Source organism: Pseudocitrobacter cyperus (assembly GCF_039889165.1).
Classification (GTDB): domain Bacteria; phylum Pseudomonadota; class Gammaproteobacteria; order Enterobacterales; family Enterobacteriaceae; genus Pseudocitrobacter; species Pseudocitrobacter cyperus.
Genome location: NZ_JAYMYY010000002.1, coordinates 288,154 through 401,404, shown reverse-complemented (window position 1 = coordinate 401,404; position 113,251 = coordinate 288,154). Strand labels below are relative to the sequence as shown.

The window sequence follows — 113,251 nt, the reverse complement described above, 5'->3', positions numbered from 1 at the left end:
GGGTCGTTAATTTCCAGTTCTTGCGGGTAACTGTAGAGGGCGAGCAGATGATGATGGTTTTCCGCGCTGGTCTGTGCTTTGCGGGCGCTACTGCTTTTGTATTCCAGTTTTTCTGCGATCTCAAGAATGCGCAGTCGGGTCTCTTCTTTTACATTCAGCGTCGCATCGTCATTTAATACCCGTGATACGGTTGCCAGCGATACACCGGCTTCTGTGGCTATGTCTTTTAGCGTCGCCATTATTTTCCCTGTTTGCTGTTGCCTGTTGCGCCTGTCCATTGTAAAGGATGCACCGATTCATGCATCTGTTTTCAGTAAATGACTACGGCTTTACACGATGCGCCCTAAAACAGAAGGTGAAATTTTCGGCAAATCAGGAGATGGGGTTTACTTTTATTTTAGTAAAATTTACCCGGCGAAAACGATCGCCGGGTAAAAGCGGGTGGTTATTGCTCGGTTGCCACCTGCTGAACAACCCGCAGCGACGCCAGCGCCTTTTGGGCCGCCTTCAGCACCAGTTCACACTGTTCAACGGTGAGCGTTAGCGGCGGCTCAATGCGGATGGTTTTGGCATTGTTAAGCGTCCCGGCAACCAGCACGCGTTGGCGGAACATCTCGCTTGCGAAACTGTAGCCGATTTCGTTATCAACAAACTCAATCGCCATCAGCATGCCTTTTCCGCGCGCTTCACGTACCAGATCTGGGTATTCGCGCGCCAGACGACGGAAGCCATCCAGCAGTATGTCGCCTTTCTGCTCCGCCTGCGCCGGGAGGTTCTCCGTCAACAAGACGTTGATAGTCGCCAGCGCGGCTGCACAGGCCAGCGGGTTGCCGCCAAAGGTGGTGGTGTGCAGGAACGGGTTATCGAACAGCACCGAGAAAACCTCTTCGGTGGCGATGGTCGCGCCAATCGGCATGACGCCGCCGCCGAGCGCTTTCGCCAGGCAGAGAATGTCCGGCCGAACGTTTTCGTGCTCGCAGGCAAACATTTTGCCTGTGCGCCCCATCCCGGTTTGTACTTCATCGAAGATCAGCAACGCGCCAAACTCATCGCACAGCTTACGCACCGCAGGCAGATACCCCGGCGGCGGCAGGATCACGCCGCCTTCACCCTGGATAGGCTCCAGGATCACCGCCGCCACGTCGTCGCCGGTTTTCTGGCATTCAGATAGCGCCAGACGCATGGCGTCGATGTTGCCAAACGGCACATGGCGGAAGCCCGGCAGCAGCGGCATAAACGGCTTGCGGAAGGTGGATTTCGCCGTGGCCGAGAGCGCGCCGAGCGATTTACCGTGAAACGCCCCGCTGGTAGCGATAAAGGTGAATTTACCGCGTGGCGATTGATACGCTTTTGCGAGCTTCAGTGCCGCTTCCACCGACTCGGTGCCGCTGTTGCTGAAGAAACTGTACTTCAGTTTACCCGGCGCCAGCGCTGCCAGCGTTTTGGCCAGCATCGCCCGCAGTGGGTCGAGCAGCTCCTGGCTGTGAAGCGGTTGTTTGACAAGCTGATTCTGTACGGCGGAAACAACAACTGGATTACGGTGCCCCACGTTGAAAATGCCAAAGCCACCCAGGCAATCAATAAACTCCTGTCCCTGGGTGTCGACAAGCGTATTCAGGCTCCCCGCTTGCCACTCTACGGCTCCGTAATCCCCGCCGGCGGTAACAGACTTTCGATACTCCAGAAACCCCGGGTTTACATGCTCTTTAAAGTATTCTCTGACCTCCTGGTTGAGTGATTTCATCTCCTCATGGGAAAGCTCTCGCTTTTCAATGAGATTCAGTGCGTGTGCGCTGCAGGCTAACGCCGATGCGCTGGAAGGTAATCTGTTCAAAATAGGCTCCCGGGGGTCACGTATCACACGATACTGAATTAAGTATTGCAGGGATTACGCCACTTCGGTGTGGGCGCTAAAAATCGGGATAAACACCAGGGAGAACCGCAAATGGACAATATTTAATCGTCCGGCAGCCGCGTGGGCGAAGGAGAAGCACATATCTCGTTTCGCCATTATGGGGCAGGAGGGGCGAAAAAGGGGCGGATCGTGCGCCATATGAGGGCAGGGGAGAATATATCCTCTGGAAATGGGAGCTGAATCGAGATTAATGAGTAAAGCTCCCTCAATTAGCGCCGACATACCTTTAACCCTAATAAGCCTTAATACCGGCAAGGATACCTGCATGTCTTCTCAGCCCTATATCAGTCAGCGCGAATTTGCACTGGATGAACACACAACACTCATGTCGACATCCGATCTCAAAAGTTTTGTCACTCATGTGAATGATGCCTTTATTCAGGTAAGTGGCTACAGCCTGGAGGAGATCAGCGGCCAGCCTCATAACCTGGTACGCCATCCGGATATACCTAAAGCGGCCTTTGCTGATATGTGGTTCACCCTCAAACAGGGGGAGCCCTGGAGTGCGATTGTCAAAAATCGGCGTAAAAATGGCGACCACTACTGGGTGCGAGCTAACGCCATTCCGATGGTGCGGCAGGGCGAAATTACGGGCTATATGTCGATTCGCACCCAGGCGACGCCGGAAGAGATCGCCAATACCGAACCGCTCTATCGGGCGCTGAAAGAGGGGAAGAGTAACAAGCGTCTCTATAAAGGGATGGTTGTCAGTAAGCGCTGGTGGGGAAAGTTATCCGCAGTGCCGCTGCGCTGGCGTGTACGTGCCGTGATGATGTCTATTTTGTTGGTACTCTCCGGGGCGCTGTATGCCACACATGCGTCGTGGGCGGCGTTTGCCGCTGCGGCGCTGTTGATGCTGATTGGCACCGCACTTTTTGAAGGACAGATTGTCAGGCCGATAGAGAATGTCGCGCGTCAGGCGCTTAGCGTTGCGACCGGTGGGCGCAACAGTGTGAAACACCTGAATCGCGGTGATGAACTGGGGCTTATTCTACGCTCCGTAGGGCAACTGGGGCTTATCTGCCGCTGGTTGAAAAATGATGTGGCAAGCCAGGTCTCCAGCGTAAGTCAGGGAAGCGATACGTTAGCGAAGGGGAATGAGGATCTTAACGAGCGTACCCGTCAGACGGTCGTGAACGTGCAGCAGACGGTGGCGACGATGAACGAGATGACCGCATCCGTGCAAAGCAATTCACAGACGGCGGCGGCGGCCGATAAGCTCTCAATCGCTGCCAGCAGCGCAGCGGAAGAGGGGGGGCAGGCGATGCAAAGGGTGGTGAACACGATGGATGATATTGCCGACAGCACGCAACGCATTGGTTCCATCACCACATTAATTAATGACATCGCTTTTCAGACAAACATTCTGGCGCTTAACGCCGCAGTAGAAGCGGCGCGGGCGGGCGATCAGGGTAAAGGATTTGCGGTGGTAGCGGGTGAAGTTCGTCAACTGGCGAGTCGTAGCGCCAGTGCGGCGAATGACATTCGTAAGCTTATCGAAGCCAGCGCCAGCAAGGTGCAGTCCGGAGCCGAACAGGTGCATGCGGCGGGTCGCGTGATGAACGATATTCTGACGCAGGTGCAGAATGTGACGCAGCTTATCGCGCAGATTAGTCAGTCGACTTCAGAACAGGCTAACGGGTTGTCTGACATCACCCGCGCGGTGGCGGAACTGGATGCGATCACCCAGAAAAATGCCGGGCTGGTGGCGGAAAGCGCCCATGTGTCGGCGATGGTGAAACATCGCGCTGGTCGACTTCAGGACGCGGTTACGGTACTGCATTAATCGAGCTGTGAAATCTCCAGCGCCGCGCGGTCGATGACGCCGACAATTTTCTTAAGCTGCGCCTCGCTAATTTCGCTCTGGTTCACTTTCAGGTTCAGTACGGCTTTAAAGTTTTCCAGAGCGCGTTTCATCTGCGGATCTTTACGCAGCTCGTGACCAACCATGCGGAGTTTCAGCTTCGCCTGCACCTGATCCAGCACATCTTTGTTTTCTGTCAGTACGTTAGCGCCCTCTGCGGTGATCGCGATTTTTTTGCGGCCGCCATCTTCTTCATGAATAGTGATCAACCCCTGATCCTGTAACAGATCCAGCGTAGGGTAGATAACGCCCGGGCTTGGGCTGTAGTTGCCCTGGGTCAGATTTTCGATCTCTTTGATCAGTTCGTAACCGTGGCTGGCGTTGCGCGAGAGAATATCCAGCACCACCAGGCGCAGTTCGCCGTGGCCGAAGAAACGCTGGCGACGCCCGCCGCCACAGCCACCGCCGTGGCGTCCTTCACCATGGTCATGGCGGCCTTCGCGGCCAAATAAGGGTAAGTGTCTCATCATTAATACCTTGCTGTTTTTTAGATATATCTAATCTATATCTAAACTTCAGTTTTTAGCAAGGTGATAAAGTAATTTTTTATTATTTACATGAAATATAAAGAATAATTTATCTGTTGTGGTTTTTTGTGTGCCAGGGAAATTATATCTTAAAAAAAGCTTGCTTTCTGTCTAATTGGCAATCATTATCATTTGCATAAAATTTAGATATATCTGTTTTTCACGAAGGCGATCACACCATGACGAAAGAGAAAAAGTATCCGCAGCGCGTGCGCAACGAATTGCGTTTTCGCGAATTGACCGTGTTACGCGTGGAGCGCATCGGCGCAGGCTTCCAGCGGATAGTGCTGGGCGGTGAGGCGCTGGAAGGCTTCTCCTCACGCGGTTTTGACGATCACACCAAACTGTTCTTTCCACAGGCGGGCGAGCGTCTTTCGCCTCCCACGATGACCGATGAAGGGATCGTCTGGCCGGATGGTGTGCGCCCGCAGTCGCGTGACTATACGCCGCTCTATCATGCCGGGCGGCACGAGCTGGCCTTTGATTTCTTTATTCATGAAGGCGGCGTGGCGAGCAACTGGGCGATGAATGCCCGCGTTGGCGATACGCTGACAATCGGCGGGCCGCGTGGTTCGCTGGTGGTTCCGGAAGATTACGCCTGGCAGCTTTATGTTTGCGATGAATCCGGAATGCCGGCGCTGCGTCGCCGTCTGGAGAGCCTGCGTCAGTTGCCGATGCGCCCGCAGGTTAAGGCGATTGTGACGATTGCCGATGAGGCATATCAGGACTATCTGGCGGATTTCAGTGATTTTGATATCCAGTGGGTTATCGGGCACCGCGAGCAGGCTGTCGCCGATAAGCTGACGACGCTTGCCGTCCCGGAAGAAGACTATTTTATCTGGGTTACTGGCGAAGGCGCGGTGGCGAAATCGCTGGTTAGCCGTTTTGAAACTGATGCCATTGATCAGCAGTTGGTGCGTAGCCAGGCGTACTGGCATAAGAAGTAAACGCGCTGGTTTTGTCGGGCGGGCGCTGCGCCTGCCCGACCTGCACGGGTTTAATACCCCACCCGGCCTGGTTTCTTTAGCAAAATTCTGACTATGGTTTGCAGAAAATAATTTCACTGCACCGCCCGGTGCGGCGACTCGCTTATAACCTCTCGTAATAACACATTCTTTTTTGTTGTTTGCTATCCGTCACCCGAACCCGATATCGTCTGGACGTCCATACTTCTAAACCGCTATTTGGCAGACGAATGATAGTACTCAGGAATATTTCAAAGATTTTTAGCCCGGGAAAAGGGGCAATCACGGCGGTCGATAACGTCAACCTGAACATTGAACAGGGGCAGATCTACGGCATTATCGGCTACAGTGGCGCGGGAAAAAGCACCCTGATTCGCCTGCTGAACGGGCTGGAAAAGCCGTCTTCGGGCAGCGTGATCGTGAACGGGCAGGATATTTCCGCCGCGAAAGGGGAAGCTCTGCGTCAGGCGCGTCTGAAGATCAGCATGGTATTCCAGCACTTCAATCTGCTTTGGTCACGCACGGTCAGCGAAAACATCGCCTTTTCAATGCAAATTGCCGGTGTACCAAAAGCCAAAATTCGCGCTCGCGTGACGGAACTGGTGGAACTGGTCGGCCTGAAGGGGCGCGAAAATGCGTATCCCTCGCAGTTGAGCGGCGGCCAGAAACAGCGCGTGGGCATCGCCCGTGCGCTGGCCAATAATCCGGATGTATTGCTATGTGATGAAGCGACTTCGGCGCTCGATCCACAAACCACCGATCAAATTCTCGACCTGCTGCTGGATATCAACCGCCGCTTCCGTTTAACCATCGTTCTTATTACCCACGAAATGCATGTGGTACGCAAAATCTGCGACCGTGTGGCGGTGATGGAAGAGGGCAAAGTGGTCGAAGAGGGCGATGTGCTGGAGGTCTTCACCCATCCGCAAAAACCGATTACCCGGCAGTTTGTGCGTCAGGTTAGCCAGTACGTCGAAGAAGAGGCGTTTAACCCTGAGCTGACCGATGGCCTGACGGGCAGCATTATCAAACTGACCTTTACCGGCCAGACCACCCATCGTCCGGTGGTGGGCGAACTGACGCTGCGCTACGGCCTGCCGTTCAACATTCTGCACGGCAAAATGACCCAAACGGCGCACGGCGCGTTTGGTCAGCTTTGGCTGCATGTGGTGGCGAATCCCGAACAACTGAACAATATCCTCGCAGATTTGCAGGAAACCGGCATTGACAGCGAGGTAGTAAAGCATGGCTGAGCAATTCTTACCGCATCTGAAATGGGACGCGCTGTGGGCGGCAACGCAGGAGACGCTTTACATGACCGCGCTTTCCGGCGTGGCGACATTTGTCCTCGGCATCGCGCTCGGGCTGGCGCTTTTTTTGACCGCCAAAGGCGGCCTCTTTTATAACCGCCCGCTCTACAGCGTCATTTCAGTGGTGGTGAACGTTTTCCGTTCCATCCCGTTCATTATTTTGATTGTGTTGCTGATCCCGTTTACCAAAACGATTGTCGGCACCATTCTCGGCGCGAACGCGGCGCTGCCAGCGCTGATTGTTGGTGCGGCGCCGTTCTATGCGCGGTTGGTCGAAATTGCCCTGCGTGAAGTGGATAAAGGGGTGATTGAGGCAACCCGTTCTATGGGCGCACGTCTGTCGACGCTGATTTTTCGCGTCCTGCTGCCCGAATCTTCCCCGGCGCTGGTTTCCGGTATTACCGTCACGTTGATTGCGCTGGTGAGCTACAGCGCAATGGCGGGGGTGATCGGCGCAGGTGGTTTAGGGAATCTGGCTTATCTGGAAGGATTCCAGCGCAACCACAATGACGTCACGCTGGTCGCGACGGTGACTATTTTAATCATCGTTTTCGTCATCCAGTTTTGCGGCGACGTCCTGACTTCTCTGTTAGATAAACGCTAATAACACACAGGAACCATCATCATGAAAAAGACACTCACGCTTATCGCCGCCGCTACCCTGAGCGCCCTGAGCTTCGCCGCCTGGGCGGATACCCTGACCGTTGGCGCGTCTAACACGCCGCATGCGGAAATTCTTGAGCAGGCGAAGCCGATTCTGGCAAAGCAGGGGATCGATCTTGAGATCAAACCGTTCCAGGACTACATCCTGCCGAATACCGCGCTGGCGGGTCGTGATATCGATGCGAACTACTTCCAGCACATTCCGTATCTGAACAGCGTGCTCAAAGATCATGCGGGCGACAAGGATTACGATTTCGTGAGTGCCGGCGCTATCCATATTGAGCCGATTGGCATCTATTCCAAAAAATATAAATCGCTGAAGGATCTGCCGGAGGGCGGCAAAATCATCATGCGCGATGCGGTCTCTGAAGAGGGGCGTATTCTCTCCATTTTTGAGAAAGAGGGGGTGATTAAGCTGAAGCCGGGCGTCGATAAAGTGACTGCGCGCATCAGCGATATCGTGGAGAACCCGAAAAAGCTGAAGTTCCTGCCGAACGTTGAAGCGTCTCTCCTGCCGCAGATGTACAACAACGATGAAGGCGCGGCGGTGGTGATTAACGCCAACTACGCCATTGACGCGGGTCTCGACCCGGTTCACGACCCGATTGCGGTTGAGAGCGGTGAAAATAACCCGTATGCCAATATCATCACCGTGCATCGCGGTGACGAGAAGAAAAAAGATATCGTCGCGCTGGTGAATGTGCTGCACTCTAAAGAGATTCAGGAGTGGATCCGCACCAAATATAAAGGGGCGGTTATCCCCGTGAATAACTGATTCTTCCGCCCGGCTCAGGCCGGGCGTTTTGCCTTCCAGACACTTCTTTACAGCTTTAAGATTGCCAAACCATATTCGTCCGTTAAGATTAACCTCGAATTAATACGAGGTTATGATGATTCATCGGCAGCGAAAGGCGATATTACTGGTAGCCCTTGCATGTCTGGTGGTGCTGGTTTGCACCGCGCAGCGCATGGCGAGCCTGCACGCCCTGACGATGAGTGTTGTCACCGTGAGTCAGACCGAACAACTGGACAGCGATGCGCCGGTCACCCCCTGCGAACTGAGTGCTAAATCGCTGCTGGCCTCGCCGCCGGTGCTGTTCGAAGGCGCACTCTTTGCCGTTGCGTTGCTGCTGGCGATCCTGGCGGCGTTGCCTGTTTTCTATCAGCGCGTCTGGCCTCCCCGCGTTATCTCCTCGCCCCGATTGCGGGTACATCTACGATTATGCGTCTTCCGTGAGTGATTTTTAGCCTGCGTTATCCAGGTTAATTTATTATTTACGGAGAAAACAAATGCTTACTTATTTCAGGCAGCTTCTGCTCTGCCTGGTTTGTCTGTGGCTGCCCGCAAGCTGGGCGGCGGACAGCGGCTGGCTGCGCGCCGCCGATAACGACCACGCCAGCGTGCGGCTGCGCACGCAAACTGTTGCGGGTGGCGACACGCGCCTGCTGCTCGACGTTCAACTGGAGAAGGGCTGGAAAACCTACTGGCGTTCGCCGGGCGAAGGCGGTATTGCGCCGACGATTGCCTGGGCGTCGCCCCAGTCGGTTGTCTGGCGCTGGCCAGTTCCACAACGATTTGATGTGGCAGGGATTTCTACTCAGGGCTATCACGACAGGGTGAGTTTTCCTATCACCCTGCACGAGGTGAAAACCCCGACGCTCGCGGGGGTGCTGACGCTTTCAACCTGTAGCAATGTCTGCATTCTTACGGACTACCCCTTCTCGCTCGACCTGAGCGCCCCGGCGGAAAAAAATGTCGATTATGACTTCATCCGCGCGATGGGCACCCTGCCGCGTGAAAACGGGCTCACCACATCGTTGCAGGCGGATTATGCGCCGGGGAAGGTGGTGGTGACGGCTCTGCGTCAGGAGGGCTGGCAGTCGCCTGCGCTCTATCTCGACAACCTTGATGGGGTGAGTTTTGCCAAACCGACGATTCAGGTGAAGGGCGATACGCTCACCGCCGTCGTGCCAGTAACGGATGAGTGGGGGGATGCTGCGCCGGATCTACAGGGCAAAACGCTCTCACTGGTACTGGCAGACAATGGGCTGGCGCAGGAAAGCGAACGCCTTATTGGGCGGGCAAGCGCACTCCCGTCGGCGGGCTTTTCATTATGGCTGGTGCTGCCGATGGCACTGCTGGGCGGGCTTATCCTCAACATTATGCCCTGCGTATTGCCCGTGCTGGCGATGAAGCTGGGGTCGGTATTGCAGGGGGAACGCGCCGAACGCGGCGCGGTACGACGGCAGTTTCTGGCGTCGGTGGCGGGGATTATCGCGTCGTTTCTGGCGCTGGCATTGATGATGACCGCACTGCGCCTGAGTAACCAGGCGCTGGGGTGGGGTATCCAGTTCCAGAACCCGTGGTTTATCGCGGCGATGGTGATGGTGCTGTTCAGCGCCAGCCTGCTGGGGCTCTTCGAAATTCGCCTCTCCTCAAATACCGCCACCTTCCTCGCGACCCGCGGCGGTAACGGGCTGATGGGGCATTTCTGGCAGGGGGCGTTTGCCACGCTGCTGGCAACCCCCTGCACCGCGCCGTTCCTCGGAACCGCGGTGTCGGTGGCGCTGGTCGCGCCGTTGCCGGAACTGTGGGGGATCTTCCTGGCGATGGGGTTAGGCATGAGTCTGCCATGGCTGCTGGTGGCCGTCTGGCCGGGGCTGGCGCTGCGTCTGCCGAGGCCGGGGCGCTGGATGAACCTCGTGCGGATGGTACTGGGGATCATGATGCTGGGTTCCGCTCTGTGGCTGCTGACGCTACTGAATGTGCATTTGGGGGAGACATTCACCTGGGGGATCGGTGGCGTACTGGCGCTGGCGCTGTGTATTGCGCTGGCCTTGCGTTATCGCTGGCGTGTGGGGCTGGGCGCGGCCGGGCTAATGCTGATGACTGCGGCGGCACTCTTCTGGCTGCCGCAATCGGCGTCTCCCGTGCGTGATAGCATCGCCTGGCAGCCTCTCAGCGAGGAAGCGATTCAGACGGCGTTGGGCGACGGCAAGCGGGTGTTTGTCGACGTCACTGCCGACTGGTGCGTTACCTGTAAAGCCAACAAATACAATGTGCTGCTGCGCGAGGATGTGCAACAGGCGTTAACCGCGCCGGACGTCGTAGCGCTGCGCGGCGACTGGAGCCGCCCTTCCACCACCATTAGCCAGTTTCTGAATCGTCGCCAGAGTGCGGCCATCCCCTTTAATCAAATTTATGGCCCGGGCCAGCCGCAGGGAAACATTTTACCTCCTCTGCTCAGCCGCGAAGCGGTACTCAATGCCTTGTCCGGTGCCAAAGGAAAACAGTGATGCGAATTTTTACTCTGCTTTTATTACTCTGTGTCTCAACATTCAGCCTGGCGCAGGAGGGCGACAATGATGCGCAGGCGCAGCTCACCGAAATGATTTTCAACGACCCGGCCAGCCCGCGTCAGGGAGCCAGCAAACCCGCGCTGATTATCGTGAATTTTACCGATTACAACTGCCCATACTGCAAACAGTTCGACCCGATGCTGGAGAAAATTGTTCATGACTATCCGCAGGTGCAGCTCGTCGTCAAGCTGCTGCCATTTCGCGGTGAAAGTTCAATGACCTCCGCGCGCGTGGCGTTAACCACCTGGCGTCAACAACCTGATCAATTCTGGGCGCTGCATCAGCGGCTGATGGCGAAAAAGGGCACTCACGATGACGCTTCCATTCTGAGTGCGCAGCAGAAAACGCAAACGGCGGAGATCAAAATGGATGAGCAAAGCCGGGAGAGCGTAAACATGAATCTGATCCTCTCGCAGGTGTTAGGGATTCAGGGGACGCCTGCGACGATCGTCGGCGATCAAATGGTAGCGGGGGCGATTGCCTATAACGACCTGGAGGCGCTGGTGAAAGAACAGCTTGCGAAAGTGAATGCGCAGTAGGCTGCGCCGCTGGCTGAAGGATCTGGTCGTCCTGATACTGATTGCGATAGCGCTGATGTGGGGCATGGATCAACTGCGCAAGCCTGACCTTCCGGGCGATCTCTCCGGGATCGCCCTGCAAACGCTGGACGGTGAGAGGCACTCGCTTGCTGAAATGAGTGAAGAACAACCTGTCCTGCTGTACGTTTGGGCGACCTGGTGTGGCGTTTGCCGCTACACCACGCCTGCGGTGGAGCAACTTTCACAGGAAGGAGCGAAGGTATTGAGCGTTGCGCTGCGTTCTGGCGACGATCGCCAACTGGCGCAATGGATGGCAAAAAAGCATCTGACTATGCCGGTAGTGAACGACCCACGCGGTGAGATCTCCACGCGCTGGCAGGTCAGTGTGACGCCCACGCTGGTGGTGATCTCCCGGGGCCGGGTGGTGAATATCACCACCGGCTGGACAAGCGGCTGGGGAATGCGCGCGCGACTGTGGTGGGCTGGTTTTCAGTAGGTGACGTTGATCGTCACCGTATCGGCATAGGTGTCTGGCGTATAGTTGGCGCTCGGGACGGTGGCCCAGACGGTATAGGTGGCAGCCTGACCGTTCCCCGTCCCGGCGACCGTATTCGTGCCCGTTGTATTTCCCCACGGCGCGCCGCTGGTTCCGGCAGCGGTACGGAGCTGATAAGGCACCCGATCGCTGTTGCTGGCATTACCGGTACTGGATTTCATCACGCCGCTGCCGGTACTGCTGTTGTTGGAGGGGGCGAGGCCAATGGTATAGGGCGTATTGCTGGTACAGGCCACACCGATGCTGTTGCTGGCGTTGATATTGGTTTGGGTGGCAGGGACGCTGCCCAGGTTGATATTGCTCGCCGTGGTAACGTTACAGAATTTTGTGACCGCGGCAGTGACGGTAAACGGGAAGGTTGGCCCCTGCATGGTGCCGCAGTTGGTCGGCGGCGCCAGCAGACCGACGTTCATGGTCATGCTGGCGGTTGCAGCGGTGTAAGTATCCTGGTGATTGCCGGGGATGGCACTGGTTTGTCTGGCCGGAACTTTGGCGTAGACCGTCACGCTTCCTGTCACTGGCGTCAGGTTTAATAAATTGAGCTGAATAGCCGGAACGGTGGTGCCGCTCTGGTACTGGCTCCCCCACACCGTGGTATAGGCCGGATTCTGATAAAGCTGGTAATCCAGCGTGCCGGCAGGCGGGCCTGCGAAGGACATTCGACGGGGGATCACCTGGCCGCTGACTGCCGAGGCGCCAATGTTAAAGCAGATAGTTACGCCAGCCAGCACATCGGCGAGCTCTTTGGTGCAACTGTAGTTGAAGGTCATACTGGTGTTGGTATCGGAGGTTGCCAGCGGATTTACGTTGCCGAAACTGATGTTTTGTACGCCGGAAACGGTGCACACCACCGCTTTACCTGCCAGCGGGCAGAGCAGTAATCCGAACAGTAAAGCCAGATGAATCAAGCGCACGTTCCTGCTCCTTTTATTAACGACAAACCAGTGGGCCAATTTGCGGGATGCCTTCGGCCTGGCGCGGATAATCGAACTGCACGGCGCATGTGCCACCGGGGTGCGAGACCTCCAGTGTGTTGTGCGGCGATACCGTCTCGAAATAGGCCATACCATCAAAACCCACCATCACGGTATCGTGACGCTTTTGATTGGGGTTGAGGGTCGCCTGGCTGCCTTCCGGCAGCGCGTGGCCTTGAGGATCCACCAACACGATCAGCGCCGGATGCGTTGCGGTGATATTAAATTCAACTAAGGTGCCTGAGCGATCGGCGGGAACGGCCGCGGCATTAACGCGATCGACGCGTGTATTGGCGGGAAGGTTCAGCGTATCAATACCTATCATATTGTTTTGATAACTATTAAGTTGAGTCACCAGCAGCAATCCGTCATCCCCGCTGGTGCCGACGACATTATTTTCCAGGCTGATTGGCACATTCGGCACGCCATTGGTCGATACCACGGCAAAGCCATTATTGATTTCGCGTGCGGCAAACAGCCCGCCGCCCATCATCACCAGCGAACCAGTCGCCCCGGCGTAGGCGTAGTGGTCATCGGGCACGCGATTAAAACCGGAATAGACTTTCCCGTAGCGTCCCTGATAGCCAATTTCACCCTGGCCGCTGGTCTCAGAGGCCAGGTGACTGGCGGCGATATTCCAGCCCCATCCGCCTTCAGAAGGTAGCATCTGGCTGGCGTTCATCATGTAGCCGGTTTCATTGTTGGTGCGCTGAACGGTGCTGCTAACGGTACGGTTGCTCTCCAGCGACAGGGTCAGCATCAGGTAAACGCTGCTGTCCTGGTGGTCGTCGAGGTTTTGATTCAGCCCGAGGTTAAGCCAGGCTTTTTCCGTCAGCGCTTTCGACCAGTTAGCGTTCACATAGCGCAGGTTACTGTCGTGTGGATAGCGAAACTGCAAGTAGCCGACGCTGAAATTGCCGAATGACTGTGCGTTATAACCGACGACCGTATTGCTGTTCAGTTCCGGCGGCGGCTGACCATAGCCAGTCGCGATGTCGCGATAATCGCCGTGGGTGACGGTTGTTGAGGTATTAAAGCTGAAAATATCGTTCGACCAGCGATAGCCCAGGCTGTAAAGCGCGCCGCTGTTTCCCTCTTCGTTACTGAAGGCGAGGGCGGCGGAAAGCGTCCCACTACGGGAGCCGGGAACCCAGTCATTGCTGAGGCCGCCATTAATCAGGCTATCGCTGGCCTCACCGTGCGCGGCGCTGGTAAACGTGTTACTCACACCGTGACGCCAGGTGGCACTTAGCGCGGGCTTGCTGGCGTAGTCAAAGGAGGTATACCCGTAGTTTTCCCGCACCACACCAAGTTCGACCGACCACTCGGTTAGCCCTTTTCGCAGCAGAGATTGGTCATTATAAAATGAGAAATTTTGCACGGTCGTGCGGCCCAGCGCATCGGTCATCATCACCTGTGCGTTACCTGCGCCGTTGATATTCGGCAGGGTATTAATTTCGAAATTGCCAGCGGGGACGTTGCCGTTGTAGTTTCGCACGCCGTTTACGTACAGTTCGACGCTGGAAGGTAGCGTGGCGGAACCAAAAAAAGCCGGGAGTGGTGTGGTTGGTTGATAGGGTTGCAGGCTGAAATCGGTGCCGATTTGCAGGCCAGCGATGCGCGTGGAGCGCGACCAGGGTAGTGCGCTGGTCAGGGTATCGCCCAGCGATAGGTACAACATTTTATCGGGAAACGAAGATCGCCAGCTTGTATCCAGGCGCGTAAAGCCGTTGCTTTGATAGCCCTCACGGTTATCGGTGCTGTTCTGGCTAAGCTGGGTGGAACTGAGCACGCCTGCGGAATTAAATGCGCGCAGTTCGCTCCAGGTATTCAGCCATGCTTTATCACCCTGCGCGGCATAGATATCGTAATTTAAAAGCAGCCCGCGTGAAACGCTGGCCTGCGGATGCTCTGCATCCTCCCTTCCCAGCTTGGTTGTATCGAGAGCGAGCGCACTGAGCGGTGCCGTAAGCGTCAGCGTTTGCTGCTGAATATCGTAATCTACGTTTAATTGTGGGATATCGTTGAGCGCGCTCTCCTGGTTTCGGGGAATGCCCAACTGATGCAGCGTGGCGGGGCTGGCAAAGAGCTTGCTATCTGTATAACGAAAATGCACCAGCCCTTTAGGGTTTCCGTTCACGGTGACATCAAGGTAGAGATCGATACCTTCATGCAGAGCGTTATCATTCATCGGAGTATCCCGTGATGGGTCAGTGTCATTGTTGTTTGCGACTGCGGCGCCCGATAAACATGTTGCACTAAGCAAAATGACGTTTGCCAGCAGGCGTTGTCGGCTATAGATCGTGCACCGCTTTTTGGCCATTGATCATGACTTCGAGTTTTCCCCCCGCGTCGATGCGGGTGGTCGTCGGCGCTAATATCCAGCGCATGGTGGAGCCCGGAAGAACGTAGCCAAGCAGGCCGGGGGTTATTTCCCGTCTGGCACCTTGTTTATTGATGTAGGTCACACCAGAGAGTTGCGCATGGCTATTCCCCTGATTGCTAACCTCAAGGAAATTATCATTTCCAACACGTTTAACACCCCAGCTTAATTTTGCTTCCGGAGGGACACTATTTTTGGGTTGAATAAAAATGGGAAGCGAATAATGTAAAACAAATTCTAATTTATTGGCCTTTGGGGTCGCTTGCGGTAATTCATTCACGGATAACCGATAAGACTCCTCGACACTGTTTGTCGGGTTGCCTAAACGGATCACGCGAATCAACTGACGCTGCCCGGGGCGTAGGGTTAACATCGGCGGGCTTATCACCAGATCGCGAGAGGCGGTAAGGTTGTCTTTGAAATTGCTTTGGCTCCATTGGAAAACCCGAACCTGAGCGTTTATTTCATTGTCCCCCTCATTGCTCAGCCAGATGCCGTCCGCGTTTTTATCCTTCAGGGTCAAAGATACAGGGGAAACCTGCAATCCACTGGCCAGAGCCATATTTGTTGAAACACAGATCCCCGACAGGCAGAGCCAAACGGCGCGCCTTAAAAATGGCTTTATTCTCATAAAATTCCGTTTAATCAATAGTTAACGTTAACTGTTACCGTGTCGGCATAGCTATCAGGCGTGAAGTTTGCGCTCGCAGCCGTGGCATAGACGGTGTAGTTTTGCGCCACGCCTGTGCCAGTGCCTGCCACGCCATTACCCACCGTTGTGGTCGTGGCGGTGTTACCCCACACCGGGCCAGTAGCGGAAGTTTGGTTGAGCTGGTAGGGGACTTTATCGGTGTTAGTTGCGGCGTTGGCGATAGATGACATCGCCCCTGCACCTCCCGTACCGCCACCGTTGGCCGCAGAGGGAGCCAGGCCGATAAAGTATGGCGTAGTTTTGGAACAGTTAACGGCAATCGTACTGTTACCGGTGGTGTTGACTGCGCTGGCGTCGACTGAACCCAGATTGATATTCGAAGAAGCTCCGGCGGTAACGCTGCAGGATTTTAAAATAGTAATAAGAACCTGAAAGGTGCCTGTCGCCGTGGCGGCATTTGCTGCTGGAATAACGGAAAAAGCAATGCAGGGAAGAATGAAGCGCAGCAGGTTTGATGGTTTCATATTCCTATCCTCTACAGGTTTCTTATTCTTTTCAAAAGTGAAGGGGAATTATCTCGGTTGGACTTAAGTAAACTTTAGGGTAAGGAAAAGTTTTGTGCCAATTTAAAATAATTATTTATACGTGTTGATTAATAAGGTCAGGGATATTTAATTTGTGTGGTTAATTTATAGGAATAATCCTGTGGATGTTTTATTAATCGTGAATAAATAAGTTTAAATATATAATATATTATACGCTGAGGTGGGCTTACGCCGATCAAAATGGCAAAACGGCGATTTCCCGCTACACTCCCGATGAGGACGACTGAGGATAAGGAAGCCCGAAGAAGTGACCTGTACGAGGTTTCGTATGAAAGGTTCAAGAATCCCTTTGATATCGTGAGCCATTTGAGGTCTTATAGTCTTGTTAATCACGTGGTTAATTTAAGGATGAGAACATGCCAACAGTCATCGCTAAAGCCCTGGATTTCATCAACGCTATGGATACCACCGTACCGGTACCGCACTCTATGGATGAAAGCACAGCGAAGGGTATCTTTAAGTATCTGAAAGAAATCGGTGTACAGGTGAGTGCAGAAGAGATTACTGCGCGAGGAACGTCAGAGGGATGGAACCCGGAATTTACCAAAAAAGTGGTCGGCTGGGCGCAAAAGATCGCCTCCGACGAACGTGTTGTGATTAAAAACCCTGAGTTCTTTTCATCCTATATGCAGGAACAACTCAAAGATCTGGCGTAAGACTCGCCGCCACTGACTCCGCTTAAAAGCGAAGGGCCTGCGTTACTACGTGGGCCCTTGTTGTTTGTGGCCGGGTTTAGTCAGCGTCGAGGCGCTGCCCCTGGTACGCACCGCGATCAGTTAACCTCGCTGAATACACCCACTACGCGCCCCAGCGCTTTGATATCATCAATGCCGCACTCGAACGGCACCTTGCCGCCCGCAACATGAAGTTTTCTGCCGGGTAACTTCGTGAGTTCCCGAATGCTGATTGCGCCTTCGATATCGACAAGCCACTCTCCGTCGGCAAGGGAGGCCTCTTTCTCGATGAAATAGAGTTTTCCATCGCCACAGACGGCAATCGGGTTAGTCAGCGGTTTGCTAAAGAACTTACCCGCAATGCTCAAATCACCATCGCGCACCAAAGATTCTTCACTTAATGTGAATTTCTCCACATTTTGGGTATCAGTATTCGTGCCTCCGGCAGCGATCGCCCCTTTTCCTGTCAGTAACCATGCGAGGCTGGCTCCCGTTTCCAGAGCACAATGCACAATAAAATCATAAGAAATGGAATCGCGGCTGTACCTGTTGGCAAGAGAGCTTGAGGCAATCTCGAAGTGCCTGGCCAGTTGAATTTTCTGCGAAAAACCATAGGCTTCGCAAATCCTGTCCAGGACATCTTCGTTGTTTAATCCAAGATCTTCAATTCTCATTTAGCTTTAACCTATTTACAAACTCCATTTTGGGAGTTATTTTAAGCCTATACCTAGGCGATTAATGGCTGACGTTGTCAAACAGACGGCTATTAATTGTTATCTTTAGTCAATGGGGAATCATGCAACATGGCTTCTGAAATCGCAATCATCAAAGTGCCTGCCTCCGGCGTTCCACCACAGCCGTTGGTACAGCCCGAAGGTGTTTTGAACCTACCACATACCGCCGGGCAACGGGCGTTCACCCGTGTGTGCCAACTGAATCCCGCATTCTCCGCAAGGGATGGCAGAGAGCCGATGGCCGGATTCGAATTGTCTGCGCTCATGGGAAAGCAGGGCTGTTGCGTGAAGCGTTGTTGTCCTCCTGTTTTCAACGGGTGATAGACGCGAAGTTCACTTTTTGTGAGTTTTATTGACTGTATTCTGGATTTCAGAACATAACTTCGGGAGGGATCATGGCTATCGAAGCTGCAACAACAACGGTTCCTTTAACGGCGAGTGAACGTTTTGCGGGTCTTAATCATGTCGCTGAACTTCGCGCCAGACACTGGGGGGACGGGTGGCAGGAGGTTGTGCAATTTGTCGCGGAGATGCGCGATAAACGCGACCCCCATTTTGAAGAGAATCGCCGGGCAATGGCCGCTATTTTTTTTCTGGCAAAAATACCGGCAACTCGCCACGAAAGTGAATTAAGTGAACTGACTACTGATGAGAAAAAAGCGCTGATTTCCGCGATGAACCATTTTCGCGCAGTCGTGAGCTTATTTCCCAAACGGCTAACCATGCCTGTTTAACCCACACAGCAAATTAATGGCGTAAACCCGCCGGGCACCCTATTGCCTGAAATCAGGAGTATCAATTATGCGAAATATCCATCCCTTTATTTCTAAAACGGATAGCTATCTGTTCGAACAACTGCTTAGGGCCGCGAAAAATGAAGAACGCCAGGCGCGCGCGCTTGCGGTTTCAATTCGTCTTGAGGCGCTGGCGACCTATATCACTCAGGAGGAGATGAACGGTAAAGACGCCGCATCGCTTCTGCTTCGCGAAGCGGTTCGCTTTCGCAATGAATCGCTGGAGTTGCACTAATGGCTGACGTGATGGATTTAGCGCAACAGCGCGAGCAGGAAGATCGCGAGCGGTATATCAGCAATGCGCGCAGGCGTATTGCTGCACCCTCTTGTTTTATCTGCGAGGAATGCGATGCCCCCATTCCGGAGGCTCGCCGTATCGCCATTCCCGGCGTGGTTTTTTGTGTCGCGTGCCAGCAAATCGCAGAACAAAAATCAAAGCATTTTCGGAGGTTCTGAATTGGCTGATTCGTTCGCTTATCCGTGGAATGCCCCTCACCCGGCTATCGCCAGCCCCTATCTGACTCATGGGCAACAGCAACGCCGCGACCGACTGTTCGCGGCGTTGCTGCGCGCGAGAAAAATGCTTTCTCTTCAGCCCGCATGTGTGCGGCATGAGGTTTATCACACCGTGGATGCGCTGGAGCAACATCAGGGCAGTCTGCGGGCCAATGCCTTTTTGATTCGCTTTTGCCGGAAGGCTTTACCGCGCCTGGAACGGGTTGCCGAAAAATATCAGTGCGCCGGTATCAGTCGCGATGTTTCCGCCGCGGTATTTGGCGGGCATTTCGATACTCAACTGCTGCAATATCTGGCATCACGCATGGTCAATATGGTTGCCCGATATAACCGGCTCCCGGATATGTCGCGCGCCGATATTGACCTGCTGGCCGCGGATATCGCGAATTTCATTCGTGGTGAACTGGCGACTATTGCTGACAGCGAGGCCGAACTTAAAACGCTGTACAGTTTGTACGTGCGCGCCGGTCATATTTCCCTGCAATTCAACGTGACCCCACCACACTGGGAGCGGGTGACGAAGAAGTTTGCCTCCGGGGATGAGATAGCTCCGGCGGTGATGCGTATGTTTAATGAGCTCTGGTGGCGTGGCCGTCTGCGGCGTATTGCTGCGGCCTGGCGCGAACACTTGCAAATTGCCATTGGCAACGTCAGCAAGATAAAACAGGCCTACGCGAGTAAAAAATGCGTTGCCGACTGGCGCGAACAGAAGCGCCGCACGCGCGAGTTTCTCAAAGGCCTGGAGCTTGAAGACGAAGAGGGGAACCGTATCAGCCTGATTGATAAATACGACGGCTCGGTCGCGAATCCTGCGATCCGCCGCTGTGAACTGATGACCCGCATTCGTGGCTTTGAAAATATCTGTAATGAACTTGGTTATATCGGCGAGTTTTACACCTTAACCGCACCGTCGAAATATCACGCAACAACTAACGTGGGCTACCGTAACAGCAAATGGAACGGCTCCAGCCCCTCGGACACGCAACGTTATCTTACCAGCCTGTGGGCTCGCATCCGGGCGAAGCTGCATCGTGAAGGCATTCGTATTTTTGGTATCCGCGTTGCCGAACCGCATCACGACGCAACTCCTCACTGGCATATGCTGATGTTTATGCTGCCTGAAGATGCCCGGCGTGTGCGCCGCATTATTTGCGATTATGCATGGGAGGAAGACCGCGACGAATTGAAAAGCGAGAAAGCCCGAAAAGCCCGTTTTCACGCTGAAGCGATTGACCCGGAGAAGGGGAGCGCCACCGGTTATGTTGCGAAATACATTTCCAAAAATATCGATGGCTATGCGCTTGAGGGGGAAATCGATGATGAAAGCGGTGAACTGCTGAAAAAGAGCGCGATTGCGGTTTCAGCATGGGCGGCGCGCTGGCATATCCGTCAGTTTCAGTTTATCGGCGGCGCGCCGGTGACGGTCTATCGCGAGTTGCGCCGTCTGGTTGATACCACCGCGGCGCGTGGCCTGAGCGTGGAATTTGCCGCCGTCCAGGATGCCGCTGACGCCGGTGACTGGGCGGGTTATGTCAATGCGCAGGGCGGGCCATTCGTGCGCCGTGACGATTTACAGGTGCGCACGCTGTATGAAGCGCGCGATGCGCTTAACCAGTATGGCGAGGAGATAGTCTCCATCCGTGGGGTGTACGATGCCATCGTTGGCGCGGGGACGCCCATCTTAACCCGGCTGAAACAGTGGAAAATTGTGCCGAAACGCGCCGCTGATCTTCAGGATGGTTTTGCCGCCTCTTGGAGTTCTGTCAATAACTGTACGGGGGAGGAAAGCTGCCCACCGGTGACTGATTTATCAAAACCGCTGAACCGGCGAGAGCGAAGAGCATTAACTCGCTGGCTCAGGGAAAACGCACCGGTCATACAGAGAAAATCCTTAATTGAACTACGGCCTTAGCGACATCTCAGGGAGAGGATACGCTTTAATATTCATCCATATCATGTACATACACAGGCGCCTTTCCTGTTTTTTTCTTCCCTCTCTTTGCCAATACGTGCTACTGTATATTTATACAGTATCTCGTAGGGGAGGTTGTGTGGATAGAGAGTTAAACGAGCAAGTCATGATCGAGCGGGTCGAGATGATTGCGCGTCTGACGGCCGAAGGGGCCTGTCAGGAAAGGGATCGTGAAATTGCGTTAAATTTAATTGCCGAGATTGCGAGAGGAAACCTAATGAAAAATAATTCATTTTCTGTCGTTTTCTCTGCAACCCCTGTTGAACAACGAATGAAAAAAAGGGGAGAGGTTAGAGTATGTATAACCTTAGATAGCGAGCAGTTGATCGCACAGCCGGTTGTGGAAGCTTTTCAGTGTGAGCTAACGCGGCGAATACAGTCCGTTTTCCCTTCCACCCGGGTCATCGTTAAAAAGGGATCGATGACGGGGGTAGAACTGATGGGATTTGACAGTGATTCCGACAGGGAAGCGCTTGACTCTATTCTTCAGGAAGTCTGGGAAGATGAGAGCTGGCGCTAACGCCTGATGTCTGTAAAAAGTGACCCCACGCGATGCTGTGTGGGGTTTTTCCTCCGAAGTGCCTCCCGAACACCCTCCAACAAACTGCCACCCCCGCGCAGCACCCGCTAAACACCGACACTCTCTTTCTCTATGCCCTTTCTCATTGCGGACTCTGCGTTGTTTCAACCGCTGCACACCCCTGAGCGATGGCTGGTGGGGCAATGAATCGGGATACTGGTTCAGAACAAAACATGATGCATTGCGGAGCAAATCTGATGAATGTGATTGCACATCAGGGCGACACGCTTGATGCCCTGTGTTATCGCCATTACGGGCGAACGGAAGGCGTTGTTGAGGCCGTATTGCTGGCGAATCCTGGTCTTGCCGAACAGGGGGTGATTTTGCCACACGGCACGACGGTCAACCTGCCTGAGGTGGATACGGCGGCCGTTGCCCAGAGCGTGAACCTGTGGGACTGACGGTGGATAAAATTGCGACATTCCTGACGTACTGGATGTCCGTGGTACTGGCCTTTTTTGGCTCGCAAACCCCGGAGCGGCTGGCGCTGTATGTCGGTATGGGGTGCGCCATTTTTACTGCGCTGGTCAATTTTTGGTATCAGCACAAGCGATACCGCTACCTCATTTCACCGGGAGACGGGGAGGGGAAAAGCCGTGGCCTCGATCGTTAAAAAATGCAGCGTGGCTGCCGTACTGACGCTTGCCGCGTTCGTCCCCGACTTTCATTTACTACGTACTTCGCCCGATGGTCTGGCTCTGATAGCCGATCTGGAAGGTTGTCGGCTGCGCCCGTATCAGTGCAGCGCGGGGGTCTGGACATCGGGAATTGGCCATACCGCTGGGGTGGTCGCGAAACAGGATATTACCGAGCGTAAAGCCGCGGTGAATCTGGTCTCGGACGTTCTCAACGTCGAAAAGACGCTGGCTGCCTGCATACCCGTTGATATGCCGCAGCCGGTCTATGACGCGTTGGTCAGCTTTGCGTTTAACGTCGGTTCCGGCGCCGCTTGCCGCTCCACGCTGGCTTTTTACCTGAACCGCCAGCAGTGGTCTCAGGCGTGCGGGCAACTCACTCGCTGGGTGTTTGTGAACGGGGTCAGGAGCCGCGGGCTTGAGAACCGTCGTGAACGTGAACGAGCCTGGTGCATGGCGGGGGTGAAATGAACATGCGGCTGATGTTGCTCATGCTGGTGGCCATTTCGACTGGAATGCTGATTTATAAAAACGCCTCGCTTGCTCGCGCGCTATCTCAGGCCAATCGCGAGGCCGAAGTACAAGGGCAATTAATCAGGACGCTGCAAAAACAGTTACGCATCGCCGGTGAGATGAGTGCTGAAAAGGAGCAGGCCCAGGTTGCCCTGCGAGAAAGGCTTGATTCCGCCAGCGCTCGGGCGCAGCGAAGAGAGCAAACCGTAACGAGGTTACTGCGTGAGAATGAAACGCTTCGCCGCTGGTACGGCGCTGATTTGCCTGATGCTGTGCGCAGGTTGCACCGGCGTGAGGCCTGCGCCAGCGCCGCTAATTGTTTACAACGCCTGCCCGAAGGTCAGCCTGTGCCCGATGCCGGGCAGTGATCCCCGAACTAACGGCGACCTGAGTGCTGATATTCGCCAGCTTGAAAGCGCGCTGGAACGCTGTGCGCTTCAGGTTGAATCTATCAAATCCTGTCAGGATAACATCGATGTACAAGCCAAAGAGTCTACGTACCGCTTTAACTGAAGCTGTTCCCTTGCTGCAAACCAACCCGGAGAAGCTCACGCTTTCTGTCGAAAGTGGAAATGTTGCCTCCACCCTTGCTGCCTCACTGTCGTTTGAAAATCAGTACACGCTTAAATTGACGATTGCAGATTTTGTTGACGATCTATCGACAATTTTTGTCCCTATCCAGGCCTGGCTGCGCATCCACCAGGCCGACATGATGGCAACGCAACCCGGGCGTAAACATGGCTTTACCTATTCTGCTGCGCTGAATGACAACGGCAGCGCCGAACTTACCATCAGCCTGCAACTGACCGAGCGAACGCTGGTGAGCGAAGTGGAGGGTGAGTTGCGGGCTGAATATGCGCCTGAGCCACAGCCTGCTGAACCCGTAACCAGGCCGATGCAGTTGTATGTGCACGGTGAGCTGGTGAGTGAATGGTATGAGTAGGCGACAACCTGGCAATAGCGGTCGTTCGGCAGCCTTATGCCGATACACTCGCCTGAAAAAGCGCGCGGCGCGTTGTGCCAGCCGCGTTCAAACCCGCAGCCGTTGCTGCGCTGAGCCACGAACGGCATCCTTTTTACTATGAATACTTTCTCAGCTCTTCAGGATATTTCGCGCTTATTGCGCAACATGATTCGTACGGGTGTGGTGGTCGATATCGACCTGGCCGCCGGGCGCTGTCGCGTACAGAGCGGAGGCATTGTTACCGACTGGCTACAGTGGCTGACGCAGCGTGCCGGCCACTCGCGCACATGGTGGGCTCCCTCTGTTGATGAGCAGGTTTTGCTGCTTTCCGTCGGCGGGGAGCTTGATACTGCGTTCGTGCTGCCGGGTATTTTTTCCGATGATAACCCGGCGCCATCGGTTTCTGCGGACGCGCTGCACATCACTTTCCCTGACGGTGCTGTCCTTGAGTATGAACCCGAGAACAGCGCGCTGACGGTTAGCGGCATCAAAACCGCCAACATCACGGCGTCCGATTCACTGACCGCCACGGTACCGACGGTGCTGATTAAAGCCGCGACCAGCATCACGCTGGATACGCCGCATGTGATTTGTACCAGCAAACTGACCACCGCGACGCTTGAAGTGCAGAGTGGAGGGACGATGAGCGGGAACATTGAACATGGCGGTGGATCGCTCACCTCTAATGGAAAAGTCCTGCACAGCCATAAACACCCTGGTGACAGCGGCGGGACAACCGGAGAACCACTATGACAACACGTTACATCGGGATGAGCCGGGAGACCGGGCGAGCCATTACCGACGGCTACCATATTCGTCAGAGCGTCAGCGATATTTTGCGTACCCCGGTGGGCTCGCGGGTTATGCGTCGTGAGTATGGCTCTGAGCTTTTCTCTCTGATCGATATGCCGCAAAGCGCTGCGCTGACCCTGCAAATCATGAGCGTCTGCTATATGGCGCTGCTGAAATGGGAGCCGCGAATCCGCATTAGCGCCCTGAGCATCGAGCGCCAGTTTGATGGTCAGATGATCGTTGAACTGGACGCGGAGACCAAAGAGACCGGCGAGAGCCTTTCGTTAACTATTCCTGTGAGTTGAATCTATGGCATCCATTGATCTTAGCCAGCTTCCCGCCCCCGACGTGGTGGAGACGCTGGATTTCGAAACTATCCTCACTGAGCGCAAGGCAACGCTGATATCGCTGTTCCCGGAAGAGCAGCAGGACGCAGTGGCGCGAACGTTGGCGCTGGAGTCGGAACCGCTGGTGAAATTCCTTGAGGAGAACGCCTATCGCGAAGTGATCTGGCGCCAGCGGGTAAATGAAGCGGCAAAGGCGGTGACGCTGGCCTATGCCGGGGATAACGACCTTGACGTGATGGCGGCAAACAACAACACCAAACGTCTGACGATTACCCCCGCGGACAATTCCACCATCCCGCCGACGCCGGCGGAAATGGAGTCGGATACGGATTTACGCATGAGAGCGCAGCAGGCATTTGAGGGACTCAGCGTCGCGGGGCCGGTCGGCGCGTATGAGTACCATGGGCGAAGCGCCGATGGCCGGGTGGCGGATATTTCTGTTGAAAGCCCCACTCCTGCAAGTGTGACTATCTCGGTGCTTTCGCGCGAGGGAGACGGCACAGCGCCGGATGACCTGCTGGCGATTGTTGAAAAGGCGTTGAGCGCTGAAGAAGTTCGTCCGGTTGGCGACAGAGTCACGGTGCGGAGTGCTGAAATTGTACCGTACCAGATTGACGCCACCCTCTACTTTTACCCCGGGCCGGAAGCCGGGCCGATTCGTCAGGCCGCAGAGGAAAAACTGCGTTCTTACATCAGTTCACAACAGCGCTTAGGTCGGGATATTCGCCAGTCGGCTATTTATGCCGCACTGCATGTCGAAGGCGTGCAGCGTGTCGAACTGGCTGAACCACAGGCTGACATCGTACTTAATCAGTATCAGGCATCCTATTGCTCTGCCTATACCCTCACTTCAGGGGGCACGGATGAGTGATCGTCGGCTATTGCCTGTAGGCTCCTCACCCCTGGAAGTCGCGGCGGCGAAAGCGGCCAGTGAGATCGAGCGAGTACCGGTACCGTTGCGAACCCTGTGGAACTGGCGAACCTGTCCGGTAGCCCTGTTGCCTTATTTGGCATGGGCGTTGTCCGTTGATCGGTGGGATGAGAACTGGCCGGAAGCAACCAAGCGCAACGTAATCTCATCGTCATTTTACGTACACCAGCACAAAGGCACCATTAGCGCATTGCGGCGTGTCGTCGAGCCGCTGGGCTATCTGATTGAGGTGAAAGAATGGTGGGAGCTTGATGAAGAGCCTGGCACCTTTCGCCTCGTGGTGGGGGTTCTCGATACCGGTATTACCGATGAAATGTACCTGGAACTGGAGCGCCTGATTGACGGGGCGAAACCTGCCAGCCGACACCTGACCGGGCTGGCAATCAGCCTGAGCACGAGTGGTGATGCCTTTGTGGGCGCCTGCTGCTATGACGGCGATTTATTAACGATTTATCCCTTCACTACTGATGAAATTGTGGTTGGTGGTGATATTTATCCGGCTTCGGCCATCCATTTAATTGACAACCTGCGAGTGAGCGCATGACAACGAAATATTTTGCCACCCTAACCAATCAGGGCGCGGCGCGACTGGCAAACGCGACCGCGCTTGGCACCAAACTTAATATTACGCAGATGGCCGTCGGCGATGCAAACGGCACACTGCCGACGCCCGATCCGGCACAAACCTCGCTAATCCATCAGACGCGCATTGCCGCTATCAACTCTCTTAGCGTTGACGAAAATGATGCAGGCCAGATTATTGCCGAACAAATCATTCCGGAAAATGAGGGCGGCTTTTTTATCCGTGAAATTGGTCTGTTTGATGACGACGGTATTCTGATTGCCATTGCCAACTGCCCGGAGACCTACAAACCTTTGCTGGCCGAAGGGAGCGGCCGAACGCAGACCATTCGCATGATTCTGGTCGTATCCAGCACGTCGGCGATCACCCTGAAAATCGATCCCTCGGTGGTGCTGGCAACCCGGAAGTATGTCGATGATAAAGCGATCGAGGTGAAGGGCTACGCTGATGGTCTTATGGAAAAGCATCTGGCAGAAGCGAACCCCCATAAACAATACCCGCTGATCGCTAATGCGCTTAAAGAAATGGCTGATGCTGGAGTGGTTGGTGAGGTTCTTAAAAACCTTGGTTTGGGAGAAGGCTCTGCTTTGCCGGTTGGCGTACCCATTCCATGGCCGACAGCTACACCGCCTGCTGGTTGGCTCAAATGCAACGGAGCCGCGTTCACCGCCTCCCAGTATCCTAAGCTGGCACTGGCCTATCCGGATCTGAAACTTCCAGACCTGCGGGGGGAGTTTATTCGTGGATGGGATGACGGACGCGGGGTTGATACTGCACGTTCGCTGCTTTCTGCGCAGGGAGGTACTTATATCGGGGTTGACTGGAATAATGACACGCAGGCAACGGTTGTATTAGCAACAGCAACTGCTTATGACCTTAGCCCATTCCAAGGGGATAAATCACCATCCACAACCGCATTACAGTCTCAGACAATTACAGGTAGTACAGCTATGAATAAATTGAATGTTGACTCTGGCAACTCCGTTGTCAGCCGTCCGCGCAATATCGCATTTAATTATATTGTAAGGGCTGCATAATGACTAAAGCGATACTGAATAATAAAGGTACTGCCACAAAAGCAGGTGATATTACTGTTTACAATTATGATTGTGAGACGCGCGAATATCTTTCTTCTACGGTTGAATACTTACCCGTTGGTGTGGGCATTCCTGCGAATTCATGCACTGACGCGCCTGCCGAAAGCAAAGAAGGTTACGCCATTTGCCGGACTGAAAATTTTACCGCCTGGGAATACGTCGCCGATCACCGTGGCGAAATTGTTTACAGCACTAATACAGGTGAAGCGGTTGCCGTCAATGTACCAGGAGATTACCCGGCGGACGCCACCACGCTGGCACCCGTCACGCCTTACGATACCTGGAATGGTAGCGAGTGGGTGACGGATACGGAAGCGCAGCACGCTGCGGACGTGGAAGCGGCGGAGCAACAGAAAGCGGCGCTACTGCTTGAGGCGAAGGCAACGATCAGTCTCTGGCAGACAGAACTACAGTTAGGGATTATCAGTGATGAAGATAAAGTCAGCCTTATCGAGTGGCTGACTTATATTAAGCGGCTGCAAGCTGTTGACACATCTACAGCTCCGGGGACTAACTGGCCGATGTCTCCGGGCCGTAAATAATCTCAGCCCATGCGGGTAGACCATAACTACCCGCAACCCTCATCATTCCGTCTGGTGGTTCCCCCACGTATTCGTTAAATACCTCATCTGGTATCTCTATTGCATCACCAGGCAATGTGCCAGCTTGTTCATAACGGCGCATAAACTCAGCCAGGAAGAATGTATTCATAGATGGGCTATATTTGTTTTGCATAAAATTAGCTCCCGATTGCGATATAACGGACGTAGCACGGTGAAACATCGGTTCGTAAGGTGACAGTCCCAGTGGAGGTATTAAAATTTAGCTTCTGCACAACAACCTGAAACGTCGAAACGGTTTTCGGTGTGGCAGCACCAAAAGCAATCGCGCCTGTTGTTGAAGCATCGTCGTGGGTTATCACTACTTGAGACAACCTTGCAGGAAACGAAAATGGCAAAGTTACCACGCCAATTTCATTATTTCTGATGGTTGTGGCTCTTCCATACTGCACGATAGTGCCATCCGGTAAGGAAAAGTATCCGTTATCTCCCTTTGCTGATGTGAAAAAGGACATATCGGGGATTTGATTAGCGCCAGCACCGACGCTCCGTTTGGCAGCCTCCCCCAAACCAAGGTTTTTACGACAAACTCTCCATCTGGTTTACTGCCCTGACGTATTTTTAAACCTGAAGGAGATCACGTGCTCATCGGCTATGTAAGAGTGTCAACAAATGAACAAAACACAGATTTACAGCGCAGCGCGCTGTTGTGCGCAGGATGTGAGCAGATTTTTGAGGATAAAATCAGCGGGACAAAAGCGCAGCGCCCCGGTTTAAGAAAGGCCCTGAGGTCGATGAAAGCGGGTGATACGCTTGTGGTCTGGAAGCTGGACAGGCTCGGGCGATCTATGCGCAACCTGGTGTTGCTTATCGAGGAGTTAAAAAGCCAGGGCATACACTTTAAAAGCCTGACCGACTCGATTGATACCAGTACCGCCATGGGACGTTTTTTCTTTCATGTTATGGGGGCGCTTGCTGAGATGGAGCGCGAGTTGATTGTCGAACGCACTCGGGCGGGGCTTGCCGCAGCCCGCGCTCAGGGGCGAATAGGCGGGCGCCGACCAAAACTGACCCCGGAACAATGGCTGCAAATCGGCCGGCTGCTTGAGAAAGGGCATCGTCGCGCGGAACTGGCTCGCATTTATGATATCTCTGAAAAAACGCTCTATAAGCGCTATCCGGCGCATTCGCTTGTTGTCTCATCCGTAACAAAACGGGCATAAATAGCCTCGTTGCGGCGCACGTCCGACAATATCACTCACCCCAACCAACGGAGTTAAACGGATGAGTGATTACCATCATGGCGTGCAGATTGTCGAAATTAATGACGGCACCCGCACCATTTCAACAGTATCAACGGCTGTGGTCGGTATGGTTTGTACCGCCAGCGATGCCGATGTCGACATGTTCCCGCTCAATAAGCCGGTTCTGATTACCAACCCACAAAGCGCGATAGCCAAAGCCGGCACTAAGGGCACCCTGGCGAAATCCCTGGAGGCTATCGCCAACCAGTCTAAGCCGGTTGTTGTCGTTGTCCGCGTCGAAGAGGGCGCCGGTGAAGATGAAGAAGCGGCTCAGGCGCAAACCATCTCGAATATCATCGGCACAACCGATGAAAATGGTCAGTATACCGGTCTGAAAGCGCTGTTAACGGCCCAGGCTGTGGTCGGCGTTAAGCCCCGTATTCTTGGCGTTCCAGGGCTTGATAGCCAGGAGGTCGCGACTGCGCTGGTTTCTGTTGCACAGAAACTGCGTGCTTTCGCCTATGTCAGCGCATGGGGCTGTAAGACCATTTCCGATGCCATCGCGTATCGCGAAAACTTCAGTGCGCGTGAACTGATGATTATCTGGCCTGATTTTCTTGGCTGGGATACGACGGCGAATGCGACAACCCCTTGTTATGCAACAGCCATTGCGCTGGGTCTGCGCGCCAAAATTGACAACGACACCGGCTGGCACAAAACGCTGTCCAATGTGGGTGTTAATGGCGTCACCGGCGTGAGCGCATCCGTCTTCTGGGATCTGCAGGAGTCCGGTACCGATGCAGACCTGCTAAACGAAGCCGGGATCACGACGCTTATCCGTGCCGATGGTTTCCGCTTCTGGGGCAACCGCAACTGCTCTGATGACCTGCTGTTCCAGTTCGAAAACTATACCCGTACTGCGCAAATTATCGCTGACACGATGGCGGAAGGTCATATGTGGGCGGTGGATAAGCCGGTAACCGCCGTTCTGATTCGCGACATTATTGATGGCATCAACGCCAAATTCCGCGAACTGAAAAGCGGTGGTTACATCATCGATGCCAGTTGCTGGTTTGATGAAGAAGCCAATGACGCCGATACGCTAAAAGCGGGCAAGCTGTTCATTGACTACGACTACACGCCAGTGCCACCTCTCGAAAATCTGACCTTACGCCAGCGCATTACTGACAAGTACCTGGCGAACCTGGTCTCATCCGTCAACAGCAAATAAGGATCCTGAATAATGGCATTACCGCGCAAGCTTAAACTGATGAATCTGTTCATCGACGGGGTGAGTTATCTCGGTGTCGTGCAGTCCGTTACGCTGCCGAAATTGACCCGCAAGCTGGAAAATTATCGTGGCGGCGGCATGAATGGCGCTGCGCCAATTGACTTCGGCCTGGATGATGATGCGCTGTCGGCAGAGATCTCCCTCGGCGGGTTCCCGGATGACGCTATCTGGTCTCTGTATGCGGCCACCGGCTCTGCGGCCGTACCGCTACGTTTTGCCGGCTCCTATCAGCGTGATGATACGGGCGAAACCGTACCCGTTGAAGTGGTGCTTCGGGGACGTCAAAAAGAGATTGATCTTGGTGAAGCCAAACAGGGTGAAGAAACCGAGTCGAAAATCTCGCTGGCGTGTACCTATTTCAAACTGACGATGAACGGCAGCGAGCTGATTGAAATCGACACTGTCAATCTCATCGAAAAAGTGAACGGCACTGACATGCTGGAAGCGCATCGCCAGAACATCGGCCTGTAACGACCTTCCCGGTCAGCATGGCTGGCCGGGAGATTTATGATGATTTAAGAGAGAGTTCTATGGAAACGCGTAACGAAAATAGTGTTGTGCTGAACAACCCGATTAAACGTGGTGAACAGATTATCAGTGAAGTCATGCTGTTACAGCCCGTCGCCGGAACCCTGCGTGGCGTTAGCCTGGCATCGGTTGCCAATTCTGACGTTGATGCGCTGATTAAAGTGCTGCCGCGAATGACCACTCCGTCTCTGACCGAGCAGGAAGTTTCCGCCATGGCGCTGCCTGACCTGCTGACATTTGCTGGCAAGGTGGTTGGTTTTTTGTCAGCGAACTCGGCAGCCTGAATTTCTCTAAGAATTTAACGGTTGACGATCTGATGGCGGATATTGCGGTGATTTTTCACTGGCCGCCATCAGAGCTCTTCCCGATGAGTCTGACCGAACTTATCAACTGGCGCGAAAAGGCGCTACAGCGAAGCGGAAACACCAATGAGTAATACCTCCAAACTCGAAGTGCTGCTGAAAGCTGTTGACCTGGCGACCCGACCCTTTAAGTCTGTTCAGGCGGCGAGCCAGTCGCTGTCTGAAAATATTCTCACCACGCAACAGACTTTGCATGATTTGAATGGTCAGGCGTCAAAAATCGATGGTTTTCGTCAATCCAGCGCGGAGCTGGTGGTGACGGGGCTGTCGCTTCAGCAGGCAAAGCAGCAGGCGGCCGCGCTGGCCATACAGTTAAAAAATACGCAGGCCCCCACGGAAGGGCAGACCCGCGCCATGATGGATGCCAGGAAAAATGCGGCGGATTTACAACGTCAGTATGACGCGCTTCGTCTGTCCGTACAGCAGCAGCGCCTGGCGCTTAGCCAGGCAGGAATTAACACCCGCAAGCTGTCCGCGGACGATTTACGCCTGAAGAATAGTATTAGTGAAACCACCGCTCATCTTGGACAGCAGCGTGAGGCGCTGGCGCGGGTGAGTGCGCAGCAGGACAAACTTAACAGCGTTAAGAGACGCTATCAGGCAGGTAAAGATATTGCCGGCAGAGTGACGGCATTCGGTACGGCGGCGGCCAACGCAGGGGCTGCGGGCGCGCGGGCAAGCGTTAAGCTTTTGAGTCCCGGATACGTGTTCGCGCAGAAAAGTGCACAGTTACAGGCCACCCTCGGTGTAGCAAAAGATTCAGAAGACATGGTTGGGCTACGCAAACAGGCGCGTCAGCTCGGCGACGCTTCTCCGGTGTCTGCGGTCGGGGTTATCAGCGCTCAGTTGAGCCTTGCCAGAGCAGGCGGATCAGCCTCTACCATTCAGGAGGTAACACCAACCCTGCTGGCGATGTCGCAGGTAAACAACCGTTCCCTGGATGATAACGCCAGCGCACTCATCGCGTTGCACAAGAACCCGCCGCTTTCCGGCGAGAGTGTTGCGCATATTGCTGAAGCCGATGCGGTAGTCAGGGGGACAAACGCTCCTGTCACGGTACCGGTTATTACCGCACAGGCCGATGCTTCGCAGGATACGCTGAGCGGTGATATCAAACGATTTCAGTCTGCCTATGCGGCAATTGGAATCGATTTGTTTGCCCGGCAGGAAACATCGTTGCGAAGTCTGGTCACGACGGCGACCGACTTGGTTGTTCAGCTTGATAGCTGGTTGCAGAAAAATCAGGGTGTTGCGACAACGCTCTCTTATATCGCTACTGTCGGCCCCGCGGTTCTGGGCGTGGTGGGGAACATTGCTATCGCAGCCGGGCAGACGATTGGCGCAATTAACCTGATTGTCACGGCGGCGAGTACCGCAGGCGCCCTGTTTACGACGGTTTGCTCCGGCATTATCACCGCGATTGGTGCTATCACCTGGCCTGTGCTGGCCATTGCTGCGGCAGTAGTGGCGGGAGCATTACTCATTCGCACCTACTGGGAGCCCATCAGCGCTTTCTTTACCGGCGTGGTTGAGGGAGTGATGCGTGCTTTTGCGCCGATTGGTGAAATGTTTGCACCGCTGGCACCTCTCTTTGCGGCGCTGGGCGAGAAGTTGAATGGCGTCAGGCAGTGGTTTAACGAGCTGATTACGCCAGTCCAGTATACCCAGGAGGCACTGAATAACTGTCGTGACGTTGGCGTGTTGTTTGGTCAATCGCTGGCCGATGCGCTACTGCTTCCGCTTAATGCGTTTAATAAGCTGCGTAGCGGCATTGATTGGGTGTTACAGAAACTTGGCATTATTGACAAAGCCTCCAGTACGCTAGACCAGACGGCGCTAAAAACTAACGCACTTATGCAAAGCGACAGTGACGCGCCTCAAATCAGTCAAAACGGGGCTTATCAGCGCTATCAGCCTGTGCTCACACCGGCAGGGCGTTCCTATGTTGACCAGAGCAGGAGTGAATTTCATATCACTGTGTCTGCAGAGAGTGCGGCAGCAGACAGCCAGTTAAGTAACAAAATCAAAAGCGAGCTGGAGCAGTGGGAGCAATCCCGGCGTACCCGTCAGTTCTCGGGTCTGAATTATGATTTAGGAGGTTATTAATGATGCTTGCGCTGGGGTTATTTGTTTTTATGCGTCAGACGCTCCCCTATCAGACTATGCAGCGCGATTCGGCGTATAACTGGGGGATGAATAACCGGATCGGAACCCGTCCTGCCTACCAGTTTATTGGGCCTGGTAGTGATACGGTTGCGCTCAGCGGCGATCTCTATCCCGAGTTGACGGGCGGCCGCATCTCGATGCAGGCCCTGTATCTGATGGCCGAGCAGGGGCGAGCGTGGCCGCTCATCTCTGGCTCCGGCTTTATCTACGGTATGTTCGTTATCAGTAAGGTTTCCGAAACCGGAACCGAGTTTTACTCTGATGGTTCGCCACGCAAAATCAGCTTTAACCTGACGCTCACCCGCGTTGATGAATCGCTTGCGACGATGTATGGCGATATCGGAGAGCAGGTTAAGGGGCTGGCCGGCAAAGCGTCCGATCTGTTATCGGCGGGGGCATAAAGATGGTTAATATCATTACCGGTGAAGGCGCCACAATAACCCCCGGCTTTATGCTGAAGATGGGGGAGAGGGACATTACCTCTAACATTCACCAGCGTCTGATTAGCCTCACCATGACCGATGAGAAGGAGTTTCAGGCAGATACCCTGGTCATTGAGCTTGATGATACGGATGGATTGCTCGAACTCCCGGAGCGTGGGGTAGTTGTGAGTCTCTATCTTGGCTGGCAGGGCTCGGCATGGTTAGGTAAAGGCACTTTTATTGTGGATCAGGTTTCCCACCAGGGCGCGCCAGATAGAGTCACTATCACGGCGCGTAGCGCTGATTTTCGGCAGAAGTTTAGTATTGCTTATGAAGAGTCCTGGCATGACACCACCCTCGGCGCTATCGTCAATACCATCGCTGCGCGCAATAACCTGGAGGCGAGCGTCGCCGAGTCACTGGCAGGCATCGCTGTTTCTCATATTGATCAGTCGAAGGAGTCCGACGCCGCCTTTCTGACCCGTCTCGCCTCGCTTAACGGTGGGATTGTGTCAGTAAAAAATGGCCGGTTGCTGGTGCTAAAGGCCGGTAGCGCAACGAATGCCAGCGGGCAGACGCTACCGGAACGAACCATTCTGCGCCGTTCCGGCGATAGCCACCGGTTCTCCATTTCGGATCGCACATCTTATACAGGCGTCATAGCCCACTGGCTGGATACGAAAAACCCTAAGCAGAACGCGCAAATCAACGTTGAGCGTAAAGCGAAATCACAGAGCGCTCCGGTGGTTCAGCATCCGAATGCCGCGAGTGCGCAGGCGTCGCCTCAATCTCAGAAAGGACAGGATACGCCGTATGCTGAGTATATGGCGGGCGCCCCCGCGAATCCTTTCACGCTGAAGACCGTATTTTCGAGTCAGGCGCAGGCCAAACAGGCCGCAGAGGCGAGATGGAGACAACTGCAGCGCAGAGTCGTTGAGTTTTCTATTACCCTTGCCGTGGGGGATGAGAGTTTCTGTCCGGAAATGAGCGTGAGAGTGTCGGGCTTTAAAAAAGTCATTGATGAGCAGCGGTGGATAGTCAGTAAGGTTACTCATAAGCTCGATCAGAATGGTTTTGTGACGACGGTCGCGCTGGAGGTCAATAACGCCGATATCGAGTACGTCATTGAGGAGACTAATGCTAAATAATCTTCACAATAAGTGAGTTTTAATTTATTATTAATTCACTTTTTGTGAATGTCGAGGTTCAATATGTTTCATTGCCCAAAATGTCAGCACGTAGCACATGCTCGTACCAGCCGTTATCTGAGTGAAAATACGAAAGAACGCTACCACCAGTGCACCAACATTAGCTGCAGTTGTACGTTTGTTACTATGGAAGCGGTGGATCGCTTTATTTCGGTGCCCGGTGCAATCCTGCAGGAAGCATCGTCCGCAAAACCGAAAGGGCAGCGCCCTACACATGGCTGAAATCCCAGCGCGATACCTGACAAGCTGATACAAAAAAGCCACTCTTTCGAGTGGCTTAATTATATGATTTTGAATCAAAAATTTGGTGGCCCCTGCTGGACTTGAACCAGCGACCAAGCGATTATGAGTCGCCTGCTCTAACCACTGAGCTAAGGGGCCGTGGCGGAGGATTATAAAGTAACTGCGGTTTACAATCCAGTTGTAACCGAACGTCTGCTGTTTTTATAAACAACGTATTTTCAATTCGTTATAATGGTCACATGAGCCATTTATCAGAGAACATCATGGTTAAGGATATTATCGCCCCAGGTTTGCGGGTGGTGTTTTGTGGCATCAACCCTGGCTTATCCTCCTCTTCACTTGGTTTTCCCTTTGCCCATCCGGCAAATCGGTTCTGGAAAGTGCTGCATCTGGCCGGGTTTACCGATAGACAGCTTAAGCCGGAAGAGGCCGATCATCTGCTCGATTTTCGCTGTGGAGTGACGAAACTGGTCGACCGCCCAACGGTGCAGGCGAACGAGGTGAAGCGCCAGGAGCTGCGCGATGGTGGCCGGGCACTGGTAAGCAAAATCGAAGCATATCAGCCGGCGGCGCTGGCGATATTAGGTAAACAGGCTTTTGAGCAAGGTTTTAGCCAGCGAGGAACCTCATGGGGGAAGCAGGAACTGACGATTGGCGATACGCAGATATGGGTGCTGCCGAACCCGAGCGGGCTGAGCCGCATAACGACGGATAAGCTGGTGGAAGCCTATAAAGAGCTGGATCAGGTGCTGGTGTTACGGGGGCGTTGAGGCTGTAAATCCCCATAAAAAAAGCTCCCCGCAGGGAGCTTGTTACGTTTACCGCGATTAATCGTCCAGGAAGCTACGCAGCACTTCAGAGCGGCTCGGGTGACGCAGTTTACGCAGCGCCTTCGCTTCGATCTGACGGATACGTTCGCGGGTAACATCGAACTGTTTACCCACTTCTTCCAGCGTGTGGTCGGTGTTCATGTCGATACCGAAACGCATACGCAGCACTTTCGCTTCACGCGCAGTCAGGCCAGCCAGCACGTCGTGCGTTGCCGCACGCAGGCTTTCGGTGGTCGCAGAATCCAGCGGCAACTCAAGGGTGGTATCCTCGATGAAATCACCCAGATGCGAATCTTCATCGTCGCCGATTGGCGTTTCCATGGAGATAGGCTCTTTAGCGATTTTCAGCACTTTACGGATTTTGTCTTCCGGCATCAGCATGCGTTCAGCCAGCTCTTCCGGCGTCGGTTCACGGCCCATCTCTTGCAGCATCTGGCGAGAAATACGGTTGAGTTTGTTGATGGTCTCAATCATATGCACCGGAATACGGATGGTGCGCGCCTGATCCGCGATAGAGCGGGTGATTGCCTGACGGATCCACCAGGTTGCATAGGTGGAGAACTTGTAACCACGACGATATTCAAACTTATCAACCGCTTTCATCAGGCCGATGTTACCTTCCTGAATCAGGTCGAGGAACTGCAGGCCGCGGTTGGTGTATTTCTTGGCGATAGAAATTACCAGACGTAAGTTCGCTTCAACCATCTCTTTCTTCGCACGGCGGGCTTTCGCTTCACCGATGGACATACGACGGTTGATATCTTTAACCTGCTCGATGGTCAGGCCGGTCTCTTCTTCAATCTGTTGCAGTTTCATCAGGCCGCGCTGGACGTCTTCTTTCACGTCGAGCAGCTTTTCAGACCACGGCTTGTTCATCGCGACAGCAGCGTTGAACCAGGTTTCGCTGGTTTCGTTACCGGTGAACAGAGTGATGAAGTTTTTCTTCGGCATTTTGCACTGTTCAACACACATCTTCATGATGATGCGTTCCTGGGTACGCACGCGATCCATCATGACGCGCATGCTGTTCACCAGGTAGTCGAACTGTTTCGGCACCAGACGGAACTGTTTGAAGACTTCAGACAGCTTCAGAATCTCTTCCTGGGCTGCGGCATGGCTACGGCCCTTCGCCTTGATGGTGTCGCGGGTCGTTTCGTACTGCGTGCGCAGTTCGGCAAATTTCTCGCGCGCCAGTTCAGGGTCGATGCTGTTGTCGTCATCGCTGCTGTCGTCGTCGTCCTCTTCATCTTCATCGTCGTCATCCATCTCTTCCTGAGAGAGTTCAGAACCAACGTGAGTTGCGGTCGGCGCTAAATCTTCTTCAGCGTTAGGATCGACGAAACCGGTGATGAGGTCTGACAGACGAGCCTCTTCTGCTTCCACGCGATCGTACTGTTCAAGCAGATAGGTGATCGCTTCCGGATATTCGGCAACGGAGCATTGAACCTGGTTGATCCCGTCTTCGATACGCTTAGCGATGTCAATTTCGCCTTCGCGGGTCAACAGTTCGACGGTACCCATTTCGCGCATATACATGCGCACCGGGTCAGTGGTGCGCCCGATTTCAGATTCTACGCTGGAAAGCACCTGTGCGGCGGCTTCTTCCGCATCTTCATCGGTGTTGTTCGATGTTTCAGCGAGCAACAGGTCATCGGCATCCGGTGCTTCTTCCATCACCTGAATGCCCATGTCGTTGATCATTTGGATGATGTCTTCGATCTGATCGGAGTCGACGATATCTTCCGGCAGATGGTCATTGACCTCGGCATAGGTCAGATAGCCTTGCTCCTTACCACGTTGGACAAGAAGCTTAAGCTGTGACTGCGGGTTTTGCTCCATAAGACGGTATCCACACTTATTTCATGAGATTGGTGTCGGTCGGCGAAACAAGCCGCCAACAGAGTGTAACGAGGACTTATTTATATTTTGCCGCTGCCCTTCACGCGGCTTTCGGGGGCTTCCCGAGTGATATTCGGCACTTAAGCCGTTCAATTCTATTTTTTGGCCAGTTCCTGGTTTAACGTCCAGAGTTCCCGGCGTTCCTCACTGCTGAGTCCGTGTGTGCGATCGCGAGCAATCAACTCTTCTTGTCTCAGAACCAGCAATGAGTCAAACATATGGTTGAGTGAGTCGGTGAACGTTTTTTCTGCAATATCCTTATCTGCTATATCGTCCCACATCGACAGTTTTTCAAGGGTCGCGGCTTCATTTGTGCCACGATATTGTTCCAGAAGTTGACCAGTGGTCAGTCCAGGCTGTGACAAACAAGTGTTGACCAGTTCTGCAAATAAGCCAAGTCCCGGCAGTTTTTTTGGATCCAGCCCAGTTAAGGGGGGAACCAACGGCGCGAGATCGGGGTTTTGCACCAGTAACCCTATCAGTATACGCATGGTCGTGCGTTTTAGCTGTGGTGCGGGGCGAACCACGCCGTTTTCTGCTTGTTTCGGCATTAAACGTTCAAGCTGGGCATCATCCAGAATCCCTAACTTGTTCCCCAGCTCCTGACGCAAATAGATGCGTAAGGTTTCGCCCGGTACCTGGCCGATGAGCGGCAGCGCCAGCGTGCTTAACTGCGCGCGCCCGTCCGGGGTGCTCAAATCGACCTGCGGCATCAGGCTGTTAAACAGAAACGTGGAGAGCGGTTGTGCCTGCTCCATCCGCGCTTCAAACGCCGCTTTACCCTCTTTACGCACCAGCGTATCCGGGTCTTCGCCGTCGGGCAGAAACATAAAGCGTAACTGACGCCCGTCGGTCATGTACGGCAGCGCTGTTTCCAGCGCGCGCCATGCGGCATCGCGTCCTGCACGGTCGCCGTCATAACAGCAGATGACGTTGTTCGTCACCCGGAACAGCAGTTGAATATGATCTGCTGTGGTTGAGGTGCCCAGCGAGGCGACGGCATAGTTAATGTCGTACTGCGCAAGAGCGACCACATCCATATAGCCTTCGACCACCAGTAATCGCTGGGGTTCAGCTTCTGTCTGCTGCGCTTCATAAAGGCCATATAGCTGACGGCCTTTATGGAAAATATCGGTTTCCGGGGAGTTGAGGTATTTCGGCAGGGCATCGCCCAGCACGCGTCCACCAAAACCAATCACCCGACCGCGTTTGTCGCGGATAGGGAACATGACGCGCTCGCGAAAGCGGTCATAGCTACGCCCTTGATCGTTTGTCACCAGCATGCCGGCGTCGATCAGCGCCTGGCGATTTTCGCTATTGCCACCAAAGCGTTTCAGGACGTTGTCCCAACCCGGAGGCGCATAACCAATCGCGAAACGGGATATTACTTCATTGCTGAGGCCACGCTTTTCCAGATACTGGCGCGCGGGGTCAGCGGCAGGGTTCATCAGGGATTGCTGATAAAACGCGTTGAGACCGTCCATCAGTTGATAGAGACTTTGCCGTTGATGGCGTTCTATCTGACTCGGCCCGTTGCCTGCTTCATATGGCACTTCAAGATTGTGCATGGCCGCCAGTTCTTCGACGGTTTCAACGAACTCGAGCTTGTCGTAGTTCATCAAAAAGTCGATGGCGTTGCCGTGCGCGCCACAGCCGAAGCAGTGGTAAAACTGTTTTTCACCGTTGACGGTGAAAGAGGGGGTTTTCTCGTTATGGAAAGGACAGCACGCGTGAAAGTTCTTGCCCTGCTTTTTCAGCTTCACTCGCGCATCGATCAAATCGATGATGTCGGTGCGTGCCAGCAGATCATTAATGAATACGCGCGGAATTCGTCCAGCCATAAGCCCCGTAGTTTTTAATGATGCTTAAACGAAAACAAGCCGCGCATTCCTTCCGGAAGCACGGCCTTGCAACTACTACTCGGTCTGACAATTGAGAGCGTGTGCCCTCAAGAGATTAGTACAGACGAGTACGGCGTGCGTTTTCGCGAGCCAGTTTCTTCGCGTGACGTTTCACAGCAGAAGCTTTAGCGCGCTTACGTTCGGTAGTCGGTTTTTCATAGAACTCACGACGACGAACTTCCGCCAGAACACCTGCTTTTTCGCAGGAACGCTTGAAGCGACGCAGTGCTACGTCGAACGGCTCGTTTTCACGTACTTTAATTACCGGCATGTAACTCTCACCTTTAATAAATTCGGTTTGCCGCTGGCATCAACGCCAGCTTATTTCAAAATGGTGCGGAATTTTACTGCAATTGCTGCTGCTTTGTAAAGCACCGACGCGTTTTTGAAAGGGACTTTTTAAGGGTGGGGAGTATACACGAGGCTGCTTGCTGGGGCGAACAATGTTTTACAAGCCGGGGCAGAAAACCTACACTGCGCGGTATTGAAACGAGGTAAATCTAGCCATGCGTGTACTGGGAATTGAAACATCCTGCGATGAAACCGGCATCGCAATTTACGACGATGTAAAAGGTCTGTTAGCCAACCAACTGTATAGTCAGGTGAAATTACACGCTGACTACGGCGGCGTCGTCCCTGAACTGGCCTCGCGCGATCACGTGCGTAAAACGGTGCCGCTGATCCAGGCTGCGCTGAAAGAGGCGAATCTGACGGCGAAAGATATTGATGCCGTTGCCTACACCGCCGGGCCGGGCCTGGTGGGCGCGCTGCTGGTTGGTGCAACCGTTGGTCGTTCGCTGGCGTTTGCCTGGAATGTTCCGGCGATCCCGGTACACCATATGGAAGGGCATCTGCTGGCGCCGATGCTGGAAGAAAATCCCCCGGAGTACCCGTTTGTCGCGCTGCTGGTCTCTGGCGGTCACACCCAGCTTATCAGCGTCACCGGTATCGGTGAGTATGAACTGCTGGGCGAATCTATTGATGATGCCGCAGGTGAAGCCTTCGATAAAACGGCGAAACTGCTGGGGCTCGATTACCCAGGCGGCCCAATGCTGTCGAAAATGGCCTCTCAGGGCACGGAAGGGCGCTTTGTCTTCCCGCGTCCGATGACCGATCGTCCGGGTCTGGACTTCAGCTTCTCCGGCCTGAAAACTTTCGCTGCGAACACCATCCGCAACAATGACAACGACGAACAGACGCGTGCGGATATTGCCCGTGCCTTTGAAGACGCGGTGGTCGATACGTTGATGATCAAGTGCAAACGCGCGCTGGAAAAAACGGGCTTTAAACGTTTAGTGATGGCGGGCGGCGTGAGCGCGAACCGAACTCTGCGCGCGAAGCTTGCGGAAATGATGCAGAAACGTCGTGGTGAAGTATTCTATGCGCGCCCGGAGTTTTGCACTGATAACGGCGCAATGATTGCTTATGCAGGCATGGTGCGCTTTAAAGCAGGTGTGGATGCGGATCTCGGTGTCACGGTTCGCCCACGCTGGCCGCTGGCGGAACTACCGGCAGCGTAATGATAAGTGCCGGATGGCGTAAAAGCGCATCCGGCCTATGAATCTTTCTCTTCTGTTTTCTTCTTCTTAAACCGTGCCCAGATTTTCGTTTCCTGCCGCCGCCACAAGCGCTGAATATTGTCATGATGACGCAGTAAGATCAGGCAGGACAGCATTGACACCGGGAAGGTGTATTGCGGTTTAAACCACCAGACATAAAACGGCGCGACCAGCGCGCTGACAATCGCGCCCAGCGACGAATAGCCACTCAGCAGGATGGTCAAAAGCCAGGTGCCAGCCATCACGCCAGTGAGATCGAGCCCGATGGGCGCAATGGCGCCAAATGCGGTGGCCACGCCTTTACCGCCATGGAAGCCAAAGAAAACGGGCCAGATATGACCCAGGCAGGCGGCAATCGCCACTAAACCGAGCCAAAACGGGGTGAGGCCGAGGGCCCAGGCACCCCAGACTGGCAACATCCCTTTCAGGATGTCGAAAACTAAAACTGCTACGGCTGCTCCCTTGCCGCCAATTCGTAAAACGTTGGTCGCCCCGGGATTACCGGAGCCACACTCGCGAGGGTCAGGCAAACCCGCGATGCGGCAGACCAGAATGGCGCTGGAAATTGAGCCGCAAAGGTAGGCGAGGAGGATCATTCCAGGCGCGATTGCACTCATAACGCTGTTCCGTTGTGAAAATGTCGAAGTATTCTCTGCATCTGTGGATAATACGCATAATTCGCCGGAAGTGGTATCCGGTTCAGCCAAAAAGCAGGCAGGTCGTGATGGATATTGTATTTATAGAGCAACTTTCGGTAATCACCACTATTGGTGTTTATGACTGGGAACAGACCATCGAACAGAAACTGGTGTTCGATATCGAAATGGGCTGGGACAACCGCCGGGCGGCTTCAAGCGATGACGTCAAGTATTGTTTGAGCTATGCCGATATTAGCGAAGCGGTGATTGAGCACGTTGAAGGTAGCCGTTTTGCGCTGGTTGAGCGGGTGGCGGAAGAGGTGGCTGAGCTACTCATGACGCGCTTTAACTCCCCGTGGGTGCGCATCAAAGTCAGCAAACCGGGCGCGGTGGCGCGGGCGGTGAACGTGGGCGTTATCATCGAGCGTGGCCAAAATCTGAAACAAACCATTTAAATTCAGAATGGATTAAACCAAACGGTAATACACCGGTCTTAGAGCCGGGTTTATTTTATTTTTTAAATTTTAAGGGTTTAAGTGATGAGCGATATGCACTCGCTGCTGGTTGCGGCTATTCTGGGTGTTGTCGAAGGATTGACGGAGTTTCTGCCCGTATCCAGCACCGGCCACATGATTATTGTCGGGCATCTGCTGGGTTTTGAGGGGGAAACGGCGAAGACGTTTGAAGTGGTGATCCAGCTTGGTTCCATTCTGGCCGTGGTGGTGATGTTCTGGCGTCGTCTGTTTGGCCTGATTGGCATCCATTTTGGCCGACCGGTTCATGAAGGCGAAGGGAAAGGGCGTTTGTCGCTCATCCACATTTTGCTGGGGATGATCCCAGCGGTGGTGCTGGGGCTGGTGTTCCACGACACCATTAAGTCGCTGTTTAATCCGGTTAACGTGATGTACGCGCTGATTGTCGGCGGTTTCCTGCTGATCGCCGCCGAATGCCTGAAGCCTAAACAGCCGCGGGCGGTGGGCGTGGATGATATGACCTATCGCCAGGCATTTATCATCGGTTGTTTCCAGTGTCTGGCGCTGTGGCCGGGCTTCTCCCGCTCTGGCGCAACGATTTCCGGCGGCATGCTGATGGGCGTAAGCCGCTATGCGGCATCAGAGTTCTCTTTCTTGCTGGCAGTGCCAATGATGATGGGTGCTACGGTGCTCGATCTCTACAAGAGCTGGCACTTCCTGACGCTGGCTGATTTTCCGATGTTTGCGGTGGGCTTTGTGATGGCCTTCCTTGTGGCGCTGGTTGCGATTAAAACCTTCCTGCAACTCATCAAACGTATCTCGTTTATCCCGTTCGCCATCTACCGCTTTATCGTCGCGGCAGCGGTGTACGTGGTGTTCTTCTGATGAACGGCCCTTAGCCTTTTGGCTGAGGGCAACGTTTTTCCTTCCAGTTCGCAACAGCCTGAATGCGACGGCGCGTTAACTCTTCGCGGATCGCGGGCCCCTGAAAACCGGCTTCAATCACCTCTTTATTCGATACGCTTTTCGCAATGATCCAGGATTCACGCAATAGACGCCCTTGTGGATAGTCGCAGGCTTCAAAATGCGTGCGTCCGCGCACATCGGCTTCGCTGGTCAGGGCGATTTGCTCTACGCGCTGGGGTTTACGCCAGGCGTCGATGGAGTCGAACAATTTGATGATAGTTTTTGGCTGTAAAATCGGGAAGGTGTGAATGAGATCGTGGAACTCCGCCACCAGTTTTGCCAGGTCGCGCATCTCATTCGGTACTTTCAGGCGCAGACAGAGCTGCTCGACCAGTTTGACGCCCGCCGGGCCGTGGCCGTGATGGCGCGGCCAGAGATGTTTTGGCGTTAAGCCTTTGCCTAAATCATGACACAAGGTGGCGAAACGGATATCTATCTCAGGACTGAGCATCGCGGCCATTGAGAGCGTCATCAGCGTATGTACGCCGGTGTCGATTTCCGGGTGCCATTTTTCCGGCGCGGGTACGCCATACAGTGCGTCGATTTCCGGGAACAGCACTTTCAGCGCGCCGCAGTCGCGTAAAGTCTGGAAGAAAACCTGTGGATTGCGCGTGCCGAGCGCGCCTTCTGTCTCTTTCCACACGCGTTCCGGCGTCAGGTGCTCCAGTTCACCGGCAGCGGTCATGTCGCGCATCAGCGTCAGGGTTTCATCGGCAATACGGAAGCTCAGGTGGGCGTAACGCGCGGCAAAACGCGCCACGCGCAGTACGCGGAGCGGATCTTCGCCGAAAGCGGGGGAGACATGGCGCAGCAGGCGGTTTTGCAAATCGGCACGACCGCCGTAAGGGTCGATGATTGTGCCGTCGCTGTCCTGCGCAAGCGCGTTGACCGTCAGGTCGCGGCGCAGTAAATCCTGCTCCAGCGTGACGTCGGGCGCGGCGTAGCAGGTGAAACCGGTATAACCAGAACCTGACTTACGTTCGGTGCGCGCCAGCGCATACTCTTCGTGGCTTTGCGGATGCAAAAACACAGGAAAATCGCGGCCTACCTGCTGGTAGCCCGCGTCGAGCATTTGCTGCGGCGTGGCGCCGACCACGACCCAATCTTTATCTTTGACCGGCAGGCCTAACAAACCGTCTCGTACTGCACCACCGACCAGATAACTCTTCACGCCACGCTTCTCCTCACTGTTGTCCTCTGAGGATAATACGAGAGAAGCCGCGTTATAGCTAATTCATCCAGCGGTCTTTGCGTTTACGGGTTGGTACCAGATGCGGTAACACCAGGCCAAGAATCAGCCCCGCGCCGAGCACGCCGCCGCCATACATAAACCACTGCATGATGATGGTGCGCTGTTTATCGTCGAGTTGCAGGTTAGCGGCGCTGACCTTTTTCTGCGCAACGATAAGCTCATTCTTAAGCTTCTGGTTTTCTTCTTTCAGGCCATTAATCACGCTGTCGCTCTGGGAGACTTTGGTCTGCATTTCAGCGGTGCGCTGATTCCAGGTCGAATCGATATTGTTCAGTTTGTCGGTCAGGGTTTTCACCTGATTTTCCAGATCCGGCACGCGCGTGCGCAGGCTCGGGGTAGCCGTCAGTTCTTTCAGCGGGATCCACGCGGTACGGCCATTGCTGTCGCGCACCTGGCCATATTCGGTATTCGGATTGGTTTGCAGCAGGGTGACTTCTTCACCGGCATTAATGGAGCCGACCAGGCGATAGTTATCGCCGGGGCCGCTACGAACCCAGGTATTCAGTTCATCAGAAACATAGCGCTTCTCATCAGCATGGGTGATGGCAGAAGCGGTGAGTGCAAATAAAGTGACTGCGATTAGGCGTAATTTTGGCATCAGGTCATCGTTTTTGTCATAAAAGTGGAACGATAGTAGTGGCAACAGTCTGGCGACGCAAAGCCTTCTACAGCAATCAGAATCATCCAGGAGGCGCGAGTGACATCGCAATAATGTTAACCGCGTAAAGTTGCCGCGCAAATTGCGCATTGCGTGGTAATTTTTCGCAAAATACTATCTACTGACAAAAAGATTACCCGGAAGTTCGCCTGATTGGTACTTCAGGGTCACGAAACCATAAGAAATCAGCCATGACACAAGAAATCGAACTAAAATTCATCGTCGAAGAAACGGGCGTAGAAGCGCTGCGCCAACATCTCTCTGGCCTGAAGGCAGAACATTCACCTGCCGGTCAACTGCTAAATATTTACTACGAAACTGAAGATAACTGGCTGCGACGTCATGATATGGGCTTGCGCATTCGCGGTGCGGGCGGGCGCTATGAAATGACCATGAAGATAGCCGGTCGCACCGTCGGCGGGCTGCATCAGCGTCCTGAGTACAATATCGACATCGATGAACCTGTGCTGGCGCTCGATAAACTGCCTGCGGAAGTCTGGCCGCAGGGCGAAATGCCCACGGGTCTGGCAGAGCAGGTGCAGCCCCTGTTCTGCACCGATTTTTATCGTGAGAAGTGGGTGGTGAATCACGGCAAAAGCCAGATTGAAATTGCGCTCGACCTGGGTGACGTAAAAGCGGGCGACCATCAGGAAACGATTTGCGAACTGGAGCTGGAATTGCTTTCTGGCGAAACCTCCGATGTGCTGGCGCTGGCGCAGCAACTGAGCCAGACCGGGCTGGTACGCCAGGGCAGCCTGAGCAAAGCCGCGCGTGGTTATCATCTGGCGCAGGGGAATAGTGAGCGTCCGATTAAGCCTGCGGCAATTATGCAAATCGCGCCGAAATCGACCATTGAGCAGGGGATGGAAGCGGCGCTGGAAAGAGCGCTTTCTCACTGGCAATACCATGAAGAGCTGTGGCTGCGCGGCAATAAAAAAGCGAAAGAGGAAGTGCTGGTGGCGATTGGCCAGATTCGCCATACGCTGATGCTGTTTGGCGGCGTGGTGCCGCGCAAAGCCAGTGCGCAGCTTCGCGATTTACTGACTCAGGCGGAAGCAGTGTTGGGTGGCGATATTTCAGCCCATGATGCCGCCTTCAACGTCGCGGTCACGCAGGCGAAACTGGCCTTCACCGAATGGCTGGTGACGCGCGGCTGGCGCACTTTCCTCGATAGCAAAGCGCAGGCCAAAATCAGCGACTCCTTCAAACGCTTTGCCGATACCCACCTTTCTCGCCAGGCGGCTGAGTTACGCAGCACTTTTGCGTACCCGCTGGGCGATGGCTACGCCGACCAGGTGCCGCGTTTAACGCGCGATATCACCTGTGTGCAACTGCTGGCGGGCTATTATGATCGTGCGCAGGCCGAGGCGTGGCTTGAAAACTGGCTGGGATTACGTCACGCCATTCTGACCCGCCAGCACATTGAGATTGAACATTTCCGCAATGAAGCGCTGGCGGTTGAGCCATTCTGGTTACACAGCGGAAAACGATAACTGACCTCAGGGAAACCGAGTATGACCCCGCTTTCATCGCAGTTACAGCAGCACTGGCAGACGCTGGTTGAGCGGCTTCCGGAAACCTTTCCGGTAGCGACGTTGATGCCTCAGGCGCAGGCCGTCATGACGTTCAGTGATTTCGTTCAGCAGAGTCTGACGATGTATCCCGAATGGCTGGAAACGCTCGCCAGCCAGCCGCCGCAGGCGGACGAATGGCAGCACTACCGCAACTGGCTACAGGCGGAGCTGGTGGAGGTGAACGATGAAGCCGGGCTCATGCGTGCGCTGCGGCTGTTCCGTCGCCGGATAATGGTGCGTATCGCCTGGGCGCAGTCGCTGTCGCTGATTTCTGAGGTGGATACGCTGCAACAGCTCAGTGTGCTGGCCGAGACGCTGATCGTCAGCGCCCGCGACTGGCTCTATGACGCCTGCTGCCGCGAATGGGGTACGCCCAGTAACGCTGAGGGTGTCGCGCAGCCGCTGTTGATTCTTGGCATGGGCAAACTGGGCGGAGGAGAACTCAACTTCTCCTCCGATATTGACCTGATATTCGCCTGGCCGGAGCATGGCTCTACGCGCGGCGGGCGTCGCGAACTCGACAACGCCCAGTTCTTTACCCGTCTGGGTCAGCGGCTGATTAAAGTGCTCGACCAACCAACGCAGGATGGCTTTGTCTATCGCGTCGATATGCGCCTGCGCCCGTTTGGCGACAGCGGCCCGCTAGTGCTGAGCTTCGCCGCGCTGGAGGATTATTACCAGGAACAAGGGCGTGACTGGGAACGCTATGCGATGGTCAAAGCGCGGATTATGGGCGACAACGATGACGTCTGGAGCCAGGAACTGCGCGCGATGCTACGGCCGTTTGTGTTCCGCCGCTATATCGACTTCAGCGTGATCCAGTCGCTGCGCAGCATGAAAGGGATGATCGCCCGCGAGGTGCGCCGTCGTGGCCTGAAGGACAACATCAAACTCGGCGCGGGCGGTATTCGCGAAATTGAATTTATCGTCCAGGTGTTCCAGTTAATTCGCGGTGGGCGTGAACCGTCGCTTCAGCAGCGTGCATTACTGCCGACGCTTACGGCGATAGAAAACCTGAGTCTGCTCTCTGAACAGGATGCGGGCGCGCTGCGCGAGGCTTACCTTTTCCTGCGGCGTCTGGAAAACCTGCTGCAAAGTATCAACGATGAACAGACGCAAACCCTGCCAGGCGATGACCTTAACCGCGCGCGGCTGGCATGGGGGATGGGAGTAGCCGACTGGGATGCGCTCACCGTGCAGCTTGAAGGGCTGATGGCGGGCGTTCGCCATATTTTTGATGTACTGATTGGCGACGACGAAACCTCATCGGAAGAAGAACAGCTTGCTGAAGACTGGCGCGAACTGTGGCAGGACACGTTGCAGGAAGAGGACTGCCCGCCTGTACTGGCTCACCTGAGCGATGACGATCGCCGCCAGGTGATGGCGCTGATTGCCGATTTCCGCAAAGAACTTGATAAACGCACGATTGGGCCGCGCGGGCGTCAGGTACTCGATTCGCTGATGCCGCATCTGTTGAGCGAAGTCTGTGTACGCGACGATGCGCCGGTGCCACTGATGCGCATCACGCCGCTGCTGATTGGTATTGTCACGCGGACGACCTATCTCGAACTGCTGAGTGAATATCCGGGCACGCTGAAACACCTGATTCGCCTCTGTGCGGCATCGCCAATGGTCGCCAGCCAACTGGCGCGTTATCCGCTACTGCTCGATGAACTGCTTGACCCCAACACGCTTTATCAACCGACCGCCACCGACGCCTATCGTGACGAGCTACGCCAGTATCTGCTGCGCGTGCCGGAAGAGGATGAAGAGCAACAACTGGAAGCATTGCGCCAGTTTAAGCAGGCGCAACTGCTGCACATCGCGGCGGCGGATATCGCCGGAACCCTGCCGGTGATGAAAGTGAGCGATCACTTGACCTGGCTTGCGGAAGCGATGATCGACGCTGTCGTACACCAGGCGTGGACGCAAATGGTCGCCCGCTATGGGCAACCGACCCATCTGCATGAGCGCCATGGGCGCGGTTTTGCGGTGATTGGTTACGGTAAGTTGGGCGGCTGGGAACTGGGCTACAGTTCCGACCTGGATCTGGTGTTCCTTCACGACTGCCCGGCGGATGTGATGACCGATGGCGATCGTGAAATCGATGGACGTCAGTTCTACCTGCGCCTGGCGCAGCGCATTATGCACCTTTTCAGCACCCGCACCTCGTCCGGCATCCTTTATGAAGTTGACGCACGCCTGCGCCCGTCTGGTGCGGCGGGCATGCTGGTGACGACCGCCGAAGCCTTTGCCGACTATCAGCAAAATGAAGCGTGGACGTGGGAACATCAGGCGCTGGTTCGCGCACGCGTGGTCTATGGCGACCCGCAGCTTCAACAGCAGTTTGATGCCATTCGCCGCCAGATCCTCACCAATGTGCGGGATGGCGACACCTTACGCACTGAAGTGCGCGAGATGCGCGAGAAGATGCGTGCCCATCTTGGCAGCAAACAGCGCGATCGCTTCGATATCAAAACTGATGCCGGCGGGATCACCGACATTGAGTTCATTACGCAATATCTGGTGCTGCGTTACGCGCACGAAAAACCGAAGCTGACGCGGTGGTCTGATAATGTGCGCATCCTTGAATTGCTGGCGCAAAACGACATTATGGACGAGCAGGAAGCGCAGGCATTGACCCGTGCTTATACCACCTTGCGCGATGCGCTACATCATCTGGCGTTGCAGGAGATGTCGGGGAACGTGCCTGCGGAGCGCTTTACCGCCGAGCGCGAACAGGTGGAGGCGAGTTGGCTGAAGTGGCTGGTCACGCCGTGAAATGTGCTATTATCGCGCCAAATTTTTGAATCTCTCAGGAGACACGAATGAAAGTAACGCTGCCAGAATATGAGCGCGCAGGGGTGATGGTTGTTGGTGATGTGATGCTGGATCGCTACTGGTACGGCCCCACCAGCCGTATCTCCCCGGAAGCGCCGGTACCGGTGGTGAAGGTGGATACCATCGAAGAACGTCCTGGCGGCGCGGCGAACGTGGCGATGAATATCGCGTCCCTGGGAGCAAACTCTCGTTTGGTTGGCCTGACGGGTATTGACGACGCGGCGCGCGCACTGAACAAAGCGCTGGCGGATGTGAACGTCAAATGTGATTTCGTCTCCGTGGCGACGCACCCGACGATCACCAAGCTACGCGTCCTGTCGCGCAACCAGCAGCTTATCCGCCTTGATTTTGAAGAGGGGTTTGCCGGGGTTGATCCGCAGCCGCTGCACGACCGCATCAAAAGTGGTCTGGCGAGCGTGGGCGCGCTGGTATTGTCAGACTACGCCAAAGGTGCGCTGGAAAGCGTACAGCAGATGATTAAGCTGGCCCGTGAAGCGAAAGTGCCGGTGCTGATCGACCCGAAAGGCACGGATTTCGAACGTTATCGCGGCGCGACGCTGCTGACGCCAAACCTTTCTGAGTTTGAAGCCGTTGTCGGTAAATGCAAAAGCGAAGCGGAAATCGTTGAGCGCGGCATGAAGCTGATTGCTGATTATGAACTCTCCGCGCTGCTGGTGACGCGTTCCGAGCAGGGCATGACGCTGCTGCAGCCGGGCAAAGCACCGCTGCATCAGCCGACTCAGGCGCAGGAAGTGTATGACGTTACGGGTGCTGGTGATACGGTCATTGGCGTGCTGGCGGCGACGCTTGCGGCGGGCAATTCTCTGGAAGATGCCTGCTACTTCGCCAACGCGGCGGCAGGTGTGGTGGTTGGGAAACTGGGTACGTCCACCGTTTCGCCCATCGAGCTGGAAAACGCTGTACGCGGTCGCGCGGAAACCGGTTTTGGCGTGATGAGCGAAGAAGAGCTGAAAAATGCCGTGGCGGCTGCGCGTAAACGCGGCGAGAAAGTCGTCATGACCAATGGCGTATTCGACATTTTGCACGCGGGTCACGTCTCTTATCTGGCTAACGCGCGTAAGCTTGGCGACCGCCTGATTGTTGCGGTCAATAGTGATGCCTCGACCAAACGTCTGAAAGGCGAATCCCGCCCGGTAAATCCGCTGGAACAGCGTATGATCGTACTGGGCGCGCTGGAGTCCGTCGACTGGGTGGTTTCCTTTGAAGAAGATACCCCGCAGCGCCTGATCGCCGGGATCTTGCCCGATCGTCTGGTCAAAGGTGGTGATTACAAACCGGAACAGATAGCCGGTAGCGAAGAAGTATGGGCCAACGGCGGTGAAGTGCTGGTGCTCAACTTTGAAGATGGTTGCTCCACCACCAATATCATCAAAAAGATCCAGAAAGACGCCAACAAGTAAGCGCGTAAAACTCAACGTTAAAACCCCGCCCTCTTTGTGAGCGCGGGGTTTTTTATTGATATTCCGGAAATATGATTTAGCACAATAATTAGCCGCAAAAAGCGCATTTCTTGCACAAACCCCTGTGGGGAATAGGGAAATACTGAAAGTAGAAAAAGCATATGACACTCAGAAATTCAACGACTGAAGGAGTATGCCGATGAAACACAGCAATATAGATTCCCTGAATAATTTCGATTTTTTGGCTCACAGTTTTGCCAGAATGCACGAGCAGGGTCAGGACGTTGATTTAAAAGCGATTACCGGCAACATGGATGAAGAACACCGGGCATGGTTTTGCCAGCGTTATGAGCGTTACTGTCGGATGGCGAAAAAGGAAGATATCGCGGAACTGGAACATTAATGCTTTTCCAGGGATAACGTTGTAGGCCGGGTAAGCGCAGCGCCACCCGGCATTTTTCTTACTCTTTATCTTCCGCTGGCGCAGCCGCCCGGCTTTCGAGTTCGCTCAGACGCTGCTCAAGAAGCGCCAGTTTCTCACGCGTGCGCAACAGCACCTGGGTCTGCACATCAAACTCTTCACGGCTCACCAAATCCAGACGAGTCAATTGTGACTGCAGTACCTGACGAACTTTTTTCTCTACATCGTCCCCGAAGTCACGGAGGCCTTTCGGCATAGATTCATGGACCTGGCGTGCGATTTGTTCAATTTTTTTCGGGTCAATCATCGTCGTTTACCTGATTAGTCTGTTCTGACGTTCATTGTAGTGCCTTCCTCCTGGTCTATAAACCAGAATTGTTCGAAGCTTATGCATTGCCGAAGATAGTCAATAGCGTTATAGTGAGTACGCTTATTCTCAGGGCGGGGCGAAATTCCCCACCGGCGGTAAATCAGCGAGATCCGAAGTATTTCGCGTTGCGGCAAGGCGGCAACTGAGCGAATCACCAGGAGTTTAGTTTACTAAATGACTGGTGTGAGTGAAGGCAGCCAACGCAGTTGCAGCGTGAAAGACGAAGGAGCGGCTGAAAGCCCGCGAGCGCTTTGGGTGCAAACTCGAAGGTCAGCAGATCCGGTGTAATTCCGGGGCCGACGGTTAGAGTCCGGATGGGAGAGAGTAACGATCCAGCCGGGCTGAGCCCGCTCGCGTTATCCATTTGCCGCTAAACCGGCACTCCTAAGACTGCCCTGATTCTGGTAACCATAATTTTAACGAGGTTTTTTTACCATGAATCAGACGCTACTTTCCTCTTTTGGTACTGCATTTGAACGCGTTGAAAACGCGTTAGTTGCTCTGCGCGAAGGCCGCGGCGCAATGGTGCTGGACGATGAAAATCGTGAAAACGAAGGCGACATGATCTTTGCCGCCGAAAATATGACTGTTGAACAAATGGCGCTGACTATCCGTCACGGTAGCGGCATCGTTTGTTTGTGCCTGACTGAAGAACGCCGTAAGCAACTGGATCTGCCGATGATGGTAGAAAACAACACCAGCGCGTATGGCACGGGCTTTACCATTACTATTGAAGCGGCGCACGGCGTCACCACCGGCGTTTCTGCCGCTGACCGTCTGACCACCGTTCGTGCGGCGATTGCCGACGGCGCGAAACCGTCTGACCTGAACCGTCCGGGCCACGTCTTCCCGCTGCGCGCGCAGCAGGGCGGGGTACTGACTCGCGGTGGTCATACCGAAGCCACCATTGACCTGGTGACGCTGGCGGGCTTTAAGCCAGCAGGCGTGCTGTGCGAACTGACCAACGATGACGGTACCATGGCGCGCGCGCCGGAGTGCATTGAGTTTGCCCGCAAACACAATATGGCGCTGGTAACGATTGAAGACCTGGTGGCTTACCGCCAGGCACACGAGCGTAAAGCCAGCTAAGTTGGTACGCTGCAGGCTTACAGAGTCGAGACGTTCTGTAAGCCTGAGCGAGCTTTTGCAGTAATTCCCACCACGTATAACTAGTTATAGTTAATCTTGAATAGCACCACCGTCGAAAATGGCCCTGTTCTGATCGCTTCGCCACTCACCTGACTTAATTCTGCCTGATAGTTTTTTTCATGGGTCAGCAAGCTGGAGTCAAAGTCGGCATACTCTTTATAAGTGTTGTAGACAGAGAATAAATTATCCTCTGTATCGCGGATTTTGAGCTGTAAACCATTGCCGATTTTTAATGCGGTATCCTCGTCTGTCAGGGTTTCCGTCGTGTAGAAGGACGATGAGACCTTAAAGGTATCGGTGCACTCGGAATCAGCAATGTTTTTGTCCATCTTGATGGAGAAATCCCGGGTTAACGTTTTGGAGGCAATCTCCATATTGTTAAAGGTGCCAAAGTCGATGGTTTGGTTTTCCGGGTAAATACTGAAATTCACGCTGCAGTTAAGTACCCGAATTTGATCCAATCCGATGACGTGATACTTCAGGTTTTTAGCATCCGGGCTTTGGTTGACTCCTCCTACACCATCAAACTGCACCAGTATGTAGTCGCTAATGCTGCTCTGGTAGTCATGTGGCGGCATGGTGATGATCTTCACGTACAATCGCATTCGTGCAGTAAAAGTGCGGGAAAAATGGATGTCATTGACGTTTTTAGAGCAGAGCCTGTCCTCCCAACCTGAGGCTTTGATCTGTGCCGGGGTATAAATCGACAGTTTTTGATTATCGAGGCATTGGCGGGTATCAATGCCGATGCTGCCCTGTGAGGCGTCATAATCGACCCCTTCATAGGTTACGCCGAGCTGATAATAGGGATCATTAACGCTGTGATAAGGGTTTAGCCAGGCATAGATATCTTCGCTCATCATGTTGTCTGCTGTACCGTTATCGCAATAGACCGGAATTTTTATATCATTGCTCTCCCAGATTTTATCCCCCGGCCTGGCATTACTCGGCACGGCAAAAGGCTCGATATTGCTATATCCCTCTACAGAACCGCCGGAAGATCCCAGGTAGCAGTGAACAGCCAGAGCGGAGCGCAGGGGGAGCATGGTGAGCAGGATCAGGGCGAATAAACACAACAGGCGCTTCATTTTTGCTTCTCCACGGCCGCCACGACGCATTGACCGTGACAACGCACATTCAGCATGCGCATGCCGCCGTAGTCATCCATATAGCCGAGCGAAAAGGTGTCCCCGCTATAGTTACCCGTATTCAGCGTAACGGCGGAGAAGGGCGCTATCATCGTACTGTTGAAACCGGGAAATAAGCGGCTGAGATCTTTGCCAAACCAGGCAAGGGTGATGTAGTACCCTGTAGGGTTTTGCACGCGTAGCGCACCGTTCTGCTGCGCGGCGGTGAGCTGCTGCTCCACTTCGACGCCCGGTTTTTTCTTAAGCCCTGCGGGTCGCCAGAAAAGCTTCAGCCGTGATTGCACGGCCAGTTGCACTATGGCGTGATCTCCGTTGTTTTCCGGGTTGGGGGGAACTTCCCGAACGTTGAAGTAAAAAAGCGATTCGCGATCCGCCGGAAGGGTGCGGACATTTTCCTGTTTTACTACCCGTACCTGCGTGGTGGCGTTGGGTTCCAGGCGCTGTATAGGTGGCAGAGCGGTGAAGTAAGTGTCGTCTTTCTTACCCTGGTCATTTTCAATCCATGAGTAGGCCAGGTAGGGTAGACGTTTGCTCTGGTTTTCCAGCTTGAGGCTGGCGGCTTTGTCGCTCGCATTAAATATGATGCGGGTACGGTCTGGCTGGATCGCCGCCTGGCAGGCCAGCGGCAGAATGACCAGGAAAAGAGAGAGTGATTTGGAGATCGTCATTGTTCATCCTTAATTAATGACACGGCAAAATAAATTGTTGGTTAACGCCATCAAGGCTGGCAGGTAGCTCAATAAGGCAGCGCTGGCTTTCGCCCCATTGCACGCTGAATTGCTGGCCCGCCTTAACGCCACCGAGCCAGATATGCCCGTCTTCACCAACTATCCCAATATCGATATTATTTTCAGCAAGGCGCACAGTGGCACCAAGCGGGGGAAACGTCCATCAACGGTGCGGATCACCGCGCTGACGTCTTCCCCGGCACGGGAAACGATAGTTTTGTAGCCGATAGCTCCCTCGGTCCAGGTCTCGCGCGTAATATTGTCATCAACGGTCACGCCGTCTGGCAGATTATTCATATTCACGGCCACGGCAGAGGGCTGATAGCTGCTGATCATCGGCACAACAGCGTAGCCCAGCAGATTGGTCTGGTTAAAATCGCCCTGAATGGGGACGCCCGAGACACCGTCAGCATCCACCATAATTCGGGGCTCGTTGCCAAAACTGCGACGGTGTAAAGCCACGCCATGCCGGGTGGCGGTGAAGGAACCACTCCAACTGGCGCTCATGGAACTGTAATCGCTGGCGGCGTAGCTTCCCGATACCTGCAAATCACCGATGTTGGTGAGGTGCTGAAGGTTGCCGCGGAATTGCGATCCATTGTCGGGTTTATTGGTTTCCATTCCGGCTGACACGCCCCAGGTGTTGCGTGGGTTAGAGGCATCGCTCCAGCTCACCATATGGCTGGTATTGCCGCTGTTACGCATGTCGTAATTCATGCGGCGGCTGTAGTCGAACGGGACGGAGAGCGAGATATATAACTGATTTTCGTTATCGCTCTCTTCATAGTGGGTGGTGCTCCAGGAGGTGGAGAGCGACAAACCTTTCCAGTCGCCAATATCAAAGTTAAAACCTGCCGTGATGCTGGCGGTTGTTGAACTATCGCCATCCCACCACTGCTGGCGCAGCGCACTCAGATAAAGGTTGAGATTGAGCGGCTCAATGGGCTGGTTAAAGGTGACGCTGATGGTCTGCTTTTCATCCTGGGTATCGGCATCGTTATATAAATGGTCAATGAAATTGGCGTAGCTGTGAAATTCACGTTCTGAGAAACGGTAAGCTGCCAGCGAGACCTGGCTGTCGGTGGCATCAAAACGTTTACTGTAGTTTAAACGGTAGCTCCGCCCCTGCTCGGTGTGCCCGTCATCGAAGGTGCTGCTGGCGTGAGTGATATCGAAGGAAAGCGCTCCCATCCACAACATATTTTGACCGATGCCCAGAGCGGCTGAGCGGTAATTGCTGCCCGCCGCCAGTACCCCGCCGTAAACGGAGGTATTGGATAACATCCCCCAGGAGGCTTCGCCGCTGATAAAAGTGTCGTCAATGACATGGTGTGAAATATCCGGGCGCGCCCTTCCTGCGGCAACTTTGTAGCGAACCTGGCCTTCACGCGTCAGAAAGGGGGTCGACGCGGCAGAGACCTGAAACGTATTGACGCGTCCATCTTCCTCTGTGACCTTCACATCGAGGGTGCCCTGCACGGACTGGTTGAGATCGCTAATGATAAATGGCCCTGGTGCCACTTTAGTTTGATAGATGACGCGCCCCTGGTGGCTGACGGTGACCGTGGCGTTCGTTTGCGCGATCCCGCTGATTTGCGGCGCATAACCGCGTAGCTCCCAGGGCAGCATGCGGTCATCGCTAATGAGTGCAGCGCCGTTATAGGCGAAGGCATCAAAAATACTGGAGCTGAAATCCGTCTCGCCCAGCGTGAGCTTCGCGCCCAGAGAGGGCAGAGGGCGGAACAGGTACGTGCGCGAGATGCCGCGGCTGGTCTGTGAGCTCTCGTCGCTTTGGCTTTGGCTTATCTGGTAGTCGCTGCGTAGGCGCCAGGCCCCCATATTCAGCCCCGTTGTGCCATAGGAGCTATAGTTTTCGCTGTGTTCGCCGTGATTGGGGCGATAGGTGCTGGCAAAGAGGTTATAGTCCAGAAGCAGACCCGCCACACCGTCATTCCAACTGGAAGGCGGCATCCAGTTTTCCGATTTCCAGGCCAGCAACGCCTGCGGAAGGGTAATATCCAGACGCTGGTTCGCCATATCCAGGGAAAAGTGAATATCTGGGTAAGCGCTGAAATCTACACAGTTGTTTTTTAACGATAATACGGTTCGGATATTCTCTTTTAGCCCGAGTTGATCCGCGAGATCGGCAGGAATGCACACATTCACCGCTTGCCCTTCGGCTTTCCAGGTGAGCTCCCGGCCTGACGATATTTGTGCTTTGTTGACCGTGACGGAAACAAAATAATTACCCGGCGCGATGGAGGATTTCTCTTTCAACTGAGAAATATCCACGCTCTCGCGCATAGATTTATCCAGTGCGTTCAGGTTGAACTCAACGGCCTGAGAAGAAAAGGCAAGCGACAAACCACCGCTTAAAATCAGCAGCTTATATGCATCCATGGTGTCCATACCCGGGTAATTAAAAATACAAGGAGGAGGCGGCCATCATGGCCGCCTGTGGGTTATTTATAGATCAGGGTGTAATTTGCCGTAGCCGTTACGCCGCCAGGGGTGACGTCCGCCGAGCCTGTTTTTTCCATCCAGGCTTTAAACGGCAGGATCTGGGTTGCTGAAGTGGTAATCAGATCGACAGTATGCGCAGCACCCAGGGTAATGTTGGCGCTGTTTTTATCCAGTAAGCGAATCCCGACATTGTTCGCGCCGCTGGCATAGGTATTGGTCATCAGGTTACTGTCAGTGGGTTCAACACTGCCGCTGCTGAAGGTGACGTCTACTTTAGAGACTGTGTCTCCATCGCCATTGTCGGAGTTTGGCAGGTCACAGTTGATCAAATGAAGGCTGGAGTCTACTGCGTCAGAGTGGGTGTTGGCATTAATATAGCTGGCGGGAACTTCCCCGAGGTTAACCTGCTTATCGACATCATCAGCCTGAATAGAACAGGGGGCGTTAATAATCAGGCCGGAAAAGGTAATTTTACCACCGCCGCCGTCAACATCGGCCAGGGCGTAACCAGAAGTGAGTGCGGTGATAGCGAGCGCCAGTATCGTTCTTTTTCCTGTAAACATAATTTATATCCTTTTAAAAATAACGACATAACTGAATAAATAAATACAGTGTATGAAAATTATATCCTAAGGTATAAATGAACAAAGTTAGGAAATCTAAATGGATAGGCGTGAATAAGTTAAAATATTATTTTAAATAATACTCCCCGAAAATAATATTATTTTGATGATTGAGTTAGTGATGCGAGATTGTTGCTGGCGCATAATAACAATACGATGCGGACTGGCAAGGGTAAATGCCATTATTCAGATAAAATTTTGTGATAATTTGTAATCCCATGATTATGCCGTGCTATTGTTCAAGCACGGCACCATGATTAACCTAAACCAATCGATTGCAATAATACCAGGCTCAGCCCCATTACGGACATCCCGCACAATACGCCGTAGCTTGGGTTGTTATTGGGATCGATCTCTTTTGCCAGTGGCATGAGTTCATCGACTGACAGCGCTACCATAATCCCCGCCACTGCCGCCATGACGGCCGCCATCACAACAGGTGAGACCAGGCTCCCCAGGATAAGCCATGCCAGTACGCCACCGAGAATTTCCGCCATCCCGGAAATTCCTGCCCAGAATACCGCCTTTCGCTTAGACCCGGTCGCGGCGTAGATCGGCCCGGAGACCGCAAGCCCTTCCGGAATATTGTGCAGCGCCACAGCAAAAGCAATCCCGAAACCTAACTCAAGATTGCTGCTGGCAGTGACAAAGGTGGCAATTCCCTCCGGGAAGTTGTGCAGGCTGATACCCAGCGTCAACAAAATGGCCGTCCGGCGAATATTGGGCGGCAGGGGTTTCACTTCCGCCGGCGCCAGATCTTGCGGGTGAGCATGTGGCAACATGCGGTCGAGAGCGAAATAGCCCAGCAGGCCGATAACGAACATGCCGTAGCCAAGCAGCGGCGACATCCCTTCGGTATCCAGCGCGGCGGGAAGCATCTCCATCAGCGAAATCAGCAGCATAATCCCGGCGGCAAAGCCAAGGGAAAACGCCAACACGCGGTTGGAGGGCTTTTGGCCGATAACGCCGAGAAATGCGCCGATAAACGTGGCTGCACCCGCTAACAAGGTCAGAATTAAGGGTACCGACATCGTCTACTCCTTATGATAATGATTATCATTTATATTATTGAACTTTGTCTTCCATTACGAGAGGCAACTCGCTTCTTTACCCCACCTTACATTCAAATTTTCTGAAGATCATCATCATGCTTATCTGAGTTTCACTCCCCATAAAACAGGTTAATGTAGTGTTATTACACTGTACCTTCTGTGAGGATATCAACATGTCTCGTACCCGAATGCCAGCGTTGTTTTTAGGTCATGGTAGTCCGATGAATGTGCTGGAAGACAACATCTATACCCGCACCTGGCAACATTTGGGCGAGACGCTGCCCCGGCCAAAAGCGATCGTGGTTATTTCTGCCCACTGGTTTACCCGTGGTACGGGCGTAACTGCGATGGATGCGCCGAAAACGATCCACGATTTCGGTGGTTTCCCGCAGGCGCTGTATGACATTCATTATCCTGCGCCAGGCTCTCCGGCGCTGGCGCAGCGGCTTGTTGAATTGCTGTCGCCCGTACCCGTCACGCTGGATAAAGAAGCCTGGGGTTTCGACCATGGTTCCTGGGGCGTACTTATTAAGATGTACCCGAACGCGGATATCCCGATGGTGCAGTTGAGTATAGACAGCACTAAGCCTGCGGCATGGCATCTGGAAATGGGGCGTAAGCTTGCCAGCTTGCGCGACGAGGGCATTATGCTGGTGGCCAGTGGCAACGTGGTGCATAACCTGCGAACAGCAAAATGGCATGGCGACGGTGCGCCTTATCCGTGGGCGACGTCGTTTAATGACTACGTTAAAGCGAATCTGACGTGGAAAGGCCCGGTAGAGCAGCATCCGCTGGGGAATTACCTGGAGCACGAAGGTGGTTCACTGTCGAACCCGACGGCAGAGCATTTCCTGCCATTATTGTACGTGCTGGGCGCATGGGATGGTGAGGAAGCGATCTCCATGCCGGTGGATGGCGTAGAAATGGGAAGTTTAAGTATGTTGTCGGTGCAGGTAGGGTGAATCTGGCCGGGTGGCGCTGCGCTTAGCTGGTCTACGAATAGGCTGCAATATTAACCTATTACAGTCTGTTGGTGGGCGTGATAAGCACAGCGCCATTTGCTCTTTCTCTTAATCGGATTACTGGCCTGACAGGCGACGCGCTATCAGGCTTTTTCTTTACCCTCTGAGTAGTTTCAAACCCCAGGCGGCACTCATTATCAGCAGCAATACCAGACACGTACCAAAAGCCAGCATGCACGCCTGCGCCATATTCATAAAGTGCCATGGCGGCAGGAGATACCAGCCTTCAGAATGCTGATACATATCGATAAACCACTGCTGAGTACTGCTGAGCGTAACGCCATCAGGTACGATGGGCGCATCATAGCCGCAGTCACCGGTCGGTTTGAACCATTCAGGCGCCCACTGCGCCAGCGGCAGATTAAAGGGAAAAGTGGGATCTGTTGAACAGCCCTGGACGCCAAACAGCGCGTCGGGATCCGGGTTATGCACCGCATAATGGATACCATTCAGCTTGACTGAAAACTTAATCCCCATAATGCTGCCGTAGAACGCCATCACGCAGCCAATCAGTTTCAGGATAATGTTTTTCGGGTTTATCGCCGCAATCACACCGCCAAACACCATCACAAACATAGCGTAGCGAATATAAACACACTGTTCGCACGGTGCCATGTAGAGATAGATCTGGAAGAATGAGTGCGCCAGCACAATCAGCGCGCCCATCGCGATGGCCATAAAAAGCCACAGAAAGCGCCCCTCCTGCCACCTCACCAGCGTATCGACCGGGCTTGCGCGAAGGTTTCGCCATAATCCCTTAATGAAAGCCATAAGCATTTCCCTGTGTTATTTGCTCGCCAGTTCGCGAATCAACTCGGCCATAGAGTCAATAGATTTAATATTCTTGGTGTAGATCAGATATTTACCATTAACCACATAGGCCGGAACGCCCTGGATTTTTGCCACATCATAGGCCGCTTTCCATTTTTCCAGCGTTTCCTGAACCGCCGGTTCTTTCAGTGCGGTTTCGAAATCAGCCTGGCTCATGCCAGCGGCATCAAGGCCGGTTTTGATAAAGGCTGCCGGATCTTTACCGTCAGACCAGCGCTCTTTTTTGTCGTGATACGCCGCGTAGTATGCGAATTTTGCTTTTTTAAACTGTGAGTTAGCATCAAACAGGGAAATGCCTGCAGCTTTATCTTTTGCAATCAGCACGGCAAACACTTCGCTGGCCTGCTTGCCATATTCACCTTTGGTTTCCAGATGGAAAGGGGTGAATGCCACCAGATCTTTCACTTTTTCAGATACCGGGCCTGTGACCGCTTTGTCGTACTTGTAGCAGAACGGGCAGGCGTAGCTGAAGACTTTAATCAGCGTTTTGTCAGCATTGGGAATGGGTTTTTCCAGCACCATGTAATCTGTGCCTTCGGTGAATGCCGATGCTGCGAAAGAGGTTGCCAGTGCGGCGGTTAATACTACGCCGGTAAATAATGATTTAATCCATTTAGTAGACATAACTATTCCTTCTTATTTAAACATCTGCTGTGGATGAACCAGCATTGCACGGTAGTGGGTCTGATTCGGTTTATCCGACAGAACGTCGATTTCCACTTTCACTTCTTTGGTTTTGTAGTCAATTTCATTGAGCTTACCAATGGTCGGCTGGCCTATATCGAATAAATGAATGGAGCCGCTGAAGCCAAACATGGTGTCGCGATCTTTTTCATATTCGATGACGGACGTAATCGGGCTGTAGAAGTCGTATCCGCGATCTTTGCCATATTCCCAAACTTGCTGGACGGTGCCTTTTTTCTCGTCGATTTTGTATTCCACGAAGCGGGAATATTTCATCGTAGGTAGAGCCGGTTGTTCCAGATGACGGCCATCGCCATTATCAAAGACGGTGAGAGTACCTTTGCTGGAGAGCCACGCGGTATGCTGGGTATAGGTGAAGTCGAAGTCACTGTTCTGGCAGTTGCCGTTTTCATCACAACTGATCGGTTTGCCTTTGTCATCAACTGGCTTCAGCAGCTTGCTGGCAAGCTGTTTGTCCCACCCTTTGGATGGCGCAAGGATCCATTTCACCTGTTTGTCGCGGCCAATTTTGAACACGCCCTGGTGACGGGAAGAGATGATAATGGAGTCGTCTTTAGCGTCATAGGCGATGGAGTTTACGTGCGCCCAGTTACGGCCAGGGCCTACGCCCAGCGCATCACCAAACGGTGTGTCTGGCTCAAGCTTCGCCTGCTGCCCTGCGTGCGCCAGGTCGACGTTTACGCAGACGGCGCCGGCATCCAGCGCGCCAAGCAGAGCATCACGCATTGGGTCGAGGATTTTATTCAGATCCCAGACGTCGACCACGCGGCCTGATTTATCCACTTCCAGGATATGGTCGCGAATAGTGTTGACGTGCACCCCGTCATCGCGGCGATAACGGTTTTTGCCTACGCGCAACAGTACGGTGCCCTTCGATGTTTCGATTGATTCGTGGGTGGCATCGACGAACCCGCGCGGCAGTTTGTGGTCTTCCAGCACCTGACCCATCATGTCAAATTCATACCAGTGCTGACCCTGTACCGCCGTGTAGGTACCGCGCGGCGTTTCACGGATGCCCATCAGGTAGCCGCGTTTGTTGATGTTGCGGTCATGCCCGTCGTAGAAGGTTTCCTGGTCAAGCCACCAGCGATACTCCCCTTCGGTGTCGACCACAAAGGTGAATGGCGCAATATCAAAAGGCAGCGCGCCGGTTGCCGGGCCTGCATCGAGAATACCGGCGTCTTTTGATTTTTCGCCGTGCCAGTGCAGGTCAGAGCCCTGCGCGGTAAAGGTGTGCGTGTTCACCATATAGAGGCGGTCTTCAAAGCCCGGGGCGACTTTTACCACTTTAGGCTGTTGCAGGTCTGAGATAGAGCGGTTGTCCATATAGTGATTGACGATAGCGGAAGTCTGAACTGTATAGTCATCTTTCATTGGTTTGCCATTCTCTTTCCATTCCACGGTGACTTTGTTGGCAAACTTCTGATACAACCCAAAAATAGGGATACCGTCGTAGTTTTTCAGCGATTCATTGCCCACGCTGTAGCTGATAGGCACACCTTTCTCGCCTTTACCATGTACGGTGACTTTTACATCGGAGATGGTGTGGCTATCGAGTTCAACCAGTGCGGTTAATGGGGCGTGACCATAGGGATCGACGATGACCGCCCCCAGATGACCCGCCGGTGGCGCCGGTTGAAAACCTGCGGCCAGCACACCTGCGCTTGATACGCTAAAGGTAAGTGCCACCGCGCCCGCGAGGAACGTTTTTCGATATTGACTAAACATAACGATATTTCCTTATATATTCCCGTGGATTATTTATGAGATAACAAACATCGTTTTTTATGAATAGGTATAAACTTTATCTTTTCTTTTTAATTATATTAATCTGCTTTATTTATTCGGATAGTAGGTGGGCGATATATCAACCACAACCGCTATTGTTATAGACTGTGATCCTGATTACATTGTTTCAAATAGCGTAATGTATATTTTTCAGAGTTTAATTTGGTTTATTTATTTCGATGATAGTACGCGAGGTTATATATAATTAATAAACCAACAATTCGCTATTAATGTGAATAACGAGTGTTGAATGTAAATTAATTTTAACTTTTAAGGATGAAAGAATGTATATTGCGTGGTACTGGATAGCTTTGATTGCTGTACTGGTGGGATTTGCGATTTACCATGTCAGGCGTGAGCGTCGCGCCTGTCGACAGGAAAGAGATGCGTTGCTGGAGATGATTCGCCGTTGGCGCGAAGAGAAAATACCGCCCTGCGAAGGGGCGGTATCTGAATCCGGATTTACTCCACAAAAATGTGCGGATAAAAGCGGGAAAGATCCTGCGTAATCAGTGCGCGGTCTTCGCGAATACCGATCCCGGCGGGTTGATCGTTGATCAGCCAGCTACCAATTAGCGTATAGCTGTCGCCGAACTTCGGCAGCGGATGGAACTGCTGCACAATCATGCCCTCTTCGCCGTAAGGCCCTTCCACCTGTTCGACGGTTTTCCCGTTTTCAATGATGGAGATATTGGCGCCTTCGCGGGAGAAGATCGGCTTCACCACATATTTATCCATTTGCGGATGATCATCTTCCGCAAAATAGGCCGGTAACAGGTTCGGGTGATCCGGGAACATCTCCCACAACAGCGGCAGCAGCGCTTTGTTGGAAATGATGCTCTTCCATGCCGGCTCCAGCCAGCGCACGCCAGCATCTTCCAGCTTGGTAGAGAACATCTCGCGCATCATGTACTCCCACGGATAGAGCTTAAAGAGGTTGCCGATAACCTGGTCCTGGAGATCGGTAAACTGGCCTTTCTCACCGAGCCCGATGTCCTCGATATAGAGAAATTCCGTCGCGACTTCGGCTTCCGCTGCGCAGTCCTGCAGGTACTGAACGGTTCCGCGATCTTCAACGGTATCGCGACAGCAGGTCAGATGCAGTAACTGGAAACCATGCTGTTCTCGCAGTTCAGTAAAGCGTTCAATGATCTTCTCTTGCAGGCTGTTGAACTGATCGCTCCCTTCCGGCAGATTACCGGCATTGAGCTGATCTTCCAGCCAGATCCACTGGAAAAACGCCGCTTCGTACAGCGAGGTTGGCGTGTCCGCGTTGTTTTCCAACAGCTTCGGTTCACCTACGCCATCCCACGCCAGATCCATGCGTGAATAGAGCGAAGGCTGATGCGTTTGCCACGACTGGCGCACAAATCCCCAGGTGTGTTTAGGGATGCGAAACTTCGCCATCAGTTCATCACTGGCAACGACGCGCTCCACAACTTTCAGGCACATCTGGTGCAGTTCGGCGGTGACGTCTTCCAGTTTCTCAACCTGCGCCAGCGTCAGCTTATAGTAGGCTTCTTCACTCCAGTACGGCTCGCCGTACATGGTGTGGAAGTTGAAGCCATACTCAGTGGCTTTTTCACGCCAGTCCGGGCGTTCGGTAATGCTGATTCTTTCCATGTCGCTTAGCCGCCCATCGAGCGAGAAGAGGTGCCCGTAGCGCTACGCTGCATGGTGGACTGTTTAGCGACAGATTCGCCAAAGCCGCCACGAGTGACCGTGCTGGTGGTGGCCGGTTTTGGCGCCATCGCGGTTTTCGGTACGGTCATGGAGCGGCCTGGCTGCGCGGCGCCGTAGTTTTTGCCGCTGGCGTCGGTGTATTTACCGTAAGCCGGGCTGGCCGGATTTTTCGAGGTAAAGACCGGCTGCTGCTGGAAGCCCGCGCCGCCGCTCATCATACGACCCATCATGTAACCGGCCATCAACGGCATCCAGAAGCTACCGCTGCTTTGTGCCTGTGCCTGGTTTTCTGGCGCAACACCTGCCTGAGCTGGCGTTTGCTGACACTGGCCTTCACCAAATTCCGCTACGCAATCTTCACGCGTGGCATATTTCGGCGCAGTACGTTCTGCTTCTTTCTGTGCGTTATTAAAGGCGGTGGTACATTCCGCACTTTTACCCGGGTTGGCTGCCGAGCAGTCGTCCGCGTTTTGATAGAGAGTGACCGTTTCGTCGCTTTGCTCACAGCCCGCCAGCATAAAGACGGCAGTAACAGCGAAAGCAACCGGTGTTAAATGGCGCGCACTCCAGCTTTTGCGAAAAGCGGCGTGCTTAATATTGTTTGTCCGTTTCATCGTTATTTTCCTGGACCCAGTGGTAGAGCAATAGCGCTCAGGATAGTGGATGGCTGGTTGAAAATGAAGCGAGAAGGGAAAGAAACTGGGCGATCTTTACGTTGCCTTACGTTCAGTGGAAATAAAAACGCCACGCCGGGTGGGCGTGGCGTTTTTGGGCAGTAAATGCCTTAACGATTCGCGGTCGTGGTCGCGCCGTTATAGCCGTCAGCAGAAGCGTCCTGCTGCGGGTTTTCCGGGGCAACGGACTCAGGCGTCGTTGATACCGGTTTACCCAGTGAGTTGTTGAGCGCCTGCAGATCCTGTTCGTTCAGCGTGCCGAGCGCAGATTTGATATTCAACTGGTTAATCAGGTAGTTATAACGCGCACTGGAGAGCTGCTGCTTGGCGTTATACAGCGTGGTGGTCGCATCCAACACGTCAACAATAGTACGCGTACCCACAGAGTAACCGGCTTCCATCGCGTCTAATGAGCTCTGGGCAGAAACAACGGCTTGTTTATACGCATTGATGCTGCTGATAGAAGCATTGACGTTGTTGAAGGAGGAACGCACGGTCTGTACCACGGTACGGTGCGCGCTTTCCAGTTGCTCGCTGGCGCCAACGAAGTTGTACTGCGCCTGTTTAACCTGAGAGGTTACTGAACCGCCGCTGTAGATTGGCAGGTTGAAGCTCAGGCCGATGGAGTTCTGGCCAATATCGCGATCCGCATAGGTAGAGCCGCCGGTTTTGCTGCCGTCATATTTGGTGTTAGACACGCTGGTAGAGGCGTTCAAATCCAGGGTCGGCAGATGACCGTCCTGTGCCTGGCGGATCTGCTCGCGAGCCAGATCCTGGCTCAGACGCGCCTGCAACAGCGCCAGGTTGCGGCTTTCCGCTTCCTTCAGCAGCGCATTGACCGCTTTCGGCTTGTCGGTAGAGAAGCTGTCAACGTTCAGCGAAGAGAGTTCCGGGTAGTAGTTTCCGGTGACCTGACGCAGCGCTTCAACGGCGTTGTCGAGATTGTTACGCGCGGTCACTTCATTCGCCAGCACGGTATCGTACTGTGAACGGGCGTTCTGAACATCGGTGATGGCAACCAGACCGACGTTAAAGCGCTGAGTGGTTTGATCCAACTGACGGTAGATAGCCTGTTTCTGCGCTTCAGTATAGGAAAGCGCATCAATCGCGCTCAGCACGTTAAAGTAGGCCGTCGCCGTGTCCAGAATAAGCTGCTGCTGGTCAGTCTGATAGGTGACATCCTGAATACCGGCGCTTTTTTCCTGCAGCGTCAGGGCACGCCACTTCGACATATCAAACAGCGTTTGCGTTAACTGTAACGATGCGCTGCTCACGTTCGAGTTAACGCCGTTGTTGTCACGGTAGCCGTTGTTGTAGGTATAATCAGCACCCAGGCCAAGCTGTGGCAACAGTGGGCTACGCGCTTCGTTGATCTTTTCAAATGCGGCATCGCGGTCTGCTGCGGATTTACGCAGGTCAGGGTTGCTTAAACGCGCCTGCTGATACACTTGCAGCAGGTTCTCTGCCTGGCTCATTGCGCTGAAACCCGTAAGGCTCAGGCCAATAAGGATGGGGAGCAATTTCTTCATTTGCATTCCTTGTTGTGAAGCTTAGCGCTGATCTAATTCAGAAAAATATTCGCCGATTGTATCAGAGTCTGCCAGTTTAAAAAGTTGGCGTAATGTGCCATGCGGCGTTAATTTGCATCAATCTAGCACACAGCCAGCTAAACGGTAGTCAAACTAACCGTAAATCCACAATTTCAGCACAAACGCAATTGGAACCAATCATGACTAAGACGAATGACTCAGTGGTTACGTTCTCGAAAAACGATGTAGAAATTATTGCACGGGAAACGCTGTACAGCGGTTTTTTTTCGCTTGATTTGTATCGTTTTCGTCACCGTTTATTCAACGGAGAAATGAGTGGCGAAGTGAAACGCGAAATTTTTGAGCGCGGTCACGCCGCAGTCTTGCTACCCTTTGACCCTGTGCGGGATGAAGTTGTGCTGATTGAACAGATCCGGATTGCCGCCTTCGATACCAGCGAAAGCCCGTGGCTGCTGGAGATGGTGGCTGGCATGATAGAAGAAGGCGAAACCGTCGAAGAGGTGGCTCGCCGGGAAGCTGTTGAAGAGGCGGGGCTATCCGTTGGACGCATGAAGAAATTCATGAGCTATCTGGCAAGCCCGGGCGGTACAAGCGAACGTCTCTCCTTATTGGTCGGAGAAGTCGACGCGACGACGGCCAAAGGCATACATGGTCTGGCTGATGAGCACGAAGATATTCGGGTTCATGTGGTAAGCCGGGAACACGCTTATCAGTGGGTAGAAGAGGGAAAAATCGACAACGCAGCGACGGTCATCGCCCTGCAATGGCTGCAGTTGCATTATCAAGAGTTACGACAAGAGTGGTTAAAATGAAGCGCTATACACCTGACTTCCCTGAAATGATGCGTTTGTGCGAAACCAACTTCGCCCAGTTACGCCGATTATTGCCGCGTAGTGATGAGCCCGGCGACGCAGTGAACTATCAGGTGGCGAATGCGCAATACCGCTTAACGATAGTCGAATCGACTCGTTACACTACACTGGTTGAGATAGAACAGACGCACCCAAAAGTGAGCTACTGGAGCCTGCCTTCCATGACGGTACGCCTGTATCATGACGCGATGGTGGCCGAAGTGTGTTCGAGTCAGCAGATTTTTCGCTTCAAAGCACGTTATGATTACCCTAATAAAAAGTTGCATCAACGCGACGAAAAGCATCAAATTAACCAGTTTCTGGCTGACTGGTTACGTTACTGTTTAGCATATGGAGCGATGGCGATTCCGGTTTAAGCATCGTGAAACCTAAGGACACCATTTGGAAAGCCTGTTAAACCTTCCGCTGGCTGGTGGGGCCAGTGTCAGGATACTGCAAATTACTGATACTCACCTGTTCGCTAAAAAGAGTGAAACGCTGTTAGGCGTGAATACCTGGGAAAGCTATTACGCCGTGCTTGAGGCGATTAAAGCCTCGCAGCGTGAAGTCGATCTGGTTGTCGCAACCGGCGACTTAGCACAGGATCACACCTCCGCGGCCTATCAGCACTTCGCTGAAGGCATCGCGGGCTTTTCTGCGCCTTGCGTTTGGCTGCCGGGCAACCACGACTTTCAGCCAGCCATGTACAGCACGTTGCAGGACGCGGGGATCTCCCCGGCAAAACGCGTGATGATTGGCGAGCACTGGCAGATTTTACTCCTCGACAGTCAGGTCTTTGGCGTACCCCATGGCGAACTGAGCGATTTTCAACTGGAGTGGCTGGAAAAACGGCTGGCAGAAGAGCCGGAACGTCACACGCTGCTGCTGTTGCACCATCATCCATTGCCTGCGGGATGTAGCTGGCTCGATCAGCACAGCTTGCGTAATGCCGGGGCGCTTGATAGCGTGCTGGCGCGTTTCCCAAAGGTGAAACATCTGCTGTGCGGCCATATCCATCAGGAACTGGATCTCGACTGGAACGGTCGTCGCATGATGGCGACGCCGTCGACCTGCGTTCAGTTTAAACCCCACTGCGCCAACTTTACGCTGGATATCGTCTCGCCGGGCTGGCGCTGGCTGGAACTGCATGCCGATGGCTCACTCACCACTGAAGTTTGCCGCCTTGCCGGGTCGGAGTTTCACCCGGATACGGCATCAGAAGGATACTGATGGCTACGCTTCTCTACCTGCATGGGTTTAATAGCTCCCCCTGGTCTGCCAAAGCGACGGCGCTGAAAACGTGGCTTACGGAACACTACCCGGAAATTACCATGGTGGTTCCGCAGCTACCAGCGTATCCCGCCGAAGCGGCCGAAATGCTTGAGGCTCTGGTGCTGAAGCACGGTGGTGAACCGTTGGGCGTGGTTGGCTCATCCCTGGGGGGATATTACGCGACCTGGTTGTCGCAATGTTTCATGCTACCCGCGGTAGTGGTGAACCCGGCGATACGCCCTTATGAGCTGCTGACGAACTACCTCGGTTCGAACGAGAATCCCTACACAGGTGAGCATTATGTGCTAGAGTCTCGCCATATTTACGATCTTAAAGTAATGCAAATCGACCCGCTGGAAGCGCCAGATCTCATCTGGTTGTTGCAGCAAACGGGCGATGAAGTGCTTGATTACCGCCAGGCCGTTGACTATTTCGCCTCCTGCCGCCAAACGGTAGAGGAGGGCGGTAATCACGCATTTGTTGGCTTTGAAGATCATTTCACACAGATTATCGACTTTCTGGGGCTGCATTAAGCCGCTCCCATTACCTACGAACATACCATGACACAATCTTCTTATAACGCTGATGCCATTGAGGTACTCACCGGGCTTGAGCCGGTTCGCCGCCGCCCGGGGATGTACACGGATACCACGCGCCCTAACCATCTCGGTCAGGAAGTGATCGATAACAGCGTTGATGAAGCGCTGGCGGGCCATGCAAAACGTGTCGAAGTCATTCTTCATGCTGACCAGTCGCTGGAAGTTATTGATGACGGACGCGGCATGCCGGTTGATATACACCCTGAAGAGGGTGTGCCGGCGGTCGAACTGATTCTCTGCCGCCTGCATGCGGGCGGTAAATTCTCCAACAAAAACTACCAGTTCTCCGGCGGCCTGCACGGCGTTGGGATTTCGGTGGTTAACGCCTTGTCCCGGCGCGTGGAAGTCAACGTGCGTCGCGACGGCCAGGTCTACAGCATCGCCTTTGAAAATGGCGATAAAGTGGAAGACCTGCACGTTACCGGCACCTGCGGTAAACGCAATACCGGTACCAGCGTCCACTTCTGGCCGGACGAAACCTTCTTCGACAGCCCGCGCTTCTCCGTTTCGCGCCTCAACCATGTGTTGAAAGCGAAAGCGGTGCTTTGCCCTGGCGTGGAAATCGTCTTTAAAGACAAAGTGAACAACACCGAGCAGAGCTGGCGCTATGAAGATGGCCTGACGGATTACCTGAAAGAAGCGGTGAATGGCCTGCCGACGCTGCCGGAACAACCGTTTGTCGGCACCTTCTCCGGCGAAACGGAAGCGGTTGACTGGGCGCTGCTGTGGCTGCCGGAAGGCGGCGAACTGCTGACTGAAAGCTACGTTAACCTGATCCCGACCATGCAGGGCGGTACGCATGTTAACGGCCTGCGCCAGGGTTTGCTCGACGCGATGCGCGAGTTCTGCGAATACCGCAATATTCTGCCGCGCGGCGTGAAGCTGACGGCGGACGATATCTGGGAACGCTGCGCTTACGTGCTGTCGGTGAAAATGCAGGATCCGCAGTTTGCCGGGCAGACCAAAGAGCGTCTCTCTTCTCGTCAGTGCGCCGCATTTGTTTCCGGCGTGGTGAAAGATGCGTTTTCCCTGTGGCTGAACCAGAACGTTCAGGCCGCAGAAATGCTGGCTGAGATGGCGATTTCCAGCGCTCAGCGTCGTATGCGCGCGGCGAAAAAAGTGGTGCGTAAAAAGCTGACCAGCGGCCCGGCGCTGCCTGGCAAACTGGCCGACTGCACCGCGCAGGATCTCAACCGTACCGAACTGTTCCTGGTCGAAGGGGACTCCGCAGGCGGCTCCGCCAAGCAGGCACGCGATCGTGAATACCAGGCGATCATGCCGCTGAAAGGGAAGATCCTTAACACATGGGAAGTCTCTTCCGATGAAGTGCTCGCCTCGCAGGAAGTGCACGATATTTCGGTGGCGATCGGTATCGATCCGGACAGCGACGACCTCAGCCAACTGCGTTACGGCAAGATCTGCATCCTCGCGGATGCGGACTCCGATGGTTTGCATATCGCCACGCTGCTCTGCGCGCTGTTTGTGAAACACTTCCGCGCGGTGGTGAAGCAAGGGCACGTTTACGTGGCGTTGCCGCCGCTCTATCGTATCGATCTCGGCAAAGAGGTGTATTACGCACTCACCGAGGAAGAGAAGGCGGGTGTGCTGGAGCAACTGAAGCGTAAGAAAGGGAAACCGAACGTTCAGCGCTTTAAAGGGCTGGGTGAGATGAACCCGTTGCAGTTGCGCGAAACCACGCTCGACCCAAATACGCGGCGTCTGGTGCAGTTGATTATCGATGATGAAGATGAACAGCAAACCAACGCGATGATGGATATGCTGCTGGCCAAGAAGCGTTCGGAAGATCGCCGTAACTGGCTGCAGGAAAAAGGCGACATGGCGGACATCGAAGCCTGATTTCTTACCCCGCTTCGATGAACTGCTCCTTAAAGTTGGACGGTTTATATGAAGCGGGTACTGGCCTGCTGAAACACCCGGTCTACCATTTTGCCAGTGGGAAAGGCGTGGATGAGTGCAGTCGCTGGGGGGATGACTTCTACGTTGAAGCGTTGGTGCGGATGACGCAGAGCTGGAAGTTGTACTGGTAAAAGGCTTTCAGAAATTGCCGGGTAAGCGCATGCGCCACCCGGCAAAACATCGGGGAAGTTAAACGCCAGCTTCCAGGATACGAATAGACATATCCAGCACGTCGTTTTTCACCGCTTCGCTGTAAGCTTTCATGTGCGGGGTTTGCAGGTGCGCTTCAAGGTGCGCAATGCTTTCCCACTGTTCAATCATCACGATGGAATCGGGTGATGTGGTCTGGAAACTCACGCCTGCGGCATGGTCAACCATCGGCGCGTAGCCGTGGCAACCGGCTTCCTGTAATACGGTTGGGATGATTTTTGCGAACTGATCCAGAACCGCCTGACGGTGGTGTTGGCCCGGACGCGTGCGGATTTCAGCAATAACTGTCAACATAATTAACTCCTTCTAATTCCAGCCTACCAGTTAAGCAAAAATCTGCCCAAGATGCTTGCGGTATTCTGCGATATAACGCGGCACGTCCGGCATTTTGATAACGTCATTGGCGATAAAGGTTGGCAGCGCTTCCATTCCCAGGAACTGATTCGCTTTGTGGAACGGCAGATAAACGCCGTCTACGCCCACGCCATGGAAGAACTGTTCTTTATCGGTGAACGCTTCCATCGGTGCGTTCCAGGTCAGGGAAAGCATATAGGTTTTGCCCTGAATCAGGCCGCCGGAGCCATATTTTTTGCTGGCGTCAGAGCGGGTGCGGCCATCGCTGGCATACAGAGAACCGTGGCCTTCGGTGAACACGTCATCGATATATTTTTTCACTGTCCACGGTGCGCCCATCCACCAGCCTGGCATCTGCCAGATAACGGAATCAGCCCACAGGAAGTTTTGTACTTCGGCTTTTACGTCGTAATCGCCGTCAGCGCGCACGACTTTAACATCATGCCCGGCGTCGCGCAGGAAGCTTTCCGCGACCTCGGTCATGGTGTCGTTCAGTTGGCCATTAGAGTGGCCGAATTTTTTACCGCCGTTGATAATCAGGATATTGCTCATTTTCTGTCCTCGTAAGAAGCGTTTGGTCGTTATAATACCCCTCTTGTCGAAGCGTGAATATTAGCAAAATGTGCAAAGTCTTTTGCTTCCTGCGCAATAATCCAGCTACCAGCGGACTTTGGCGGCAAAGCCCCCTTCAGGAAGATTGCCAAACTCCACCGCCATACTGTGCAGCGACGCGATACGGCGGACGATAGAAAGCCCCAGCCCGCTTCCGGTCTCTTCCTGGCCCGGTGGGCGGTAAAAGCGTTCACCCATGCGCGCAAGCGCCTCTGGCGTGACGCCCGGCCCATTGTCGCGCACGGTAAAACCGTCATGCTCAAGGGTTACATCCACTATGCTGCCCCGCGGACTATAGCGCACCGCGTTATCCAGCAGATTGCGCACCAGCAGGCTCAGCAGCAGCGGTTGTGCGGTGCGGGCAACGGAGATATCGTTCAGGTGTAAACGCACTTCAATTCCGGCGCGCTGCGCCGTGTGGTAGATATCCATCACCGAAGATTGCAGCATTTCATCGAGCTGAATCGTCTGTACATCGGCCAGATGCTCCAGAGAGTCGAGGCGCGATAGGGTGAGCAGTTGTTCCACCAGGCGTGTGGCGCGATCGATCCCTTCATGGAGCTGCGACAGGGCTTTTTCCCGTGCCTGCGCATCATCCTGCGATAGCTGAGCGACCTCTGTCTGTACTTTCAGCGCCGTTAATGGGCTACGCAATTCATGAGCGGCATCGGAAGTAAAGCGCCGCTCGCGCACCATCATTTCATGGGTCTGGTGGAAGAGATTATTCAGGGCATCGACCAGCGGGCGCACCTCATTGGGCACTCCTTCGCTGTTCAGTGGCGTATCATCTTCCGGTGAGCGACGCCGCAAGGTGTGGGTCAATTTTTTCAGCGGCCCCAGTTCGCGGCTAAGCAGCAGGATCAGCAATAAAAACATCACCGGTAGCGCCACCAGCCAGGGCGTAAGCTGCGAGGTGATGATATCCAGCGCCATCTCTTCGCGGTACTCCCACTCCTGGCCGACCACGATGCGGTATTTTTTATCGGCAGTGGTGAGCCACAGAAAGCGCCAGAGGTCGTCATCGTTTATCAGGTTGCCATCATCGAACCCTTCCCGACGGTAGTGGTAGGGGATGAACGGGCCGTTTTCTCCATCGTGCATCACCATTTTGCCGTCGAGCGTGTAGACCGCGAAAGCCAGCACATCATCGTCGAGATGCCCGTGTTTCACCTTCTTCGGCGCACGGATAAACTGCGGCGAGCTGCGCAGGTCGGCTAAATCCATCGCGCTGATGCGCTTGGCGAACAGCATCTGTTGGGTGTCGAACAGTTTATCGAGTTTATTGGTCGTCTGGTGCCAGGCCACCAGGCTTGCGCACAGCCAGGCGGCTGCGGAAAGCAGCATAAAGAGGAGCGTCAGACGAACGCGCAGGCTCAGGCGGCGGAACAGATTCACAGATCCCCCAGCGTATAACCGATACCGTGGACGGTGCGGATAAACTCACTGCCCAGTTTGCGGCGCAGATGGTGGACGTGCACCTCTACGGCATTGCTGGAAACGTCGTCATCCCAGCTATAGAGCTTCTCTTCGATAAGTTTACGCGGCAGCACGCGCCCGGCGTTACGCAGCAGAAGTTCCAGTAGCGCAAACTCTTTCGGTTTCAGCGCCAGCGGTTCACCGCTAAGCGTAGCCGTGAGTTTTCCGGGGTCGAGCGTGACCGCGCCATGGCGTAACTCATTGCTGGGCTGACCGTGCGCGCGGCGGATAAGCGCCTCCAGCCGGGCGGCAACTTCAATCAGCGCAAAAGGTTTGCATAAATAGTCGTCGGCGCCCAGACGCAATCCTTCTACGCGTTGGCTGAGGGCGTCCCGGGCGGTGAGGATCAGCACTGGTTCGTGGTGTGATTTTTCGCGCCAGCTCCGCAGAATATCGAGGCCGTCGATGCCGGGCAGGGTGAGATCGAGGATCACCGCATCATAGGGTGCGCTATCGAGGGCAATTTTCCCTTCACCGCCACGGGTAAACCAGTCGACGGTAAAACCCATTTTACCGAGCCCGGTTTTCAGCCCGTCGCCAATCAATTTGTCATCTTCCACCAGTAAAATACGCATCTCACCCTCCTTGCCCCTCGGCTGTGAATGACAGTAAACCCTTACCCGGCCTACGCTGTACAGTAAAAAAATGAATATTTTCGCCTTAAGAAGTTGTTAAGTATTATCCTGTTAAATAACGTTCGAAATGACATTAAAGGGAAAAAATATCATGAAGAAACTTGCTGCAATGGCTGCCGTTCTGGCGCTGATCTCCACTCCGGTTCTCGCGACCTCTCAGGGCGGTTTTTCCGGCCCAACAACCACGCAAGGCGGTGGTTTTGTTGGCCCTGACGGCACTTCCACCACCGTTGCTAACGCGAAATCTCTGCGTGACGACACCTGGGTGACGCTGAAAGGGAATATCACTGAACGTATTTCTGACGATCTTTACACTTTTAAAGATGAGACCGGCACTATCAACGTGGATATCGACGACAAACGCTGGAACGGCCTGACCGTGACTCCGCAGGATAAAGTTGAAATCCGTGGTGAAGTGGATAAAGACTGGAACTCGGTGGAAATCGACGTTAAACAGATCCAGAAGTTGAAACCGTAACCGGAAATATTGCGCAAGATCGGTCAGGATTTAACTGCGACAGCCCGGCACTATTGTTGGCACGGAGGCAGTGATGAACGACTTACTGAAAGCGCAATACTCTGCTCGCCTGCGGCGGGTGTGTGACCATATCGAGCGCCATCTGGATACGTCTCTCTCGCTCGAGACATTAAGCCAGATGGCGCACTGTTCGCCTTTCCATTTCCATCGGCAGTTTACTGCCTGGTGTGGCATGCCGCTCTACCGCTACATCCAGTGGTTACGGCTACGCCGCGCTTCGTGGCGGCTGGCGTTCAATCCTCAGGATAGGGTTATCGATATTGCGTTGGACGCGGGTTTTCAGAACCCGGAGTCATTCACTCGTGCTTTCAAAATCGCGTTTGACCAAAGCCCGCGACAGTTCCGGCAGCATCCTGACTGGCGCGGCTGGCATCAACGCATGCCGATGATGAACATAAAAGGGCAAAAAAATATGGATGTCACCCTTGTCGATTTTCCCCGCACGCCGGTTGCTTTGCTGCAGCATCGCTGTAGCCCGGAGTTAGTCAACTACAGCGCGGCTAAATTTATTTTATGGCGCAAAGAGACGGGCCTGTCGCCCGTCTCCCAAAGCAAAACCTTCGGTATTGCCTGGGATGACCCACAAACGACGCCACCAGATGCCTTCCGCTTTGATATTTGCGGTAGCGTAAACGAACCTGTTCCCGAGAATATACACGGTGTGATCAACAGTGAAATTCCCGCCGGGCGTTGTGCCGTGGTTCGCCATCAGGGGGCGCTGGATACGCTGGCAGATAGCGTCTGGTTTCTGTTCCGCGACTGGTTGCCGGGTAGCGGTGAAACGCCGCGTGATTTCCCGGTCTTTTTCCAGTACCTCAATTTTGTGCATGAGGTTGCCGAGCACGAACTGCAAACGGATATCTACCTGCCGCTACAATAACCCTTCCTTTCCTTGCCTTATCTCACGGACTTGTGACTCAGCCCGTGAGATAGGGTATTATCTGCGGCAATATTGCCGTCCGAACGGTCAGCATGCAGATTTGAGGAACCCCAATTAATGAGCGATATGGCAGAGCGCCTTGCGCTACATGAATTTACGGAAAACGCCTACTTAAACTACTCCATGTACGTCATCATGGATCGTGCGTTGCCGTTTATTGGTGATGGCCTGAAACCGGTGCAGCGTCGCATCGTCTATGCGATGTCGGAACTGGGTTTGAACGCCAGCGCCAAATTTAAAAAATCGGCGCGTACCGTCGGTGATGTGTTAGGTAAATACCACCCGCACGGTGACAGCGCCTGCTATGAAGCGATGGTGCTGATGGCGCAGCCGTTCTCGTACCGTTACCCGCTGGTTGACGGCCAGGGGAACTGGGGTGCGCCGGACGATCCGAAATCGTTCGCGGCGATGCGTTATACCGAATCGCGTTTGTCGAAGTATGCTGAACTGCTGCTGAGCGAACTGGGGCAGGGCACTGCTGATTGGGTACCGAACTTTGACGGTACGATGCAGGAGCCGAAAATGCTGCCTGCGCGTCTGCCGAATATTCTGCTGAATGGCACCACCGGCATTGCAGTCGGTATGGCGACCGACATTCCTCCGCACAACCTGCGGGAAGTCGCCAGTGCGGCAATCAAACTGATCGAGCAGCCAAAAACGACGCTTGATGAACTCCTTGATATCGTCCACGGCCCGGACTACCCGACCGAAGCAGAAATCATCACCCCACGCGCGGAAATCCGCAAAATTTACCAGAACGGACGCGGTTCGGTGCGTATGCGCGCGGTCTGGAGCAAAGAAGACGGCGCAGTGGTGATCACCGCGTTGCCGCATCAGGTTTCCGGCGCGAAGGTGCTGGAACAGATAGCCTCCCAGATGCGCAATAAAAAGCTGCCGATGGTGGATGACCTGCGTGATGAATCAGACCACGAAAACCCGACGCGTCTGGTGATTGTGCCACGCTCCAACCGTGTGGATATGGAACCGGTGATGAATCACCTCTTCGCCACCACGGATCTGGAAAAAAGCTATCGTATCAACCTGAATATGATTGGCCTGGATGGTCGTCCGGCGGTGAAAAACCTGCTGGAGATCCTCACCGAATGGCTGGCGTTCCGCCGTGATACCGTGCGCCGCCGCCTCAACTATCGTCTGGAGAAAGTGCTTAAGCGCCTGCATATCCTTGAAGGTTTGCTGGTGGCGTTTCTCAACATCGACGAAGTTATCGAGATTATTCGTACCGAAGATGAGCCAAAACCGGCGCTGATGTCGCGCTTTGGCATCAGCGAAACGCAGGCGGAAGCCATCCTCGAACTGAAACTGCGCCATCTCGCCAAACTTGAAGAGATGAAAATTCGCGGTGAGCAGAACGAGCTGGAAAAAGAGCGCGATCAATTACAGGCTATTCTCGCTTCTGAGCGTAAAATGAATAACCTGTTGAAGAAAGAGCTTCAGGCTGACGCCGATACTTTTGGCGACGATCGTCGTTCGCCGCTGCGCGAACGTGATGAAGCGAAGGCGATGAGCGAGCACGACATGCTGCCGTCTGAGCCTGTAACGATTGTCCTGTCGCAGATGGGCTGGGTGCGAAGCGCCAAAGGCCACGACATCGACGCACAGGGCCTGAGCTATAAAGCGGGCGATAGCTGGAAAGCATCGGTGAAAGGCAAGAGCAACCAGCCGGTGGTGTTTGTTGATACCACGGGCCGCAGTTATGCCATCGACCCGATTACCCTGCCATCGGCGCGCGGTCAGGGCGAGCCGCTGACGGGTAAACTGACCCTGCCGCCGGGCGCGACCGTCGAGCACATGCTGATGGAAAGCGACGATCAGAAGCTGTTGATGGCTTCCGATGCGGGTTACGGTTTCCTTTGTACTTTCAATGACCTGGTGGCGCGTAACCGCGCGGGCAAGGCAATGATATCGCTGCCTGAAAATGCGCACGTTCTGCCGCCAGTGGTGGTGCAGGATGAGTCCGACATGCTGCTGGCGATCACCAGCGCCGGGCGCATGCTGATGTTCCCGGTTAGCGATCTGCCGCAGCTTTCGAAAGGGAAGGGTAACAAGATTATCAACATCCCGTCGGCGGAAGCGGCGAAAGGCGAAGATAGCCTGGCGCACCTCTACCTGTTGCCGCCGCAGACGACGCTGACCGTGCACGTCGGTAAACGTAAAATTAAACTGCGCCCGGAAGAGTTGCAGAAAATCACCGGTGAACGCGGCCGTCGCGGTACGCTGATGCGCGGGTTGCAGAAAATCGACCGGATCGATATCGACTCTCCGATGCGCCAGAGCGCGGGGGAGAGTGAGGAGTAAACTTGCCCCTCACCCTAGCCCTCTCCCCAATGGGGAGAGGGAACCGACCGAGTTCAGTGTTGACCCTTGCACTGGTTTTCACCCTCTCCCCTTTGGGGAGAGGGTCGGGGTGAGGGGCAAGGGCAACAACACGCACATTTTCCTGTAAAAGCGTTGTTAATTACGCCGTTGCGAATAAGAATAGCCCTCACGAGGGTTTGTGAGTCATAAATCCTGGCCGATATATAATTCTAAGCGGTCAGTGGTTCAGGGGTAGCTATGCTATTTATTTTTCGTGTCATCATCGTGGTCATTTACTGCATCCTGGTATGCGTTTTTGGCTGTATCTATTGCTTGTTTAGTCCGCGTAATCCAAAACACGTTGCCACCTTCGGCCATATGTTCGGTCGTATGGCCCCGCTCTTTGGGCTGAAAGTCGAAACCCGTCTGCCTGCGGATGCAGCGAGCTATGGCAATGCTATCTACATCGCCAACCACCAGAATAACTACGACATGATCACCGCGGCCAATATCGTTCAGCCGCCAACCGTCACCGTCGGCAAGAAAAGCCTGGTGTGGATACCTTTCTTTGGCCAGCTCTACTGGCTGACGGGTAACTTGTTGATCGACCGTAATAATCGGGCAAAAGCGCACAGCACTATCGCTGAGGTGGTGAAGCACTTTGAAAATCGCAAAATCTCTTTCTGGATGTTCCCGGAAGGGACGCGCAGCCGCGGTCGCGGTCTGTTGCCGTTTAAGGCTGGCGCTTTCCATGCGGCAATTGCGGCAGGGGTGCCGATTATTCCCGTGTGCGTTTCGAATACATCGGATAAGATTAACCTTAACCGCCTGAATAACGGCCTGGTGATTGTTGAAATGCTGCCGCCGATTGATACCAGCAAATGGGGTAAAGATCAGGTTCGCGAGCTGTCAAAGCACTGCCGCGAGGTGATGAAGGCGAAGATAGAAGAACTGGATAAAGAAGTCGCCCAACGCGAGTCTGACGGAAAAATATAATACCGGGTCAGGCTATCTCGCTGCCGGGTACAGCATGGCGGCGAGAGCAAGAACGCGATGCTGGCTTACGGGAAACGAATTCCCTTTTTGATTGATCAGTTTTCATGGAGTTTATATGTCACTCAGTCGGCGTCAGTTTATTCAGGCATCGGGCGTTGCGCTCTGCGCAGGGTCAGTTCCGCTGAGGGCAAATGCCGCAGGGAATCAGCCAGAACTGCCGGTACCGCCGCTGGTGGAATCGCGTCGCGGACAGCCTCTCTTTCTTACCCTACAGCGTTCGCACTGGTCTTTCTCCCAGGGAACGCGCGCGCCCGTCTGGGGGATCAATGGCCGCTATCTCGGGCCGACTATCCGCGTCTGGAACGGCGATGACGTCAAACTGATCTACAGCAACCGTCTGACAGAAAACGTCGCGATGACGGTGCGTGGTTTACAGGTGCCGGGCCCGCTGATTGGCGGTGCGGCGCGTATGATGTCGCCAAACGCTGACTGGGCACCAGTGTTGCCGATTCGCCAGAGCGCGGCGACGCTCTGGTATCAGGCTAATACGCCCAACCATATGGCACCGCAGGTTTATAACGGCCTGGCGGGGATGTGGCTGGTGGAAGACGAAGTGAGTAAGTCTCTGCCTATTCCAAATCACTACGGTGTTGATGATTTTCCGGTCATTATCCAGGATAAGCGGCTGGATAACTTTGGTACACCGGAATACAGCGAACCGGGCAGCGGTGGCTTTGTTGGCGACACGCTGCTGGTGAACGGGGCGCAGAGCCCGTATGTCGAAGTTTCACGCGGTTGGGTGCGTCTGCGCCTGCTGAACGCTTCTAACTCCCGCCGCTATCGCTTGCAGATGAGCGATGGTCGTGCGCTGCACGTTATCTCAGGCGATCAGGGTTTTCTTCCTGCGCCGGTTTCCGTCAACCAACTGTCACTCGCACCAGGTGAACGCCGTGAAATTCTGGTCGACATGACCAACGGCGACGAAGTGTCTATCACCTGTGGCGAGGCCGCGGGCATTATGGATCGTCTGCGCGGCTTCTTTGAGCCTTCGAGCATCCTGATCTCCACGCTGGTGCTGACGCTTAAACCCACCGGGCTGCTGCCGCTGGTGACGGATAATTTGCCAATGCGCCTGCTTTCCACCGAGATCATGACCGGCACACCGCTGCGCAGCCGCGATATCGTGCTGGGCGACGATCCTGGCATTAACGGCCAGTTGTGGGATCCGCAGCGTATTGATATTACCGCTCAACAGGGAACCTGGGAGCGCTGGACGGTTCGTGCCGATGAACCGCAGTCGTTCCATATTGAAGGGGTGATGTTCCTGATCCGCAACGTCAACGGTGCGATGCCATTCCCGGAAGATCGGGGCTGGAAGGATACCGTATGGGTGGATGGTCAGGTTGAACTGCTGGTCTACTACAACCAGCCGTCATGGCCGCATTTCCCGTTCCAGTACTCCAGCCAGACGCTGGAGATGGCCGATCGCGGCTCGATTGGCCAGATCCTGGTGAACCCGGCACCGTAATCGAATCGCTCGGGCCTGACGTTGTCAGGCCCGAAGTCTCTTCAGGAAGGGGTGAATAACCCTGGAAGCATCAGGCTGAGCTGCGGGAAATAGCAGATCATCGCCATCACCGCAAACAGCGCCAGGAACATCGGCAGCAGCGGTTTAACCACTTTATCAATGCTGATTTTGCCAATACTGCAGCCGACGAACAGAATCGTTCCCACGGGCGGTGTGCAGAGCCCAATGGTTAAGTTAAAGACCATGATGATACCGAAATGAATCGGATCTATTCCCAGGCTCTGGGCGATAGGAAGGAATATCGGCGTAAAAATCAGAATTGCTGGCGTGATATCCATAAAGGTACCCACAAACAGCAAAATAATATTGATAATCAGCAGTATGACCCATTTGTTCTCAGATACGCTGACGATCATATCGTTGATCAAAACAGGAACATCCGCATTGGTCATTGCCCATGACATTCCCATCGAGCAGCCAACCAGCAATAAAACGATTGAACTGGTGACAACCGAATCCAGAAGGATGGCTTTCATTTTTGTGAAGTTAATTTCTTTACAAATGATCGCCAGGGCCAGACTGTAGATGACTGCGATAGCAGAGGCTTCTGTTGGCGTAAATACTCCGCCTATAATCCCGCCAATGATGATAAATATTAACAGCAAGCTGGGGAGCGCATCGCGCAATATATGCAAGAATTGCGGCACGGTGATGCGTGCTGCAACCGGGTAATGGTTGCGTCGGGCGTAGAGCGCCGCCACAGCCATGAGTGCAATCGCGGTGAGTATCCCTGGCATATATCCCGCCAGAAAGAGGGCCGCGACCGAGGTGCCGCCGCTCGCCAGAGAGTAGACAATCAGCACATTACTCGGAGGGATCATCAGGCCAATAGGCGCTGAAGCAATGTTAACGGCGGCGGAGAACGCCGGGTCATATCCCTCTTTCTTCTGTAGCGGCGACATAATTCCCCCCACGGCCGCTGCGGAAGCGACCGCCGAACCGGAGATCGCGCCAAAAAGGGTGTTCGCCAGTATATTGCAGTGCGCCAGTGAACCGGGGAGGCGGCCAACCAATGCTTGTGCCAGATTAACCAGCCGACGGGCAATGCCGCCTGTATTCATAATATTACCGGCCAGAACAAAAAATGGGATCGCCAATAAGGTGAAACCATCCAACCCTACGGTCATTTTTTGTGCGACAACCGAAATAGCTGCATCGGGGGGTAAAGCTGTCAGAATAGATAATAATGATGAGAGCCCAATCGCAAAAGTAATGGGGACACCAATAGCGAGCATGATGGCAAAACTACCAAATAATAGAATCATCGGGTAGATATATTCAAAGTCCATACTGTCCTCTTTAGTGAGATAGTCTCTTATGATAATTATCGAGAATATTTATGATGGTGTAATAAACTAAAATGATGCCGCTGATTGTCATAACCCAATAAACTTTGTCCATCGGCCATTTTAAAACAGGGGACATTTGGCTAACGTGCATTGCTTTCGCGACGACGATATCGCCGCCATATACCATAAAAATTAATGCGAACAGCGTAATGACAAGCTGGATAAAACTATCAAGTAATAATGCTGCATTAAGGGAAAGTTTTTGCGCCAATAAATCGATAGCCAGATGTTTTTTTAACCCTGCGGTATAGACCCCGCCTAACAAAATCATCCACATAAAAAGAATTTGAGTAAATTCATCAAGAACAGAACTGGGAGCATTAAAAATAAAGCGCGCAATAACCTGCCAGGATACGCAGAAAACCATGACTGCCAGAATAATACAGCAAATTCCGGCAAGTATATTATTAAGGATATTGGTGAGTAGTCGCATATCTCATCCTGTAAAGGGCAGGGGAAACCTGCCCGTTCGTTTTACATATTTTCTACTTGTTCAAGATCTTTCGCGGACTGCGGATCTTTTGCCCGGAACTCGTCAAACAGCGGTTTGACGCGCGCTTTGAAAGGTGCCTTATCAACATCGACGACGGTGGCATTCATCTCTTTCATTTTTTCGTAGGCTTCTTTTTCCGCAGCCGGCCAGATGACATCCTTCATTTGCAGCATTGCTTCATCGGCGGCTTTATACAGCGCAGCGCGTTCTTTATCGCTCAACCCGTTAAGCACTTTGGTGCTGATCACCAGCACATCAGGCACCATGGTGTGCTCATCGCGAGAGTAAACCTTTGCGACTTCCGCGTTGCGCATGTCGGTATACACCACGGTGTTGTTCTCGCCACCATCGACAACGCCTTGCTGAAGTGCGGTATACAACTCACCCTGCGCCATCGGCGTTGCCACGCCACCCAGCACTTTCATCATGGCAATCGCGCTGGGGCTCTGCTGTACCCTGATTTTCATTCCCGCTAAATCTTCAGGTTTGGTGATGGGTTTATTCGCATAAAAGCTCCGTGCGCCGCCATCCAGGTAAGTTAGCCCGACAAAGCCTTTGCTTTCAGATGACTTCAGGATCCGCTGACCTAAATCACTGCGTAAAACGTTGTAGTAGTGATCGCGATCGCGGAACAAAAAGGGAAGGCTGAACAGGCTGTAGTCAGGCGCGAACGACTCCAGAGAGGCGGCATTTACCTTCACCATTTGCAGCGCCCCGGAGTTCATTAATTCCAGAGACTCACGCTCATTTCCCAGCGTCGCATTGGGGTAGATACGAATATTTAATTCGCCATCAGAATAGGTTCTAGCTTTGTCAGCCAGATAACTCAGCGCCTTATGCACAGCGTGACTTTTATCCTGGTTGTGGCTAAGTTTCAGCGTGGTTTTAGCGAATGCCGGAGACGCCAGAAATAAACAACTAGCGACAAGTATCGTTGATGCAGCGAGTGACCGTATATTTTTCATATTATGGTTCCTTATACATATCGTAGGGTACGGCTTATTTTTATTAATATCGGAAGTTAATTTCCCGTCAGATACTGATAGATCCCGTCGGGTACCGGAATCCCTTTCTGTTGACACAGCGCTTTGTAATTCATCTGCGGGTCGTTAGGTGCTAATACCTTTTCCACACCCGGTACGGGTTTAACGGCGCGTAATTCCGTCAACATCTGCGTAATGGTCTCAGCAAACAGCGCGTTACCGAATTTATTGGGGTCAATCACCATCACCAGACTCGCCAGTTTGCGCATTTTTTCGTAGTCGCCATACATTTTGACAATGTGGTTGCTGAAGTTGGCTCCTGCTAAAACCCCGGTCAACGCATCGATAGCCAGCGCGATGCCCGAACCTTTGTGCGCGCCGAAGGGGAGTAAATTCTCTATTTTGTGCGGATCGGTCGTGATATGACCCGCTTTATCCAGAGCCAGACCTTCTCCAATCGGTTTCCCCGTTTCCTTCGCATGTAAAATCTTGCCAAACGCCGTTGCGCTGGTCGCCATATCAACAATCATTGGGCTTCCATTCGCCGCCGGGAAACCGAAGGCGATGGGGTTGGTGCCGAGGAAGCGCTCAGCACCGCCGTGTGGAGCGACGCAGGTATCCGTTTGGGTCATCACGATGGCGATCATGCCCTGTGATGTTGCCATTTCAGCAAAGTATGAGAGCGCGCCGCAGTGCGAGGTGTTCTTCACGCTGACAAAACCGAGCCCGGTCTCTTTCGCCAGTTTTATCGCATGTTCCGTCGCCCCAATAAGAGCCGAATGGCCCATGCCATCATCAGAATCAAAAACAGCAGCAGAAGGTGAGATTTGCGCAATACTAAAATGCGCCTTTTTATTTAATCCTCCGGCTTTAAGACGAGTGCAATAATGCTCAACGCGCATGACGCCGTGAGAGTGTACGCCGGTAATATCGGCATGAACTAAAACGTCTGTTACCTGCTTTGCCGTAGTTTCATCAAGTCCCGCCGATGTTAATTTAGCCAGGGCCAATGCTTTTAAGTCCGACTCGCTGACATATACTGTAGACATTATTATTCCTTTAAAATTTAATTACGCCTTTGACCATTTCTTTGTTATCGACAACGTTTTTTTGGTAATCAAGACCGACGGTGTGAAAATCAAATTCGGTGTTTTTCATCATCTCTTCGTGGATGAGCCCGCGGGACATCAGGTCGATGACACATTCAAAATCTTCACGCGTTGCATTGCGGCTACTCAGTAGCGTCGTCTCTTTTTTATGGAATGAAGGATCATCAAGAACAAGATCGCCAATATATAAACCGATGAAGACAATTTTTCCGCCATGACGGATGAGATCAACATCTTTACTCATCGATGCTTTATTACCTGTGGCATCGAGAACGGTGCAGGCCAGTTCCCCGCAAAATAAACGGCGTAATTCGTCGATAAAGTTCCCCGCTGTCGGGTCAAGGGATTCAATGTGAAGGTTCTTTTTGACGTGCTGGCGGCGTCTGTCGTCCAGATCGGCCACAACGACGTTGGCTCCTTTTGCTTTGGCGATAGCCGATGTCGCCAGACCAATGGGGCCTGCGCCAATAACCAGAATGTTTTGCCCCGCTTTTATCTCTGCCCGACGAACGGCATGTGCGCCGATGGCAAAACATTCAACCAGAGCGGCAGAGCTATCATTTAATTGTTCGGGCACTGCAACCAGATTTTGCTGGCGTACCGCCAGGTATTCACTAAACCCACCATCCTGGTGCACGCCATACAGCGAGACACGTTCACAGCAGTTGGTTTTTCCCTCTTTACAGGCGGCGCACTCACCGCAGGGAACACAGGGAATAACCGAGTAGCGTTGGCCAATTTTAATGTCTGAACACGCACTACCTGCTTCCACCGCTTCACCGCAAATTTCATGACCAAGGACGCGAGGATAAGAAAAAAAGGGTTGCCGTCCGGCATAGGCATGAATATCGGTACCGCAAACGCCGACGGCTTTTATTTTTAATAAAACCTCATTACTTTGTACAGAAGGATAGTCTCGATCAATATACTGGATGTCACCAGGTTGGTTGCAAATTAATGTTTTCATTTATGATTACCAGATGTTATTTCTTTAATGGTTTGTTTAATTCCCGATGCTGCAATTTTATTAAATGCGAGTTCAATTTTATTTATGAACGCAATGTTTTCGGCCAGATCGCCGAATATGCTATTCGTATTCAATAAGGCCAGCGCTTTCTGCCAGCCGGTCTGTTGATGGGCGATTGCCTCTCTGAAGACGGGCAGCAGTGGATCGGTGAGTTCGCTGTTATTTTCAATATTGCTGATAACGTAGTACAACCAGCCGGCAATTAATAATGACAGGACAGGATTGGCAATGTTCTTTCGTTCAAGTTGCAGCCAGGGCGTGATGGCTCGCTGAGGTAATTTTTGTGAGCCATCCATGGCTATTTGCGCCGTCCGGTGTTTCACATTACGATTGCTGAACCTCGTCAGTAATAATTCGGCATACTGCCGCAGATCAATATCGAGCGTTGGGTTTAACGTCTGCGCCTGTTCATCAACCATTAGTTGACGCGTAATGGCATAAAATTCCGGGTCTTCCATGCACTGGTAAATAAATTCATAACCTGCGAGGCTGCCGTTATAAGCGAGAAATGAATGGCTGCCATTTAGCATACGTAGCTTCATTTCTTCATAGGGCTGTACATCAGAGACAAACATGGCGCCCGCGAGATCCCACTCCGGACGACCGCGGACAAAATTATCTTCAATAACCCACTGACGAAAATCTTCACAAACGATCCCACACGGATCGGCGTATCCCGTTTTTTCCTGCAGCATCGTAAACTGGGCTTCAGTCATCGCCGGAACAATGCGGTCGACCATCGTGCCCGGGAAGGTCACATTCGCTTCAATCCATTGAGCAAGTTCTGTATCAAGACGCATGGCGAAACCGATAATCGCATTACGCGTGAGATGCCCGTTGTCAGGAATGTTGTCGCAAGAGAGTACGCTGAACGGCTGAAGCCCCAGCGCTTTTCTCCTTTGCAGTGCAAACGTGATGAGCCCGATTGCTGAGCGGGGGTTATGTGGTGTCTGGAGATCTCCGGCAATCAACGGATTGGCATCGTCTAACTGTCTGGTCTGAGGATCAATGCAGTACCCTTTTTCGGTGATAGTTAAGGAGACAATTTTCACCTGCGGTTCAAGTAACCTGGCTATTGCTGCGCCAATACCCTGTTCTGGCGTGTGTATACCGCCAATAACCGAACGCACCTGGCGAGATGTGTGTGCTGTCGCGGACGTTTCAAGTACGCTAAATAATCCATGCTGGTTATTTAATTCATTTATTAAATTAGATTCACCAAATAGATTTATTTCAAATATACCCCATGGCACAGCGATCTGCTGATTGGCCAGATCGGTATAAACAGCCTGGTGCCCTCTGTGGAATGCGCCAAATCCAATATGAACAATATCGGTTTGTAGATTTTCTCGTGAGTATGTTGTTGCACTGTCGTAATACGCGGTTTTAATGCTGCCGACTTCCCGTTTCATGTCATCACTCTATAGGTAGTGAATTTATTGTGTAGACCAATTTAAATTAATCACCAGACCAAAAAATGAGATTAAAATCACATAAGTAATTTGAAAACAAAATAATAAATGGTCAGCATATAATTTTATTATTGTTTTTTATTGGTGTATTTTAATTGTCTATATGTTTTTCAATAAAACAGGCAATACAGGCGAGAGTTTTCGCGAGAGGAGAAGTATTGGTATACCAGTTTTAATTGTTCAGGATACCAATTCTGGCGAAAGCAGCAGATAAACCGAGCAGAGCAAGGAAAGAAAATGCTCTGCAAAAGTGAGAAGCATTGGGGGGATTAAGAGGCGAAGAAAAAATCATCGAAGTCGCTAATGGAAGAATCCTGCTTAAAAATGTTAACCAATTCATTTTTACTATTTTCCAGGTGCCTCCACGAGGCTTCTCTGGCGAGGGCTGGGTCTTTTTGCTGCAAGGCGAGAAAAATGCGCCGGTGATCTTCTAACCATTGCATACGTAAATGTTTTTCGTGCAAATATTTATAATTCAGCTTTTTCCAGCGAGGATTTTCCGTACGCACCGCGCGCCATAGCTCTGCGGCTTGTTTGATCAATACGCGATTCTGCGTGGCTTCAGCGATGATAGTGTGAAACTGGTGATCCAGATTTTCAAATTTGTCGCTGTCACCGGAAAGGAACTTTTCCTGTGCAGAGAGAATCTTTTTGAGTTCGAGAAGTTCATTGAAACGGATCTGGGTGGCGGCAAAACCCGTAATGTTGCTTTCTATCACCTGGCGTGCCTGCAGAAGTTCGAATGGGCCAATTTCCGAATAGGGCATCAATGCTTTTTGATCATGTTTGCTGGTTGAATCGATAAAAAATATACCAGCCCCCTGCTTAACGATCAGAATGCCCTTGAGTTCCAACATGATGATCGCTTCGCGAACTGTCGTCCTGCTGGTATTAAAACGTTCACTCAATTCTCGCTCAGAGGGAAGACGTTCTCCCGCTTTGAACACCCCGGAGTAAAGGAGTTGTTCGATTTGTAGACCAATATCATAATAACGACGTTTTGTAATAACTTGTTCCATATCTAGCCTTTATATATTTCACGCCTGGATTATCGAAATCTATATATTTAATGACGGCAAGCCTGAACGCGCATGGATATACTGATAACCAGTAATAAATGATGATGCTATCGGTCAGAATACTACCAGCTTCATACCGATGATAGCAGCATGGAAACGCCGGGAGCGAATTTCCAGATGTAACCTTTTTTGATGCCCTTGTTTTGTGAGCAAAGCGCTTTTTTAGTAAGGAGGCTGTTTTCAGAATTTGGCCTGCTGCCCAGAGCGCGAAGAAAGCGCTATCGTAGAACAAAAGAAGAAGGGATTACGTTCCGAGGTTAGCACATGGATTCTTTACCTAGATTGCTGTGGGTTCGCGGCCATTCTCCTGTTTTTCACTCTCCTGGCGGCGACGTCTCTGATCAGCAACGCTCAGGATGAAGCCGTTATCTCATTATGGGTCATGGCCATACAGCTAATTTTCAATGAAGGAAAAAGGTAATGGGTCGGGAGTTCGCGTTCGCAATTTGGCTATGGCCGTTGGCTATCGCCGATATTATGGCGCTCTTACTATCTTGCTGCGCGATAAAACATTCTCGTGTACGGATGATTTTTCTGTGGCTGCTGTTGCCGCAGATAGCGCTGGTCGGTGCATGTTCGTTACTGTTTTACTGGCTTAATATTAATGAAAGCCTGATCTTTTTTGCACTCATTAGCCAGTTTGTCTCACTGTCTCTTGCTATTGCCGGGCGTCGATATTTCAGATATCTATGTTTACCATGCCATCTTTTTTTTATTGCGCTCTGGGGATATCTAGAACCTGTTAATTATCTAACACGAGAGGTCGTGCATGGCTGGGAGAATAAGCAAAGCTCAAGCTTGATTGATCGTACTGAGCGAGATGGCACGATTGTGCTGGAGAATATTCATGATGATGCCCAGTTAAAACAGATACTCACACAAGCGGTACTTAAGCCAGACATTTCAGACAATACGTTGAAAGCATTGATTGCTCGGGTTGATACGCCATTTTCCTGTTGTGGTGATTCACACCCATTTTTTGTGGCCGTCACTCATCTGAATTCTCGCGCAGTTTACTTTTTTACCACTTTGCTAACCGGAGACTCCCTTCAGGCGAAGAATTATCGGTTGCAGGTTTATCAGCATAACCCCCTGTACTGGATGTATTTATACCTAAACGGGAAGTTAAAATATCAGCGTGGAAGCGGTCAGCACGATCTGGCGGCCGCCAGAGAAATTAGCGGAGTGTTGCTGGAAATAGTGCCAGAACTTTTAACGGAAGACGTTTACGAGCAAATTATTAACACCAGGGATCGCGAAACGTTAAGTTTCTTTTGGCAAAAACAACAGCCCAAAATGCAGATACATCGCCTGCAGATGTTAGCGCTGGTTGGCGACAGCAAAGCGTTAGTGGCATCAATAACCGATAACCCTTCGATATTAGAAGTACGTGATGATGATATTCCGATACTGAGCATTATTATTCGTTATGACGACATGAAGAAACACAGTAACAATATTACGTTACTGGATTTTATCGTGCGTTTTGCTGATGCTTCGGTAGTCAACGCATTGATAAACGCCAATATTATCGACTGGCAACGTTTCATCCTGGCTGACGATGACTATACGCCATTACGACTGGCGGCAATCAAACAGGAAGAGGGCGATCGTGAGACGCTCTCATTGGTATTAAAAGATATGCTTAAACAAAAAATAGCCTTCTCGGATAAAAACATTGCGGACGCGATAACAAGCGGTGCGAAGCCCGAAATATTTCTTGCCTCCGGCATGACGAAACAGCGATTGTGTGCTGCGCTTGCCGGGGCTGAAAATCAGGGAATAACATCCAGTGCATTACACGATATCGGGCCAGAGTTGTGCTGCGAGGGAAAGGGAGAGGGGGGGAATAAGGGGGATTCTGGGGAGGTATGGCGTTTCTTTACCGGTATCGCCCGATGCAGCGTTCATTAAGTTGGGGAACTACGGTGTTGAACATTTAAAGGATTAGCAAATGTGTGACCCACAAATATTCGCAATGATTATCATATTAACCATCAATAGTTGGGTTATCTATCTGGTACATTTGTTTATCTTATTCACTTTGTCCATGCAATGGCGTTACTGTCTCGATTTGTTCTGGCGCGTCGTTGCCCCTCAGATTGGTATTGCTTTGCTGTTTGCGTTCGTTTTCCGGGAGATGGGCGATAAAAAGATGTTTGGGATGCTTTGGGCGGCATCCCCTGTGTATCAGGTTCCCCTGCTTTTTGCTGTGTTGCTTACCAGGTAGTGGCTGCTCTCATCGCACCCCGTATGATTGTTGATATTTCACTTCACAAGCCTGACATTGCGCTTTGTAGGGGGATTTTGTTACTTCCATTTCTGATGACGGTCTACCTGGCAGATTGACAGATATTCGCCGCATGCCGGGCAACAATCTCCTTCATTTCCCACCTGAATACAGCGTATAATCCCCGGCCTTTGATTATTTTTTTACCACTTTTCTTTTTGGAAGCAAAATGAGCTCTATCTCCCTGATCCAACCGGATCGCGACCTGTTCTCCTGGCCGCAGTACTGGGCCGCCTGTTTTGGGCCGGCGCCGTTTTTGCCGATGTCTCGTGAAGAGATGGATCAACTTGGCTGGGATAGCTGCGACATCATTTTGGTTACTGGCGATGCCTACGTTGACCATCCCAGCTTCGGGATGGCGATTTGCGGCCGCATGCTGGAAGCGCAGGGTTTTCGCGTGGGCATCATCGCGCAGCCGGACTGGAACAGCAAAGACGACTTTATGCGCCTCGGCAAGCCGAACCTCTTTTTCGGCGTCACCGCAGGCAACATGGACTCGATGATCAACCGCTATACGGCGGATCGTAAGCTGCGTCAGGACGATGCCTACACGCCGGATAACGTCGGCGGCAAGCGTCCGGATCGCGCGACGCTGGTTTATACCCAGCGCTGCAAAGAAGCGTGGAAAGATGTGCCGGTGATTCTGGGCGGCATCGAAGCCAGCCTGCGTCGTACCGCGCATTACGATTACTGGTCTGATACCGTGCGCCGTTCGGTGCTGGTCGATTCCAAAGCGGATATGCTGATGTTCGGCAACGGCGAGCGCCCGTTAGTGGAAGTGGCGCACCGCCTGGCACAGGGTGAACTGATTTCGCAGATCCGCGATGTGCGTAACACGGCGATTATCGTCAAAGAAGCGCTGCCGGGCTGGGCTGGCGTGGATTCCACGCGTCTGGATACGCCGGGGAAAATCGACCCGATCCCGCATCCGTATGGTGAAGATTTACCGTGTGCCGACAACAAACCCGTTGAGCCGAAGAAAGCGGAAGTTAAAACCGTCACCGTACAGCCGCCGCGCCCGAAGCCGTGGGAAAAAACCTATGTGCTGCTGCCGTCCTTTGAGAAAGTGAAAAGCGATAAAGTGCTGTATGCACACGCCTCGCGTATTCTGCACCACGAAACCAACCCAGGCTGCGCACGCGCGCTGATGCAAAAACACGGCGACCGCTATATCTGGGTTAACCCGCCAGCAATTCCGCTCTCCACTGAAGAGATGGACAGCGTCTTCGCGCTGCCGTATCAGCGCGTACCGCACCCGGCGTATGGCAAAGCGCGTATTCCGGCGTATGAGATGATCCGTTTCTCGATCAACATCATGCGCGGCTGCTTCGGCGGCTGTTCTTTCTGCTCTATTACCGAGCACGAAGGGCGTATTATTCAGAGCCGTTCGGAAGATTCGATCATCAACGAGATCGAAGCCATTCGCGACACAGTGCCGGGCTTTACCGGGGTGATCTCCGATCTTGGCGGGCCAACGGCCAACATGTATATGCTGCGCTGTAAATCGCCGCGCGCCGAGCAAACCTGCCGCCGTCTCTCCTGCGTTTATCCGGATATCTGCCCGCACATGGACACCAACCATGAGCCGACGATCAATCTTTACCGTCGCGCACGCGATCTGAAAGGCATCAAGAAGATCCTTATCGCTTCCGGTGTGCGTTATGACATCGCGGTGGAAGATCCGCGTTATATCAAAGAGCTGGCGACCCATCACGTAGGCGGCTATCTGAAGATTGCGCCGGAACATACGGAAGAGGGGCCGTTGTCGAAAATGATGAAGCCGGGGATGGGTTCTTATCACCGCTTTAAGGAGCTATTCGACACCTATTCGAAACAGGCCGGGAAAGAGCAGTATCTGATCCCTTACTTTATCTCCGCGCACCCGGGTACGCGTGATGAAGATATGGTGAACCTGGCGCTGTGGCTGAAGAAGCACCGTTTCCGCCTCGACCAGGTGCAGAACTTCTACCCGTCGCCGCTGGCGAACTCGACCACCATGTATTACACCGGCAAGAACCCGCTGGGTAAAATTGGCTACAAGAGTGAAGAAGTGGTGGTGCCGAAGGGGGATAAACAGCGTCGTTTGCATAAAGCGCTGCTGCGCTATCATGATCCGAAAAACTGGCCGATGATCCGCCAGGCGCTGGAAGCGATGGGTAAAAAGCATCTGATTGGCCCGCGTCGCGATTGCCTGGTGCCGTCGCCAACGCTGGACGAGATGCGCGAAGCGCGTCGTCAGAACCGCAACACGCGTCCGGCGCTGACCAAGCACACGCCAGTGGCGCATCAACGTCAAACGCCAGCAGGCGCGAAGAAAGCACCTGTCGCGCAGGCCCGTCCGGCTAATACAGGGGCGAAAAAACGCCCTAAACCGGCGGCTGGTCGCTAAAAAACGAAACCGGGCAATTCTGTATTGCCCGGTAAACGTATTCGTTAGCGCACCGCCCCTGCAATCCACGCCGATAATTCCCGGAGCTCTTTTTCCTGTTCCGGGAAATCCCCCAACAGCGCTTCACACTCCTGTTGCAGGACATCCGCGCGGTACAGGCACCCTTGCAACCGCGCGGCGAGCGCTTCCAGCGGCGCGGGGTTCAGGCTGTCGGTAAAGACCTGAGTACGGGTGATATGCCCCTTCTCGACGTCGAAATGCAGTTCTACGCCGCCCCAGGTGAAGCGTTCATCCAGCAGATGACTAAAGGCCGGCGCCTGGCCGAAATTCCACTCCCAGCTACTCTGGCGCGCAAATGTCTCGGCAAAGTTCGGCAGATCGGGGGTTTTGTCCGGTGAAATAATCTCGGCATCGACGCGCTCGCCGTAGTGAGCAAAGAATGCTTCGGTGACTGCCGTACAAATTTGCTCATGGGTGATACCCGGTAGCAGTTCGACCAGATTCGCCACGCGCCCGCGCACGGAGGTGATCCCCTTCGCCTGAAGTTTTTTCTTATCCGGGTTCAGGTAGTTGGCCAGGCGGCTGAGGTCTGCGTTGAGCAGCAGTGTGCCATGGTGGAAACCGCGATCTTTCGTTTCGCGGTAGGCCGAACCGGACACTTTGCGATCGCCCTCCGGCGTTTTAACAATGAGATCGTTGCGCCCGGACGCCTCCGCGACCGCGCCAAGTGCATTCAGCGCTTCCAGCACAATGGCGGTTGAAACCGTTTTGTCGTACTCCGGTTTGCCCGCCATAAAGGTAAAACAGGTGTTGCCGAGGTCGTGGAACACCGCGCCGCCACCGCTGCTGCGACGAGCCAGGCGCACGTTGTCCTCTTCCATGCGTCGGGTGTTGCACTCTTTCCACGGGTTTTGCGCACGGCCAATGACCACCGTATCGGCGTTACGCCAGAGGAACAGCACACGCTGTGTGGCGGGCATCTGCCGAAAAATGCACTCTTCAACCGCCAGGTTAAACCAGGGGTCGTATGAGTCTGAGAGGAGCAGGCGTAAAGTGGCCATATTGAGTTCCCTTTCTACTCTTTTTTCTCGTCTTCCTCTTCCTGTACCGGTTTATTGGCGGTGAGAAGGAAGGGTGATTGTTGCCAGCGGGTGCGTTTACCCTGCAACAGGGTGCGCGTTAACACCACGCCAATGGCAAGCGACAGCAAAAGCATCAGGCGTAGGATATTGGTGGTGTTGTCGACCTGCTTTGCTTCCGTGGGCAGCGTATGGGTGTCGAGTGTCAGGCGCAAATAGCCGAGTGGGCCATTTTTGCCCTGAATAGGTTCGACGATTTGTTGGTTAAAATAGCCGCCCGCTTTTTTACCGTCCAGCGCCAGACGGTCACGCAGATCGACGCTCTCGCCCGCGCGGGCGATCATATCGCCTTTCTCATCATACACCCCGGCATCGAGGATGCGGCTTTCGGCGGTGAGTTGAGTCAGTAACTGGCGAACTTTTTTCTCATCCGGCGTTTCGCTGCGCACCAGCGGCGCAAGGTTGAGCGCCACCTGGCGGGCCAGCGTGCGGGCCAGTTCTTCTAGCTGCGGGTTACGCTGCTGCTGGTGTTGTTGACTGAACCATGACGCCCCTTGCATCAATGCCACCAGAAGTGCGAGGCATATCAGGACAATCACGGCGCGATGCAGTCTAAATTTCAGTTTTGCGCGTACCATATTCCACCTTTGAAAATTTGCAGCTTAATGTTGCCAGAAGCGCTGGTTACAAGGTAGCCTCATGCGTTATTTTCCTGGCCTTATTGACGTGGAGTGGAGCTGTAATGCCGAACAGTTTGACCTGGTGCGACCTGCCTGAAGATGTTTCCTTGTGGCCTGGGTTGCCGCTTTCTTTAAGTGGCGATGAAGTGATGCCATTGGATTATCACGCCGGACGCAGCGGCTGGCTGCTCTACGGGCGCGGGCTTGATAAAAGCCAGTTAACCATTTATCAGCGCAAGCTGGGCGCGGCGATGGTGATTGTCGCCGCCTGGTGCGTGGAAGATTATCAGGTTATTCGTCTGGCCGGGTCATTAACGCCGCGGGCGACTAAGCTGGCGCACGAAGCTGGGCTGGATGTCGCGCCGCTGGGGAAAATCCCGCATTTACGCACGCCTGGTCTGCTGGTGATGGATATGGACTCAACTGCCATCCAGATTGAGTGTATTGATGAAATCGCTAAATTAGCGGGCACCGGCGATATGGTGTCGGAAGTGACCGAGCGCGCGATGCGTGGTGAACTCGACTTTGCCGCCAGCCTGCGCCAGCGTGTGGCGACCCTGAAGGGCGCGGACGCGAATATCCTGCTGAAGGTGCGCGATGAACTGCCGCTGATGCCGGGGCTCACCCAACTGGTGCTGAAGCTGGAAACGCTTGGCTGGAAGGTGGCGATTGCCTCCGGCGGTTTCACTTTCTTCGCGGAATATCTGCGTGACAAGCTGCGCCTGACCGCTGTGGTCGCCAATGAATTGGGGATCATGGATGGCGTACTGACCGGGGAAGTGGTGGGCGATATCGTTGATGCGAAGTACAAAGCGAATACGTTACAACGCCTTGCGGAGCAGTATGAAATTCCAAAAGAGCAGACCGTTGCGATTGGTGATGGCGCGAACGATCTGCCGATGATCAAAGCGGCGGGTCTTGGCATTGCTTATCATGCCAAGCCAAAAGTGAATGAACAGACGGAAGTCACTATCCGTCACGCTGACCTGATTGGGGTGCTGTGCATCCTGTCGGGCAGCATGAATCAGGAAAAGAGGTAATACGTGGCGAAAGCTCCAAAACGCGCATTTGTCTGTAATGAATGTGGTGCGGATTATCCGCGCTGGCAGGGGCAGTGCAGTGCCTGTCATGCCTGGAACACCATCACTGAAGTGCGTGGTGTGGCGGCGTCGCCTACCGTTGCGCGTAATGAACGCCTGAGCGGATATGCGGGCAGCGCTGGCGTGTCGAAGGTGCAGCGGCTGTCGGATATCAGCCTGGAAGAATTGCCGCGCTTCTCGACCGGGTTTAAAGAGTTTGACCGGGTGCTGGGCGGCGGCGTGGTGCCTGGCAGCGCCATTTTGATCGGCGGCAACCCCGGTGCCGGGAAATCTACTCTGCTACTGCAAACCCTGTGCAAGCTGGCCGAGCAGATGAAAACCCTGTATGTCACCGGGGAAGAATCCCTACAGCAGGTGGCGATGCGCGCGCACCGCCTTGGCCTGCCGACGGCGAATCTCAATATGCTGTCGGAAACCAGTATCGAACAGATCTGCATGATTGCCGAAGAAGAACAGCCGAAGCTGATGGTGATCGACTCCATTCAGGTAATGCACATGGCGGATATCCAGTCGTCGCCGGGCAGTGTCGCGCAGGTGCGCGAGACGGCCGCCTATCTCACGCGATTTGCCAAAACGCGCGGCGTGGCGATTGTCATGGTCGGCCATGTCACCAAAGATGGCTCGCTGGCGGGCCCGAAAGTGCTGGAACACTGTATCGACTGTTCGGTGCTGCTGGATGGCGATGCCGATTCTCGCTTCCGCACCCTGCGCAGCCACAAAAACCGCTTCGGCGCGGTGAACGAGCTTGGTGTGTTCGCCATGACCGAACAGGGGCTGCGAGAAGTCAGCAACCCGTCAGCCATTTTCCTGAGCCGCGGCGATGAAGTGACCTCGGGCAGTTCGGTAATGGTGGTGTGGGAAGGTACGCGCCCGCTGCTGGTCGAGATTCAGGCGCTGGTCGATCACTCGATGATGTCCAACCCGCGTCGCGTTGCGGTGGGGCTGGAGCAGAACCGTCTGGCAATTCTGTTGGCGGTGCTGCATCGTCATGGCGGTTTGCAGATGGCGGATCAGGATGTGTTTGTGAACGTGGTCGGCGGCGTGAAGGTGACTGAAACCAGTGCCGACCTGGCGCTGCTGCTGGCAATGGTGTCCAGTTTACGTGACAGGCCGCTGCCGCAGGATCTCGTGGTATTTGGTGAAGTGGGCCTTGCCGGGGAAATTCGTCCGGTGCCGAGCGGCCAGGAGCGTATTTCCGAAGCGGCCAAACACGGTTTCCGCCGTGCGATTGTGCCTGCCGCCAATGTGCCGAAAAAACCGCCCGAAGGTATGCAGGTATTTGGCGTAAAAAAACTCGCGGATGCGCTAAACGTCTTTGACGATTTATAATTAACATCGCGTATTGCCGGATGCGGCCGCCGGATACAGCGTACAATTGTTTTACCAACGTTTATACCCATCAGCAGGAGGCTCTTGTGTCATCGTTCGACTATCTTAAAACCGCGATCCGTCAGAAAGGTTGCACGCTACAGCAGGTAGCTGACGCCAGCGGCATGACCAAGGGCTATCTGAGTCAGTTATTGAACGCCAAAATCAAGAGTCCGAGCGCGCAGAAGCTGGAAGCGCTGCATCGCTTTTTGGGCCTCGAATTTCCACGCCTGCAGAAGAGCGTCGGCGTGGTGTTCGGTAAGTTCTACCCGCTACACACCGGCCACATTTATCTGATTCAGCGCGCCTGCAGCCAGGTAGACGAACTGCACATCATCATGGGCTATGACGACGTGCGTGACCGCACGCTGTTTGAACAGAGCGCGATGTCGCAGCAGCCTACCGTGCCAGACCGCCTGCGCTGGTTGCTGCAAACCTTTAAATATCAAAAAAATATTCATATTCATGCTTTCAACGAAGAGGGAATGGAGCCCTATCCGCATGGCTGGGATGTCTGGAGCCATGGCATGAAAGCTTTTATGGAAGAGAAGGGCATTCAACCGGATGTCATCTACACCTCGGAAGAGCTGGACGCCCCGCAGTATATTGAACATCTCGGCATCAAGACCGTTCTGGTCGACCCGAAACGCACCTTTATGAACATCAGCGGCGGGCAAATTCGTGAGAACCCATTCCGCTACTGGGAATACATCCCCACCGAAGTGAAGCCGTTTTTCGTGCGCACGGTGGCGATCCTTGGCGGGGAATCCAGCGGTAAATCAACCCTGGTCAATAAGCTCGCCAATATCTTCAACACTTCCAGCGCCTGGGAGTATGGCCGTGATTATGTCTTCTCGCATCTGGGCGGCGATGAAATGGCGCTGCAATATTCCGATTACGACAAAATCGCGCTCGGCCACGCTCAGTACATCGACTTCGCGGTGAAATACGCCAACAAAGTCACCTTTATCGATACGGATTTTGTCAGCACCCAGGCGTTCTGCAAAAAATATGAAGGCCGCGAGCATCCCTTCGTGCAGGCGATGATCGATGAATACCGTTTCGATCTGGTGATCCTGCTGGAGAACAACACGCCGTGGATCAACGACGGCCTGCGCAGCCTGGGAAGCTCTGTCGACCGCAAAGAGTTCCAGTCGCTGCTGGTGTCGATGCTCAGGGAAAACAACATCGAGTTCGTGCATGTGGAAGAAGCAGACTACGATGCCCGTTTCCTGCGATGCGTGGAACTGGTGAAGCAACTGATGGGCGAAGCAGGATAAAGCGACTCGTGATAACGGCAGATAAAATGACTTTATCTGCCGTGAAGACTTCCTTTATCTCATCAGTAAAATATATATATAAATTAAATGGTTTAATTTAGACCCATTGTTTTTTTATTTATTTAGAATAATTAATATTATTCTTTAATTTATATTGCTGAAACCGAATAGGAACTTCTTCTGTTTCGGTCTACATTATGCTCGTTGGGATGTTCCTGAATTATACATCAAGGGAATGATGTTGATTTATTTATTGCAGTGAAAAATGGATTTCTGCAGCACCCTCACGCATTCCCCGCCTGTTATCTCCCTTCATACGTTTTACTCATTATCGGCTCTCTGGCAGCCTGAAGCCAGAGGCGGTAGCGTGCCTGATTCAACTATCGGATAAACCATGGCCAGAAGTGGTATTGACGTTCAACGAGCCGCCGTGAGTGCGCTCTTCCTTCACGAAATTAAAACCCGATTCGGGAAATACCGTTTAGGCTATTTTTGGGCGGTGCTGGAACCGGCGGCGCATATGCTGGTGATGCTGGCAGTATTCGGTTTTATTATGCATCGCACCATGCCGGATATCTCTTTCCCGGTGTTTCTGATTAACGGCATCGTGCCTTACTTTCTTTTCAGCAATATCACCACGCGCTCGATTGGCGCCATCGAGGCCAACCAGGGGCTGTTCAACTATCGTCCCGTTAAGCCCATAGACACCATCATCGCCCGCGCATTGCTCGAAAGCCTGATTTACGGCTGCGTTTATATCGTGCTGATGGCCATCGTTGGCTTTGCCGGGGAAACCTTCGCCGTTACCCGCCTGGTGACGCTCATCCTCACCTGGTTGCTGCTGGTGATTTTCTCATGCGGTGTAGGGCTCATCTTTATGGTGGTAGGGAATGCCTTCCCGGAGACGGAGAAGTTTTTGCCGATCCTGATTAAGCCGCTCTATTTTGTCTCCTGCATTATGTTTCCCCTGCATGCCATTCCGCGCGATTACTGGCCGTATATGCTGTGGAACCCGATTGTGCATATCGTCGAACTGAGCCGTGAATGCGTGGTGGCGAACTACGTCAGCGAGGGCGTGAATCTGCCGTATCTGGCGCTTTGTACGCTGGTGGTGCTGTTTCTGGGGCTGGCGGTGTATCGCCGCAATGAAGAGGCGATGCTGACATCATGATCCGTATTGAGAACCTGTCTAAATCCTACCCCACGCCACAGGGGCGGCATTACGTGTTTAAAGATCTCAACATCGAACTGCCGAGCGGCAAAAGTGTGGCGATCATTGGCCGCAACGGCGCGGGAAAATCGACGCTGCTGCGCATGATTGGCGGTATCGACAGGCCTGACAGTGGGCGGATTATCACCGACAGCACCATCTCCTGGCCTGTCGGGCTGGCGGGCGGTTTTCAGGGTAGCCTGACCGGGCGCGAGAATGTGAAGTTTGTGGCGCGCCTGTACGCCACGCGCGAGGAGCTGAAAGAGAAAGTCGCTTTTGTCGAAGAGTTCGCCGAACTGGGGAAATACTTTGATATGCCGATTAAAACTTATTCGTCCGGGATGCGCTCAAGGTTGGGATTTGGGCTGAGTATGGCGTTTAAGTTTGATTATTATCTGGTGGACGAAGTAACGGCGGTAGGGGATGCCCGGTTTAAGCAGAAGTGTGCGGAGTTGTTTAAATCAAGACATGCGGTGTCCTCATTCATTATGGTTTCACATAGCCTTAATTCATTAAAAGAGTTTTGTGATTTAGCCTTTTATATAGGATTGAATAACAATGTGATTATCTATAATTCAGTGGATGATGCAATTGATAATTACCTGCATGAGATTGAATCTTGTTAATTTATAATCATTAGGGTACATAGATAATATGACAATTCTTGTTAACCATGTTATGTCATCAAGTGTTAAAAGTGGAATTTTTACTGACCTGCTTGATTACTATAGACTTTTTTGTGATGAGGATATCAGGGTTATTGATTCTGAAACTCCAATACACAATGCTGATCTCTATCATTATCACCGAGCTCATTTAGAAAAAAAACTTAGAAAAAAATCTATTGTTACAGTGCATCACGATCTTAATGATACGGATGAATGGCTCCAATATGAAAAATTTCATGAAAGATATGCTGAAGCGAAGTTAGTACTATGCCTAAATAAGACACAGCAAGATTTTTTGCATTTAAAGGGTATTAAACAAACTAGGTTAGTACCTCATGGATACAATTCTGAAGTATTCAGGTATGAGTATAATACCAAACCTGTCGATGACAAACTAACTATAGGCATTTTATCTAAAAGATATGGTCGTAAGGTCAAAGGTGAGGCATATTTCTTTGAATTAATGAAAAGACTAGACTCTCGTCTTGTTAGGTTTATTTTTGTAGGCGAAGGAAGAACTATATCTTCCCAAAAAGCAATGTCGTTAGGGTTTGAATCTTATTGTTATGAAAGATTGCCATATTACTGCTTTGGGGATTTATATAGGAAATTGAATTTTCTGCTTGTGACTAGCTTGTTTGAAGGGGGGCCTGCGAACATTCCTGAGGCCATTTTTTCCGCAACACCTATTATCACAACCCCAATTGGAATGTCAAAGGATTATGTTGAGGATGGAGTGAATGGAATAATTCTTACTGGCGATGTTAATGTTGACTCTGAAAATATAAATAAATTCACAATTAAAAATAATTACTTATCTTTGCTAAGCGGATCTCTTGAAAAGAAAAATAGTGCGATGAGCTGGCGAGAAGTAATGGAGTTAACCTCTAAACATTACAAATCAACAATTTAATTTTAACGAGGCAATAATGAAAAATATAAGTTTGTTGTTTCCAGATAGTGTTCACTTCCATGCTAGAAATTTTAAAAGTTTATTCGATTTTATTAAGAGAAACAAAATTAAGCATACGTTTATTGAAGAAAGAAATAGTTGGGTGGCTGCCTTTGGCGATTATAGCTCTTTTGCTGAGGAGTTATCACCATATTTTGATATATTGAAAGATAAGAATGAAGAAGAGCTTGAGGTATTCAAGATTGATGGGATTAATTTGTTTGATGTCTGTCGTGACGAAGCGTTGACTTATTATCTTCCAAAAAAAGATTTTAGGAATAAAATCAATTCATTTCCTAATAAAAAAGAATTGATTAATATCATGAATGAAGTTGACCATGATTCACTAATTTTAAACATGTGTGCAGCATGGTCTTGGTGTGATTTCTGGAAAAACACTTTAAATAAAGTAAGCAACCATACATATGTTTTAATTTTTTCAGGTGCTCAAATATACAATAGAGCATTGCTTGAGATATTAAAAACACACCCATCAACACCATTAGTAATGGAACATTTTTTTACAGGTAATGAATATTATCTTGAGGAAAAATATGAGCCTATTCCAAATAATAGTGATTTAAAGTATGAAAATTACTTTAATTCTATTAGGCTTGATGAGACTAGTGATGAACTTGATAGGCTGAGAATAAAGGCTATAAATAAAGTAATTTTATCTAATAATAAGAATGTTAAAAAATCAACATTTTCTGAGGTGCTCCCAGCAAAAAATAAGGATGTTATTACTATTATAGGTCAAGTGGTGAATGACTTTTCAATAATATGTACAGCAAATAAATATCTGTCGACTATTTCTTTTTACATTGAGATTATTGACTCGTTGCTAAGAGAAACAGATAGTTTTGTAGTTTTTAAGGCACATCCATGGGAGAGAAATAAAAGTAATGTTAAAACAGCATTGACTTACGATGAGCTGAATGAGTATGTTAATAACTTGCCGACAGAGTTGCAAGAAAGAATTTATTTGACAGAGGACTTTAATTTATACGATTTAATGCGACAGTCTAAGCATATCGTGACTTTATGTTCTCAATCTGCAATTGAGGCTGCTTTTATTGGTTTAAAACCAATTCAGTTTGGTGATGCTTTTTATGGTAAAAAATCCTTCACCTATGATTATGATGACATTGATTTATTCATTGAACAATATAAACATAATAAGCTTAATCCATATTTAACAATAGAAGAATACAATTCCTTCGAGATTTTCCTCGTAAAAACATTAGAGAAGAAATTGATCTCTGTTTTTAATTCTGGCATTTTAGCATTAGAGCGTAAATTGTTTTTGGTTCCACCTATTCCATTAGTGAAATTAGAGGGTTCTTCTGAGAAGCAATCTCAACAAAAAAGTCGTGAAGATGTGCCAGTTATTCCTCCTAAAAATCCATCAAAACCCAAATCTGTAATTAAAGAGAATAAGGCAGTTTCTGCTGCACCACCCACGGGAAACAAAAAAATAGCCAAATTTAAAAAAGACCCAAAGAGATTTTTCTTAGATTCAAAATACAAAACCCTAAAATTTATAGGGCGTGTTTTTTATTAATGCATAATGTTTGAGCTATATGTTTGGTTGAAGGCTATTCAAGTTATATGTTTTTTTGATAATTCATAAGTCTTAATTAACTTGTTGCTTGGAAGTGTTTTATATTTAAGGAAAACAATTTCAGAGGTCAACGTGTCCTGTGAGCAATTTTTCGATATTGAGGATGTTCATAAAGAGTCCATTTTTTTAAGGAGCAATTTATGTTCGGATGGAAAAGAAAAGACAGTGAGAATAAAAACTAATTTCGTGCTAGGATACTACTCAGTGGGGTTGGATATTTTACGTATGAAGCAAATTAGTATATGTCAATATTTTTGCTCGTCGGTGACAGAATACGATGTGCTTGAATATTATTGTTTATACTTGCATCTTTCCCATAAAACACCGCATTTATCTGCGTCCTGTCCAGCAGATAACTACGAAACCTCGCCAACAACCCCATATCCGGCTTAAACTCCGCCGTCCAGAACTGATTAAGATGCCCCTGATACGTTAAGCCTTTTATATCGTACAGGGCATCGCCCATCACCTTCAGCGGCTTGTGGTGGATCAACGCCGACAGGCCCGCCGTACTGTTAATTGTTACCACCGCTTTGGCATGCTTCAGCATTTCCGGCATCGGGAGATCGTGCACGTACAGCACCCGGTTGCGAATGCCATATTTCTCACTGAGCTCATCGATAAGCGGGCGATATAACCGATGACCGCGATCCATCGGATGGTGCTTAAACACTAAATATTTGGTGGTGGGCGCTTTGGTGGCAAAGGAGTACATCACATCGTTAATGTAATCGCGCACGTCAGCATAGCCGCTGTGGTTGCGGATCTGGCTGTCGTTATATACCTGCAAAATTGCGAGGTAATAGCGTTTACTCAGTTGCGTTTGCAGGCGAGGAAGAACATCGCGCTCTTTAAACGCATACCAGTGCTTGCGCCGCCAGGCGCGGAGCCAGCAGCGCATCTCGTACCACGGCGAGAATGATTTATGGTGTCGATAAAGTGGGTAGTCGTGGCGGTGTATCCAGCCTTCCCAGTAGTACCAGGCCGCATGCCAGCAGCGTAAGCGGGTCGAAGGTTTTAACGGCTGGATAGTGCGCGGCGGCAACTCGGGCAGATGGCGATAAAACTCCGGGTCGCGGGGCAGGGAGGAGTAAGCGTTTACGCCGCCCTCTTCGAGAGTAATAAAGTGCGGGCGCAGGTATCCCTCTTCAAACGCCAGAAAACGTAGCCCTTTGGCCTGCGCCCATTGACGGGCGGCCTGGTGCAGCGGTCGGCAATCACCAAAACAGACTAACGTATCAAAGGGATAGGTTTTCCAGGTCTCTTTCAGCCAGTGGGCAAAATGTTCGGGCGTCTGGTCATATTGCAGCATCGGGCGATGACGACAGTAAAAACGATCGCCGCCGTTAAAGACCACGTTCATCGCTTCGCGGCCTTTGCTCTCCAGCCAGTCGGCCAGGTCGGCAAAGAACGGCCCCATCGGCCCCTGCAGAAGCAGATAGCGTTTACCCGCCAGTAATTTGCTCATTGCTGTGCTGTCCATGCCTCAGCCCTCGCTAATTAATTGAATTTCACCCGGTAAAGGTTCACGCCCTTGCGCACCCATCGCGTGATGCGTCCGGCTTTTTTCCTCGCGATCGTTTCTGGCCTCGTCTGCTCCATCAGCCACGCCGCCGCCTCTTCCACCGGGATCAGGCTCTTCTCATGTGGATGGATATAGGTGGGGTAAACCACCAGCGTCTGGTAAATCAGGTCTTCCAGCGTAAGCGTGCGGCTGCGGCGTGGGCAGGCGTGTTCATCGTGCGTTAGCCCCCATCCCGCATAAAAGGGCAGGCCGTAGCAGTACACGGTTTTGCCATGCATCAGCGATTCAAACCCGGAAAGCGACGTCATGGTGTGCAGTTCATCGCAGGCGGTAATGCAGTCGATAATGTCGGCATCCAGCGCCACGCAATCCGCCAGTTGCGCCATCACCTCAGCATTGATGAGGCCGGGGCGATTGCCCGCCAGCACGTCGGGGTGAGGCTTATAGACGATGAACGCGTCCGGGTTACGCTCGCGCACGGTGCGCAGCAGCGCCAGGTTGCTTTGAATATCAACGGTGCCTGTCGCGATTGAGGCGTCGTTCTCCACCTGGCCGGGAACCAGCAGCAGGCGTTTACCTGCGGCTGCGTCGGGCCGTTGCCAGCCTTTGCCGAGGTTATATTTACTGAGCTTGTTGTTGACCAGCGTCTGCTGAAGCGCGAGCGCGCGTGCGCGTTGATCGGCGCGCAGCGCAGAGTGATTAAGCAAGGTTTCCAGGTCGCTGGCGCGGCGGGCGTCGTAGTAAATGCCGGTTTTGTCGAGCACCAGCGACAGCGGCATATGCAGGTCGGAGCCCAGCCCGCTTGAGCGCAGAAAACCGTCCTCCATACGCCATATCGGCAGGTTTTGCGTGTGTGCCGCCTGGCTGAATTTGGCTTCGCCGTTTACGCCCCACACGACACAGGCGGTAGCCGCAGGCGATTTCTTACTGAAATTCAGATTGTTTTCCGGCGTTTTGAGGAAGGTTTTCATGATGGCGCTCTTCCACAGTGTCAGGCCGGGAACCCAAAGATGGCCGCTGCGCGAAATCATGTGCTGGCGCTGAAGCTGGAGCGCTTGCAGCACGTCGAACAATGTCCCGCGTTTATGCGTGTTGGGGTTGAGATAGCGCGGATAACGCAGCAGTGCCGCGCCGATCAGTTGCCGCAGTGTCGCCTGGCCGCGTCTGCCAGCCAGCGACGCGGCCAGCGGGTGACGATCGTCCGTTAGCCCCCATCCGGCATACCATGGCAGGCCGAAGCAGGTTACTGGTTTCCCGGCCATCAGCGCCTCAATACCGTACTGCGAGGTGACGGTATAGATATGGCTTGCACAGCGCAGCAGCGATTGTGGGCTGACGTCCTGGGTAAACAGGCGAATGCGCGGGTCGCTGAAGCTGTGGGTAAAATAGCCCTGTTTTTTGCCACTTAGCACATCGGGGTGGGTTTTTACCCAAATCTCGGCATCCGGATTTTCGTCACAGGCGGCGGCCAGCATGTTGCTGAAGCTCTGCGCCGATGCTCCGCCAAGGGTGACTGATACATCGCCGTGCGTCTGGTCTATCACCAGCACAATCGGCCTGATGTGCGCGACGCTTGAGAAGGGCAGCGCATGGTTGTACTTCGATAAATCGCCGCTCACGATCAGATCAATGGCCGCTTGCGCCTGGTCTGCGAAGGCATTCTCTTTGCACTCTTCGTGGATCAGCCGTTCGAGCCGGCTCGGGCGGCTGGCGTCGTAGTAAATGCCTAAATCATCGACCACGATAGAGAGCGGCGGATGGCCATTCACTCCCAGGCCAAGGGAGCGGATAAAACCATCCTCCAGGCGCAGCAACGATCTGTCGGCGGCTCTCGCTTTTGCCGCGGGCAGGGCGGTGTTGTCTTTCATTCCCCAGACGGCGACGGCGGAGATATCGCCGGGGATGACGCCGCTGGCAGATAACTTACGGCAGGGCTTGCCGAGTAGCTGGCTCAGATGGGGAATTTTCCAAATCCCCGAGGAATAGACGCCGATCATAACGCTCCCTGCATTCGCGCGTTAAATATCCAGAATGACTTTCGCCGCCACCGCCAGTTGATAAAGGATGGTAGAGATGCCGCGCGTCACTTCGATGTTTTTCGACTCGTACTTCGGCAGAACCATGATTTCATCACCTGCCGCCAGGGCGCCGACACTGTCAGCATCCACTGCGGAGCCGTCCTGATGGATAACGATGATTTTCGACTGACCCGATTTCTGCGTCAGACCACCGCATTTCTCGATGTAGTCGTCGGCATCGAGTTTCTCTTGCCAACTGATGGCGTTTGGAAACAGCACTTCGCCGTGCACCATCACCAGCGAGGTTTTCTCCGGAATGCTGATGACGTCGCCATCCTCCAGCAGCACCGAATCGATATTTTTCTCGTTCAGCACCACCTGGCCTTTCGGTACCACCTGGCGCGCTTTGGCGACAAAACGGCTGACCAGTTGCGCTTCCTGCATACGAAGCTGGGCTTCTTCCTGGGTGGACGACTGGGAAGAAAGCGATGCCTGTTCCAGCTTTTGTAACTCAAGGTTGAGCATCTCTTTTTGCCGGATGGCGACAGAGTGGCGATAAAGCTGAATGCTGTTCATCTGCGACATGCTGTTCGGGCGCAACTGCGCAAGCACCTGCTTCATGCTTGCGCCATACGGCAGCACCAGCGCGTGTTCGCCGGAGTGTGCGCCTTCAATGCGTACCTGGATGGTGCCCGCGTAGCGGTCAGAACTGACGATCAGTTTGTCGCCATCCTGCAACGTGCGGCCAGCGGCTCCGCTCAGGGGATAATATTCCGTGCGTTTGACTGTGCCCTGTTGGCGGACGATGGTGAAGTGGGTGGCGCCCGGTTTTGGCCGTGCCCAGCTCAGCGCTTCATCCACTGAAATGGCGCTGCTGGCAAATTCGAAATCGTAGCTGTTGTAAACATCGCCATCCACGCTGAAGGTATACTTGCGCGGGCCCACAACGATGGTATCGCCATCTGAGAACTGCGACAGATTCAGCGTACCGTTAAGCAGGAAGTCATACAGATTGACGCGAGAACGCGTCGATTTCCCGCGTTTGATGGCGATGTCGACATAGCTGCCGCGCTCGCTGTCCACGCCGCCCGCTTTGCTCAGGTAAGAGAGCAGCGAGTCGGATGCCACGCCGCCGTACAGGCCGGGGTTTTTGACGTAGCCGGTCACGAACACTTTTACCGGCTGTGCCTGCAACAGCGAGGCATAGATATTGACGTTAGACTGATACACCTCTTTCACCTTCGCGGTGACCAGGCTATTAAGCTGCCCGTTTGGCACCCCCGCCACTTTCAGCGGCCCGATATTCGGCACAAAGATATTGCCTTTGGGGTCGACCGGCAGGGCGCCGTCAAAATTAAACGCCCCCCACAGACGCACCTGAACGGTATCGCCCAGCGAAATGACATAGCTCGGGTTGAAACCGATGCTGGTGCCGCTGTCGGCGCTGGTGCCGTTAAACAATTGCGCCCCGAACATGCGGCTTAGCGCTGGCGATTCCATCATCGGCGGCGTGTTATCAAAACCATTGCTCACCACCGGCGATTTTTGCCCGCTGAGTAACGGCGATAACGACGCCGCACCGGTCAGTTCCGGATTGGCGGTGACACCTGTCGCGAAAGCCTGCCCGACGTGAAGTACTGCAAGCAGAAATACGGATTTGGCTAATTTCATAATGTACTCTGTTAAAAATGGCTCCGAGCGTCAGTCTTTATGGTCTTCAATAATGCCCAGCAGCAGTTTGGCAGTACCAAATAGCAGGCCGCACACCAGTAACCAACTGATTAACAAGTAGGGAATATTCGGGAACGACGACTCCTCCGGGCGCTGCGGAGAACTGATAACCGACAAGGTCTTCAGCTTGCGCGCACTTTCCATGCGCGTTTTCTCAAGGGCTTTCAGCGCCAGGGCGTAGAGATCCGTATCGAAGGCCACGGTGCCTTTTATCTCTTCGAAATCGACCGCCATGCTGTTGAGCTTTTTCCCCTCCGGCGCGGTGATTTTGCTTTGCTCTTCATCAATTTGCGCCTGCAACGCCTTGATGGCGTTTTTGGTGCTGACCACCTGCGGCGCATCGGCGCGTAGATAGGTCAGCAGGTTGCGCAGATCGGCTTCCATCTCGATTTTTTTGGCAATCAGCGTATTCACCAACGTGGTTGCGGCTTCGGCGGAAGCGGCCGGGTCGAGCACGTTATTTTTATTCTGATAGGCGAGCAGTTGTTTTTTGCTCTCGTTAAGGCGTTGGCGAGTTTGGCGCAGCTCTTCTTCCGCAAACTGCATTTGCTCGCGCGAAATACGGTGCGAAAGCTCGTTGATAAAACGCTCAGACTCTTTCAGCACCGCAAGGTTAAAAGCCTGCGCAAACTCCGGCGTGAAACCCTGGGTCTGAATATTCAGCAGACCCGATTTTTCGTCATAAGCGATGGAAATTCGGCTGCGATAATAGTCGAGGAACTCTTCCGTGGTGGCGTCACCCGCAAGATGGAAAAAAACATCCCACCCGCTCTGGCTGAATGCCTGGTGGAAATTCAGGCGTTTATCCAGCGCCATCAGCATATCAGGTGAGTTGATATACTCTTTTAAATAGAGGGAATCTTCCGCCGATGATGGGTTAGACGCCCCCAGCAGCAGGCCAACGTTCAGGCTGGAATTGTCGATTTCATTGGGGCGTTTTACAGCCACTTTAGATTCGCTCATGTAGCGCGGCTGGCTGAATATCATCAGGTAAATCAACAGCAAAGCCATCGGCGCGGTAATAAAAATATGCGCAAGATAGCGCTGAAACGGTAACGTGCAGATGCAGTGTCGCCAGGCTTTCAGGCGATGCAGAAGACAAATAATAAAGGTGTTATTAGTTTTCATAATTCCCAACGTAATTTATATTTGTAAAGTGAATTATTACTGTTTTGGACGTTGGGAGTGATCGTGATATTTATTAATAAAAGACATATCAATCCTTTGTTCATGTCGATGATGAATGGTTTTAACGCATGCCGAATATAGCGACAGTGAAGAATGTATTCACTAATATTTTTGAGCTAAATATATGACGCTATTTCTTTCGGTGAGATCATTTGTAGCATAGACCATCTGGCATCTCAATCTTGTTATTCCAGAATTGCAATGAATGTTTGTAATAATATTTGGCGCGCGGATTTGTTTTTATTTGTTTTATTTATAATAGCTGTGAGGTGAATGTGATTTGTTTTGTTGTTTGTTTTATGTATGAAAATAATATCAGTGGGGAATTACGCTGTGGAGAGTAAAATCACGGAGGCGTCTGGGGCTTTATGCCTCATGTTGCGATATTTAATATTCACTTATCTGACTCGCTCGCCGCTTTACGAATTGCGAATACGAGATGAACACAGGGAGGTTGCCGCGTTTTTGGCTTGCGAATCTGGTCAGTCGCTAACCGGTGGCGGGAAGTTTTCCCCGCCATTTTCGGTGCAGATCAAGTCTGGCTAATAAGCGCCTTCTTGCTGCGCCGTCCGTGAAAACGGGCGGCGCATCTTCATCATTACTTCGCAATACGCTTGTATTTGATACGCTTCGGCTCCAGCGCGTCTGCGCCCAGCGTGCGTTTCTTATACTCTTCGTATTCGGTAAAGTTACCTTCGAAGAACTCGACTTTACCTTCATCCTGGTAATCCAGAATATGCGTGGCGATACGGTCGAGGAACCAGCGGTCGTGCGAGATAACCATTGCGCAGCCCGGGAACTCCAGCAGGGCGTTTTCCAGCGCGCGCAGGGTTTCGATATCCAGGTCGTTGGTCGGTTCATCGAGCAGCAGCACGTTGCCGCCTACCTGCAACAGCTTCGCCAGGTGCAGACGACCGCGCTCACCGCCGGACAACTCACCCACGCGTTTACCCTGGTCGACGCCTTTAAAGTTAAAGCGACCAACGTAGGCGCGGCTTGGCATCTCGGTGTTGCCGATTTTCATGATATCCAGCCCGCCGGAAACTTCTTCCCACACGGTTTTGCTGTTATCCATGGCATCACGGAACTGATCCACGGACGCCAGTTTCACGGTATCACCCAGGGTGATAGAACCGCTATCAGGCTGTTCCTGACCCGACATCATACGGAACAGCGTCGATTTACCCGCGCCGTTCGGGCCGATGATACCGACAATCGCGCCTTTTGGTACTGAGAAAGTCAGGTCGTCGATCAGCACACGATCGCCGTAGGATTTACGCAGGTTACTGACTTCAACCACTTTATCCCCCAGACGTGCTCCAGGCGGAATAAACAGTTCGTTGGTTTCGTTACGTTTCTGGTACTCAACGTTGTTAAGTTCTTCGAAACGCGCCAGACGCGCTTTGCCTTTAGACTGGCGGCCTTTCGCGCCCTGACGTACCCACTCCAGCTCTTTCTCGATCGATTTACGACGCGCCGCTTCCTGAGAAGCTTCCTGCGCCAGACGTTGATCTTTCTGTTCCAGCCAGGAGGAGTAGTTACCTTCCCACGGAATACCTTCGCCGCGGTCAAGTTCCAGAATCCAGCCCGCCACGTTATCGAGGAAGTAACGGTCGTGGGTGATTGCCACAACGGTGCCCTCGAAGTCGTGCAGGAAGCGTTCCAGCCACGCGACGGATTCAGCATCCAGGTGGTTAGTCGGTTCGTCGAGCAGCAGCATGTCTGGTTTTTCCAGCAGCAGGCGGCACAGCGCGACGCGGCGGCGTTCACCACCGGAAAGGGTGGCGATTTTGGCATCCCAGTCCGGCAGGCGCAGCGCATCGGCGGCGCGCTCCAGTTGGACGTTCAGGTTATGGCCATCGTGCGCCTGAATAATTTCTTCGAACTTGCCCTGTTGCGCGGCGAGTTTATCGAAATCGGCATCCGGCTCGGCATATTTGGCATAGACTTCGTCCAGGCCTTTCAGCGCGTTAACCACTTCGGCAACCGCTTCTTCAACGGATTCACGAACGGTATGTTCTGGGTTTAGCTGAGGTTCCTGCGGCAGATAGCCAATTTTCAGACCAGGCTGCGGACGTGCTTCGCCTTCGATGTCGGTATCGATACCGGCCATGATGCGCAGCAGGGTGGATTTACCGGCGCCGTTCAGGCCCAGTACACCGATTTTTGCGCCAGGGAAGAAGCTCAGTGAGATGTTTTTCAGAATATGACGTTTCGGCGGAACCACTTTGCCGACACGATGCATGGTATAAACGAATTGAGCCACGTTGGACTTCGCCTCTTTTATTTTGATGGTAAGAATACAAAGGCGAAGTGTAGCCTTTTTCGTTCGTTAAGCCCAGCGAGGCGATAACCTCATAAAAAGCGTAAAAAAGTGTCCAGAACGTGGCGCGTTGCCTAATGTATGGTTAGCATAAAATGAGTTGTTTTATACGCGGCATGAAGCTGCAACATGGGATTGATTAGAGGAAGATCGTGTGAAAAAAGCCAAACCAATGGCGTGGCGCGTATTAGCGGCCAGTGTTTGCCTGTTGTCACTTAACAACCTGGCTCACGCGGATTCACTGGACGAGCAGCGCAGTCGTTACGCACAAATTAAGCAGGCCTGGGACAACAAACAGATGGATGTCGTGGGCCAGATGATG

At 53.0% G+C, this 113,251-nt stretch carries 113 protein-coding genes, 1 tRNA gene and 2 pseudogenes (2 of these 116 running past the window's edge); 70 read left to right on the top strand and 46 right to left on the bottom strand.

The genetic code is table 11. From position 1 onward, the window contains the following. Both ebgR and ygjG read right to left on the bottom strand, forming a co-directional pair. Window positions 1-239, bottom strand: the 5' portion of a protein-coding gene (ebgR, locus tag VSR74_RS10675) for a transcriptional regulator EbgR (protein ID WP_347794716.1). It extends 745 nt beyond the left edge of the window; only the first 239 of its 984 coding nucleotides appear in the window; its start codon is at window positions 237-239; the stop codon falls past the left edge of the window. Window positions 240-445: 206 nt separating this feature from the next. Beyond that, window positions 446-1,834, bottom strand: coding sequence for a putrescine aminotransferase (gene ygjG, locus VSR74_RS10670; protein ID WP_347794715.1), 1,389 nt, complete (start codon window positions 1,832-1,834; stop codon window positions 446-448). A gap of 346 nt (window positions 1,835-2,180) precedes the next feature. Here ygjG and VSR74_RS10665 point away from each other — a divergent pair, with 346 nt between their 5' ends. Then, window positions 2,181-3,701 (top strand): methyl-accepting chemotaxis protein, encoded by a 1,521-nt coding sequence (locus VSR74_RS10665; protein ID WP_347794714.1) that lies wholly within the window; start codon window positions 2,181-2,183, stop codon window positions 3,699-3,701. Here VSR74_RS10665 and VSR74_RS10660 read toward each other — a convergent pair. Continuing rightward, window positions 3,698-4,246 carry a PadR family transcriptional regulator gene (locus tag VSR74_RS10660; protein ID WP_411914253.1) on the bottom strand — a complete coding sequence of 183 codons (549 nt, stop codon included), beginning with the start codon at window positions 4,244-4,246 and terminating at the stop codon, window positions 3,698-3,700. The genes VSR74_RS10665 and VSR74_RS10660 overlap by 4 nt on opposite strands. A 239-nt stretch (window positions 4,247-4,485) precedes the next feature. Here VSR74_RS10660 and VSR74_RS10655 point away from each other — a divergent pair, with 239 nt between their 5' ends. From VSR74_RS10655 to VSR74_RS10620, 8 genes are all read left to right on the top strand, one after another. Then, window positions 4,486-5,253, top strand: a complete 768-nt coding sequence (locus VSR74_RS10655; protein ID WP_347794712.1) for a siderophore-interacting protein — start codon at window positions 4,486-4,488, stop codon at window positions 5,251-5,253. Window positions 5,254-5,501: 248 nt separating this feature from the next. Further along, window positions 5,502-6,524, top strand: coding sequence for a methionine ABC transporter ATP-binding protein (locus VSR74_RS10650; protein WP_347794711.1), 1,023 nt, complete (start codon window positions 5,502-5,504; stop codon window positions 6,522-6,524). Next, window positions 6,517-7,185, top strand: a complete 669-nt coding sequence (locus VSR74_RS10645) for a methionine ABC transporter permease (protein ID WP_347794710.1) — start codon at window positions 6,517-6,519, stop codon at window positions 7,183-7,185. Before VSR74_RS10650 ends, VSR74_RS10645 begins: the two co-directional genes overlap by 8 nt. Before the next feature lie 21 nt (window positions 7,186-7,206). After that, entirely contained in the window at window positions 7,207-8,019 is an 813-nt protein-coding gene (locus VSR74_RS10640; protein WP_347794709.1) for a MetQ/NlpA family ABC transporter substrate-binding protein, read from the top strand. Between the two features lie 115 nt (window positions 8,020-8,134). Next, window positions 8,135-8,485, top strand: a complete 351-nt coding sequence (locus tag VSR74_RS10635) for a copper resistance protein (RefSeq protein WP_347794874.1) — start codon at window positions 8,135-8,137, stop codon at window positions 8,483-8,485. A gap of 49 nt (window positions 8,486-8,534) precedes the next feature. Beyond that, entirely contained in the window at window positions 8,535-10,541 is a 2,007-nt protein-coding gene (locus tag VSR74_RS10630) for a protein-disulfide reductase DsbD family protein (protein WP_347794708.1), read from the top strand. Further along, complete coding sequence (locus VSR74_RS10625; protein WP_347794707.1) at window positions 10,541-11,143, top strand: DsbA family protein; 603 nt, start codon at window positions 10,541-10,543, stop codon at window positions 11,141-11,143. The genes VSR74_RS10630 and VSR74_RS10625 overlap by 1 nt, the downstream gene beginning before the upstream one ends. After that, window positions 11,133-11,639 carry a protein disulfide oxidoreductase gene (locus VSR74_RS10620; protein WP_347794706.1) on the top strand — a complete coding sequence of 169 codons (507 nt, stop codon included), beginning with the start codon at window positions 11,133-11,135 and terminating at the stop codon, window positions 11,637-11,639. Before VSR74_RS10625 ends, VSR74_RS10620 begins: the two co-directional genes overlap by 11 nt. Here VSR74_RS10620 and VSR74_RS10615 read toward each other — a convergent pair. The 4 genes from VSR74_RS10615 to VSR74_RS10600 all read right to left on the bottom strand — a co-directional run bounded on the left by VSR74_RS10615 (window position 11,633) and on the right by VSR74_RS10600 (window position 16,232). After that, complete coding sequence (locus tag VSR74_RS10615) at window positions 11,633-12,613, bottom strand: Csu type fimbrial protein (RefSeq protein ID WP_347794705.1); 981 nt, start codon at window positions 12,611-12,613, stop codon at window positions 11,633-11,635. The two genes, VSR74_RS10620 and VSR74_RS10615, sit on opposite strands and share 7 nt — an antisense overlap. A gap of 16 nt (window positions 12,614-12,629) precedes the next feature. Beyond that, window positions 12,630-14,864 (bottom strand): fimbria/pilus outer membrane usher protein, encoded by a 2,235-nt coding sequence (locus VSR74_RS10610; protein ID WP_347794704.1) that lies wholly within the window; start codon window positions 14,862-14,864, stop codon window positions 12,630-12,632. 103 nt (window positions 14,865-14,967) lie between these two features. Then, complete coding sequence (locus VSR74_RS10605; RefSeq protein WP_347794703.1) at window positions 14,968-15,687, bottom strand: fimbrial biogenesis chaperone; 720 nt, start codon at window positions 15,685-15,687, stop codon at window positions 14,968-14,970. A 14-nt stretch (window positions 15,688-15,701) separates the two neighbouring features. Continuing rightward, window positions 15,702-16,232: a Csu type fimbrial protein gene (locus VSR74_RS10600; protein ID WP_347794702.1), complete on the bottom strand. Its 531-nt coding sequence runs from the start codon at window positions 16,230-16,232 to the stop codon at window positions 15,702-15,704. Window positions 16,233-16,669: 437 nt separating this feature from the next. Between VSR74_RS10600 and VSR74_RS10595 the strand changes: the two genes are divergently transcribed. Beyond that, window positions 16,670-16,969, top strand: coding sequence for a DUF1889 family protein (locus tag VSR74_RS10595; protein WP_347794701.1), 300 nt, complete (start codon window positions 16,670-16,672; stop codon window positions 16,967-16,969). Between the two features lie 116 nt (window positions 16,970-17,085). On the opposite strand, the gene VSR74_RS10590 is transcribed toward VSR74_RS10595, so the two are convergent. Then, the gene (locus tag VSR74_RS10590) at window positions 17,086-17,661 is read right to left on the bottom strand and encodes a phage repressor protein CI (RefSeq protein ID WP_347794700.1); all 576 of its coding nucleotides are present in this window, start codon (window positions 17,659-17,661) and stop codon (window positions 17,086-17,088) included. A 455-nt stretch (window positions 17,662-18,116) separates the two neighbouring features. Here VSR74_RS10590 and VSR74_RS10585 point away from each other — a divergent pair, with 455 nt between their 5' ends. The 17 genes from VSR74_RS10585 to VSR74_RS10505 all read left to right on the top strand — a co-directional run bounded on the left by VSR74_RS10585 (window position 18,117) and on the right by VSR74_RS10505 (window position 27,987). Further along, window positions 18,117-18,455, top strand: a complete 339-nt coding sequence (locus VSR74_RS10585) for a DUF5347 domain-containing protein (RefSeq protein ID WP_347794699.1) — start codon at window positions 18,117-18,119, stop codon at window positions 18,453-18,455. A gap of 67 nt (window positions 18,456-18,522) precedes the next feature. After that, on the top strand, window positions 18,523-18,750 hold the full coding sequence (locus VSR74_RS10580; protein WP_347794698.1) for a DUF2732 family protein: 228 nt from the start codon (window positions 18,523-18,525) through the stop codon (window positions 18,748-18,750). Beyond that, entirely contained in the window at window positions 18,750-18,971 is a 222-nt protein-coding gene (locus VSR74_RS10575) for a TraR/DksA family transcriptional regulator (protein WP_347794697.1), read from the top strand. Before VSR74_RS10580 ends, VSR74_RS10575 begins: the two co-directional genes overlap by 1 nt. Window position 18,972: 1 nt before the next feature. Next, window positions 18,973-20,943, top strand: coding sequence for a replication endonuclease (locus VSR74_RS10570; protein ID WP_347794696.1), 1,971 nt, complete (start codon window positions 18,973-18,975; stop codon window positions 20,941-20,943). A gap of 139 nt (window positions 20,944-21,082) precedes the next feature. Beyond that, window positions 21,083-21,523 (top strand): DinI family protein, encoded by a 441-nt coding sequence (locus VSR74_RS10565; RefSeq protein WP_347794695.1) that lies wholly within the window; start codon window positions 21,083-21,085, stop codon window positions 21,521-21,523. Between the two features lie 257 nt (window positions 21,524-21,780). Continuing rightward, the gene (locus VSR74_RS10560; RefSeq protein WP_347794694.1) at window positions 21,781-21,984 is read left to right on the top strand and encodes a tail protein X; all 204 of its coding nucleotides are present in this window, start codon (window positions 21,781-21,783) and stop codon (window positions 21,982-21,984) included. Further along, window positions 21,975-22,196: a phage holin family protein gene (locus VSR74_RS10555; protein ID WP_347794693.1), complete on the top strand. Its 222-nt coding sequence runs from the start codon at window positions 21,975-21,977 to the stop codon at window positions 22,194-22,196. The genes VSR74_RS10560 and VSR74_RS10555 overlap by 10 nt, the downstream gene beginning before the upstream one ends. Continuing rightward, window positions 22,180-22,689: a lysozyme gene (locus tag VSR74_RS10550; RefSeq protein ID WP_347794692.1), complete on the top strand. Its 510-nt coding sequence runs from the start codon at window positions 22,180-22,182 to the stop codon at window positions 22,687-22,689. Before VSR74_RS10555 ends, VSR74_RS10550 begins: the two co-directional genes overlap by 17 nt. Continuing rightward, on the top strand, window positions 22,686-23,099 hold the full coding sequence (gene lysB / locus VSR74_RS10545; protein WP_347794691.1) for an Rz-like lysis system protein LysB: 414 nt from the start codon (window positions 22,686-22,688) through the stop codon (window positions 23,097-23,099). Before VSR74_RS10550 ends, lysB begins: the two co-directional genes overlap by 4 nt. Next, window positions 22,999-23,244, top strand: coding sequence for an Rz1-like lysis system protein LysC (gene lysC / locus VSR74_RS10540; protein ID WP_347794690.1), 246 nt, complete (start codon window positions 22,999-23,001; stop codon window positions 23,242-23,244). Before lysB ends, lysC begins: the two co-directional genes overlap by 101 nt. Continuing rightward, window positions 23,207-23,674 (top strand): phage tail protein, encoded by a 468-nt coding sequence (locus tag VSR74_RS10535; protein ID WP_347794689.1) that lies wholly within the window; start codon window positions 23,207-23,209, stop codon window positions 23,672-23,674. Before lysC ends, VSR74_RS10535 begins: the two co-directional genes overlap by 38 nt. A 138-nt stretch (window positions 23,675-23,812) precedes the next feature. Continuing rightward, on the top strand, window positions 23,813-24,448 hold the full coding sequence (locus tag VSR74_RS10530) for a phage baseplate assembly protein V (RefSeq protein WP_347794688.1): 636 nt from the start codon (window positions 23,813-23,815) through the stop codon (window positions 24,446-24,448). Beyond that, window positions 24,445-24,792, top strand: a complete 348-nt coding sequence (locus VSR74_RS10525; protein ID WP_347794687.1) for a GPW/gp25 family protein — start codon at window positions 24,445-24,447, stop codon at window positions 24,790-24,792. The genes VSR74_RS10530 and VSR74_RS10525 overlap by 4 nt, the downstream gene beginning before the upstream one ends. A 4-nt stretch (window positions 24,793-24,796) precedes the next feature. Further along, window positions 24,797-25,705: a baseplate assembly protein gene (locus VSR74_RS10520; protein ID WP_347794686.1), complete on the top strand. Its 909-nt coding sequence runs from the start codon at window positions 24,797-24,799 to the stop codon at window positions 25,703-25,705. Continuing rightward, window positions 25,698-26,309, top strand: a complete 612-nt coding sequence (locus VSR74_RS10515; protein ID WP_347794685.1) for a phage tail protein I — start codon at window positions 25,698-25,700, stop codon at window positions 26,307-26,309. The genes VSR74_RS10520 and VSR74_RS10515 overlap by 8 nt, the downstream gene beginning before the upstream one ends. After that, on the top strand, window positions 26,306-27,385 hold the full coding sequence (locus VSR74_RS10510) for a phage tail protein (RefSeq protein WP_347794684.1): 1,080 nt from the start codon (window positions 26,306-26,308) through the stop codon (window positions 27,383-27,385). The genes VSR74_RS10515 and VSR74_RS10510 overlap by 4 nt, the downstream gene beginning before the upstream one ends. Next, a complete protein-coding gene (locus VSR74_RS10505) occupies window positions 27,385-27,987 on the top strand; it encodes a tail fiber assembly protein (protein ID WP_347794683.1) in 603 nt (200 codons plus the stop codon). Before VSR74_RS10510 ends, VSR74_RS10505 begins: the two co-directional genes overlap by 1 nt. Window positions 27,988-28,184: 197 nt before the next feature. On the opposite strand, the gene VSR74_RS23310 is transcribed toward VSR74_RS10505, so the two are convergent. Beyond that, a complete protein-coding gene (locus VSR74_RS23310) occupies window positions 28,185-28,520 on the bottom strand; it encodes a gp53-like domain-containing protein (RefSeq protein WP_459349922.1) in 336 nt (111 codons plus the stop codon). A 126-nt stretch (window positions 28,521-28,646) separates the two neighbouring features. Between VSR74_RS23310 and VSR74_RS10500 the strand changes: the two genes are divergently transcribed. The 9 genes from VSR74_RS10500 (at window position 28,647) to VSR74_RS10460 (ending at window position 35,448) form a co-directional block, all read left to right on the top strand. Beyond that, a complete protein-coding gene (locus VSR74_RS10500; protein WP_347794682.1) occupies window positions 28,647-29,228 on the top strand; it encodes a recombinase family protein in 582 nt (193 codons plus the stop codon). 61 nt (window positions 29,229-29,289) lie between these two features. Next, window positions 29,290-30,480: a phage tail sheath protein gene (locus tag VSR74_RS10495; RefSeq protein ID WP_347794681.1), complete on the top strand. Its 1,191-nt coding sequence runs from the start codon at window positions 29,290-29,292 to the stop codon at window positions 30,478-30,480. 12 nt (window positions 30,481-30,492) lie between these two features. After that, window positions 30,493-31,011 carry a phage major tail tube protein gene (locus VSR74_RS10490; RefSeq protein ID WP_347794680.1) on the top strand — a complete coding sequence of 173 codons (519 nt, stop codon included), beginning with the start codon at window positions 30,493-30,495 and terminating at the stop codon, window positions 31,009-31,011. A gap of 59 nt (window positions 31,012-31,070) precedes the next feature. Beyond that, on the top strand, window positions 31,071-31,352 hold the full coding sequence (locus VSR74_RS10485) for a phage tail assembly protein (RefSeq protein WP_347794679.1): 282 nt from the start codon (window positions 31,071-31,073) through the stop codon (window positions 31,350-31,352). A gap of 32 nt (window positions 31,353-31,384) precedes the next feature. After that, window positions 31,385-31,504 (top strand): GpE family phage tail protein, encoded by a 120-nt coding sequence (locus VSR74_RS10480; RefSeq protein ID WP_347794678.1) that lies wholly within the window; start codon window positions 31,385-31,387, stop codon window positions 31,502-31,504. Further along, a complete protein-coding gene (locus tag VSR74_RS10475; protein WP_347794677.1) occupies window positions 31,497-33,536 on the top strand; it encodes a phage tail tape measure protein in 2,040 nt (679 codons plus the stop codon). Before VSR74_RS10480 ends, VSR74_RS10475 begins: the two co-directional genes overlap by 8 nt. Then, a complete protein-coding gene (locus VSR74_RS10470) occupies window positions 33,536-33,997 on the top strand; it encodes a phage tail protein (RefSeq protein ID WP_347794676.1) in 462 nt (153 codons plus the stop codon). The genes VSR74_RS10475 and VSR74_RS10470 overlap by 1 nt, the downstream gene beginning before the upstream one ends. Before the next feature lie 2 nt (window positions 33,998-33,999). Further along, complete coding sequence (locus VSR74_RS10465) at window positions 34,000-35,166, top strand: contractile injection system protein, VgrG/Pvc8 family (protein WP_347794675.1); 1,167 nt, start codon at window positions 34,000-34,002, stop codon at window positions 35,164-35,166. A 63-nt stretch (window positions 35,167-35,229) separates the two neighbouring features. Continuing rightward, window positions 35,230-35,448, top strand: a complete 219-nt coding sequence (locus tag VSR74_RS10460) for an ogr/Delta-like zinc finger family protein (RefSeq protein WP_347794674.1) — start codon at window positions 35,230-35,232, stop codon at window positions 35,446-35,448. Window positions 35,449-35,531: 83 nt separating this feature from the next. Here the strand turns inward: VSR74_RS10460 and VSR74_RS10455 are convergent. After that, window positions 35,532-35,607, bottom strand: a tRNA-Ile gene (locus tag VSR74_RS10455). A gap of 125 nt (window positions 35,608-35,732) precedes the next feature. Here VSR74_RS10455 and mug point away from each other — a divergent pair. Further along, window positions 35,733-36,239: a G/U mismatch-specific DNA glycosylase gene (mug, locus tag VSR74_RS10450; protein ID WP_347794673.1), complete on the top strand. Its 507-nt coding sequence runs from the start codon at window positions 35,733-35,735 to the stop codon at window positions 36,237-36,239. Between the two features lie 57 nt (window positions 36,240-36,296). Here mug and rpoD read toward each other — a convergent pair whose 3' ends face one another. From rpoD to rpsU, 3 genes are all read right to left on the bottom strand, one after another. Further along, window positions 36,297-38,138 carry an RNA polymerase sigma factor RpoD gene (gene rpoD, locus VSR74_RS10445; protein WP_347794672.1) on the bottom strand — a complete coding sequence of 614 codons (1,842 nt, stop codon included), beginning with the start codon at window positions 38,136-38,138 and terminating at the stop codon, window positions 36,297-36,299. 155 nt (window positions 38,139-38,293) lie between these two features. Then, a complete protein-coding gene (gene dnaG / locus VSR74_RS10440) occupies window positions 38,294-40,039 on the bottom strand; it encodes a DNA primase (protein ID WP_347794671.1) in 1,746 nt (581 codons plus the stop codon). A gap of 115 nt (window positions 40,040-40,154) precedes the next feature. Beyond that, on the bottom strand, window positions 40,155-40,370 hold the full coding sequence (gene rpsU, locus VSR74_RS10435) for a 30S ribosomal protein S21 (RefSeq protein ID WP_001144069.1): 216 nt from the start codon (window positions 40,368-40,370) through the stop codon (window positions 40,155-40,157). 235 nt (window positions 40,371-40,605) lie between these two features. On the opposite strand from rpsU, the gene tsaD reads away from it, so the two are divergent. Further along, window positions 40,606-41,619: a tRNA (adenosine(37)-N6)-threonylcarbamoyltransferase complex transferase subunit TsaD gene (gene tsaD, locus VSR74_RS10430; protein ID WP_347794670.1), complete on the top strand. Its 1,014-nt coding sequence runs from the start codon at window positions 40,606-40,608 to the stop codon at window positions 41,617-41,619. 35 nt (window positions 41,620-41,654) lie between these two features. Here the strand turns inward: tsaD and plsY are convergent, their stop codons facing one another. After that, on the bottom strand, window positions 41,655-42,275 hold the full coding sequence (gene plsY, locus VSR74_RS10425; RefSeq protein WP_347794669.1) for a glycerol-3-phosphate 1-O-acyltransferase PlsY: 621 nt from the start codon (window positions 42,273-42,275) through the stop codon (window positions 41,655-41,657). A gap of 107 nt (window positions 42,276-42,382) precedes the next feature. Between plsY and folB the strand changes: the two genes are divergently transcribed. Both folB and bacA read left to right on the top strand, forming a co-directional pair. Next, complete coding sequence (gene folB, locus VSR74_RS10420; RefSeq protein WP_347794668.1) at window positions 42,383-42,751, top strand: bifunctional dihydroneopterin aldolase/7,8-dihydroneopterin epimerase; 369 nt, start codon at window positions 42,383-42,385, stop codon at window positions 42,749-42,751. 84 nt (window positions 42,752-42,835) lie between these two features. Beyond that, entirely contained in the window at window positions 42,836-43,654 is an 819-nt protein-coding gene (bacA, locus tag VSR74_RS10415) for an undecaprenyl-diphosphate phosphatase (RefSeq protein WP_347794667.1), read from the top strand. A 10-nt stretch (window positions 43,655-43,664) separates the two neighbouring features. On the opposite strand, the gene VSR74_RS10410 is transcribed toward bacA, so the two are convergent. Together VSR74_RS10410 and VSR74_RS10405 are read right to left on the bottom strand one after the other, a co-directional pair. Beyond that, window positions 43,665-44,906, bottom strand: coding sequence for a multifunctional CCA addition/repair protein (locus tag VSR74_RS10410; protein WP_347794666.1), 1,242 nt, complete (start codon window positions 44,904-44,906; stop codon window positions 43,665-43,667). Between the two features lie 58 nt (window positions 44,907-44,964). Further along, a complete protein-coding gene (locus tag VSR74_RS10405) occupies window positions 44,965-45,585 on the bottom strand; it encodes a TIGR04211 family SH3 domain-containing protein (protein ID WP_347794665.1) in 621 nt (206 codons plus the stop codon). A 251-nt stretch (window positions 45,586-45,836) separates the two neighbouring features. On the opposite strand from VSR74_RS10405, the gene VSR74_RS10400 reads away from it, so the two are divergent. The 4 genes from VSR74_RS10400 to glgS all read left to right on the top strand — a co-directional run bounded on the left by VSR74_RS10400 (window position 45,837) and on the right by glgS (window position 51,884). Continuing rightward, window positions 45,837-47,138, top strand: a complete 1,302-nt coding sequence (locus tag VSR74_RS10400) for a CYTH domain-containing protein (protein WP_347794664.1) — start codon at window positions 45,837-45,839, stop codon at window positions 47,136-47,138. A gap of 21 nt (window positions 47,139-47,159) precedes the next feature. Then, window positions 47,160-50,000 carry a bifunctional [glutamate--ammonia ligase]-adenylyl-L-tyrosine phosphorylase/[glutamate--ammonia-ligase] adenylyltransferase gene (glnE, locus tag VSR74_RS10395; RefSeq protein ID WP_347794663.1) on the top strand — a complete coding sequence of 947 codons (2,841 nt, stop codon included), beginning with the start codon at window positions 47,160-47,162 and terminating at the stop codon, window positions 49,998-50,000. Window positions 50,001-50,047: 47 nt separating this feature from the next. After that, complete coding sequence (gene hldE / locus VSR74_RS10390; RefSeq protein WP_347794662.1) at window positions 50,048-51,481, top strand: bifunctional D-glycero-beta-D-manno-heptose-7-phosphate kinase/D-glycero-beta-D-manno-heptose 1-phosphate adenylyltransferase HldE; 1,434 nt, start codon at window positions 50,048-50,050, stop codon at window positions 51,479-51,481. Between the two features lie 193 nt (window positions 51,482-51,674). Continuing rightward, window positions 51,675-51,884 carry a cell surface composition regulator GlgS gene (gene glgS, locus VSR74_RS10385; protein WP_347794661.1) on the top strand — a complete coding sequence of 70 codons (210 nt, stop codon included), beginning with the start codon at window positions 51,675-51,677 and terminating at the stop codon, window positions 51,882-51,884. Window positions 51,885-51,942: 58 nt separating this feature from the next. Here the strand turns inward: glgS and ubiK are convergent, their stop codons facing one another. Then, window positions 51,943-52,209 (bottom strand): ubiquinone biosynthesis accessory factor UbiK, encoded by a 267-nt coding sequence (ubiK, locus tag VSR74_RS10380; RefSeq protein ID WP_347794660.1) that lies wholly within the window; start codon window positions 52,207-52,209, stop codon window positions 51,943-51,945. Between the two features lie 498 nt (window positions 52,210-52,707). Between ubiK and ribB the strand changes: the two genes are divergently transcribed. Beyond that, on the top strand, window positions 52,708-53,361 hold the full coding sequence (ribB, locus tag VSR74_RS10375) for a 3,4-dihydroxy-2-butanone-4-phosphate synthase (protein WP_347794659.1): 654 nt from the start codon (window positions 52,708-52,710) through the stop codon (window positions 53,359-53,361). Between the two features lie 80 nt (window positions 53,362-53,441). On the opposite strand, the gene VSR74_RS10370 is transcribed toward ribB, so the two are convergent. From VSR74_RS10370 to zupT, 5 genes and pseudogenes are all read right to left on the bottom strand, one after another. Further along, on the bottom strand, window positions 53,442-54,509 hold the full coding sequence (locus VSR74_RS10370) for a type 1 fimbrial protein (protein WP_347794873.1): 1,068 nt from the start codon (window positions 54,507-54,509) through the stop codon (window positions 53,442-53,444). Next, on the bottom strand, window positions 54,506-55,237 hold the full coding sequence (locus tag VSR74_RS10365) for a fimbrial biogenesis chaperone (RefSeq protein ID WP_347794658.1): 732 nt from the start codon (window positions 55,235-55,237) through the stop codon (window positions 54,506-54,508). Before VSR74_RS10365 ends, VSR74_RS10370 begins: the two co-directional genes overlap by 4 nt. A gap of 13 nt (window positions 55,238-55,250) precedes the next feature. Continuing rightward, window positions 55,251-57,697: pseudogene (locus VSR74_RS10360) on the bottom strand (fimbria/pilus outer membrane usher protein). Between the two features lie 62 nt (window positions 57,698-57,759). Continuing rightward, a complete protein-coding gene (locus VSR74_RS10355; protein WP_347794657.1) occupies window positions 57,760-58,323 on the bottom strand; it encodes a fimbrial protein in 564 nt (187 codons plus the stop codon). 317 nt (window positions 58,324-58,640) lie between these two features. Continuing rightward, entirely contained in the window at window positions 58,641-59,414 is a 774-nt protein-coding gene (gene zupT / locus VSR74_RS10350; protein ID WP_347794656.1) for a zinc transporter ZupT, read from the bottom strand. 194 nt (window positions 59,415-59,608) lie between these two features. On the opposite strand from zupT, the gene ygiD reads away from it, so the two are divergent. Beyond that, a complete protein-coding gene (gene ygiD / locus VSR74_RS10345) occupies window positions 59,609-60,397 on the top strand; it encodes a 4,5-DOPA-extradiol-dioxygenase (RefSeq protein ID WP_347794655.1) in 789 nt (262 codons plus the stop codon). Window positions 60,398-60,553: 156 nt separating this feature from the next. Here the strand turns inward: ygiD and dsbI are convergent, their stop codons facing one another. From dsbI to VSR74_RS10330, 3 genes are read right to left on the bottom strand one after another with little or no spacing between them, the layout of a single operon-like run. Further along, window positions 60,554-61,228, bottom strand: a complete 675-nt coding sequence (dsbI, locus tag VSR74_RS10340) for a protein-disulfide oxidoreductase DsbI (RefSeq protein WP_347794654.1) — start codon at window positions 61,226-61,228, stop codon at window positions 60,554-60,556. Between the two features lie 15 nt (window positions 61,229-61,243). Continuing rightward, entirely contained in the window at window positions 61,244-61,912 is a 669-nt protein-coding gene (locus VSR74_RS10335; protein ID WP_347794653.1) for a thiol:disulfide interchange protein DsbA/DsbL, read from the bottom strand. 12 nt (window positions 61,913-61,924) lie between these two features. Next, a complete protein-coding gene (locus VSR74_RS10330) occupies window positions 61,925-63,721 on the bottom strand; it encodes an aryl-sulfate sulfotransferase (RefSeq protein WP_347794652.1) in 1,797 nt (598 codons plus the stop codon). Window positions 63,722-64,065: 344 nt separating this feature from the next. On the opposite strand from VSR74_RS10330, the gene VSR74_RS10325 reads away from it, so the two are divergent. Next, window positions 64,066-64,290 (top strand): hypothetical protein, encoded by a 225-nt coding sequence (locus VSR74_RS10325; protein ID WP_347794651.1) that lies wholly within the window; start codon window positions 64,066-64,068, stop codon window positions 64,288-64,290. Here the strand turns inward: VSR74_RS10325 and VSR74_RS10320 are convergent. The 3 genes from VSR74_RS10320 to tolC all read right to left on the bottom strand — a co-directional run bounded on the left by VSR74_RS10320 (window position 64,244) and on the right by tolC (window position 67,667). Continuing rightward, window positions 64,244-65,404 (bottom strand): glutathionylspermidine synthase family protein, encoded by a 1,161-nt coding sequence (locus tag VSR74_RS10320; protein WP_347794650.1) that lies wholly within the window; start codon window positions 65,402-65,404, stop codon window positions 64,244-64,246. The genes VSR74_RS10325 and VSR74_RS10320 overlap by 47 nt on opposite strands. 5 nt (window positions 65,405-65,409) lie before the next feature. Then, window positions 65,410-66,078, bottom strand: a complete 669-nt coding sequence (locus VSR74_RS10315) for a DUF1190 family protein (protein WP_347794649.1) — start codon at window positions 66,076-66,078, stop codon at window positions 65,410-65,412. 170 nt (window positions 66,079-66,248) lie between these two features. Beyond that, window positions 66,249-67,667 carry an outer membrane channel protein TolC gene (tolC, locus tag VSR74_RS10310; protein WP_347794648.1) on the bottom strand — a complete coding sequence of 473 codons (1,419 nt, stop codon included), beginning with the start codon at window positions 67,665-67,667 and terminating at the stop codon, window positions 66,249-66,251. 200 nt (window positions 67,668-67,867) lie between these two features. Between tolC and nudF the strand changes: the two genes are divergently transcribed. From nudF to VSR74_RS10280, 6 genes and pseudogenes are all read left to right on the top strand, one after another. Beyond that, window positions 67,868-68,500: an ADP-ribose diphosphatase gene (gene nudF / locus VSR74_RS10305; protein WP_347794647.1), complete on the top strand. Its 633-nt coding sequence runs from the start codon at window positions 67,868-67,870 to the stop codon at window positions 68,498-68,500. Continuing rightward, the gene (locus tag VSR74_RS10300) at window positions 68,497-68,916 is read left to right on the top strand and encodes a DUF1249 family protein (protein WP_347794646.1); all 420 of its coding nucleotides are present in this window, start codon (window positions 68,497-68,499) and stop codon (window positions 68,914-68,916) included. The genes nudF and VSR74_RS10300 overlap by 4 nt, the downstream gene beginning before the upstream one ends. A 25-nt stretch (window positions 68,917-68,941) precedes the next feature. Continuing rightward, window positions 68,942-69,769, top strand: coding sequence for a 3',5'-cyclic-AMP phosphodiesterase (cpdA, locus tag VSR74_RS10295; protein WP_347794645.1), 828 nt, complete (start codon window positions 68,942-68,944; stop codon window positions 69,767-69,769). Continuing rightward, a complete protein-coding gene (yqiA, locus tag VSR74_RS10290; protein ID WP_347794644.1) occupies window positions 69,769-70,344 on the top strand; it encodes an esterase YqiA in 576 nt (191 codons plus the stop codon). Before cpdA ends, yqiA begins: the two co-directional genes overlap by 1 nt. 27 nt (window positions 70,345-70,371) lie before the next feature. Next, window positions 70,372-72,267 carry a DNA topoisomerase IV subunit B gene (gene parE / locus VSR74_RS10285; protein WP_347794643.1) on the top strand — a complete coding sequence of 632 codons (1,896 nt, stop codon included), beginning with the start codon at window positions 70,372-70,374 and terminating at the stop codon, window positions 72,265-72,267. A 35-nt stretch (window positions 72,268-72,302) separates the two neighbouring features. Beyond that, window positions 72,303-72,458 (top strand): annotated as a pseudogene (locus tag VSR74_RS10280) (glycoside hydrolase family 88 protein); the annotation flags it as partial. 58 nt (window positions 72,459-72,516) lie between these two features. Here VSR74_RS10280 and VSR74_RS10275 read toward each other — a convergent pair. The 4 genes from VSR74_RS10275 to qseB form a co-directional block, all read right to left on the bottom strand. Continuing rightward, window positions 72,517-72,831, bottom strand: a complete 315-nt coding sequence (locus tag VSR74_RS10275; RefSeq protein ID WP_347794642.1) for a putative quinol monooxygenase — start codon at window positions 72,829-72,831, stop codon at window positions 72,517-72,519. A gap of 30 nt (window positions 72,832-72,861) precedes the next feature. Further along, window positions 72,862-73,443 (bottom strand): NAD(P)H-dependent oxidoreductase, encoded by a 582-nt coding sequence (locus VSR74_RS10270; RefSeq protein ID WP_347794641.1) that lies wholly within the window; start codon window positions 73,441-73,443, stop codon window positions 72,862-72,864. 105 nt (window positions 73,444-73,548) lie between these two features. Continuing rightward, a complete protein-coding gene (qseC, locus tag VSR74_RS10265; RefSeq protein WP_347794640.1) occupies window positions 73,549-74,898 on the bottom strand; it encodes a quorum sensing histidine kinase QseC in 1,350 nt (449 codons plus the stop codon). After that, window positions 74,895-75,554 carry a quorum sensing response regulator transcription factor QseB gene (gene qseB, locus VSR74_RS10260; RefSeq protein ID WP_347794639.1) on the bottom strand — a complete coding sequence of 220 codons (660 nt, stop codon included), beginning with the start codon at window positions 75,552-75,554 and terminating at the stop codon, window positions 74,895-74,897. Before qseB ends, qseC begins: the two co-directional genes overlap by 4 nt. A 151-nt stretch (window positions 75,555-75,705) precedes the next feature. Here qseB and VSR74_RS10255 point away from each other — a divergent pair, with 151 nt between their 5' ends. From VSR74_RS10255 to ftsP, 5 genes are all read left to right on the top strand, one after another. After that, window positions 75,706-76,092 (top strand): YgiW/YdeI family stress tolerance OB fold protein, encoded by a 387-nt coding sequence (locus tag VSR74_RS10255; RefSeq protein WP_347794638.1) that lies wholly within the window; start codon window positions 75,706-75,708, stop codon window positions 76,090-76,092. Window positions 76,093-76,165: 73 nt separating this feature from the next. Beyond that, complete coding sequence (locus VSR74_RS10250; protein WP_347794637.1) at window positions 76,166-77,032, top strand: AraC family transcriptional regulator; 867 nt, start codon at window positions 76,166-76,168, stop codon at window positions 77,030-77,032. Window positions 77,033-77,149: 117 nt separating this feature from the next. Beyond that, entirely contained in the window at window positions 77,150-79,408 is a 2,259-nt protein-coding gene (parC, locus tag VSR74_RS10245; protein WP_347794636.1) for a DNA topoisomerase IV subunit A, read from the top strand. Window positions 79,409-79,666: 258 nt separating this feature from the next. After that, on the top strand, window positions 79,667-80,404 hold the full coding sequence (gene plsC, locus VSR74_RS10240; RefSeq protein ID WP_347794635.1) for a 1-acylglycerol-3-phosphate O-acyltransferase: 738 nt from the start codon (window positions 79,667-79,669) through the stop codon (window positions 80,402-80,404). 115 nt (window positions 80,405-80,519) lie between these two features. After that, window positions 80,520-81,932, top strand: a complete 1,413-nt coding sequence (ftsP, locus tag VSR74_RS10235; protein WP_347794634.1) for a cell division protein FtsP — start codon at window positions 80,520-80,522, stop codon at window positions 81,930-81,932. Between the two features lie 41 nt (window positions 81,933-81,973). On the opposite strand, the gene VSR74_RS10230 is transcribed toward ftsP, so the two are convergent. The 7 genes from VSR74_RS10230 to VSR74_RS10200 form a co-directional block, all read right to left on the bottom strand. After that, on the bottom strand, window positions 81,974-83,281 hold the full coding sequence (locus VSR74_RS10230) for a TRAP transporter large permease (RefSeq protein ID WP_347794633.1): 1,308 nt from the start codon (window positions 83,279-83,281) through the stop codon (window positions 81,974-81,976). 10 nt (window positions 83,282-83,291) lie between these two features. Then, a complete protein-coding gene (locus tag VSR74_RS10225; RefSeq protein WP_347794632.1) occupies window positions 83,292-83,774 on the bottom strand; it encodes a TRAP transporter small permease in 483 nt (160 codons plus the stop codon). Window positions 83,775-83,815: 41 nt separating this feature from the next. Beyond that, entirely contained in the window at window positions 83,816-84,799 is a 984-nt protein-coding gene (locus VSR74_RS10220) for a TRAP transporter substrate-binding protein (RefSeq protein WP_347794631.1), read from the bottom strand. A gap of 56 nt (window positions 84,800-84,855) precedes the next feature. Beyond that, window positions 84,856-85,866: an Ldh family oxidoreductase gene (locus VSR74_RS10215; protein WP_347794630.1), complete on the bottom strand. Its 1,011-nt coding sequence runs from the start codon at window positions 85,864-85,866 to the stop codon at window positions 84,856-84,858. Between the two features lie 10 nt (window positions 85,867-85,876). Then, window positions 85,877-86,893 (bottom strand): zinc-binding alcohol dehydrogenase family protein, encoded by a 1,017-nt coding sequence (locus VSR74_RS10210; protein WP_347794629.1) that lies wholly within the window; start codon window positions 86,891-86,893, stop codon window positions 85,877-85,879. Further along, window positions 86,890-88,365, bottom strand: a complete 1,476-nt coding sequence (locus VSR74_RS10205; protein ID WP_347794628.1) for a mannitol dehydrogenase family protein — start codon at window positions 88,363-88,365, stop codon at window positions 86,890-86,892. The genes VSR74_RS10210 and VSR74_RS10205 overlap by 4 nt, the downstream gene beginning before the upstream one ends. A 329-nt stretch (window positions 88,366-88,694) precedes the next feature. After that, complete coding sequence (locus VSR74_RS10200) at window positions 88,695-89,444, bottom strand: FadR/GntR family transcriptional regulator (protein ID WP_347794627.1); 750 nt, start codon at window positions 89,442-89,444, stop codon at window positions 88,695-88,697. 480 nt (window positions 89,445-89,924) lie between these two features. Between VSR74_RS10200 and VSR74_RS10195 the strand changes: the two genes are divergently transcribed. From VSR74_RS10195 to VSR74_RS10185, 3 genes are all read left to right on the top strand, one after another. Beyond that, a complete protein-coding gene (locus tag VSR74_RS10195; protein ID WP_347794626.1) occupies window positions 89,925-91,418 on the top strand; it encodes a hypothetical protein in 1,494 nt (497 codons plus the stop codon). 40 nt (window positions 91,419-91,458) lie between these two features. Continuing rightward, on the top strand, window positions 91,459-91,734 hold the full coding sequence (locus VSR74_RS10190; protein WP_347794625.1) for a hypothetical protein: 276 nt from the start codon (window positions 91,459-91,461) through the stop codon (window positions 91,732-91,734). A 229-nt stretch (window positions 91,735-91,963) separates the two neighbouring features. Next, complete coding sequence (locus tag VSR74_RS10185) at window positions 91,964-94,183, top strand: YgiQ family radical SAM protein (RefSeq protein ID WP_347794624.1); 2,220 nt, start codon at window positions 91,964-91,966, stop codon at window positions 94,181-94,183. A 44-nt stretch (window positions 94,184-94,227) separates the two neighbouring features. On the opposite strand, the gene lplA is transcribed toward VSR74_RS10185, so the two are convergent. Both lplA and VSR74_RS10175 read right to left on the bottom strand, forming a co-directional pair. Next, on the bottom strand, window positions 94,228-95,244 hold the full coding sequence (gene lplA / locus VSR74_RS10180; RefSeq protein WP_347794623.1) for a lipoate--protein ligase LplA: 1,017 nt from the start codon (window positions 95,242-95,244) through the stop codon (window positions 94,228-94,230). A 14-nt stretch (window positions 95,245-95,258) separates the two neighbouring features. Further along, window positions 95,259-95,900 carry a YtjB family periplasmic protein gene (locus VSR74_RS10175; protein WP_347794622.1) on the bottom strand — a complete coding sequence of 214 codons (642 nt, stop codon included), beginning with the start codon at window positions 95,898-95,900 and terminating at the stop codon, window positions 95,259-95,261. 104 nt (window positions 95,901-96,004) lie between these two features. Between VSR74_RS10175 and serB the strand changes: the two genes are divergently transcribed. The 7 genes from serB (at window position 96,005) to VSR74_RS10140 (ending at window position 104,084) form a co-directional block, all read left to right on the top strand. Further along, on the top strand, window positions 96,005-96,982 hold the full coding sequence (serB, locus tag VSR74_RS10170; RefSeq protein ID WP_347794621.1) for a phosphoserine phosphatase: 978 nt from the start codon (window positions 96,005-96,007) through the stop codon (window positions 96,980-96,982). 3 nt (window positions 96,983-96,985) lie between these two features. Next, the gene (radA, locus tag VSR74_RS10165) at window positions 96,986-98,371 is read left to right on the top strand and encodes a DNA repair protein RadA (RefSeq protein ID WP_347794620.1); all 1,386 of its coding nucleotides are present in this window, start codon (window positions 96,986-96,988) and stop codon (window positions 98,369-98,371) included. A gap of 86 nt (window positions 98,372-98,457) precedes the next feature. Further along, window positions 98,458-99,690: a multifunctional transcriptional regulator/nicotinamide-nucleotide adenylyltransferase/ribosylnicotinamide kinase NadR gene (nadR, locus tag VSR74_RS10160; RefSeq protein WP_347794619.1), complete on the top strand. Its 1,233-nt coding sequence runs from the start codon at window positions 98,458-98,460 to the stop codon at window positions 99,688-99,690. A gap of 394 nt (window positions 99,691-100,084) precedes the next feature. Then, entirely contained in the window at window positions 100,085-100,861 is a 777-nt protein-coding gene (locus tag VSR74_RS10155) for an ABC transporter permease (protein WP_347794618.1), read from the top strand. Further along, window positions 100,858-101,526: an ABC transporter ATP-binding protein gene (locus VSR74_RS10150; RefSeq protein ID WP_347794617.1), complete on the top strand. Its 669-nt coding sequence runs from the start codon at window positions 100,858-100,860 to the stop codon at window positions 101,524-101,526. Before VSR74_RS10155 ends, VSR74_RS10150 begins: the two co-directional genes overlap by 4 nt. Before the next feature lie 28 nt (window positions 101,527-101,554). Then, window positions 101,555-102,481 carry a glycosyltransferase gene (locus VSR74_RS10145; protein ID WP_347794616.1) on the top strand — a complete coding sequence of 309 codons (927 nt, stop codon included), beginning with the start codon at window positions 101,555-101,557 and terminating at the stop codon, window positions 102,479-102,481. Window positions 102,482-102,497: 16 nt separating this feature from the next. Next, on the top strand, window positions 102,498-104,084 hold the full coding sequence (locus VSR74_RS10140) for a capsular polysaccharide export protein, LipB/KpsS family (RefSeq protein WP_347794615.1): 1,587 nt from the start codon (window positions 102,498-102,500) through the stop codon (window positions 104,082-104,084). Window positions 104,085-104,379: 295 nt separating this feature from the next. On the opposite strand, the gene VSR74_RS10135 is transcribed toward VSR74_RS10140, so the two are convergent. Genes VSR74_RS10135 through VSR74_RS10120 form a run of 4 tightly spaced genes read right to left on the bottom strand, consistent with a single transcriptional unit; the run spans window position 104,380 to window position 110,546 of the window. Next, entirely contained in the window at window positions 104,380-105,627 is a 1,248-nt protein-coding gene (locus VSR74_RS10135) for a capsule biosynthesis protein (RefSeq protein ID WP_347794614.1), read from the bottom strand. Window positions 105,628-105,644: 17 nt separating this feature from the next. Next, a complete protein-coding gene (locus tag VSR74_RS10130; protein WP_347794613.1) occupies window positions 105,645-107,666 on the bottom strand; it encodes a capsular polysaccharide biosynthesis protein in 2,022 nt (673 codons plus the stop codon). Between the two features lie 21 nt (window positions 107,667-107,687). After that, a complete protein-coding gene (locus VSR74_RS10125) occupies window positions 107,688-109,358 on the bottom strand; it encodes a polysaccharide biosynthesis/export family protein (protein ID WP_347794612.1) in 1,671 nt (556 codons plus the stop codon). Between the two features lie 30 nt (window positions 109,359-109,388). Then, complete coding sequence (locus VSR74_RS10120) at window positions 109,389-110,546, bottom strand: capsule biosynthesis protein (protein WP_347794611.1); 1,158 nt, start codon at window positions 110,544-110,546, stop codon at window positions 109,389-109,391. Window positions 110,547-110,909: 363 nt separating this feature from the next. On the opposite strand from VSR74_RS10120, the gene VSR74_RS23245 reads away from it, so the two are divergent. Next, entirely contained in the window at window positions 110,910-111,152 is a 243-nt protein-coding gene (locus tag VSR74_RS23245) for a Hok/Gef family protein (RefSeq protein WP_411914252.1), read from the top strand. A 52-nt stretch (window positions 111,153-111,204) separates the two neighbouring features. Here VSR74_RS23245 and ettA read toward each other — a convergent pair whose 3' ends face one another. After that, a complete protein-coding gene (gene ettA / locus VSR74_RS10110; RefSeq protein ID WP_149463005.1) occupies window positions 111,205-112,872 on the bottom strand; it encodes an energy-dependent translational throttle protein EttA in 1,668 nt (555 codons plus the stop codon). Window positions 112,873-113,083: 211 nt separating this feature from the next. Here ettA and sltY point away from each other — a divergent pair, with 211 nt between their 5' ends. Next, window positions 113,084-113,251 carry the 5' end (the start) of a murein transglycosylase gene (sltY, locus tag VSR74_RS10105; protein ID WP_347794610.1) on the top strand. The gene runs 1,770 nt beyond the window's last position, so only the first 168 of its 1,938 coding nucleotides appear in the window; the start codon lies at window positions 113,084-113,086; its stop codon lies beyond the right edge, outside the window.

What these genes read in the sequence shown, in the direction of transcription:
- ygiD (WP_347794655.1), top strand. Translation starts at nt 59,609, where the DNA reads ATGTCTCGTACCCGAATGCCAGCGTTGTTTTTAGGTCATGGTAGTCCG.
- VSR74_RS10250 (WP_347794637.1), top strand. Translation starts at nt 76,166, where the DNA reads ATGAACGACTTACTGAAAGCGCAATACTCTGCTCGCCTGCGGCGGGTG.
- VSR74_RS10355 (WP_347794657.1), bottom strand. Translation starts at nt 58,323, where the DNA reads ATGTTTACAGGAAAAAGAACGATACTGGCGCTCGCTATCACCGCACTC.
- VSR74_RS10220 (WP_347794631.1), bottom strand. Translation starts at nt 84,799, where the DNA reads ATGAAAAATATACGGTCACTCGCTGCATCAACGATACTTGTCGCTAGT.
- tsaD (WP_347794670.1), top strand. Translation starts at nt 40,606, where the DNA reads ATGCGTGTACTGGGAATTGAAACATCCTGCGATGAAACCGGCATCGCA.
- VSR74_RS10470 (WP_347794676.1), top strand. Translation starts at nt 33,536, where the DNA reads ATGATGCTTGCGCTGGGGTTATTTGTTTTTATGCGTCAGACGCTCCCC.
- VSR74_RS10320 (WP_347794650.1), bottom strand. Translation starts at nt 65,404, where the DNA reads ATGGAAAGAATCAGCATTACCGAACGCCCGGACTGGCGTGAAAAAGCC.
- dnaG (WP_347794671.1), bottom strand. Translation starts at nt 40,039, where the DNA reads ATGGCTGGACGAATTCCGCGCGTATTCATTAATGATCTGCTGGCACGC.
- VSR74_RS10315 (WP_347794649.1), bottom strand. Translation starts at nt 66,078, where the DNA reads ATGAAACGGACAAACAATATTAAGCACGCCGCTTTTCGCAAAAGCTGG.
- VSR74_RS10365 (WP_347794658.1), bottom strand. Translation starts at nt 55,237, where the DNA reads ATGACGATCTCCAAATCACTCTCTCTTTTCCTGGTCATTCTGCCGCTG.
- VSR74_RS10125 (WP_347794612.1), bottom strand. Translation starts at nt 109,358, where the DNA reads ATGAAATTAGCCAAATCCGTATTTCTGCTTGCAGTACTTCACGTCGGG.
- VSR74_RS10530 (WP_347794688.1), top strand. Translation starts at nt 23,813, where the DNA reads ATGAATACTTTCTCAGCTCTTCAGGATATTTCGCGCTTATTGCGCAAC.
- VSR74_RS10465 (WP_347794675.1), top strand. Translation starts at nt 34,000, where the DNA reads ATGGTTAATATCATTACCGGTGAAGGCGCCACAATAACCCCCGGCTTT.
- parE (WP_347794643.1), top strand. Translation starts at nt 70,372, where the DNA reads ATGACACAATCTTCTTATAACGCTGATGCCATTGAGGTACTCACCGGG.
- VSR74_RS10650 (WP_347794711.1), top strand. Translation starts at nt 5,502, where the DNA reads ATGATAGTACTCAGGAATATTTCAAAGATTTTTAGCCCGGGAAAAGGG.
- VSR74_RS10225 (WP_347794632.1), bottom strand. Translation starts at nt 83,774, where the DNA reads ATGCGACTACTCACCAATATCCTTAATAATATACTTGCCGGAATTTGC.
- VSR74_RS23245 (WP_411914252.1), top strand. Translation starts at nt 110,910, where the DNA reads ATGAAAATAATATCAGTGGGGAATTACGCTGTGGAGAGTAAAATCACG.
- VSR74_RS10335 (WP_347794653.1), bottom strand. Translation starts at nt 61,912, where the DNA reads ATGTCTACTAAATGGATTAAATCATTATTTACCGGCGTAGTATTAACC.
- VSR74_RS10150 (WP_347794617.1), top strand. Translation starts at nt 100,858, where the DNA reads ATGATCCGTATTGAGAACCTGTCTAAATCCTACCCCACGCCACAGGGG.
- VSR74_RS10130 (WP_347794613.1), bottom strand. Translation starts at nt 107,666, where the DNA reads ATGATCGGCGTCTATTCCTCGGGGATTTGGAAAATTCCCCATCTGAGC.
- zupT (WP_347794656.1), bottom strand. Translation starts at nt 59,414, where the DNA reads ATGTCGGTACCCTTAATTCTGACCTTGTTAGCGGGTGCAGCCACGTTT.
- ubiK (WP_347794660.1), bottom strand. Translation starts at nt 52,209, where the DNA reads ATGATTGACCCGAAAAAAATTGAACAAATCGCACGCCAGGTCCATGAA.
- dsbI (WP_347794654.1), bottom strand. Translation starts at nt 61,228, where the DNA reads ATGGCTTTCATTAAGGGATTATGGCGAAACCTTCGCGCAAGCCCGGTC.
- VSR74_RS10610 (WP_347794704.1), bottom strand. Translation starts at nt 14,864, where the DNA reads ATGAATGATAACGCTCTGCATGAAGGTATCGATCTCTACCTTGATGTC.
- glnE (WP_347794663.1), top strand. Translation starts at nt 47,160, where the DNA reads ATGACCCCGCTTTCATCGCAGTTACAGCAGCACTGGCAGACGCTGGTT.
- VSR74_RS10660 (WP_411914253.1), bottom strand. Translation starts at nt 4,246, where the DNA reads ATGAGACACTTACCCTTATTTGGCCGCGAAGGCCGCCATGACCATGGT.
- VSR74_RS10580 (WP_347794698.1), top strand. Translation starts at nt 18,523, where the DNA reads ATGCGAAATATCCATCCCTTTATTTCTAAAACGGATAGCTATCTGTTC.
- parC (WP_347794636.1), top strand. Translation starts at nt 77,150, where the DNA reads ATGAGCGATATGGCAGAGCGCCTTGCGCTACATGAATTTACGGAAAAC.
- VSR74_RS10480 (WP_347794678.1), top strand. Translation starts at nt 31,385, where the DNA reads ATGGCGGATATTGCGGTGATTTTTCACTGGCCGCCATCAGAGCTCTTC.
- VSR74_RS10595 (WP_347794701.1), top strand. Translation starts at nt 16,670, where the DNA reads ATGCCAACAGTCATCGCTAAAGCCCTGGATTTCATCAACGCTATGGAT.
- VSR74_RS10600 (WP_347794702.1), bottom strand. Translation starts at nt 16,232, where the DNA reads ATGAAACCATCAAACCTGCTGCGCTTCATTCTTCCCTGCATTGCTTTT.
- VSR74_RS10255 (WP_347794638.1), top strand. Translation starts at nt 75,706, where the DNA reads ATGAAGAAACTTGCTGCAATGGCTGCCGTTCTGGCGCTGATCTCCACT.
- VSR74_RS10630 (WP_347794708.1), top strand. Translation starts at nt 8,535, where the DNA reads ATGCTTACTTATTTCAGGCAGCTTCTGCTCTGCCTGGTTTGTCTGTGG.
- VSR74_RS10400 (WP_347794664.1), top strand. Translation starts at nt 45,837, where the DNA reads ATGACACAAGAAATCGAACTAAAATTCATCGTCGAAGAAACGGGCGTA.
- VSR74_RS10575 (WP_347794697.1), top strand. Translation starts at nt 18,750, where the DNA reads ATGGCTGACGTGATGGATTTAGCGCAACAGCGCGAGCAGGAAGATCGC.
- lplA (WP_347794623.1), bottom strand. Translation starts at nt 95,244, where the DNA reads ATGGCCACTTTACGCCTGCTCCTCTCAGACTCATACGACCCCTGGTTT.
- VSR74_RS10195 (WP_347794626.1), top strand. Translation starts at nt 89,925, where the DNA reads ATGGGTCGGGAGTTCGCGTTCGCAATTTGGCTATGGCCGTTGGCTATC.
- VSR74_RS10230 (WP_347794633.1), bottom strand. Translation starts at nt 83,281, where the DNA reads ATGGACTTTGAATATATCTACCCGATGATTCTATTATTTGGTAGTTTT.
- VSR74_RS10665 (WP_347794714.1), top strand. Translation starts at nt 2,181, where the DNA reads ATGTCTTCTCAGCCCTATATCAGTCAGCGCGAATTTGCACTGGATGAA.
- ftsP (WP_347794634.1), top strand. Translation starts at nt 80,520, where the DNA reads ATGTCACTCAGTCGGCGTCAGTTTATTCAGGCATCGGGCGTTGCGCTC.
- VSR74_RS23310 (WP_459349922.1), bottom strand. Translation starts at nt 28,520, where the DNA reads ATGTCCTTTTTCACATCAGCAAAGGGAGATAACGGATACTTTTCCTTA.
- VSR74_RS10145 (WP_347794616.1), top strand. Translation starts at nt 101,555, where the DNA reads ATGACAATTCTTGTTAACCATGTTATGTCATCAAGTGTTAAAAGTGGA.
- VSR74_RS10215 (WP_347794630.1), bottom strand. Translation starts at nt 85,866, where the DNA reads ATGTCTACAGTATATGTCAGCGAGTCGGACTTAAAAGCATTGGCCCTG.
- ribB (WP_347794659.1), top strand. Translation starts at nt 52,708, where the DNA reads ATGAATCAGACGCTACTTTCCTCTTTTGGTACTGCATTTGAACGCGTT.
- serB (WP_347794621.1), top strand. Translation starts at nt 96,005, where the DNA reads ATGCCGAACAGTTTGACCTGGTGCGACCTGCCTGAAGATGTTTCCTTG.
- VSR74_RS10585 (WP_347794699.1), top strand. Translation starts at nt 18,117, where the DNA reads ATGGCTATCGAAGCTGCAACAACAACGGTTCCTTTAACGGCGAGTGAA.
- VSR74_RS10460 (WP_347794674.1), top strand. Translation starts at nt 35,230, where the DNA reads ATGTTTCATTGCCCAAAATGTCAGCACGTAGCACATGCTCGTACCAGC.
- VSR74_RS10155 (WP_347794618.1), top strand. Translation starts at nt 100,085, where the DNA reads ATGGCCAGAAGTGGTATTGACGTTCAACGAGCCGCCGTGAGTGCGCTC.
- VSR74_RS10325 (WP_347794651.1), top strand. Translation starts at nt 64,066, where the DNA reads ATGTATATTGCGTGGTACTGGATAGCTTTGATTGCTGTACTGGTGGGA.
- VSR74_RS10300 (WP_347794646.1), top strand. Translation starts at nt 68,497, where the DNA reads ATGAAGCGCTATACACCTGACTTCCCTGAAATGATGCGTTTGTGCGAA.
- VSR74_RS10270 (WP_347794641.1), bottom strand. Translation starts at nt 73,443, where the DNA reads ATGAGCAATATCCTGATTATCAACGGCGGTAAAAAATTCGGCCACTCT.
- VSR74_RS10330 (WP_347794652.1), bottom strand. Translation starts at nt 63,721, where the DNA reads ATGTTTAGTCAATATCGAAAAACGTTCCTCGCGGGCGCGGTGGCACTT.
- VSR74_RS10535 (WP_347794689.1), top strand. Translation starts at nt 23,207, where the DNA reads ATGTACAAGCCAAAGAGTCTACGTACCGCTTTAACTGAAGCTGTTCCC.
- VSR74_RS10640 (WP_347794709.1), top strand. Translation starts at nt 7,207, where the DNA reads ATGAAAAAGACACTCACGCTTATCGCCGCCGCTACCCTGAGCGCCCTG.
- VSR74_RS10605 (WP_347794703.1), bottom strand. Translation starts at nt 15,687, where the DNA reads ATGAGAATAAAGCCATTTTTAAGGCGCGCCGTTTGGCTCTGCCTGTCG.
- VSR74_RS10495 (WP_347794681.1), top strand. Translation starts at nt 29,290, where the DNA reads ATGAGTGATTACCATCATGGCGTGCAGATTGTCGAAATTAATGACGGC.
- plsY (WP_347794669.1), bottom strand. Translation starts at nt 42,275, where the DNA reads ATGAGTGCAATCGCGCCTGGAATGATCCTCCTCGCCTACCTTTGCGGC.
- VSR74_RS10655 (WP_347794712.1), top strand. Translation starts at nt 4,486, where the DNA reads ATGACGAAAGAGAAAAAGTATCCGCAGCGCGTGCGCAACGAATTGCGT.
- lysC (WP_347794690.1), top strand. Translation starts at nt 22,999, where the DNA reads ATGCTGTGCGCAGGTTGCACCGGCGTGAGGCCTGCGCCAGCGCCGCTA.
- VSR74_RS10370 (WP_347794873.1), bottom strand. Translation starts at nt 54,509, where the DNA reads ATGAAGCGCCTGTTGTGTTTATTCGCCCTGATCCTGCTCACCATGCTC.
- rpsU (WP_001144069.1), bottom strand. Translation starts at nt 40,370, where the DNA reads ATGCCGGTAATTAAAGTACGTGAAAACGAGCCGTTCGACGTAGCACTG.
- VSR74_RS10490 (WP_347794680.1), top strand. Translation starts at nt 30,493, where the DNA reads ATGGCATTACCGCGCAAGCTTAAACTGATGAATCTGTTCATCGACGGG.
- VSR74_RS10520 (WP_347794686.1), top strand. Translation starts at nt 24,797, where the DNA reads ATGGCATCCATTGATCTTAGCCAGCTTCCCGCCCCCGACGTGGTGGAG.
- VSR74_RS10135 (WP_347794614.1), bottom strand. Translation starts at nt 105,627, where the DNA reads ATGGACAGCACAGCAATGAGCAAATTACTGGCGGGTAAACGCTATCTG.
- VSR74_RS10525 (WP_347794687.1), top strand. Translation starts at nt 24,445, where the DNA reads ATGACAACACGTTACATCGGGATGAGCCGGGAGACCGGGCGAGCCATT.
- VSR74_RS10175 (WP_347794622.1), bottom strand. Translation starts at nt 95,900, where the DNA reads ATGGTACGCGCAAAACTGAAATTTAGACTGCATCGCGCCGTGATTGTC.
- glgS (WP_347794661.1), top strand. Translation starts at nt 51,675, where the DNA reads ATGCCGATGAAACACAGCAATATAGATTCCCTGAATAATTTCGATTTT.
- VSR74_RS10405 (WP_347794665.1), bottom strand. Translation starts at nt 45,585, where the DNA reads ATGCCAAAATTACGCCTAATCGCAGTCACTTTATTTGCACTCACCGCT.
- VSR74_RS10205 (WP_347794628.1), bottom strand. Translation starts at nt 88,365, where the DNA reads ATGAAACGGGAAGTCGGCAGCATTAAAACCGCGTATTACGACAGTGCA.
- qseB (WP_347794639.1), bottom strand. Translation starts at nt 75,554, where the DNA reads ATGCGTATTTTACTGGTGGAAGATGACAAATTGATTGGCGACGGGCTG.
- yqiA (WP_347794644.1), top strand. Translation starts at nt 69,769, where the DNA reads ATGGCTACGCTTCTCTACCTGCATGGGTTTAATAGCTCCCCCTGGTCT.
- VSR74_RS10275 (WP_347794642.1), bottom strand. Translation starts at nt 72,831, where the DNA reads ATGTTGACAGTTATTGCTGAAATCCGCACGCGTCCGGGCCAACACCAC.
- VSR74_RS10120 (WP_347794611.1), bottom strand. Translation starts at nt 110,546, where the DNA reads ATGAAAACTAATAACACCTTTATTATTTGTCTTCTGCATCGCCTGAAA.
- mug (WP_347794673.1), top strand. Translation starts at nt 35,733, where the DNA reads ATGGTTAAGGATATTATCGCCCCAGGTTTGCGGGTGGTGTTTTGTGGC.
- nudF (WP_347794647.1), top strand. Translation starts at nt 67,868, where the DNA reads ATGACTAAGACGAATGACTCAGTGGTTACGTTCTCGAAAAACGATGTA.
- VSR74_RS10620 (WP_347794706.1), top strand. Translation starts at nt 11,133, where the DNA reads ATGCGCAGTAGGCTGCGCCGCTGGCTGAAGGATCTGGTCGTCCTGATA.
- VSR74_RS10475 (WP_347794677.1), top strand. Translation starts at nt 31,497, where the DNA reads ATGAGTAATACCTCCAAACTCGAAGTGCTGCTGAAAGCTGTTGACCTG.
- VSR74_RS10515 (WP_347794685.1), top strand. Translation starts at nt 25,698, where the DNA reads ATGAGTGATCGTCGGCTATTGCCTGTAGGCTCCTCACCCCTGGAAGTC.
- VSR74_RS10560 (WP_347794694.1), top strand. Translation starts at nt 21,781, where the DNA reads ATGAATGTGATTGCACATCAGGGCGACACGCTTGATGCCCTGTGTTAT.
- folB (WP_347794668.1), top strand. Translation starts at nt 42,383, where the DNA reads ATGGATATTGTATTTATAGAGCAACTTTCGGTAATCACCACTATTGGT.
- hldE (WP_347794662.1), top strand. Translation starts at nt 50,048, where the DNA reads ATGAAAGTAACGCTGCCAGAATATGAGCGCGCAGGGGTGATGGTTGTT.
- VSR74_RS10210 (WP_347794629.1), bottom strand. Translation starts at nt 86,893, where the DNA reads ATGAAAACATTAATTTGCAACCAACCTGGTGACATCCAGTATATTGAT.
- VSR74_RS10185 (WP_347794624.1), top strand. Translation starts at nt 91,964, where the DNA reads ATGAGCTCTATCTCCCTGATCCAACCGGATCGCGACCTGTTCTCCTGG.
- bacA (WP_347794667.1), top strand. Translation starts at nt 42,836, where the DNA reads ATGAGCGATATGCACTCGCTGCTGGTTGCGGCTATTCTGGGTGTTGTC.
- VSR74_RS10200 (WP_347794627.1), bottom strand. Translation starts at nt 89,444, where the DNA reads ATGGAACAAGTTATTACAAAACGTCGTTATTATGATATTGGTCTACAA.
- VSR74_RS10635 (WP_347794874.1), top strand. Translation starts at nt 8,135, where the DNA reads ATGATTCATCGGCAGCGAAAGGCGATATTACTGGTAGCCCTTGCATGT.
- rpoD (WP_347794672.1), bottom strand. Translation starts at nt 38,138, where the DNA reads ATGGAGCAAAACCCGCAGTCACAGCTTAAGCTTCTTGTCCAACGTGGT.
- VSR74_RS10645 (WP_347794710.1), top strand. Translation starts at nt 6,517, where the DNA reads ATGGCTGAGCAATTCTTACCGCATCTGAAATGGGACGCGCTGTGGGCG.
- tolC (WP_347794648.1), bottom strand. Translation starts at nt 67,667, where the DNA reads ATGAAGAAATTGCTCCCCATCCTTATTGGCCTGAGCCTTACGGGTTTC.
- VSR74_RS10625 (WP_347794707.1), top strand. Translation starts at nt 10,541, where the DNA reads ATGCGAATTTTTACTCTGCTTTTATTACTCTGTGTCTCAACATTCAGC.
- lysB (WP_347794691.1), top strand. Translation starts at nt 22,686, where the DNA reads ATGAACATGCGGCTGATGTTGCTCATGCTGGTGGCCATTTCGACTGGA.
- VSR74_RS10140 (WP_347794615.1), top strand. Translation starts at nt 102,498, where the DNA reads ATGAAAAATATAAGTTTGTTGTTTCCAGATAGTGTTCACTTCCATGCT.
- VSR74_RS10505 (WP_347794683.1), top strand. Translation starts at nt 27,385, where the DNA reads ATGACTAAAGCGATACTGAATAATAAAGGTACTGCCACAAAAGCAGGT.
- plsC (WP_347794635.1), top strand. Translation starts at nt 79,667, where the DNA reads ATGCTATTTATTTTTCGTGTCATCATCGTGGTCATTTACTGCATCCTG.
- VSR74_RS10510 (WP_347794684.1), top strand. Translation starts at nt 26,306, where the DNA reads ATGACAACGAAATATTTTGCCACCCTAACCAATCAGGGCGCGGCGCGA.
- VSR74_RS10190 (WP_347794625.1), top strand. Translation starts at nt 91,459, where the DNA reads ATGTGTGACCCACAAATATTCGCAATGATTATCATATTAACCATCAAT.
- VSR74_RS10590 (WP_347794700.1), bottom strand. Translation starts at nt 17,661, where the DNA reads ATGAGAATTGAAGATCTTGGATTAAACAACGAAGATGTCCTGGACAGG.
- VSR74_RS10485 (WP_347794679.1), top strand. Translation starts at nt 31,071, where the DNA reads ATGGAAACGCGTAACGAAAATAGTGTTGTGCTGAACAACCCGATTAAA.